This is a genomic window from Streptomyces sp. NPDC028368 (genome assembly GCF_055565615.1).
The window spans coordinates 514509-629851 of the sequence record NZ_JBVHTY010000004.1; the positions used below are offsets into that span (position 1 = coordinate 514509).

Sequence of the window (115343 nt, forward strand, 5' to 3'; positions counted from 1 at the left end):
GCCCCGAAAGAAGGACAGCCATGGAGCCGGAATCGATCACTGTGGGGCTCGACGGCTCACCGGAGAGTCTGGCCGCCGCGCAGTGGGCAGCTGACGAAGCGGACCGGCGTCACGCGGTGTTGCGTCTTCTTCATGCCTGGATCCTGCTGGCCGCAGAGGCGCCGGACACGCCCCCCGAGCGCGACCAGAACGCCGGCGCCCGGCAAATCGTTCGCCAGGCGCTGGACGAGGTACGGGAGCGCCATCCCCATCTGCAGATCATCGAGGACCTGGTGGGATCCGAGGCCGAGTCCGCCCTGCTGCGCGCGGCGGGCGAGTCGCGGATGCTCGTGCTCGGGTCCCGGGCTCTGACGGCGTGGGAGAGTTATGTGCTCGGTGATGTCAGTCTCGACGTCGTCGGCCGGGCCGAGGGGCCGGTCGTTCTGGTCCGAGGGGCTGGGCATGCGAAACCGCCGCGTCCTGAGTCCGTGGACGCCCCGGATGGTCCCGTGCCGCGGATCGTCGTCGGTGTGAGCCTGAACGGTCCCTGCGAGCCTCTGCTCGCCTTTGCCTTCGATGCTGCGGCGAGCCGTGGGCTTCCGCTCCAGGCCGTGCACGGTCGTCCGCTTCCCTTGCAGGCGTACGCGCCTTGGGGAGTCGACCCCGACGTCGCGGAGGAGGTCGCCAAGGAGGCGGAGGGTGAGCTGCGGGAGGCTATCCGTCCGTGGCGTGAGCGCTTCCCCGACGTGTCGGTGGAGCTGACCATGCTGCCGGAGAGCGCGACCCGAGCCATTGTCCAGGCGGCGCCGGGGGCCGAACTTCTGGCAGTCGGCCGAAGGCGGCATCACCCCTTCCTCGCACCCCGCGTCGGCCCGGTCGCGCACGCCGCCATCCATCACGTCACCTGCCCGGTGGCCGTGGTCCCCCACGACTGAGCGTTGCGCAGGCCCAGAACCGCTGCCTGTCAGGCCGGCCGCTCCGGGGTCCCGGGTGTAAGGGCACCCATGCCCTCCAGGTCGTCGTTCGCCACACCGATCAACTGCGTGCCCAGATCGATCATCGCGCGTCCAGCCGCCAGTTCGTCCCCGATCTCCGGGACGTTCGTCTCCTCCGGCCTGCACTGGGCGGCGCCGTACCCGGTGAGCGAGGTGGTGCCGGTGTCGAGCACCATGCGTGCCTTTGTCGTGCGGTCCTCCTCGAAGAGGTAGAGACGCACCTTCCACTCCTGGGTCCTGGTCATGTTCCGCCTCCCGCGTCGGTGAACCCGCACGAGGGCGTGGTGATGAGCGGCGACTCCGTGCTCGTGCGCGGGGCGGCGCGCGCGGTCGCCCCGCACTGTCACTGTGGGCCGACGCCACTGTCAGTGGGGAGGGGCTGACCTTCCTTGCGGGGGAGCCGAGCGGCCCCTTGGCGGAAGGGCGCCGCTCCGTTTCCCGGGTCACCGAGCGGCAGCGACGTACCGCACGATGTCGTCCTCGACGCGTTGGACGAGCGGCTCGACAGCGGCTGCGACCTGCGGCGAAAGGCTGGTGCCGAGGCTGGTGTCGGCGGCTTCGACGGCGTAGACGAGCAGCTCTCCGGGCAGCCGATCCAGTGCGCGGGCGAGCCGGACCGTGTCGCCCAGCGCGAAGCCGTGAGAGTTGCTCTCGCTACGGGGCGTCTGCGGCAGATCGGCATCGAGCCGGAGGCGGTGCACGCGGCCGGGCCGGGCGGGATGGGCGTGTGCGGCGTCCACGACGATGGCCAGATGGGCGTCTGCCCAGGCGCTGATGAGGCGTGTGGGCTCGCCGTCGGTGCGGATCAGCCTGGTGCCGCCGGGGAGTGGCCGGCGGGCTGCCCGGTGCGCGAGGTCGGTCACGACCGCCCAGCCCACACCGTCGTCGCGCCGGAAGTCATTGCCGACACCGATGACCACGATCTGTGTGACGGCAGAGGAAGCGTCCATGACGCGATGCCTTCCCCCCCACGTCGCCATGCTGCCGCGCCCCCTGCGGCGCAGCCGCGCCTGCCAGCCCCGTCCGGGGCATGGAACAGGGCCGTACGGGCCACAGCAGGGGCTGTCGGCCCACGTCCCGGGATATGGACGGCACATACTGGCCGCGATCGCACGAACGGGGCCGGAAGGGTGGGCGATGGCGGACGACGGCAGCACCGCGGTGATCGGCACGGACGGGCTGGCGGCGCTGATCCGGGTCCTTGTCGCGCGGGGCCGTACGGTCATCGGGCCGACCGTACGCGACGGTGCGATCGTGCTGGCCGAAATTGCCGACGGCGACGAACTTCCCTACGGCTGGGGCGTCGAGCTGGAGGCCGGACACTACCGCCTGCGGCCGCGTGAGGACGGCGCGGCGTTCGCGCACAGCGCGGGGCCGCAGTCGTGGAAGACGTTTTTGCACCCGCAGCGGGAGCGCCAGTGGGCCGCAGACCGCGGCCCCGACGGCGCGATGACGGTGACCGAGGACGACACCCCGCCGCCGTCGTATGCGTTCCTCGGGGTGCGCCCGTGCGATCTGCGGGCCATCGCCGTGCAGGACAAGGTGTTGTCCGGCGGGCCGCACACCGACAGCCGGTACCGGGCCCGTCGCGAGCGAGCCTTCCTGGTGGCGGTGGAGTGCACGGAGCCGGGAGCCACCTGCTTCTGTACGTCCATGGGCGCCGGACCCGCCGCCGAACCCGGCTACGACCTGGCGCTCACCGAGGTCGTCGACGGCGGCGGCCACCGTTTCTGGGCACGGGCCGGCAGCGACGAGGGCGCCTCCGTACTGGCCGAGCTCCCACGCAGGCCCACCGACACGGAGACCGAGTCCGCGGCCCGGGAACGGGTCGCCGAGGCGGCCGACCGGATGGGCCGCACCATGCCGTTCGTGGACCTGCAGACGCTGATGCGCGACACCCTGCACGCCGAGCGCTGGAACGATGTCGCCTCGCGCTGCCTGACCTGCGGCAACTGCACCATGGCGTGCCCCACCTGCTTCTGTACCACCGCCGAGGACGTCACCGATCTGACCGGGGATCACGCTGAGCGGTGGCGTCGCTGGGAGTCCTGCTTCGACCTGGAGTTCTCCCATCTGCCCGGCGGGCCGGTGCGCGCCTCCGGCCACAGCCGCTACCGGCAGTGGGCCACCCACAAACTCGGCACCTGGTACGACCAGTTCGGCAGTTCGGGCTGCGTCGGCTGCGGACGATGCATCGTATGGTGCCCGGTCGGCATCGACATCACCGAAGAGGCCCACGCCTTGAACGAGGAGCGCGCGGCAGGAGCGGCGCAGGGCGAGGCACCCTCATGACGGCGGAAGGGCAGGGATTTCTCAGCGCTCTGTCGTCCGAACACCGTGACCGGCTGCTCGGTTTCGCCAGTGAAGTCTCGCTCCTTGCCGGCGTCCGTATCTTCGAGGAGGGCGGTGCGGCCGAGCGTTTCTGGATCATCCGCTCCGGGCTGGTCGCCCTCGACGTGCACGAGCCGGGCCGCGGCACCACGGTTGTCGAGACACTCGGCGAGGGCGAACTGCTGGGCTGGTCCTGGCTGTTCGAACCCTACCGATGGCACCTGGGCGCGCAGACCAGGCGCGACGTGGAGGCGTACGAGTTCGACGCGCACCAGGTCCGCGCCGCGATCGACGAGGATCCCGCCTTCGGTCTGGCCGTGACCCGGTGCGTGGCTGCTGTGGCGATCGGGCGACGGCTGCGGGCCGCTCGTACCCGCCTACTGGACCTGTACGGCCCGCCTGGCCGCACGGCCGCCGCGGCCGGTGGTGAAGCGCCATGACAGCCGCCCGCCCTGCCCTGGCCCCGTTCCCGTACCGAGTGAGGAGACGTACGGACGCGACCTCTGACACCGCCGAGATCGTTCTCGAACCCATGGCATCGGCACTGCCGCCTTTCGTCCCAGGGCAGTTCGCGATGGTGTACGCCTTCGGAGTCGGCGACATCCCGCTGTCGCTGAGCCGCATCGACGGGAGCCGGCTTACCCACACCGTCCGCGCGGTCGGGGCGGTCTCCGGCGCCTTGCACGGTTTGCGGCTCGGCGCAACGGTGGGCGTACGCGGCCCCTTCGGCACCGGCTGGGATCTGTCCGCCGCTGCCGGGCGGGACCTGCTGGTCGTGGCCGGCGGCCTCGGTCTGGCGCCCCTGCGGCCGCTGGTCGACGATGCGCTCGCCGTGCCCCAGCGCCATGGGCGGCTGAACGTCCTCATCGGCGCACGCGCCCCCGGCGACCTGCTCTGCGCCCAGGACATCGACGGCTGGCGGGCGGCCGGTGCCCGCGTCCAGGTCACCGTCGACCGCCCCGACGACAAGTGGCGTGGGGATGTAGGCGTGGTGACCGCCCTCCTCGACCGGGCCGCCTTCGACCCGGACAATGCCGCGGCGTTTCTCTGCGGCCCCGAGGTGATGATCCGGGCCACCGCCCGCGACCTCGCCCACCGCGGGCTCGCCCCGGACCGGATCCGGGTCTCCCTGGAACGCACCATGCACTGCGGGACCGGCCACTGCGGCCACTGCCAGCTCGGCCCGCTGCTGCTGTGCCGCGACGGGCCGGTTGTCACCTGGACGCAGGCCGAACCGCTCCTAGCCGTACGGGAGTTGTGACATGGCAGCCACCGCCGACTGGCGACCGCAGCTGGCCGTGTGGAAGTTCGCGTCCTGCGACGGCTGCCAGCTCACCCTGCTCGACTGCGAGGACGAGCTCCTCGGTATCGCCGAGCGGGTGGAGATCACCCACTTCCTCGAGGCGTCCAGCAATCCCGGCCCGGGGCCGTACGACCTGTCCTTGGTCGAAGGGTCCGTCACCACCGCACAGGACGCCGAGCGGATCCAACACATCCGCGCCGCCTCCCGCCACCTGGTCACCATCGGTGCCTGCGCCACCGCGGGCGGCGTCCAGGCACTGCGCAACTACGCCGACGTAGCGGAGTTCCAGGCCGCGGTCTACGCCCGGCCGGACTACATCGACACCCTCGCCACCTCCACCCCCATCAGCGCCCATGTCCCCGTCGACTTCGAACTGCGCGGCTGCCCCATCGACCGCGGCCAACTCATCGAGGTCATCACCGCCTACCTCGCCGACCGGACGCCCGATGTACCCGCCCACAGCGTGTGCTTCGAATGCAAGCGGCGCGGCACCACCTGTGTGACCGTTGCGCACGGCACCCCCTGCCTGGGACCCGTCACCCACGCCGGGTGCGGCGCGCTGTGCCCCGCCTACGGGCGGGGCTGCTATGGCTGCTTCGGCCCCTCGAACTCGATCAACTTCCCCTCCTTCATTCCGCTGTTGCGCCGCGACGGCATGGACACCCTCGACGTGGTGCGAGTGCTCCGTACCTTCAACACCGCCGCGCCGGAATTCGATGCAGCCTCACGGAAGGAACTGCCCGGGTGACCCACCGCGAAGCGAAGGTGCTGCGGGTGTCCTCGCTCGCCCGGGTCGAAGGCGAAGGCGCGCTGCAGCTGCGCCTCCACGACGGTGAGGTGGCCGAGGCGGGGCTGAAGATCTATGAACCCCCGCGTTTCTTCGAGGCGTTCCTGCGCGGACGCTCCTACACCGAGCCGCCAGACATCACCTCGCGGGTGTGCGGAATCTGCCCGGTCGCCTACCAGATGAGCGCCTGCCGCGCGATCGAGGACGCCTGTGGCATCGTCGTGGACGGGCAACTGGCCGCGCTGCGCCGACTCCTCTACTGCGGCGAATGGATCGAGAGCCAGAGCCTGCACATCTACATGCTGCACGCCCCGGATTTCCTCGGTGTCGACAGCGTCATCGACCTCGCCCGGACCCACCTCACCCACGTCGAGCAAGGCCTCCGGCTCAAGCAGGCCGGCAACGCCATCATGGAACTGCTCGGCGGCCGCGCCATCCACCCCATCAACGTCCGCATCGGCGGCTTCCACCGGGTACCGACCAGATCGGAACTGCGGCCCCTGACAGAACGGCTCAAACGCGCCAGGCACGACGCTGAGGCGACGGCGCGATGGGTGGCCGGCTTCGACTTCCCCGATGCCGGGATCGACACCGAGCTCTTCGCGCTCACCGAACCCGGCACCTACGCCATCGACTCCGGCACCCCTACCGCGATGGCGGCCCCGAGCACCGCAGGACTGCCCGCGGATACCGACCGCGCCCTGCCCACCCGCACCTTCCCCCTCCCAGCTTTCCCCGACCACGTCGTCGAGACTCAGGTGCGGCACTCCACCGCTCTGCACTCCACGCTCGACGGCCGGCGCCACCTCACCGGCACGCTCGCCCGCTACGCCGTGAGCGGCCGCTGGCTGCCACCCGACGTGCTCCGCGTAGCACGGGAGGCCGGACTGGGTGACCCCCGCGAGGGCACGGTGTGCCGCAACCCGTTCCGCAGCATCATCGTCCGTGCCATCGAGGTGCTGTACGCGGTCGACGAAGCGCTGCGCCTCATCGACGCCTATGAGCCCCCGCCCCGCTCGTACGTCGACGTGCCCGCGCGGGCGGGCATCGGACACGGCGCGACGGAGGCACCCCGCGGCCTCCTCTACCACCGCTACACCCTCGACGCCGACGGCACCGTCACCGAAGCCGCCCTGGTCCCGCCCACCGCCCAGAACCAGGCCGCGATCGAGCAGGACCTGCGCCGCACGGTGCAAGAACGCCTCGGCGTCGGCCCCCACCCCACCGACGCCGAGCTGACCGCCCTGTGCGAACGGGTGATCCGTAACCACGATCCGTGCATCTCCTGCTCCACCCACTTCCTCGATCTGACGATCGCCCGCGAGTGACGACGCGCGGGCCCACCAGGCCCAGTGGGGTCCCACCCGGCCCTACCGAGGAGCTCCGGGGAGCGGCAGGCTCGGCAGCAGGACACCGGCCGGTGAGCCCAAGAACCCCAGACCAGACGTATCCCGGAAGGACCGGCCCGAGATGAGGCATCGCAGCGTTGCCGATCTGATGACGCCCAACGCCGTCGTCGTCCAGCCGGGCACCCCGTTCAGGGAGATTGCGCACCTGCTCGAGGAGTACGACATCACCGCCGTGCCGGTCATCGACGAGGACGAGCGGCCGGTGGGCGTCGTCTCCGAAGCCGATCTGCTGCGCCGGCATACCGACAAGCTCGGACCGAGTACCGCCGAAGCGATCATGACCAGCCCCGCTGTGGTGGCGCGCCCCGAGTGGAGCGTGGTCCGGGCGGCCAGAACGATGGAAGAGAAGAAGGTCAAACGACTGCCCGTGGTCGACGACTCGGGCCGTCTCATCGGTGTGATCAGCCGCCGTGACCTCGTGCAGCTCTTCCTACGGCGCGACCGGGCGATCCAGGAAGAGATCCTGGAGGACGTGCTCACCCGCACGCTGGGTGTCGCACCGTCCGCCGTCACGGTCGATGTAGCTCATGGCACGGTGACGCTCAGCGGGACCTTGGAGCGCAAGAGCCTCGTCCCCATCGCTGTTCGGCTGTGCGAAAGCGTCGACGGCGTGGTCGAGGTGAACGACCGGCTCACCTTCCTGCAGGACGACACCGTCACCCAGGCAGCGGAGCCGCCCCGACCTGTCCAGGGCCTGCCTTCGGAAGGAGAGGGAGCATGACCAGCTACGACGCACACAAACCGGTGGTGGTGGGGGTCTCCCGTGCGGCGACGGCCGGAAGGGCGGTGGACTGGGCGGCGGATGCCGCGGCCAGGCGAGGGAGCCCGCTGTGCTTGGTACATGCGCAGGAGTGGCCACCCGGGACCACCCCGAAAGCCCGTCACGATGTGCCGGAGCAGGTCTGGGCAACGCATTTCCGCGCCGGCGGGCAGTCACTCCTGAACGAGCAGCGGGAGTCGGCAGCGGAGCGCGTACCTGGACTGGAGATCACCACGAAACTGTTCGACGGGCACCCGGCGTCCGTTCTGCGCGAGGTGGCCGAGGAAGCTTCCCTGCTGGTGGTAGGCGTTCATCGGGTGTCCGGGCCGGGCGAGATCGTCACCTTCGGTGGTATCGGGCCGGCCCTCGTCGGGCACCCTCTGTGTCCGGTCGTGCTCGTCATGGAGCCGGCACACGGCGACCCGCTCGGGCCGGTCATGGTGGGTGTGGACGGTTCCGCGGCATCGGCGCCTGCGGTGTCGTTCGCCTTCTCGGAGGCCGCCGCGTGGGACGCGGACCTGTTGGCGGTGCAGGTACGCCGCCCACGCCACGGCGATTGGCCCGAGGACCTGGAAGAGTCTGCCATCGACATCTCCGAGGCGCTCGCCGGTTGGCGGGAGAAGTACCCGCAGGTCATGGTGCGAGAGCAGGTTATGGTCGGAAACCCGGCGGTGAAATTGGCCGAGGCGGCCGCGGACGCGCGCTGCCTGGTCGTGGGGACACGCGGCGTGGGCGGGTTCCGCGGCATGGTGCTCGGTTCGACCAGCCGCACCCTCTCGCACATGGCGCCCGGTTCCCTCGTCGTCGTACCGGGGGCGGCCGCATCGGGGTGACTGCCGTCTGGTGAACTGCCGTTCAGAGAGGCACGCCCTGGGTGCGTTCGGCCAGGAACCGCGTACAGCCGTCCAGGGTGGTCAGGCGCGGGGTGTCCTCGTCGTCGATGCGGATTCCCGTGCGCCCGCTGAGGATCTCGACAAAGCTGAGGAAGTCCAGTGAGTCCATTTCGAGAGTGTCCCTGAAGGTGCTGTCGGGCCGTAGCGTGCTGAGGTCGGCCCCCGGGATAACTTCCTCGATGGCATCTCGCACCACGTTCTGCGCTTCGTCGCGATTCATAGGTCCTCCGGATGCTGCAAGAGGCGGTCGACGGCCGTCAGATAGCGGGCGCCGGCGATGCCGTCGCTTGCCCGGTGGTCAGCCGACAGGGTGACGGTGACCTGGGGGCGTACTCCGATCATTCCTCCTACGGCGCACGGCCGCTCGACGACGCGGCCGAAGCCGACGAGCGCCACCTGGGGCGGGTGGATGACACCGAATACGGTCTCCACGCCCTGGTCGCCGAGACTGGTGACGGTGAGGGTCGCCGTGGAAATTTCGGAGCCGCGCAGCCTGCCGCCACGGGCGCGGCTCACCAGATCTTTCAGCTTGGCCATCAGCTGTCCGAGCTCAAGGCGGTCGGCGGCGTGGAGCGCGGGCGCGATGAGCCCGCCACCGCGCAAAGACACGGCCACCCCCAGGTGCACGCCGTCGCCCGGGACGAAATGGTCCTCGGACCAGAAGCCGTTGACCTCGGGAACTTCCCGGGCCGCGAGGGCTGCCGCCTTCAGCAACAAGGCTGCGGGCAAAAGTCGTTCGGCGACTGGGTAGCGCCGGTTGTGGTCGTGCAGCCAGTCCGTCGCCGTGGCCATATCGACCGTCGTGGCCAGGTAGTAGTGGGGTATCTCGCGGTTTGCCCGTGCCATGAGGTCGGCGATCGCCTGGCGAGCGCTGGTCGTGCTGAGCGCGGTGCGCGAGGGTGCTGCTGCGCCGGGGGTGGGGGAGGGCGAGGGAGCGTGGCCCTCGGCGGCCTCGCGCACGTCCGCGGCGCGCACGGCACCGCGCTGTCCGGTACCCGTCAACGTACCCAGGTCCACGGCGAGTTCTCCGGCGAGCCGCCGGGCGAGCGGAGTCGCCCGGACCCGCGGCGGCCGGGCGGCGGAGCCGACGGCCCGGTCGATGTCCGTCCGCGTGATACGGCCGCCGGGGCCCGAGCCTTCAAGGGTCTGCAAGTTGATGCCTCGTTGCTCGGCGAGGTGACGGATCAGCGGGCCCGCTTCGGCGTGTCCGCCGTCGGCGGAGGCCGGGGCAACCGCGGGTTTACTCTTCGGCATTCGCTCGGTTGCGGTCGGTCGGGATTCGCCGCGGGCGGGCGTACGAGCCTTCGTGCGCTCTGCGGCCGCGTCCGCTTTCGCGCGCTTCTTCGGCCGGGACCTGGCGGCCGTCGTTTCGATGAGGGCGAGAGGTGCGCCCACGGGCACCGTCGTACCCGGCTCCACGAGCAACCGTCCCACCGTTCCGGCCTCGAAGCACTCCACCTCGATGGCGGACTTCGCCGTCTCGACGACTGCGACCGGGTCTCCCTTGGAGACCTGGTCACCGGGCGTCACCAGCCACTCCTGGAGTACCCCCTCGTCCATGTCGGCGCCTAGGCCGTGTCTCTTTGATCAGGTGGTTCGTTGTTCTGGTCATGCTCAGCAGGGGGGATCTGACTGACGCCGAGTGGGCTGTGCTGGAGCCGCTGCTGCCGGTGAGCAACAACCGATGCGGTCGCTGGCGGGATCACCGTCAAGTGATCAACGGGATCATTCACCGGCTCGGCACCGGGGTGCAGTGGCGTGAACTGCCCGAACGCTTCGGCCCGTGGAAGACGGTCCACAAGCGGCATTTGCTGTGGTCAGCCGACGGCACCTGGGAGATGCTCCTCCAGCATGTCCAGGCCGCTGCCGCTGCCGACGCCGACGGCGACCTCGACTGGAACGTCAACATCGACTCGACCTACGTGCGGGCCCACCAGCACGCCGCCGGCGCTCCCAAGAAGCCGCCACCCACCCCAACCAGCTCTTCAAAAGGGGGACCACAAAGATCGGTTCATCTGCACGCGCACATCACCCTGCGGCTCCTGCTGTAGGAGGCGGTGCGCCAGGTGAGGCCCTCGGCCGCTCCCGCGGCGGGCTGACCACCAAGATCCATGTCGCCGCGGAGGGCCGCTGCCGCCCGCTGTCCCTGCTCATCACACCGGGGCAGCGGGCGGACTGCACCCAGTTCGAGGCGGTCATGGACAAGATCCGCGTTCCCCGCACGGGGCTCGGGCGTCCCCGTCGCACCCCGGACAGCGTGGGCGCTGACAAGGCGTACAGCAACCGCAAGATCCGCACCTACCTTCGTAAGCGCGGCATCCGGCACGCGATCCCGGAGAAGAAGGACCACAAGGCCGCCCGCCTGCGCAGGGGTTCACGCGGCGGACGGCCTCCGGGCTTCGACAAGGACCGGTACAAAGATCGCAATCAGGTGGAGCGGGCCATCGGCAAGCTCAAGCAGTTCAGAGCCGTCGCCACCCGATACGACAAGCGAGGATACGTCTACCTCGGCACCGTCACCGCCGCCGCTCTCCTCATCTGGCTCCGCTCGTGACAGAAGTTCGTGAGAGGGAAGCACCACTTTCAATAACCGGGCGGGCCGTGTGCAGATTCCCGTTTTCGCTGTGACATTCCCCCAACCCCAGGTGCCTTCTCATCATGGCTCTCACCTGGGCATACTCCACGCCTGCCTCGTCTCAAACCTGGCCGGTGCGGGGGGTGTTGGGAAGGAGCGTCCGTGATCGCTCACCCTCTCAACGATCGGCTCGCTTCTTCGTGATCCTCGCAGCGGAGCCATGCGGCACACCGGCTTCACATGCACATCCCTGATCTCGACACGGCACGATCGACAGACACTGGAGTACAGGGTGAGTCAAGCCCCCACCACGTCAACCGACAGCACACCTGGGGAAATCGGCGACGCAAACCGATCCTGGCTGGTACGGCGAGGGCTGCTGCTGGAGTCCGGCCCCCAGGGGAAGCTGGCCCTCGCCGGCTTCGTCAACCAGCTCGGCACCGCGGCCTTCCTGGCAACCGTGCCGCTGTACGCCCTGAGGGTGATCCACCTGTCCATCGGGCAGGTCGGCCTCGGACTCAGTGTCGCGGGGGTGGTCGGTCTGATCGCCGGCATCCCGGTAGGGCATCTCGCCGACCGCCGCGGCTCGAAGGGCATCTTTCTGATCACTCTGTTGATCCAGGCCCTTTCCATGACGTCGTTGCTGTTCGCCCACTCGTTATGGTTGTTCGTCCTGGCTGTGGCCGTGACGGACCTCGCCGGCTCGTCCGGCGGTGCGGCACGTGGCCCGATGATCCGCCGCTTCGGCGGTGACGAGGTGCCGAAGTTCCGCTCCTACCTGAGATCGGTGGCCATGCTCGCCAGCACGTTCGGCGCGCTGGCGGCCGGTGCGGTGATGCAGATCGACAGCGACTTCGCCTACCGCGCCCTCATCTTCGCCAACGCGCTGACGTTCATCGGCAGTGCCGCCGTCCTGGTCAAGCTGCCCAAGCTCGAACCCCTGCCGTCCCCGCACGAGGAAGGCCGGTGGATCGCGCTCAAGGACAAGCCGTACGTGGCGTTCGTCGTGCTCGACGGCATCATGTGGATCCAGAGCGAGGTGCTGTCCTACGCCCTGCCGCTGTGGGTGGTCCTGCACACGGACGCACCACGATGGTTCGTCGGTCTGGCGATCGCCGTCAACACCGTGATGGTGGTGTTCCTGCAGATGCGGACCAGTCGCGCGGTCAAGGGCGGCACGATCGCCGGCCAGGCCACCCGCCGCGCCGGGCTGGCGTTCCTGATCGGCATGGCGGTCATCGCAACAGCCTCCGGAGTACCCGGCTGGGTCGCCGTGACGATCATGATGGCCGGCGTCGCCATTCATACGGTGGGCTCACTGTGGCATGCGGCCGGTTCACTGGAGCTCCGGTTCCGGCTGGCTCCCGCACACGCCCAGGGCCAGTACTCCGGGGTGTTCGGAATGGGCATGGGCCTGTGCTACATCGTCGCACCGAGCCTGCTGGGCCTGCTCTGCGTGACCTGGGGGACACCCGGCTGGCTCGTGATGGGCGGTGTGTTCGTCGCAGCCGGTCTCGCCATGCCGTACGTGATCCAGTGGGCAGGCCGCAGCCGGGAGATAGCGGACATCGCCGACTGAGCTGCCGCCCAGGGGCTGGGCACTCCTCGATTCGATCGACCACGCCGCGCGCTGACGTCGACTACCGCAATCGCGTGTGAGCAGGAGTAGGAATGACTCTCGATCGGGGAGACACGCCCTAGTGAGGGCATCACGAACTCGGCCATGTCAGTCCACCACCCGGTGCGCCGCCGCGACGATGTCGGCGGTCTGCGGGAGTGCCGCTTCCTCGAGCTGCCGGGCGTACGGAATCGGCACTTCCGCACTGCATACGCGCTCCACCGGAGCGTCCAATTCGTAAAAGGAGTGTTCGGTGAGCCGAGCGGAAACCTCGGCCGCCAGACTGCCGGTGCGCCATGCCTCGTCGACGATCACCGCCCGGTCCCACGATCAGGACGTGTTCCAGGCTGGGCAGGGAAGCCCGGCGGTCGGCGATCTTGCGCCGGTACAGGTCCGCCGTGGTCACCAGAACGCGGCCGTCACCGAGCCGGAGACGCTGAGCGGCCGGGTCCGGGCCGAACGCGGAGAAGAGCGGGCACAGCACGCTGGTGTTCTTGAGGGTGCCCAGCACGGTGGTGTACAGCTCGGGACAGCGGCCGAGCAAGGTGAACACCCGGTCACCGCGGCCCACACCGAGTGACCGCAGCACCTGTGCGAAGCGCGCGGTACGGCGCTTCAGCTCGGCATAGGTGATGGAGGAGATCGAGTCATCGCGTGCGATGCACCGGAGGGCCACCTTCTCTCCCTGAGAGGCCGCGTGCCGGTCGACAGCCTCGTGCGCCATGTTCAGCCCGCCGCCGGGAAGCCCTGCCAGCGCTTCCTTCGCCTGTGACCAGGTGAATGCGGCCCGTGCTCGGTCGTAGTCGGTGAGATTTGGGGCGACGCGCGCCGCGGCGACATCTTTACGGATCGTCTCCCAGGCCATGGCGGTTCCTTCCGGCGCGGGGCCTGTTTCCACGATCCCTGAAGGGCGGCCCGGAACGCATGGGGCCGAAGGGCCCGGAACGGGGGCCGGTAGGCCGCCCGTAGCCTCGGAGGCTCCACTTCCTACTGGCCTGACCCGGAGCCCTTCGCCGCCCAGCGCCGGCGGACCGCGTCCTCGTGCTCCGACTGCTCCAGAGCGAGTTCGACGGCGGCGAGGTCCTGCTGCAGACGGGGAATCCGCAGCCGACGCAGTGCCCTGACCCGCAACCGTGTGCTGCGCACCTGCGCTTCGACCATGCGGGAGGCGGCCGTCGCGGAGCCGTACTCGGCAGCGGCTGCGACTGCGGCGGCGTACGCCGTCCGCGCGTGCACCAGAGCCGTATTGCCGGGGGCCGCCTCGGATGCGGGTTTGATGCCCGCGGAGACGGTCGCGCGGCCCGGGTGCCGTACGCCGAGAGAATCGCCCCACTCCACCGCGACGTCGGCTGCCGATACCCGCGAGGCGGTCCGCAGGGCGCTCTCACCACCGAGTAGCAGTCCGCGCCGCAGCCATGTCCGCGCCTCGCGCATGCCCGCCTCCCAGGCGGCACGGGCGGTTGTCTCGGCCTGCCGTCTGCGGTCCAGTTCGTTCTGCAGGAGGTGCAGCTGCCGGTCGAGCAGGTCGGCGCCGCGCGCGGCGACCTGGAGGCTGTGGCGGAGACGCAGTCGAGCTGCACGGCCGACGGGCGGAGGAGAGGCCGGTGTCACGGCGCGGCCTCGCTCTCCGGGGCGGTGGCTTCGCTAGGGTGACGCGCATCGAGCAACGCGGCCGGAAGCATGCCCAGTTCGCTGCGCGGCAGCGTCAGCAGGACCTGCCAGGCGCGCTCCAGGGATTCGTCCAGAGTCAGCCTCTGGTCGCGCCGTTGGTGCAGAAAGCTGTGCAGGAAAGCCGGATACATGACGAGGTAGTGGCGGTCGGCCGGGCTCAGGGCGGACTCTCCGGCGAGATCGGCGAGTTCACCGGCCTGCCGGGCGCGGGCGAGAGCGGCAAGGAGTTGCGCCGCCACGTCCAGGTGGTCAGGGCGGGTCCTGCCCGGGCCCGCGCCCTTGCGCATCAGGCGCGAGAGCGAGGACAGGGCGTCCACGGGCGGGTAGACGTCCTGGGCGTGGACCTGTGGAGAGAGCACGACCTGGCCCTCGGTGATGTAACCGGTCAGGTCGGGTACCGGGTGGGTGATGTCGCCCGCGGGCATGGTGAGGACGGGCAGCACCGTGACCGAGCCGGGCCGGTCGATGATGCGCCCGCACCGCTCGTACAGGGAGGCCAAGTCGCTGTAGAGGTATCCGGGGTAGGCGCGGCGGGCCGGGATCTCACCGCGGGCCGCGGACACCTCGCGCAGGGCCTCGGCGTAGGCCGTCATATCCGTCATGATCACCAAGACGTGCCTTCCGCCGGTGAACGCGAGGTGCTCGGCGACGGTGAGTGCCAGGCGCGGTGTGAGGATGCGCTCGATCACCGGATCGTCGGCGGTGTTGAGCAGCAAGGAGAGTTCACCGGCTGCCGAGCGTTCCTCCAGCGCATCGCTGACGAAGAAGGCGTCCGCGTGGGTGAGTCCCATGCCGGCGAAAACGACGCTGAACCGCTCGCCCGCGGTCGTGGCCTGAGCCGCGATCTGCACGGCCAGTTCCAGGTGGGGGAGGCCCGCCACGGAGAAGATCGGCAACTTTTGCCCGCGTACCAGCGTGGTGAGCGCGTCGATGGCGGCAACGCCTGTGAGCACCGGCTCGGCGGGTGGCTGTCGGCGCACCGGGTTGATCGCCACCCCCTCCACCGGCGCCGAAGTCGCTCCGAAGACGGGCGGTCCGCCGTCGAGCGGGGTGCCCTTGCCGTCGCACGTCCGGCCCAGCCAGCCCTCCCCGACGGGGATCCTCAACGGGGACCCGCTGAAGGCGATCCGCAGCGCGGCCGGGTCCATGCCGCTGGTGTTCTCCAGCACCTCGACCACGGCGAGGTCGTCTTTCACCTCCAGTACCACGGCATGCCGGCGTTCCCCCGAGCCGAGGGTGATCGTCACGAACTCGTCCCAGCCGACCCCGGTGACCCCCGCGACGACGACGAGGGGCCCGCGCAACTCCCGCACCGTGGTGTACTCGACGGGCTCGGGATCGGTGGTCACGGCAGATCTTCCAGCACGCCGAGGACCGCGTCACGACTGGCCTCCACCACGGTGGTGTCATCCGGCCCGGCCTCTTCGCGGGCTCTGAGGAGGGCGGTGAAGTCCGCTTGTTCGACGCTTTCGGGCGGGACCCCGGAGACGACGAGGGCGCGGCACCGTTCGACGACGGCGAGCACGGCGTCGACGAGCGCGGCCGTCTTGGCCGGAGTGCTGTGGGCGTCGGTGGGGGATAGAGCGCTCTGTTGCAGGACGGCCTCCCGGACCAGGCGGCCGGCGAGGACGTTGATGCGCTCGTGCGCGGGCAGCGCGGCGATGCCGACCAGATCGACCAGGTCTGCCAGCCGGTCCGCTTCCGCCAGCAGACCGGCCACGGCGGCGCGCCGGCCAGCCGCTTCCCGCTCGGCTCCCGCGGCAGGGCCGCAGGCCAGGACATCGGCGTCACGGGAGAAGGAGTGCGACCACGAAACCGCCGGGTAGTGGCGGGCATAGGCCAGGTCCCGGTCCAGCGTCCACAGGCCGCGCACGAACCGTTCGGTGTGCGAGGTGACCGGCTCGGCCATATCGCCGCCGGGCGGGGAGACCGCACTGATGACCGTCACCGAGCCGGGCCCCGCCCCCAGCGTCGTCACCGCCGCGGCCCGCTCGTAGAACGCCGCGAGGGCGGAAGCCAGGCCGGCCGGATAGCCCTCTTCCGCGGGAAGTGCACCGGTCCGGGAGGCGAACTCCCTGAGGGCCTCGGCCCAGCGGGACGTGGAGTCGGCGATGACCACGACGTCGTACCCCATGTCCCGGAAGTACTCGGCGACGGTGACGCCGGTGTAGACACTGGCCTCGCGAGCCATCATCGGCATGTTGGAGGTGTTGGCGATGATCACTGTGCGGTCGGCGAGGCGCCCTCCGGTCCGCGGGTCGTTCAGCGCCGAGAAATCCGTGATGACATCCGCCATCTCGTTGCCGCGCTCCCCGCAGCCGATGTAAACGATGACATCGGCGTCGCACCACTTGGCGATCTGCTGCAGCAGTACGGTCTTGCCCGTGCCGAAGCCCCCGGGCACCGCGACGGTGCTGCCGCGCGCCACGGGAAAGAGCAGGTCGACCACCCGTTGCCCGGTGGCCAGAGGGGCTCGCGCGGGGACCCGCTCGCGGACCGGACGCGGACGGCGTACCGGCCAGCTGGTCCTGGCCCGGATCTCGACGCTGCCGACGACGGCGAGGACCGCGTCCTCGGGATGTTCCCCTTCGGCAGCTACGAACTCGACTTCGCCCGAGCACCCGGGCGGTACGAGGATGCGGGGCCGCAGGCTGCCGACGACGGCTACCTCACCCACGACGCTCCCTTCCGTCACGTGCCGGCCGTGGGGGACGAACGGGCTGAACAGCCATGTCCGGGTCGGCTCGGAATCCCCACGCGTTCCTGGTGTGAGCCAGTCCCCGGCGGCCGCCAGAGGGCGCAGCAACCCGTCGTACACGCCGCCCAACAGGGCGGGGGACAGTTGCGCGGACACCGGAACACCCAACGCGCGGGCGTGGTGTCCCGGTGCCAGACCACCGGTGTATTCGTAGGCCTGGACCGTGACGCGGGACGTGGTGATCGCGACCACCTCTGCGGGCAGCTGCGATGCGCCGAGCAGAACCATGTCGTTCATGGCGACATCGCCCGTGTACTCCAGCTCGACGAGCGGCCCGGCCACCCGCAGGATGCGGCTGGATCGAGGCCGGGTGGCGCCGCGCCCCGCCGCGGTCAGGTCTTCCACAGGGACTCGATCTCCGTCCCGGCGCGGTCCAGCGCCCGGGCGGCCATGGCGTCGAGGCTGAGGTCGGTGGTGCGGCCGGGAGCCGTACCGACCACGCCCCCGTGCGGATGATCGGTGACGGTGGCGCCGGAGCCCAGGATGCGGCGGGCGCGTTGGGCGAGCCGGTCGCGAACGACGGGATACGTCTCCTCCCGTCGGAAGCCCCGAACGTGTTCGACAACCCGCCTGTGCAAGTCATCGCACGCCTGCGCCTGGGCCCGGAGGAGGTCGCTGCGGGCTTCCCGGCGAGCCTGGGCCAGGGCGGCTTCCGCGTCGTGTGCGCCTTCGGCCTCGCCCTCGAGACGCGCCTCGCGGAGGAGCACCTCGGACTGCGCGCGTGCTGCGGCGATCACCGCCGCGCTGTCGCGGCGTGCGTCGGCGATGAGTTGGTCGGCCTCGGCCCGGGCGGCTTGCAGCAACGCGGCCCGAATGGGATCGAGGGGGTCGGTCGGGACGGTCGGGGTCGCGGTCATGGCGGCATCACCACCGCCAGCGGCTGTGAAGCGTTCAGCGCGTCGGGGCCCAAGGCCGCGGCGGCGGCCGGTGTGAGGATCACCAGGGCGACGTCACCGGGGAGTTCCTGCCAGACGGCGCGGACGCTGTCGGGTGCTTCGGCAGCCCGCACGGTCACGCCTACAAGGGCAAACCCGGAGGTCTTCACCCCTTCCCCGATGGCGACGACGGTACCCATGATCAGGCCTTTCCGATGAGCAGCACGGCGACGACCAGGCCGTAGATGGCAATGCCCTCCGCGAGACCGACGATCACCATGGCGCGGCCGAAGAGTTCCGGGCGTTCGCTCAGCGCGGCCAGTGCCGCGGCACCGGTGTAGGCGACGGCGATGGCCGCCCCGATCGAGGCACCGGCCACAGCGATGGCGGCTCCGATCAACGCCGCGGAGTTCGTGCCGGAAGGGCCGGCCGCGGCTGTCGGCGTGGCCTGTGCGGCACCTCCGCTCAAGGCCACGATCAGCAGGGCCAAGGCTCCCGCCAAGAGCACCAGGTTCGCACCGATGGTGTATCGCAGTGCGCTCTTGCCACGTCGACGCGAGATCGCGTGAGCGGCGCAGAAGACCACGGCGATAACGGGCAGGGTGAGGAGCCAAGTGATCACAACGCGACCTCCGAGCGACGGACCGGAACGTGCCACGGGTGGAAGGGGCGGCCTTGGCCGTCGAAGACCCGGGAGAAGAGTTCGAAGTACTCCAGACGCAGCGCCTGCACGCCGGCCACCAACGCCTCCAGCAGGAAGACGAGCGCATTGCCCAACAGGAAGAGGGCCACGGCCCCCGCCACCCCGACGGGGCCGTGATGGCTCAGCCCCAACGTGCCGCTCCAGACCACCTGGCTGAGTGCCGCATGAGTGAGCCCGAAGGCCGCGAGGCGGGCGAAGGAGACGCCGTTCGAGGCGATGCGAATGACGCCGTCGAAGAGCTGCACAGCGGTCTGGAGAACGCCGGCGATGCCGCGCGCGGTGCTGGTGTAGCTGCCGACCGCAGCCAGGGCGACTCCTCCGAGGGCAAGCACGGCCCCGGCCAGCAGGAGCCAGGTCAGGTGCAGGACGGCACCCGTTGCCAGCCCGGCGAGCCCCAGGAAGGCGGTCCCTCCGGCGATGCCGGAGAGGGCGTACAGCGCACCGGGAAAGCCGCCCTCCCGCCACCGGTTGACGGTCCCCGCCACATATGCGAGGAGGAGGAGAACGGCACCGACCCCCACCGCCGTCAGCAACAGCCGCTCGGGTTGGCGCAGCGGCTCCAGCCATAGGACGGGCACCACACCGGTCGGCCCGAAGAACTCTCCGTAGGCCAGGCCGGCCACCATGCTCGTCACCGCGGCCGCAGCGGCGAAGGGCCAGGCGTCGTGCCATCGGGCGAAGCGGCGGGGACGGCGAAAGTACAGGCCCAGCGAGCCGAGCAGCAGCAGCGCACCGTGCCCGACGTCGCCGAACATCATGCCGAACATCACGGCATACAGAGCCGCGGCGGCCCAGGTGGGGTCGAGGTCGGCGTACGGTGGGGTCCCGTACGTCGTCACCAGAGAGGTGAAGGACCTGCGGACCGGTCCGGTGGTGCGCAGCGCGGTCGGCGGATCGATGCCTCGTGGAGCCCGTAGCGGCACCAGTACGCTGCCGAGGCCGGTCAGGCGTGCATTCACCGCTGTCACCTCGGTGGCCGGGCACCATCCCGCAAGGGCCGCGACGGTCCCGCGGCGCACCGCGTCGTTCAGGCGTTCCGCCAGCTGCGCCTCGCCGGCCAGCAGGTCGGCGTCTCCGACACGGTCCAGGGCCTGCAGATCGGGACGGGCGACGGAGAGCGCCGGTTGAGCCGGAGCCTCGCGCAGCCCCCGTGCACGGGCTGCCGCGGGTGCGCCTTGGGCCTGCCCGGGGCCGCCCACCCTGTCGAGGTCGATGCAGCCGGCGTCGGCGATGCGCACCAGGGATTCCCGTAGAGCGGCGTGCGGGGTCACCAGCGCCACGCGCTGCATGGGGACTGGCGAAAGCTCCTCAGACCAGGGCATCGAAGCCCTCCGGCGGAACGTCGTGGTCGGCGGCGAGTTCCAGCACGGCGCGCGTGCGCCAGGCGTCCGTGGAGAGCACCGCCACAGCTCCCACGACGGGAACCATGTCGTACCGAGCACGGCGCGCCATACGCAGTCCGTCCTGCTCGATGTCCCTCCACCACCGGCCTTCCGCCTGCCACAGGTCGGCCGGGTCATCGATGCCGTGCAATGCCCAGCCGGCCGACGCCGGTAGACGACGGCGGAAATCGCGGTAGGTGGGGGCACGGGCGGTGGTCCCCAGGACACTGGCCGCCGGGCCGTCGGCGGTTGCGGGCAGCGGCCGGTCGTGCACGAACCGTTCTCTGGCGACGAGGAGGGCGGCTCGGCCCGCCGACCAGCGGGCCGCCGGTGGGATCCGCGCGGCGATACGGGCGGCGGCGGTGAGCCGCAGGGTGACGGCCATCGCGGCTGCGGTACCGCCGGGATCGCGCCATGGAGAGGCGGATAGAGCGGCACGCAGCCCCTCGGGCTCCGTCGTGCGGGCGGCCCTGCCCCAAACGGTGGCGAGTGCTCCCAGCGCATAAGGCGGCGGCTCCTCGCCGTTCCCGGCGAGTCGGCGCAGATGCGATTCGATGTTGGCGATCTCAAAGCCGGAGGCCAGCAAGCGGAGGCATTCCACCCCGCGCCGCGGAAGCCAGCCGGCGAGCACCCGCAGATGCCAGAGCAAAGTGGCCGTGACCGCTCGTTGCGCCGCTGGCAGAGGGGTGCCGGGATTCAGCTGTCGGCTGTACGGGGTGGTGCCCAGACCCCGCAGGGCGTCTTCCAGCGTTCCGGCGGTTGCGATCGGTTGGGCGCCGGGTATGCCCAGACGCCGGACCAGCATGCCCCGGGCCCTGGTCACCCCCGCTACCCACGCGGCGCCCATGAGGCCCCTCCCTCCGTACCGCCGGGCGGGCGGGGCTGTCGGTCGGGGAGCCCCAGCTGACGACGCACCTCGGCGGCCACCCGCTCCGCCACGGCCGGCAGGCGTGACTCGGCCCGATGTCTCAGTACGGCGGCGTCACGTCGCCCGGCCGCGCGGATCGCCGCCGCTTCGCGGCGGCCGAGTTCGCTTCGGTGAGCGGCGGCCTGCGTGCGCATGCGGCCGGCACCGCCGACCGCCTCCGCCACGAGCTGTTCCGCTTCTCGTGCGGCGTCCTTCCGGATCTGCTCGGCCTCGTGCCGCGCCGCATCACGAACGGCATCGGCTTGTTCGGAGGTCTGGTCCAACAAGGCGAGGGTGGGGGTCAGCTCTGCGGTCAATTCAGCGGTGCGGTCGGCAGGTACACCGGTGGCCGCCGGTCCCGGTGTGCTGACCGGACGGAAGCGCATCAGGAGCTCACGGAGACGGGCCATGAGCGCTCCTCCCTGTGTGCTGACCTTGCTTCCAGTTTCCATGGAAAGCGGGATATGTCTCCCTCGCATAGGCTGTTGTCACAGGGAGAGCGGCGACGGTCGGAGCCCCGCTCGGCCCTACGCCGAAGCAATGAGCGGCGCAGGCGGTCGACTTGCCGGACGCTGGTCCGGCAAGTTCCGCTGCATTGTCGAGAAGGCTGCGGTAGCGCATATGACGACACCTTCCGGAGGCGGCCGCCCGATCGTTGTGGGCGTGGAATCCCACGCCCACCATCGACTGCCGCTGGCCTGGGCCGCGGACGAGGCGGATCGTCGGGACCTGCCGCTGGTCGTGGTGCACGCACACGGAGTGCCCACGCCGACCGGCACCGAAGGGCATCTTCCGTCCTGGCAGGAGTGGCGGAGCACCGAGCACGGGACGGCTGGGAACACGCTCGCCGAGGCTGTCGCCTTGGCTGAGTCGCGCCATCCGGATCTGCCCATCAGCGGCCTGCTGGCCGAGGGCGAACCCTCCTGGGCCCTGCGCGAGCAGAGCAAGGACGCGGCGATGGTCGTGCTCGGCACCCGCTTCCTCTCGGCCCGGCAGGAGCTCTTCAGCTCCACCGCCGTGGCCCTTCCCGTGATGGCTCACGCCCAATGTCCCGTGGTGGTCGTCCGGGAATGGGAGCATGCGCTCGAGGAAATCCCCTTCCTCGTCGTGGGTGTTGACGGCAGCGCGGCCGCGCAAGCCGCGATGGACTTCGCGTTCGAGGAAGCGGCCCTGAGGCGCGCCCGGCTGCGCGCGGTATCCGTGTGGCATCGGCCGCTGCTCGGCGTCCTCGACGAGGAGGTGGCTCTGCGCGAGTGCCGCGAAATGCTCTACGAAGCGGTCGCGGGACGAAAAGAAGCCCACCCGGACGTCGACCTGCACCATGAGGTGATGACCGGTCACCCGGTGGAAGTCCTCGTCCGCGAGTCACGGCACGCCCTCGCACTGGTCACCGGAACCCGGGGGCTGGGCGGTTTCCCCGGCATGCTCCTCGGCTCGGTCAGCCAGGGAGCGCTGCACCACGCACAGTGTCCGGTCATCGCCGTTCCCCGTACGGACCGGCGCCCTTGACCGCGAGGACGGGTGAACTCAGCTCCGCGGCACGACCGCGACCGGGCAGCCGGCATGGTGCAGCACGGCGAAGATGACCGGCCCGAGCAGCATCGGCGAGCGATGCATACGACGCCCGACGACCAGCAGACCTGCCTGCGAGCAGGCTCCTAGCAGCACTGGGGCGACTCTGCCTTGCTCCACCTGTTCAACGACGTCGACATCGGGGAACTTCGCCCGCCAGGGCGCCAGGGCGTCGGCAAGAATCCTCTCTTCGCCGACTGCGGGCTCTTGTCCGCTCGACGCGGGTGCGGTGGGCACGAATCCCACGGTCGCAGGAGGCTCCCAGGCCCGTACGGCGCGCACGCGTGAGTGGTGGGCATCGGCGGCCGCGAAGGCGAAACCCAGTACCACCTCACCCTGTGTGCCCGGATCCTGCACGCCGACCACGACCTCGGGCCGTCTGTAGGCGGCGGTCTCCTCCTCGCGCACGGTGACCACTGGGCACTTCGCGTGACCCAGGACGTTCAGACTGACCGAGCCGAGAAGGAAACCGGCGATTGCGCCGTGCCCACGCGATCCGAGAATCATCAGCGCGGCCTGCCCGCTGCGGTCCACCAACGCGTCCACCGCTTGCTCCGAGACCTGCTCGGTCGTCACCGAAATTCCCGGCTGCAGCCCGAGCGCCATCGCTTCGGCTTTGCCGAGCGCCTCGGACCCGTAACGCTTTTTATTGGCGGCCTCCTGAGCAATCGGGACGTTCAGTGGCTGGGACACCCAGGAATGCAGAAGGTGAAGCGGGATACCTCGGGCCGCTGCCTCTGCGGCGCCCCAGCGCACGGCAGGCACGCTGTTCCCGGTTCCGTCCAGTCCTACGACAACAGTGCCGCCCATGACGTACCTCCGCGCAGACAGGGCCACGGGTGCGAACTTTCTCGTTCCCAGCATCGCGGCAGCCCAGGAGCAAACCCATGGGCCGAGCGGGCCCTACCGAAGGGACACGTGGTGCGCTGACGCGCCACTCACTCGGGTGTACTCGCAGCGGGCGAGGTCCAGGTCTCGGCCCGCTTCGGGGTCCTTCGGCCCATCGCCTTGCCGCCCCGCGTCAGGTGAGCCTGGAGGGGCGGGAACATCCCGGGCGAGGAGGCAGCGTGACGCGGTGCTGAGGCTTCATGCAGCAGAAATGACGACGATGCGAGGTTCTAGGCGGTCATGTCGGTCCGTATGCGGGCGCGCGCCCCCAGTGACGACGACTCTGCCTCCGGCGGGTCGACCACCGGGCCGGCCGACGTCCAGCAGTTGTCGTCCGCTGGCCTCCACACGGCGCTGGACACACCACTGGGGGGTCTCACCAGCCAGGAGGCGGCGCGGCGACGCGCACGTTGGGGGCCGAACGAACTGCCGCGCGCACCCGGGAGCGGGGCCTGGCGCCTGATTGCCGCACAGTTCACCGATCTGTTCGCCTTGGTGCTGCTCCTCGCCTCCGCCAGCACCTTCGTCATCTATGCGGTGGGGCGCCCTCGGGACGTCGGCACCTTGCAACTCGCCCTGGCGATTCTCTGTGTCGTGGTGCTGAACGCCTCCATCGGTTTCGCCCAGGAGTACTCCGCCGAACGCACCTCGGAGTCCCTGCAGGCGATGGTGCCGCACAGATGCCGCGTACTGCGGGGCGGTGAGGCGAACGACATCCCGGTGGTGGACCTTGTCCCCGGTGATGTGGTGCTGCTGGAGGCCGGGGACGCCGTGCCCGCGGACTGCCGCCTGGTCGAGGCTCATGACGTCACCGTGAACAACGCGGCGCTGACGGGCGAGAGCGCCCCCGTGACCCGTAGCGCCGAGCCGGTTGACGCGGGCCCGCTGCTCCAGGCCCGCAATTGCGTCTTCATGGGCACCGATGTCATCTCGGGGAGCGCCCGGGCCATGACGTTCGCGACCGGGGCAGCCACCGAGTTCGGACGCATCTTCAAACTGGCCGCGGCCGCCCCGCGTCAGAAGACCCCGTTGCAACGCCAAGTTGCCGCAATGGCCCGTCGGGTGGCCGGCACGGCCGTAGCGATCGGGGGGCTGCTGTTCGCCGTGCGTCTGCCCACGGGGGAGGGGGTGGTGGGATCCTTCGTCTTCGCCCTCGGAGTGATGGTCGCGCTCGTGCCCGAAGGATTGCCGGCCACTCTGTCGGTGTCCCTGGCGATCGGCGTACGCCGGATGGCACGCAGCCATGCCCTGGTGAAGAAGCTCCTGGCGGTCGAGGCACTCGGTTCCACCACCGTCGTCTGCACGGACAAGACCGGCACCCTCACCCAAGCGGAGATGACCGTCGCGCGGATCTGGGCCGGTGGCAGGACGCACCTCGTTTCGGGCGTGGGGTACGCCCCCGTCGGAGACGTCCAGGATTCTGCAGGGGTGCAGCAGTTGCTGCTCGGTGCCGTCCTGTGCAGCAACGCGCGGCTTCTCCGGCCGCGGGGGCGCGGGCACTGGAGGGTGCTGGGGGACACCACCGAGGGGGCTCTGCTGGTCGCGGCCGCCAAGGCTGGGGTGGATCCGGTGGCGCACGAGACAGATGCGCCCCGCACCGCGGAGTATCCCTTCGACGCCACCCGGAAGCTGATGAGTACGGTGAACGGCACACCGGCCTGCGGCTACGACGTCCACGTCAAAGGGGCACCTCAAGCGGTTCTCGCACGGTGCACCGACATCGCCTGGCAGGGACGCAGTCGGCCGCTCGACGAAACCGCCCGGGAAACGGTCGATTCGGCCAATGACGAACTCGCGTCCCAAGGACTGCGTGTCCTGGCTGTGGCACACCGCACCGTGTCCGTACCGCAACCAGGTCGCCAGGAAGCCGAGTCCGGGCTGACCTTCCTGGGCCTGGCCGGCATGTTGGACCCGCCGAGGGCCGAGGTCAGCGCTGCTGTCACCGCCTGCCGCCGGGCCGGCATCCGCATCATCATGCTCACTGGCGATCACCCGCTGACCGCTGAGGCGGTTGCTCGCCGCGTCGGCATCGTGCGACATCAGGACCCCGTCGTGGTGAGCGGAGCGGAGCTGGACGCGCGGGACGAGCCCGGCCTGGATGCTCTGCTCGCTCTCCCCGGCGAACAGCTGCTCTGCAGAGTGAGTCCCGAACACAAGATGCGGGTGGTGATCGCCCTGCAACGGCGCGGCGACGTGGTCGCCGTCACCGGGGACGGCGCGAACGACGCGCCCGCGCTCAAACACGCGGACATCGGAGTGGCAATGGGCGCCTCCGGTACCGATGTGGCGCGGGAAGCCGCGGTGATGGTGCTGCTCGACGACTCCTTCGCGTCCATCGCCACCGCCGTCCGCCTCGGCCGCGCGGTGTACCGGAACATTCGCAAATTCCTCGTCTACCTCTTCAGCCACAACATCGCCGAACTGGTCCCCATCCTCGCGGCCACCTTCGCGGGCTTCCCCCTCGTCCCCATCACGGCGGTGCAGATCCTCGCGATCGACCTGGGATCGGATGTGCTGCCCGCCCTGGCGCTCGGTGCCGAACCACCCGAACGCGACGTGATGGACCGCCCGCCCAGGCCGCGGAACGAACCGCTGTTCTCTCCCGCGGTGCTGCGCCGGATTCTGTTCCTCGGCGGCATCCAGGCCGCGGGAGTGTGCGCGGTGTTCTTCTGGCACATCAACGCCACCGGCATTCCGTACGCCCATTTCACAGCCGACGCCCCGGCCTACCGCCACGCCATCACCCTCGTACAGGCGGGAATTGTGGTGAGCCAGTTCTTCAACGCGCTTGCGGTGCGCACCGAACGGGAGAGCATCGTGCGGGCCGGACTGCTGAGCAATCCCTGGCTGCTGGCCGCAGGTGCCTTCGGTATCGGCCTGATGGCGGTAATCAGCTACCTGCCGCCCTTGCAGGCGGTGTTCCATACGGCGCCGCTGAGTGCCGCCGACTGGGCGGTACTGGCCGCGCTCGGCGCGCTGCTGCTCGCCGCCGATGAAGGGCGCAAGGCGTGGCTGCGCCGACGCACCGCCACGGCACAAGGAGGACCCTCATGAAAGTGCTCATCGCCGGGTGCGGACGGACCGGCGTCGCACTCGCCGTGCGACTCTCGGCGGAGAAGCACGACGTACGGCTCATCGATCACGACCCCCGGGCGCGGAGTCTGCTGCCCCCGGGATTCCCTGGTCACTTCCGCGTCGGAAACGCTTTCAGCCGCCCGGTCCTCGAAGCGGAGGGCATCGAGGAAGCCGACGCCTTCGTCGCCGTCACTTCCAGCGACAACACCAACATCGTCAGCGCACGGACTGCCAAGGAGAACTACCGCGTGCCTTCGGTCATGGCCCGCATCTATGACCCCCGGCGCGCCGACATCTACCGGGAGCTTGGTATTCCCACCGTCGCCAGCGTCCGATGGACCGTCTCGCGGATCCACCAGATGCTGCTGCACCGCGAGTTGTCCCCGGACTTCGCCTTCGGCAACGGGGAAACGCTCCTTGTACGCTCCCCGCTTCCGGCCTATCTCAACGGACGGCGGCTGTCAGAGTTCGACATCGACGGCGAGATCCGTGTCGTCGAAGTGACCCGAGCGGGACGCTCGTTCGTCCCGATGCACAGCACACCGGCCGAACCCGACGACCTGGTCACCTTTGCCGTGGACGCGACTGCTCTCGGCCGGCTGCGTGGCTTCCTGAACAAGGAGTGGGGAACATGAGAGCGCTCATCGCCGGCGCGGGCCGCCTGGGAGCGCAGATCGCGCAGGTCCTGGCCGCCGCCCACAACGACGTCACCCTCATCGACATCGACCCCGACCGGATCGCCGCACTCAGCGGCAGTATTCCTGTGCCCATGAGGGTGGGAGATGCCTGTGCCCCCGACTTCCTGGAGGCCGCGGGTGTCCGCGGAGCCGACCTGATCATCGCCGTGACGGGACGGGACGACGACAACCTCGTGATCAGCCTCCTGGCCAAGCGGCAGTTCGCTGTGCCACGGGTCGCGGCCAGGATCAACGACGGGGAAAACGCCTGGATGTTCACCTCCCACTGGGGCGTGGACATTGCCGTTCCTGCCGCCACTCCTCTGATCTCCCTGATCGAGGAAGCAACCGGAGCCACCGACACCGTCGCGTTGCTGCGCCTGAGCAAGGCCGGCGTCGAGGTGATAGAGACAGTGATCACCTCGCGCTCGCGAACGGCGGGTGCCGCGCTCTCGGACATCGTGTTGCCGAACGGGACCGTCGTCGCCACGGTGGTGCGCGACGGACAACCAACTGCCCCCGCACCGGAGATGCGGCTGCGCCCCGGCGACGAAGTTCTCCTGGTGTCCCATCACGCGACGGAACGGGACGTCCAGTCGGCCTTCCAGTGAACGGCAGGATTCAAGCGGTGCCGGCTTCCCTCCTGCCGGCCTTCGTCGTCCGGTCGGGACCGGACATGGAAGCTCCCGGAGGGTGCTCAAGATGCCGGATGTGCGCGTCGGGCCCAGGAAAGACGACCGATACATGATTGGTGTCCGACCAGCGCACGTCATAGGGCGGAGAGCCGTCCTCGTGGTGCAGTCCGATGATCTCTCCGTCCCGCCGCATGGCACCCGTGGTCGGACTCTCGACCACGAGCTGATCGCCAATGTGTGCCTTCACGGTCCTCACTCCTCTGCGCGCCAGTGCCATGCTCCGACCCTGCCACGGCGAGGGACGGACACGTATGGGGCGAAGCGCCCGAGCCAGTGGCCGGATGGTCCTCGACCGAAAGCAGGGCCGGTCGGCCCATGGACAAGGCTCGACCGGATCTCGTGCAGGGCGGGCCTGTGAGTTTTACTGAAAGTGACGAGGAGGACAGGGAGACGCGGAGCAGCGGAGTGAAACCGCGCACCGCGCAATCGGGGCCCGCGAGAAGTGGGCAGTCCTCCTCGCCTCTGTGTGCACCTGCCTGGCGATGGCGTTACTTGTGAGGGTGGTCAGTCGGTACTTTCTTCGGGCACGATCGCGATGCTGCACTGCGCGTAGTGCAGCATCGCATGGTTGACGAGTCCGAGCTGCAGCCCGAGCGCGTCGCTTCGCCGTCGCGCTCCCGCCACCAGCAAATCTGCGTGGGCAGCGGCTTGCAAGAGCGCCGGCCGCGCGCGGTTCTCGACGACGATGCGGCGCACGGGCACATCGGGATGCATGGCCGTGGGCCGTGCGAGAGCCTCATCCAGCCATCGCTTCGCCTGCTGCTCATGGAAAAGCCGGGTCTCGTCGAACTCTCCGGCGCGCACGGTGGCGCTTTCCCGGCGCGGACGCGTCCAGGCGTGCACCACTTCGACCCCACAGCCACGCAGAGCCGCTTCCGTGAAGGCGAAATCGACGGCTGCCTTCGTGGTGCCTGGCGCTCCGAGCCCGAGCACGACCCACCGTTCGTGCGTCGCGCCCGGGGCATCGCCACGTACCACGATGACCGGGCAGCGGGCACGAGCTGCGACCGTCAGGCTCACCGACCCGAGGACGATGCCGGAGAGGCCGTGCCCCCGGCTGCCAACAATGATCGCGGCGGCACGCTCGCTCGCATCGAGCAGTGCGTAGGCCGGGTCCTCTTCGCAGACGTCGGCCGTCACAGCCACCTCCGGGCGCCGGGCCCGCGCTCGCTCTTCAGCAGTGGCGGCAATACGCCTGGCGGCGCCGGCGCGCTGGGTCCGTGGCGAGCCGCCGACAGACAACGCAGACGCTTCATGCCGTGCCCACAACGATGCGTACAACAGACGCAGCGGGCATCTGCGAAGTGCTGCCTCATCGGCGGCCCAGTCCACCGCGCGCAGTGCATCAGCGGAACCGTCGGTGCCTACGACAAGAGGATCGGCCATCCGTCTCACCGCCTTGGAGGAAGCAAGGGCCGTCAGAAGCCATCGTGTGGCCGGTGTGGACGGGAGAACAGGGGCTCAACGGCCCAACGGCGGACCTTTCGTCCTTGGAGCGGATGGGGAGGGGGCTGTGGACCGGCGTCCCCATGCGCGGTGCCTCACCGCGTCGGAAGCTGGTGGGAGAGCACGAGTGTGCACGGCGGTGCGGGGGAGTGCCGGCCGGATGTCGCATCGCGGAGGTAGCCATGAGCAGCCAGCCGAAGGAAGTCGGCCGCATCGTCGTCGGAGTCGATGGATCGGAATCGTCCAAAGAAGCCTTGCGGTGGGCGGTGCGTCACGCTGAGCTGACCGATTCCACCGTCAACGCGGTGATCGCATGGGAGTACCCGCCGCTCTACGGTTCGATCGGCTGGCTCGATGCGCCGCAGGAACTCGCGGGGGACATGAAGGTGTGGGCGGGCCAGGTACTCGACGACGCCATCAGAGAGGTTGTGAAAACCGGCGATGCTTCGCGGGTCAAGGCAACCGTGGCGTACGGAACGGCCGCTGCGGTGCTGCTGGACGCGGCCCGGGACGCCACCCTCCTGGTCGTCGGCAGCCGGGGACACGACCACTGAGAGCCGGCGTTGACTTTTTGGCGAGCCCGGCCGCCAACGGACCCCTGGGCCGCGCACCTGGCCGCCGCCCTCGCCTCGTACCCCCGGAGGCCGCCCGTGCCCACCGAGCAGCAGAGAGCAGAACCGGATGCCACCTCGGGGCTCTCCGAGCACGAAGCGGCGCGACGCCTCGCAGTGCACGGACCGAATCTGATCGCAGCACGCCAACCGACACCGTGGTGGCGCCGGGTCTGGCAGCAGATCCGCGATCCGCTGATCCTGGTGCTCCTGGCAGCAGCCACAATGACCCTGGCCACCGGGGACCTGGCCGACACGACCGTCATCCTCCTGGTCATCACGGTCAACACCACGGCCGGGTACATCCAGGAGGTCAAAGCGGAGCACGCGGTGGCGGCACTCTCCGCGATGAGCGCCCCCGCGGCCAGAGTCCTGCGTGGCGGCGCGGACCGCTCGGTGGCGGCATCGGACGTCGTACCCGACGACCTGATCCTCCTCGCCGAGGGTGACATCGTCCCGGCCGACGCGAGAGTGGTCGAGGCAGTGCGGCTGCTGACCGATGAATCATCGCTCACAGGCGAATCCGCGCCCGTGGCCAAGGAGGTCGGGGAGGGATCCAAGCCCCCGCTACTGGCGGCCGGCACGGTTGTCGTCCGCGGCCGCGGACGTGCGGTGGTCACTGCTACGGGCCCCGACAGCACCCTGGGCCGGATCGCCACGATGGTGACCCGCGCGCCAGGACCGACACCACTACAGCAGCGACTGGCGGCGTTCGGCCGACTACTGGCAGCCGTGACGGTGGCCCTGTGCGCCGTGGTGCTCGCTCTCGGCCTGGTGCGCGGCCAGCCGGTGGAGCTGATGGTCGTGGCCGCCATCAGCCTGGCCGTGGCGGCCATACCCGAGTCCCTGCCCGCCGCGGTGACGCTCTCGCTCGCGCTCGGGGCGCGCCGCATGGCGGCACGGCACGCCATCGTGCGGCGGTTGCCCGCCGTGGAGACGCTCGGCTCCGTCACGGTCCTCGCCAGTGACAAGACCGGAACCCTCACCGAAGGCCGCATGCTGGCCGAGCGTCTGTGGACCCCCGCAGGTCAGGCCACCGTCACGGGAAGCGGGTACGCGCCGGCCGACCGCCTGGAACGGGCGGGCAGCGTCGTTTTGCCCGAGGACGCCTCCGACCTCGTGGTGCTCCTGGAAGGCGCGGTGCTGTGCAACGACGCGGCGCTGCAGCCCCCGGACGGAGGCGACGCGGCATGGCGTGCGTTGGGTGATCCGACGGAAGCGGCGCTGCTCGCCGCGGCGGCAGGTCTGGGCTTGGACAAGACAGCAATCGATCGCAGGCTGCCGCGGGTCGAGGAGGTCCCCTTCGACCGACGCCGAAAGCGCATGACGACCATCCACCGCCTCCCGGCCGGTGGCTTGCGGGTCGTCTGCAAGGGTGCTCCCGAGGCAGTGCTGCGACCCGAGGTACTCAGCACCGAGGCGGCACTGCGCGAGCGGGCCGTGGCACTTGCCGACGCGTGGTCGGCCGCGGGCTACCGCGTACTCGCCATCGCCTCCGCCGACGTACCGGAGCAGGACGCACCGCGGGAGTGCTGGGAGTCGCAGCTGTCCCTCGTCGGCCTCGTCGGCATTCTCGATCCTCCCCGTGAGGCGTCCCGCGCGACCCTCGCCACCTGCCACGAGGCAGGCATCACCCCGCTCCTCATCACGGGAGACCACCGCCTGACCGCGACCGCCATCGCGCGCCGTCTGGGCATCGTGGCCGATGCAGACCAGGTCACCACCGGGGAACGTCTTCGGGAGGGGATCAGCGGGCCGTTGACGGGCTCTCGGGTGTACGCACGTACCAGCCCGGAGCAGAAGCTGGACATCATCCGGGCGTGGCATGCCGCCGGGCATGTGGTGGCGATGACGGGCGACGGCGTCAACGACGGCCCCGCCCTGCGTCAGGCCGACATCGGCGTGGCCATGGGGCGGCGCGGAACCGAAGTGGCCCGCCAGGCAGCCGACCTCGTCCTCGCCGACGACAACCTCGCCACCGTCGTATCGGCGGTGGAGGAGGGGCGCCGCATCTACGCCAACGTCCGCCGCTACCTGCTCTATGCCCTGGCCGGCGGGACCGCGGAGATCCTCGTCATGCTGATCGGGCCGTTCATGGGCCTGGCGCTGCCGCTGCTCCCCGCACAGATCCTGTGGATCAACCTGCTCACCCATGGGCTGCCTGGAGTGGCGCTGGGCGCGGAGCCGGTGGAGCCGGGCGTCATGCGGCGTCCGGCGCGTCCCCCTGAGCAGAGCGTTCTTGGGGCGGGGCTATGGCCTCGCATCCTCGTGATGGGGTCCGTGGTCACGGCAGGCACCCTCACGGTCGGCGTGTGGGCGCACCAGACCGGACGTCCCTGGCAGTCCCTGGTCTTCCTCGTGCTCGGTGCGACGCAGCTCGGTGTCGCCCTCGGGTCGCGCAGTCGCCCGCGCAGCCTCGCCAACCCCTTCCTCCTGGCTGCCGTGGCGGCTGCCCTGGCTCTTCAGGTGGCCGGCGTTCTGCTGCCTGCATTGCGGTCCCTGCTGGGAACCGAGCCGCTGGTGTGGTCCGATCTGGCCCTCGGGCTGGCATCGGTGTGCTGGGGATATCTGGCGATGCGTGTCCAGAGCAGATTTTTCCGAGCGGCTCCCGTCGACCGGCGTGGTGGCCTCCAGCCTCGGTGAACTCCTCTGCCCTGGGGCCCTTCGGCCCACCACACCGCGCCGAACAGCCCCTGCACCGAACACCGGCTGCGTGCGCACTCTGGTGGTGACCGGCATGTGCAAAGCCGGCGGCCGCACGTCGTCGGCGGATCCGGGAGAAGCCGTCATGACCACCACGCCACTGCTCAATGCGCTTCCAGTCGACGGGCGCGAACGCCTGATGCAGCTCGCCCACGAGGTGTCGTTTCCGGCAGGGACGCGGATCTTTGAGGAACACGGACTCGCCGACCGGTTCTGGATAATCCGCACCGGTTCGGTGAATCTCGACATCCAGGTAGCGAGCGGGCGGTCGGCGGTTGTCGACATGCTGGGCCATGGCGACCTGGTGGGCTGGTCATGGGTGGTGCCGCCGTACACCTGGCGCATGGGAGCGGAGGCATTCACCCCCGTGCGGGCGTACGAGTTCGATGCGACGGCGGTACGTGCCCTGTGCGAGGCGGACCCGGCCCTCGGGCTGGCAGTGACCCGTCGTGTCCTCGACGTGGTCGCACGCCGCCTCCAGGCCACGCGGCTTCGTCTCGCCGATATGCGCGGGCCCGGAGCAAGCACCATGCCGGCTCCCTCATGAAGGCAGCCAGGTATATCACCCCGCGCATGCCCTGGGCAGGGAGTGCCCCGACGGCCGCTTCAAGGAGAGCCGAGCGACCCACCCGTTCGACTCCATCCGGCCCTGCTCCCTGACGGCGGACGATGCAACGGTGACGGAAAGGGCACTTCTTCGCTGATGTGGGAAGGCGGTGGGGACGATGGTGCGCCCCCTGGTCGTCGGTGTGGACGGATCGGACGCCAGCTTCCTGGCGTTCGACTGGGCGGTGGACGAGGCTGCCCTCCACGAACTGCCGCTGCGTTTGGTGTACGCCTCCCGATGGGAGCGCTACGAGGACGCGGCGCTCGGGCTGAGCCTGAAGCGCCCTGCCGGGGAAGTACTCGCCGACAACATCGTCGGGGCCGCGGTCGAACGCGCCAACCAGCGCAACGCGGACGTCAATGTCTCCACACAGGTGCTGGGGGACGACCCGGCAAGTGTGCTGCTGCGTGAATCCGACCATGCGTCCGCGGTGATCGTCGGATCGCGCGGCCGCGGCGCCTTCACCGGCCTGTTGCTGGGATCGGTCGGGCTGGCCGTCGCAGGCCGGGCCCGGTGCCCCGTGATCGTCGTACGCGGAGACAAGGCGGGGCTCGCAGGGACACATGAGCGCGTCCTCCTCGGCGTCGGCGACTCGGCCAAAGGCTCGGAAGCCGTCCGATTCGCCTTCCGGGAAGCAGCGGCCCGTGGCTGCACCCTCGATGCTGTCCGCGCTTGGCGCTGCCCCGCGCACGAGACCGCCGACCACCCGCTGCTCGCCGGAGATCCGGAGCGCTACCACGAGGGCCGCGCATCGGCGGCGCTGGACGAGGCGCTGGAGGAGACGGCCGGTGAGTCTCCGACGGTGCGGATACGGCGCGCCACGGCTGAAGGACCGGCCCACAAGGTGCTGACGCGACGCTCCGCCGCCGCGGATCTTCTGGTACTTGGAGCGCAGCGCCGCGACGGTCACCTGGGTCTCCAACTCGGGCGTGTGGCACACACCGCTCTGCACCATGCGGAGTGCCCCGTAGCGGTCGTGCCGCAGCCGGCGTGAACGCAGGTCCAGCCCTCGTCTCATAAGGTAAGGACCGCCCATGCGAACCCGTGACGTGATGCGGACACCAGCGGTGACGGTCTCGCCCGACGCCACGCTGACAGAGACTGCACAGCGGATGCGCGAGTGCACCGTCGGATGCGTCGTGGTGGCGTCCGGCAAGGCGATCCAAGGGGTCGTCACGGACCGGGACTTGACCGTGCGCGGGCTCGCGGCGCAGGCGAGTGCGACCACTCCCGTCAGCGACGTGATGACGGCGCCGGCCATCACCGTGCGAGCGGACGACGACGTGGATGAGGCATATCACACCATGCGCCGAGCGGGCGTTCGCCGGCTCCCCGTCGTAGCAGGGGACCGGCTCGCGGGGCTGGTGACCATGGACGACCTGCTCATGGACGTATCACGCCGCATCGGCGAACTGCTGGAGCCCCTCTCCTGGTGCGCACTTGGCGAGCCACCCGGGCCGCCGCACTCGTCGGACGATGCGGGTGCGCCCAGCCGAGCGCCGGGACTGTGAACTCCCCCGTCCGACCGAAGCCCCCGTTCAACCTCTCGTCCTTCAACCCCTCGTCATCATCAGGTGGTTGCCGATGGTGCATGCGAGCCCATGACGCGAATGCGTCGGCCGGTGATCCGTGTGGGGTGGATGGCGATCCACTGGTGCCGTCCGTCGCCCACCCAAGGACCGGTGTGTGCGTGTTCCTCCAGCCGGCGGGACTCGTAGGAGTTGGTGACCACATGGGCGCGTCCGACGACCAGGACGCTCCAGCCCTGGCTGAAGGCGTCGTCGATGTGATCGACCTCCAGCGCGACCTCCTGGCCGGCCGCTGCGGCGGGGCCGGCTTCTGGCGCGGTGCGGTAGGCGATCGACTCGTCGGCGACGGTGTAGTTCACGGGGAAGACCGCCGGCGCGTCATCGATAGTGACCGCTACCCTGCCGACGCCGTGGGTGGAGAGCCGTTCCCGGCACTCGGCGGGGCTGAGTACCAGTACCTCGGGATGCGCCGCTGCCTTACCGAAGCCCGCCGGCAGCTCCATCGTCCCTCCCACCAGCTCGGCCACCGTCGTATCCAGCGCGCTGGCAAGGCGCAGCATGAATCCGATGCCCGGCTCGGCAGCGTTCTCCTCCACGTACTGGAGGTACCCCGGCGAGGCAGCGGCACGAGCCGCGACCTCTTCGCGAGTCAGCCCCAGCTGCTGCCGGCGCAGCGCGGCGCGTCGCCCAAGGTCACTGCGGGTCTGGACCGGCTCCGTGCCGGGGTCGGGCTCCTTGTCCGTCATCGCGTACACATCCCTTCGTCTAGCGGTGTCAGCGGCCTCCCCTGCGCCGTCCCCGGCGCCACGTAGGGCACATCCCCTTTGCGGATGTGCAGGTCGGCCCCACAGATCGTGACGACGTCGACGTCGACGCGGACGACGGCGTCGGCCGCGTCCTTGATGCCAGGATTCCGGGACCTGGTGCCACGAGGCCTGGCCGGGCCCGTGCTGGACGAGTGCCTTCATGATGCGCATCTCCGTGCACGAGGCAGGTGAGTTGCCTTCATGCCCAGCCTCAGGCTGAGCGCATGCCCGGCACATGGGCCGGTCGGCCCCCACGCGGGGTGCATCGGCCCCATCTGCCCAGGTGCTGAGAGTGTGACCGTTGAGGCGATGCACCGTGCCCACAGCGACAGGAGGTTTCGCCATGGATCCCGCAGCGCCACCCGTCGCTCCAGCCCTTCGGTTGCGACCGGCTCTGCTGACGTTTCTCGGCGGGGTCGGCACGGTAACGGGCAGCAAATTCCTTGTCGAGAGCGACCACGCCCGGGTCCTGGTGGACTGCGGACTGTTCCAAGGAATCTCCGAACTGCGGCGCCGCAACTGGCGCCGGTTGCCGTGCGACGCGGACACCATCCACGCGGTAGTGCTGACCCACGCCCACCTCGACCATTGCGGCTACCTGCCAAGACTGGTCCGCCACGGGTTCCGCGGGCGCATCTTCGCGACGGCCAATACGGCGCGGCTCGCCGGGATAGTGCTGCGTGACAGCGCGCGCCTGCAGGAAGAGCAAGCCGCACACGCCAACGAGCACGGCTGGTCGAAGCACCGCCCAGCCCGCCCTCTCTACACCAGCGACGACGCCGAGCGCACGATGAGCCTCTTTGTCTCCGTGCCCTTCCACGAGGAGATCGGGGAGGGGACAGAGATTGCCCCGGGCACACAGCTCAGCCTGCACCGCGCCGGCCACATCCTCGGCTCCTCCTGGGCGCGACTCACGCTGGAGGACGGACACACGCTGGCCGTCAGCGGCGACCTCGGACGTCCGGGACACCCGCTGCTACGCCCGCCCCAGCCGTTCTCGGGTGCAGACGTCCTCCTGCTGGAGTCCACCTATGGCAACCGTCGCCACCAGGGAGAACAGGGGCGTGAGATTTTCGCTGACGTTCTGGCACGCACCATCCAGCGGGGTGGATCGGTGGTCATCCCGTCGTTCGCGATCGACCGTACAGAGGTGGTGCTGCACGAACTCGCCGCGCTGCGTTCGAGGGGCAGACTGCCCGCCTCGGTCCCGGTCTTCGTGGACAGTCCGATGGCACTGGCCGCGCTGGATGTCTATACGGAGGCGATTCGGACGCAAGCTCCGGAGCTGCGGCCCGAAGTGCTCACGGCCGGCAGCGCCGCCCTGGCCCCCGAGCCATTTCTGGCCGCCCGATCAGTGCAGGAGTCCATCGACATCAATCACACCCGCGGGCCCGCCGTCATCGTTTCCGCGTCCGGCATGGCCACCGGCGGCCGCGTCCTGCACCACCTTCGCAAACGACTGCCCGACCCGCGGAATGCCGTGGTGATCGTCGGGTTCGCGGCGCAGGGGACCCGCTCGCGGGACCTGGTCGACGGCGCACGCGCCCTGAAGATGTTCGGCGAGTACGTGCCGGTGCGCGCCGAAGTCGCCGATGTGCCGCACTTCTCCGCACACGCCGACCAGCGGCAGCTTCTGGACTGGCTGCGCAAAGCGGCACCGCCACAGGTCACCTACCTCGTGCACGGCGAGCCCGACGCGGCGGCGACCCTCAGGGACCGGATCGACCACGCGTTGGGATGGACCGCTGTGGTTCCCCGTTCCGGAGAGCACGTACTGGTACGCGGATGAGTATCCGGCACCTGGCACAGTTCACGAGGCAGTCAACAGAGACACTCCACCACGCACCCCGGCGCGGAACTGCAGCGTGCTGTGCCATGGGATCAGTCGGTGGGATCAGTCATGGGGAACGATCGCTACCGGACACGGGGCGTGGTGGACGGCCGCCTGTACGACATGGCCGATGCGAGGCGGCAGCAGGCGGCCACGGTGCCGACGGCCGACGATCAGCAGTTCCGCGTTCGCGGTGCCATGCAAAAGCGCCGGCGCCGGGCTCTCCAATATCACCTGTTCGTCGACGTGCACGTTCGGGAACTTCTCCCTCCACGGGCGCAAATCTGCAGCCAGCTCGGACCGTGCGATCTGAGCAGACTCCTCGGCAGCGATCCGTTCCACGCCGCCGCCGCGGTTGTAGGCGTACGCAGACAGGTGTCTGCCGTGTACGGCACGCAGTGTGACGGCCCGCCGTGCGGCGGGTTCGAAGGCGAACGCCAGCAACCCGTTGCAGGCGGCGTGCAGACTGACGCCGACTGTCACATTGCCCTTCCCGATACGGTCCGGGGCGTCCTGCTGGGCACGGACAAGAACCGTCGGGACAGCGGTCCGGGTCACCAGCTCCAGACCGATCTCTCCCAGGGTGAAGCGCGCGGCGGCCCCGAGACCTCGCGAACCGAGAACCAGCAGGTCCGACTGCTCGGCCGCCTTGGTCAGGACATCCAACGGGTCTCCGCGCACCAAGCTCACGTCCACCGGAAGGTCCGGGTAGGACGAGACGACTGCTGCCCGAGCCTCATCGGTGATCCGGTGCGGCCGGCGGTTCTGTTCCGCCTCCTCTGGCGGCCCGCGCGGCGGCTCCGGGGCGAGCGGAATCCGGGCGTGCAGAAGCCGCAGCCGCGCCTGGCGCAGTTGCGCCTCCCTCGCTGCCCACAGTGCCGCAGACAGGGACTGGAGGGTGCCGTCCAGACCGACCGTGATGAGCTCCTTCATGCGTGTGCTCCGCTCCCTCCGACTCAGCCGGCCGAGTCGGCGGCCATCGCTGGCTTCAGGTCTTCGGAGACCGAGACGACCCCGTCGACACTGGCGCACATCCGGACGAGAACGGGAACCAGAAGAGACTCGTCCACGGAACCGTGCAGTGCCACCTGGCCCTGCACGACGTCAGCGGTCACGCCTGCTGCGCCGAGGCGTGCTGTGCGTCCGATGACCTCCCGGGATATCTCCTCCTGGATTGCCTTGTCCTTGCGCAGGAAGACCCGCAGCAGATCGCTGCGGCTGACGATGCCCAGCAGCCGGTCCGTCTCATCGACCACGGGCAGACGCTTCACGCTCTGCACCTCCATCAGCCGTGCCGCCTCCACCACGGTCCATTCCGGATGAGCGCAGACCGCCGGAGCGGACATGAGCTCGCCGGCGGTACGGCCCTCGGCTCGGGCCCTTTCCCACGCCTCAAGGTGGGGCAACGGCGTCCTGCCGGAGAGATCGGTCTGGTCGGCCGCCTTCCGTAGCAGGTCGGCCTCCGAGACGATCCCGGCCGGCCTGCCGAGGCTGTCGAGTACCGGCACCGCACTCACCGCGTTGTCGGCGAGGATCTGCGCGATGTCCTTGAACGGCGTATCGAGCTGAACGCTCACGACCTTTCTCGTCATGAGCTCACCTATCGTGCGGTGCTCCATCTCCGGCTCCTTTCACCACGAGGGACGGCGCATTGCCCCCGCTTCTCCAGCGTGGCCGGAAAAGCGCCTGTCCCGACATGAGCCACTCGGCCCCATCGGCCGACCGGCAGGCCCGAAGGGCCCGAGTGGCCTGTGGTGAGGGTCCTATGGCCCCTGACACGGCCAGCGCGGTCCCACCACGCTGAAGAAGCCACCGATCCACCGTCTGCCCCGTTCGGGAGGCCCCGGTGTTCACCCAGACCCTCGACGACACGCTGGTGAAGGCCCTCGTCGCCGAAGCCATTACCGCGCCGTCCATGCACAACGCCCAGCCCTGGCACTTCAGCTACGCCCGCGGCAGCCGTACATTCACCCTCTCCGCCGACCTCGAGCGCGCGATGCCCCACGCCGACCCCACGACCCGAGGCCTGCACCTGGGTTGCGGAGCCGCGCTGCTGAACCTGCGAGTGGCCGCATCTCACGTAGGCCACCGCACATCCACGATCCTCCTCCCTGACCCGCACGCCCCGGCTCTTCTGGCCACCGTGCGGCTGGACGACCCTCATCAGCGCTTGGACGAGTCCCTCCCCGGTCTCCATCCCGCCATCCGCAATCGCCACACCAGTCGCTCCCCCTTCAGCGAACGCCAGATCTCGGACAACGTCCGCGCCGCTCTCATCGAGACCGCTGCCCGCGAAGGCGCACAGCTGAGCTTCCTCACCACCCCGCACCGTGAGACCGTGCTGGACCTGATCATGCATGCCGAGGGTTACAACCGGATGGACGACGGCCGCGACGCGGAACAGCGCCGTTGGACCCACGACACCGCTGCCGAACCAGCAGTCGACGACGGCGTCCCGGACTACGCCTTCGGACCCCGTAAGCGCACCGGCTCCACTCCCGTCAGGGACTTCGCGGGCCGAGGCACGGTGCCCGACCGCGACTACGCCGACTTCGAGAAAAGCCCCCAACTGGCATCGCTCAGCACTAAGGGCGACACCGCGGCCGACTGGCTATGCGCCGGCCAGGCATTGGAGCGAGTGCTGCTCGTGGCCACCCTCCGCGGGCTCGCCAGCTCCTTCGCGACGCAGCCCGTCGAATGGCCGGACCTGCGATGGATCCTGCGCGACCCGCAGTCCGGCACCGGCTACGTGCACATGATCCTTCGCCTGGGGTACGGCCCACAGGGACCCAGGACCCCGCGACGTTCGGTGGATCAAGTGCTGACGATCAAGCCGTGATGGGCCAGGCCGGTGAGGGTGACGACGATGAGCTGGGCGACGGAGAGGCCGAGCAGTACACCGCGGCGTGAGCGGTGGGGGAACTTCACGGTGGCCGGGCCGTCAGGCTGATGAGTGTCGGGATGCATGGCAAAGCCGTCCTTGGAACGTGGTGAGAAGAGAAGGAAAGGGGGACGGGGCGGGCGGGCCGAGCGCAGCCAGGTGCCCGCCCCGTCAGATGGGAGCTACGAGCCCGATCCACCCGGTGGCTTGGGGTAGATCCACCGCTGCGGCGTGGTACCGCCCCGCGGTGGAGGTCCGCTTGCCGGTGGCGGCCCGCTGGGCCCTGGCGCAGGCGGATCCATCCGCGTACTCGCGGCAGCCGAAGCGCCCTGGGGCGTCGGTCCGGACGAGACCGGTGCCGAGGCTGCCGCCGCGCCCGAGGTGGCCCCCTGGCCGGGACGCTGGATCAGGGGCTGGCCGCGGTCGCTGTCCGTGGGAGGCCGCTGGATCAGCGCCCGGCCCTTGTCACCCGTGGCGTTGGGATCCTCGCCGTACCGGAAGTGGGTCTGCTTCGGCTTCCCGCCACCGCCCGAGCCGCCGGTCGGATCGATGCCGGAGGCGACACCATCCGTGCCCTGGCCCGGCACCTTCGACGGCCCCTGCGGAGCCGGCGTAGGTCGGCCTGGTACGCCGTGCTCCACAGCCGCGCCCGGCGACAGACGCCGATGCGGCGCTGCCGGGCAGATATGCACTTGAGGAGCTCCGCCTACCGCTCCATCGCCGACAAAGAAGACCTCGAAGAACTACCCGCGCCATCACGTCTCACCGCGGGGCCGCGACAGCCTCTTGGAGATCACCGACAACCGCCTCACCGACACACCCGCCTGTGTACAGGTCGGCTGGGCGCCGGACAACCGCTGATCTCCCCTCACCTCCACGACCGAAGGCGCTGGTGGCAGTCCGATAGCGTCGCGGACAGCCGCCTATACCCGCGGCATGCCGCGGGGTGCAATCGACGCACCGGAGCCCTCCGTCCTCAGCAGGCACGACTCCGCTGCTGATACGCAGCCGACAACTCCAGCCGTCTGACAGGAGGGGAAACGGTCATCCGATGTCTCTCCAAGGGAACGGAAACGACACTGCTCTCCGTGCCACTGTGCGCGAGGTGTCGGGTGTCTCTAGCGGAGGCTGGAGTGTCACCAGATCTCCGTGACGCGCCCCCGCAACCCAGCTCAACCTCGGCATTCACGGATTGCCGGTGGGGAACGAATGTGCGCCATTTGGTGCGGCCGGATTTATTTCCTACCGTGCCCTTCTGTACGCCGACTGACGGATTCCAGGAGTGATGGAGAGCCCTGGGCGAGCGTTCGTTGTGCGGTAATCCAAATCTTCAGACTGGAAAGTGATATGGCGTGTGATCAGGCATTGCATCGCGTAATGGGCGCGGATGCGGGAGCTGTTTCGAAGAGCCGATGGGAGGGCAAGTACGAGCGTGATTGGGTGGAGAGGTTCCTCGAAGAGAGTCCGGTCCTGGTGGAGGCCGAAGCAATGCGAGTACGGAAGCTCTTGGAATATATGGGGCGGTGAGATGAGAGGCGGCCTCAGTCGATCGATCGGCTGAGGCCGCCTGTTGCTTATGCGGCTATTTCTGAAGCTGTCTTCCAGCGTGGAGCGAGACGCGCTTTCACGAGCTCGGACCGGTCAAACTCGGGTGATGGGAGAGGTGGATGCACCGTGATGGAGTGCAGGTAGCGCTTCAGGATCGCGCGCCTCTGAAGCAGCGAACCCGCTGTCCAATTGGCTAGGAGTTCCTCGGGTGCGACCCTCGGTGGAGGAGTGCCCTCCAGGCCGGCGAACGATTCCCTGAGACTCGAAATCTTGCGATTGAGAGCTGCCAGCATGGTGAAGTAGTCTTCCTCGGTCAAATCGGCCTCACGCAAGGAGCCTTCGGGCCACCGGTGGATGAGTTCGCTCTTCCGGGCCAGTTCCTGATCCAGCCGCGCCTGCAGGGTTGTGATGGTGTCGGCGGATTGATCCAAGCCGGTCTGCGATGCCTGAAGCTGCTTACGCAGGAAGGCATTCATGGCTTCCTCGACCGCCACGTCAGCGGCTGGCGCCGAGACAGCGATTCCCCCGCAGCCACCCCGGTCGGACGATGGACAGACGTAGTTGTGGACCACCTTTCCTGACTTACGCCGGTAGCGGTGTCCCACCAGACCTCGATGGCATTTTCTGCACCGCAGGATTCCGGAGAGAAAGTACTTGTTGACCGGCGCGATGCCGGCCTCGCCGGGCTTGATTCCGGCCTTCTGGCGGCGGCGTTGCCACTCGAACTGGACCCGGGACCAGAGCTTGGGGGTAACGATGGGTTCCCACGAGCCGAGCAAGGGACGTCCCGCGTCATCGAAGAGGACCAGTGACCAGCCATCCCCGGCAGTGGCGGCTTGGACCCGATGTTTCCCCGCGTAGGAGATCATGCCCGCGTAGCGCGGATTGCGGAGCATCTTGGCGACCATCGTGGACGACCAGGTGCGGGCGGCAGGAGGCTTGATCCCTTCGGCATTGAAGGTCCGGGCGACGCTGTAGGCCGATTCCCCCGACATGAAATCCTGGAAGATCCGGACGACAACGTCGGCCTCGTCCGGGACAAGCTGTCCCTTGCGCTCGCCCTTGCGGACCCAGCCGTAGGCGATGCGGCCTTGGGCGACGCCGTTCTGGGCGGCGGAGAGGTGCTGGCGGGCGATGCGGCGGGTGGTGTCCTCGGAGGGCTTGAGCGCCATCACGCACATCATGCGGGCCATGTGGCGGTCGCTGTCGTTGATGAGGTTCATGCGGCCACCGGTTGCGCCGGTGACCGGCCGCTTGACGTACTCGACGATGTCGATGAGGTCTTCGAGATCCCGGGGCTGGCGGACGAGCCGGTCGAGGTCGTAGAAGATGACGCCGTCGATGACGCCATTGGCCGGGTCGGCGAGGAGCTGGCGGAATTCGGGGCGCAGGACGATCCAGTCGATGGAGCCGTCGGGCTTGATGACCTTGCGCTTCTTGAAGGCGGAGGTGTCGTTCTCGCGGTAGATCTTGGCGAAGGAGCCCCAGCGCAGGCGGGCGCGGGTGTCTTCTGCGTCTTCGAGCTGGCGGTCGACACCGGCTTCGAGGCCGAAGCGGTCGGAGGAGATGCGCAGGTAGGCGCCGGGGCGCTTGGGGGCGTATGCCGCGAGGTGGTCGTGGAGGTTGAGGGTGACCTGGCCGCCGCGGGCGTGGGCGGGGACCTCGAAGTCTTCCCGGACGGTGGGGGCTGCTGCGGGCAAGGTGTCGGCTCCTGGCGATCGGTGGCTCCCGATACCGGGCACTTTCCGTCGAGCTCAGGGGTTTGGTGGTGCCGTGAATCCGCCGTAGGATCCGCGGCCGCCGGTGTGGATACTGATCACCATGCGCATTGACTTTGATCCCGCTGAGATGTCCCGCAACGAGTTCTACAAGCTCCTGACCGCGCTGGTCGTGCCGAGGCCCATCGCCTGGGTGTCCACGATCTCCGCGGATGGCACTGCAAATCTGGCACCTGCGAAGTTCTGAGGAAAGCGGTATCGGGGGATGGGACGTTAGCCCAGGTCAGAGAGGTCCGGCAATGGCCGGCGTCGGCGTTGAAGCGCCGGCACCGGTCTTGACTTGGCCGCGGGCTCCCCTTTCTTTACCTCGCCCGAGACCAGCCTGCCAACGAGCCAGTGGGACACACGTGGGCCCCGGTTCTGATTGGCTGTGCAGCCGTTGGCTCGTGTCAGGGCATCGCCGGAGGGTGTGAAAGGGGCCGAGGTCTACTCGGTATCGCTCTTGGGCGGCCGTGAATCGATCAACCGGTGAGGCGCCTGTTGTTGCCGACAGGTAGGCGATGCTGGGCCTTCGAATGTGCCACGGTCAGCATGTGGACGCTCCCACGACCACCTTCTTCGGTGAAGAGCCCACCAGCGGGTTCCTCGTCTGCTGGTGGTACTAGCGCTCACATCGGTGCTGACCTGCTGAAATGGTGGGCTTTGACTGCCGCTGGCACAGCGATGGTCCGTGAATGGTCCGGATCTTGGCGTCAGCTCGGGCTGCCGGTGCTGCACGGGAGCGGTTGTCAGCCGGACAACTGACCCGAACCAACGCGTTGGGGCCGAGCGTCACCTTCATGCGAGACGCCAACGGCGATGTCACCCACAAAGACGCAATGGAGCAGGGGAGGGAGTCTCGACGTGTTACCGATGACGCATCATGTGGAGTGCGTCGTCATCCTTGAGCGGGCCGCAAAGGGCGCCTGACCTGCAGATTTGGGTGACGTGCGCTATGCGCGGTGTGGGCGTTACGGGCGATATTTTGACGCTGAAATGACGCTCTCTGCGGCATCTTGACGCTCATATGACGCTTGTTCTGATGGGGCGTCACCTGCCTGGCCGTGCAGGTCGCGAGTGCTGCAAGGCGCAGTTCCCGAGGTTTGTCTTTACGGAACTTGCCGAAGATTGCTCTGGTTTCGTCGTCGCTGATTGCAGCGGCGACCGGGCGTTGTTGATGGCTGGCAGCCGCGATCCGGTCGATTGCAGGTTTCTGCCCGACGAGGGCAACTTAGCACGCAGCTGTCGCCGCACGTGCGCGGTTATCGTCGGTTGGATGACGACTCACTTACGGCGCCTCACCATCCCGGGCCAGGATCCTGCCGCACTCGCCCGGTTCTGGGGCGGGGTGCTGCTCCGCCCGGTGATTGACGGCAGTGACGGCCTTCACCTGTAGATGGTCGAAGGGAACGAGCCGCAGGCCCTGTACTTCACGCAAGCGGTGGCCCGGTCGGCTCCGGAAGGCGGCCCGTTCCTCAGCGTCGGGGCATTGTGCGGCCCACTCGCCGACGAGGTCGAATGGATCGTTCGCCTCGGGGCCGTGCTTCTCCACCATTCCCCGGGCGATCCCCGGTCTGTGACGATGGCGGACCCAGAAGGCCATCAGTTCATGGTCGAGTTGAGCGACGAGGAGCTCCTCGAGGATGAACTCGGCTTGACGCGGTAGAGCCCTTTGTTCCGGCAAAGGTCTTTCGCGAAGTGCGTCGAGGGTGGCGGCGGGGTGTGGTCAAGTTGGAGACGCTGCAGCTGGCCCCGCCGGCCAGAGCGCACTCGGCGGTGGGCGTTGCTCTGGTGCTCAGACGGGGAGTAGGGCCCTTTCACTGCACGTTGGATGAATTCAGGCTCAGGTCGGGTCAACTGCGTTTGCGCCAGACCTTCTATGCGGTGGTCGCGTCGGAGGCGGAAGGCGTGTTCTTCGGCGGAGGATGTGCGAAGCAGCTAATGGTGGGGAGTGCTCAGGGCCAAGGGCGTGGAGTTCAAGCACGTCTTCCTGCCTCGACGCGATGCGTCACTGCCACATCAGACGGCATGCTGACGCAGCCAGCGTCGAGGAACGTCACAGACGGCTCGGGAGCGGGAGGAACTGCTGCGCGGCCGGCTCTTTGTGGCCATGCCCTGGGCTCGCGGCCTGCTTTGGCTTGGCGGCATCGCTGGGTAGGGTCACGGACCCAGTGCAGTGCCCAGTTTTGGCTTTTCCCGTCTGAGATGGAGCAGGCGCTCAGAAGGCACCTGGCGGATAGGGATAGGGGAGCCTTTGACCTGCACGAATGCTGTGTAGGGCTGACCGATGGCCAAAACTTCAGGGAATTTCGGGACGGACGGGCCATCCGGGCTTGCCCACGCGTGGGCGTGAATCGCGCCGACCTGGGCCGGTTTTGACCGATCGGTGGCTTGGCTGAGGACCGCTGGGCACTATGCGGTTGGGGCGGTGATTGCCGAAGTCAGGGCAACCGGAGGGGGAAAGATGGCGATCAAGGTGCGGCCGGTGACGGGGGAGCAGTCCGAGCTGCTTGACGGGGTCATCGCGTTGGGCAACCGATACACCAAATTCCTGGGCTTGCTCACGCCACCTGCCTACCGCAAGCTTGCCGACGATGGCGGCTTGTTGGTCGCGGTGGAGGGCGAGGAAGTTGTCGGCTACGCGCTCTTTGGATTGCCCAAGCGGAGGCTCCATGTGCGCCTTGCGCACCTTTGTGTAGCCGAGGAACACCGGGGGAGGGGCATCGCTCGTCTGCTGGTGGAGGCGATCCGGGAGCGGAACACGCACAGGCTCGGCATTCGGGCAAAGTGCCGGCGCGACTACGGGCTCAGCGGCATGTGGACTGGCCTCGGGTTTATCCCGAAGGGGGAGAGCCTGGGGCGGGGCGAAGACCAGGAGACCCTGGACACCTGGTGGTTGGACCTTGGTCATGAAGACCTGTTCGCCGAGGCGCCGAGCGACGCATTGCTGGTGGTGGCCATCGACCACGGAGTCTTCGCAGGGCTTCGCGGTGTGGGTGCGGAGCACGCCATCGAGGAGGCGCGCGCTCTTGAGGCGGGGTGGCTTGCCGACCTGGTTGAGCTCGCGTTCACACCACAGCTCCTTCACGACGTACATCACATCGAGGGTCGTGAGGAGCGGCAGCATCAGCGGGCCGGTCTGGGCGGTCTGCGATCGCTCTCGGCCCCCACCACGCTTGTGGCTGCCCGCCACAGGGAGTTGGTCGCGGCGCTGAGGAAGGAGCTGCCGGATGTGCCGGTCGACGACCAACTGCTCGGTCGCCTGCGGTACGTGGCTGAGACTTCCTGCGCCGGGCTTCAAGTGCTGGTAACTCGCGACCCAGCGCTGGGGCGGCTGGCGGACATTGCCTGGGACATTGCCCGTGTCAAGGTTGCCTCTCCCGCTGCGGTGACGATGCACGTGGACGAACTGCGCCAGGCCCAGGTTTACCGCCCGGCCGACCTGATGGGCACGGCGTTCTCCGCCGAGGAAGTTGTGCCCGGTAGCGAGGGAGAGTTGGTTGCCTTCTTCGACCAGGCGGGGGGCGACAGCGGGTCCGCTTTCGCTGAACGCCTGGCGGAGCTTCTGCGTGATGGGGTTCTGTGGCGTCGCGAACTGCTTCGCGACGGAGAGGGACGCCCTGTGGCCCTGTACGCCTGGGCGCTGGATGGCCGCACTCTGAATGTCCCGATCCTCCGGACTGCGACACACGCTTTGGAAGAGACCCTCGCCCGGCAGCTGCTCTTCCTGCTGAAGAGACTGGGGCGAGAGCGGGAGGCCCAGGCCATCGCTATCGCCGATCCCTATGTTTCTGCAGCCGCGATGGAAGCGGCCGGGGCCGACGGCTTCGTCGAGGGCGAGGGCGGCCTCACCGCACTCCTGGTCGACGTATGCGGGCCGGCCGAAGTCGTCTCCGAAGTGGCGGGAGGGATCGCGGCGCGAATGGGACGCACCGCCCCTCGCCTGGGATCTGGTGCCTCGGCGGAAGTCACGAGTGTTGCCGAGCGGGTGCTGTGGCCTGCGAAGCTCACCGACGCAGCGCTGCCGTCCTTCATCGCCCCCGTCAAGCCCCGCTGGTCGACAGAGCTGTTCAACGTCCCGGCCATGCTCGTTCCCCGTGACGACGTGCTCGGTATCAGCCGAGAGCACGTCTACTATCGGTCCTCCGGCCACCGAGGTGAAAGCGTCCCCGCCCGGATCCTCTGGTATGTCAGCGACGGCGTGTCCAGGCAGCAGGGCAAGATGGCGATCGGCTGCTCGCGACTGGACGAGGTGCTCATCGATGACCCGGACACCCTCTTCTCGCGATTCGAACACCTGGGCGTATATGGTCGTGCTGAAGTGCGCGCGGCGGCCGATGCTTCGGGCAAGGTCATGGCGCTGAGGTTCTCAGACACGGAGACCTTTCCCGTACAGGTGACGCACGGACGGCTGATCGCGTTGGCCCGAGGGCTGGGACTACGGTTGTCGCTGATGTCGCTGTCGAAGATCAGCAACGCGCTGTTCCAGGCGGTCTACGAAGAGGGGCACCGAAAGACGTGAGCGATCCGGAGCGCGCGATGCTGCTGTCCGTCCACCCCAGGTTCGCCACGGCGATCCTGGCCGGGACCAAGACGGTGGAGGTGCGCCGTCAGCGCGTCGCCGCTCCACCCGGTACTCCTGTTTTCCTGTATGCGACGGCGCCCACCATGGCCATCGTGGGCATGGCGCGAATCGCGTCGGTTCACGTGGCTTCCCCTCGCGAGGTCTGGTCGGCCAGTCGTAAGGGCGCCGGTATCAGCCGCCGTGAGTACGACGAATACATGAGCGGGGCGACCCAGGCCAGCGGCCTTGCGCTGGACGACCCCGTTACGTTTGAGGCACCCGTACTGCTCGCTGCTCTCCGGACGTCCGGCTCCTTCCATCCTCCGCAGAGCTACCGGTACTTGACTGGTGAGGACCTGCGAAAAGTGACCGTGGCGGCACCAGCGTCCGGCGCGGCCCTCCATGGGGCTCTCAGGCAACTCGTTCCGGCCTGAGGAGGTATCCGCGGGCGACCGATGTCGAACCCGCACTCTGAGCTTGGGAATCAGGGGGCTTTCGGGTGTCTGAAGCCTGTCTGACCAGGGATAATGCTGCAGCCGGGGTGGGTGTGCCCGGTTGAGTCTCCGCCCCTGTTGACCGCTGCTTACCGCTCCATCTGGCACGGTACTGGCACGGCGGGCCACGCGGCTCCTAAGGCAGGACCTCCGCGTGGGGCGCGTAGCTGTTCGTCCCGGGCGTTGCTGCCGACGCGTACACGGATTGCTCGGGCGAAGGGCGGTCCGACCGGGCGGCCCGGACTTTCGGGTAGAGGGGCACCCATAGGCCGGCGGCGGCGAGGGGGCCCTCTTTCGCATCGGAGCCGGCAGGTCAGATGTTGGTTGCGGTGTAGGTCGCTGCCCACGCCATGACTGACGGCGGCGTTCTGTCGCTCGCTGTGCACTTTCTGTGCTCGGGCATTTCGCGAAGTGCCGAGGGATCGGGCCGGCCCGTGGCGGGCCTCACACCTTCTCTTGCCCATCGGGAATTCGCATGATCGGCCGCCGCCCGGAAGTCCCAATTCTTCAGGTTCACCCGAAAACGTCCCGCCGACGCATACCGTTGTTCCTGCGCGGCGGACTGAGCGCCGTGGACACGGTGAAGGGACCGGGATGGAGCCCAGCGACAGCGGCAATGAGCCACACCCTCCCGACGCACCGCGGCCCGACAAGGTGAAACCCGCCGGGCCGTCGCGCGCGGGACGCCCTGAGCCCGAATCCGCGGACAGAAGACCCCCGCCTCATGGGGCTACGGCACCCCAGGGGGGTGGCCGCCGGAGCCTGCCCGGTCTGCCGGGCGGTCCGCCGCCGCCCGGCCCGACGCGCCCCGCGTTCTGGCGGAGTCCGCTGCGCGGGCCCTGGCTGACGTCGGTGTTCGGGTTGATCCTGCTCGTCGGCATCACCGTGCTGTTCGTGACCGGGCTGCTGTCCTACGCCGCCTATAACCCCGATCTGGCGCCGGGCAACGACCACACGCCGAACAAGGGCTGGCTCGGCTTCTATCTGTTCTCCTGGCCCACCAGCCCTTACTGGCTTTACCGCTTCACCCAAGGCGTGCACGTCACGCTCGGCGTGGTGCTGATCCCGATCCTGCTGGCGAAGCTGTGGTCGGTCATTCCGAAGCTGTTCTCCTGGCCGCCGCTGCGTTCGCCGAGCCACGCGCTGGAGCGGCTCTCACTGCTGCTTCTCGTGGGCGGCGTGCTGTTCGAGTTCGTCACCGGCGTGTTGAACATCCAGCTGCACTACATCTTCCCCGGGTCCTTCTACACCTTGCATTTCTACGGTGGCTGGGTGTTCATCGGCGCTTTCATCGTGCACATCGCCTTCCGCATCCCCGCCATGTCCAGGGCTCTGCGCAGCCGCCGGTGGCGTACCGAGCTGCGGACCTCTACGGCACATACCCAGCCCGAACCCGCCGACGACACGGGGCTGGTGACCCCGAATCCGGCGCCGCCGACCATGTCGCGGCGCGGTGCGCTGGGCCTGGTAGGGGCCGGGTCGCTCGGACTGCTCATCGTGACCGCAGGCCAGAGCATCGGCGGATCCCTGCGCAAGACCGCGCTGCTGGCTCCGCACGGGCAGGAGCCCGGCACGGGACCCAATGGCTTCCAGATCAACAAGACCGCCGCGGGCGTCGGTATCCGTGCCCGTGACATCGGCCCCCACTGGCGGCTCGTCGTACGCGGGGACGGCCGGGAGGTGACCTACACCCGCGAACAGGTGCTGGCCCTGCCACAGCACACGGCTGCACTGCCCATCGCCTGCGTGGAGGGCTGGTCCACCGACGACCAGCTCTGGACCGGCGTCCGGTTGTCCGAACTCGCCTCCCGGGTCGGACTGGGGCAGAGCCCGCCGGGCGTGTTCGTCGAGTCCGCACAGCGCGGCGGCGCCTTCAGCTCGACCCATCTGCGCGACAACCAGGTGCGCAATGCCCGGTCGCTGCTCGCTTTGCGGGTCAATGGTGCGGATCTGTCCGCGGACCACGGCTATCCGGCACGGATCATCGTTCCGGCCAACCCCGGTGTGCACAACACCAAATGGGTCACCCGCCTTACCTTCGGAACGGCCGGAGAAGCGTCATGAAGGGAATGCGGCAACGCTACGGGGCGTCCCCCCTTCATCTTCTGCTCGTGCTGTGCTCTTTCGCCCTGACCGGGTACGCCGGACTCCGGCTGCTGAAGGGGGACACGCTCGGCGTGGTCGTCTGGTTCGTTGGTGCCGCGCTCCTGCACGACCTCGTCTTCCTCCCCCTGTACACCGTCACCGACCGCGCCGTGCAAGGGGCGCTCAGACGTCCGAAGGAGACGACGGAGCGCTCCCGTCCGATGGTCGGCTGGATCAACTACCTTCGCGTTCCCGCCTTCGTGGCCCTTCTGTTGCTCCTGGTCTGGTACCCGCTCGTCCTGAACAGGGTCCCTGGTTTCACGGCGTATACCGCTCTGTCCGCCGATGTGTTCTGGGGCCGCTGGCTGCTGATCACCGCCGCCCTCTTCGCAGCCTCCGCACTCTGCCTGATGGTCGCCATATGGCGTACGCATGCGCTTCGGGCAGGCCAGGATGACCCCCTGCGGAAGGGACCAGGCCGCGGGCAGGCATAGGCGGTGTCGCCAGTTCCGGAGAATCACCTGCGCACGCCAGCGCTCCTTCCCGAACACTTCTGTATGTGAATGCCCTGAACGTGACAGCGGAGACACGATGCCCGGCGCGCTTGAATCGACCACACCCACGAAGGCGCCCTCCTGGTGAGCACCGAAGAGCATGCGCCAGGGCAGCAGCCGGGTTCTGCCCCTCGGCCCGACGAAGACCCGTACGCCCACGCGCTGGAGGACGGCCGCGGCCCCCTCTACATGCGCCGTATGGACGGCGGAGTTCTGTCGTCGGAGGTGGACCGCTGGTGCTCCGCACCGGATCCCGCCGACATGAGCGTCCTGCGGCGGTGCAAAGGGGCGGTCCTCGACGTCGGCTGCGGACCGGGGCGTCTGGTCACCGCCCTCAGAGCCCTCGGCCACCTGGTTCTCGGCATCGACATCAGTCGCGCCGCGGTCGCCCGCACCGCCGACACCGGAGGTGCGGCGCTGTGCCGGTCCGTCTTCGAACGGCTTCCGGGCGAAGGGCTCTGGAACACCGCTCTGCTCATGGACGGCAACATCGGGATCGGCGGTGACCCGCAGGCCCTGCTGGAGAGGATCGGGACCCTCGTGGCCCCTGACGGAAGCCTGCTGCTGGTGGAAGCGGCCACCCGTGACGTCGACGAACGGCTGCATGTGCGATTCGACGACGGCCGAGGTCATCTCGGCATGCCCTTCCCCTGGGCCCGCGTCGGCGTGGCCGCGCTGCGAGGCAAGGCAGCCGCCACCGGCTGGCAGTCTGGCGAACACTGGGCGATCGGCGGGCGCCACTTCCTCGAACTGCGGCGATCCCCTCGCCGCCGTTCGACGGTCACCAACCGGTCAGCAGCAGGTGGTTGACCAGCAGCGCGAGTACGGCCTGCCCGGCCAGCCACCAGACATGAGCGCGGTGGGGCAGCAGCGCGCAGGCGGGCAGCAGCCAGATGGCGAAGGGCAGCCAGATGCGTTCGGTCTCCGCCTTGCTCATCCCGGACGCATCCGCGAGCAGCATCATGCACAACGCCGCGGCGACCACCACGGACAGCGCACCACGCCCGGCCGGCGACGTACGACGCATCCCCCGCACGGCCGGCCACAACGGGCCGGCGGCGCGGCGCAGGCCCGCAATCGTGGCCAGACCCACCGTCAGTACCTGGGCGGCCAGATTGGCCCAGACGAAGTAGCCGTACGGGCGTACCTTCGCGGCGCCCTGGTAGTAGCGCTCGACGAGGGTCGTGTAGCCGTCAAGCCACCAGAACCCGGCGGCGGTGAAGGCCACCACCCAGAGCAGCACGCCCAGGATCACGTACGGCAGCGGGCGTGCGGAACGAGCGATGAGCAGGACGGAGCCGCCGAGCACGACGAGGACGGTCAGGCCGTATGAGAGGTACCAGGCGAGCCCCAGCAGCAGACCGGCCCCCAGAGACGCGAGGCGCGGCACCCGCGTCGTTCGGGTGGACGCCAGCGTGAGCAGTGCGATCGCCCAGGCGGAGACACCGGCGAAGTAGCCGTCGGCACTGGCGCCGATCCATACCGCCGCCGGGGCCAGCACCAGGAACGGGGCTGTCCGTCGGGCCAGTTGCTCACCGCACAGGGCCCGGACGGTGACCATGACCGCGGCGGCGAAAGCCGACCCGATGGTGATGCACCAGGCCGCCGCCCAGGCGCCACCACCCAGCCCGATACGGTCCAGCGCGACGAACGTCAACAGCGCGCCGGGCGGGTGGCCCGCCACATGCGCCGGCCAGATGTGGGGTGAGCCGACCAGGATGTGGTGCGTGAAGTTCCCCAGGAACGCGGGCACATCGTGCACGTCGTCCACGGACTGCAGGTACTCCAGGCTGGTGGTCAGCCGCTCGGTGATCCCGCGCCCCCAGCCGTCCACCAGCGCGAGCGACCACGTCCAGGCCATCGCCGCGGCCCATGCGGCCGGCACCAGCACCCGCCACGACAGGCGCCGCGCAGTTGGCGGACCGTAGACCACCACCAGCGCGGCGACGGCGAGCGCCGCCGGCGTCCCCGGGCCGAGGTGCGGCAGCCACCATGCGTACAGTGGCGGCCACCCCAGCCGCAGAATGCCCTCCGAACCGTAGACGCTCCTGTTGACGGCACGCCCGATGACCACCGCCAGCACGAACAGCATGACGGCGGCCGTCGCCGCCCAAAGATCGCTGCGGCACTCCCGCTTCCGCGCGCTCGCTGTCACCGCAGGGCGGCCTGCCCGGCTATCGGTGTTCGGGGTTTTCGTAGTCATGGCGGCACCCGGCGTCCCAGGAGGTGCGCTGGTTGCCGTAGGCGGGGATGCCGCCGGCGTCCTTGAGCGTTCGGGCCAGGTGCAGCAGGTTCCAGGTCATGAAGGTGGTGTTGCGGTTGGTGAAGTCGTTGTCCGGGCCGCCAGAGCCGGGGTCGAGGTAGGAGGGGCCGGGGCCTGCCGCGCCGATCCAGCCGGCGTCGGCCTGAGGGGGGATGGTGTAGCCGAGGTGCTGGAGGCTGTAGAGGACGTTCATGGCGCAGTGCTTGGCGCCGTCCTCGTTTCCCGTGATCAGGCAGCCGCCGACCCGCCCGTAATAGGCGTACTGGCCCGACTCGTTGAGGAGGCTGGAGCAGGCGTAGAGACGTTCGATCACTCGCTTGCTCACCGAGCTGTTGTCGCCGAGCCAGATGGGACCGGCGAGTACGAGGATGTCGGCTGCCGTGACCTGTTCGTACAACCCCGGCCAGGTGTCGGTCTGCCAGCCGTGTTCGGTCATGTCCGGCCAGACGCCGGTGGCGATGTCATGGTCGACGGCCCGCACGACATCGACGTGGACACCCTGCGCTTCCATGATGCCCACGCTGCGGTCGATGAGCCCCTGGGTGTTGCTCCGCTCCGGCGACCGCTTGAGGGTGCAGTTGAACACCAGGGCACGCAGGTCGTCATAGTGCGCTGGGGGTGAATCGGTGGAAGGCGGCTGGGCGGTCACGGAGCACTCCCGGGATCCTGCCACCGTGCCGTTCACGGCGGCGCAGTGCTGCCCATCGTGCTGGTCCGGCTGCCGCTCCACCTGGAGCGGCACGACCGTTCGCTTACGACCACCCCGACAGTCGAACACTCACCGGACCTGTACGAACTCGGTGCCGAGCATGCCCCGGGCCTGGTGTTCGGCGCCGACTGTGGACCGCAAGGTTATCGCGGTGATCGGTCCGGTCTCCGGCTCGACGGCGAGGAGGGCTTTGCACCCGTCCTGCCTCCAGTATCGGGTCTTGTGCACATGCCGGCTTCGGGATCGACGGTGGAGACCATCGATTCAGCCGGTTGCCTCGGGCAGGGCCTCGGCTTGGACCTCGGCCTGGGCCTCGACGTCCTCGATGCCGTCCGGGCGTCCGGCGCGGATCCACCGGAGGTAAAGGGCCCCGGCGATGAGGAGGGTGGCGGCGAGGGAGAGCATCGGCCAGCCGCGGAGCAGGTTCACCGCCAGGGTGAACGCGACGGCGGCTGCGGCGAGGGCGTTGACCCAGGCCAGGGTCGGCTTTTTCTCCGCGCGGGCGAAGCGGGCCATTGCCACGAGGCCGACCAGGAAGCTGACGAAGACGGCGACCGCGTAGAACAGGACCAGTTCCTGCTCCTCGCCCGCTGCGGCCACGATGATCACGGCGGCGGCGATCAGGTACGCGACGACGGACCAGTACGGGGTGTGGTGCCTGTTCGTGCGGCCGAGGACCGGCGGCAGGACCCCGGGAGCGCCTGCCGTTCCGGCCAGGGCCTTGAGCAGGCCGGGGCCCGCCTGGAAGGAGGAACTGGCGGCGGCGAGCAGGAGCAGGGAACTGGTCAGCTGGAACGCCCCGTACAGCCAGCCGGGTCCGGTGGCGGAGCGCGCGATGTCGGCGATCTGGGTGGACTCGGCGGCCGGGATGCCGATGTGCAGGTGCAGCGCGAGGGCGGTGAGCGCGAGCGTCAGGCCGCCGACGATGACCAACAGCAGGGCGAGGGTGCCGCGGCCGAAGCGGCGTCGGTGGGTGTCGTCGAGCTGGCCGAGCTGGGCGATCGCAGTGGAGGGTGCTTCGACGCCGGTGGCCAGGGCCATCGCGACGGGGAAGGCGAGCACGACGGCCAGCGCGGCAGGCCGTCCGGCGTCGGTACTGGCCGGGGCGTGGCCCACCTCGTGCGGGCTGACGAAGCCGAGGACCAGGACGGCGACGGAGACCACGACGAACAGCACGGTCATCGCCGCGAACAGCAGGCGGCCGCCGTGCCCGAACCAGGTCAGCCCGGCCACCAGCACCAGCAGCCCCAGGGCCAGCGGGACACGTGCCCCGGCGAGCGCGGGGAAGAGGGCGATCGCCGCGCTGGCCGCTGCCGAGATGGAGATACCGATGGTCAGGACGAAGTCGACCACCAGCGCGCCGATGGGCAGGAACGTCCAGCGCGGCCCGAATGCCCGCCCGGCCGCGGCGGCCGCGCCACCGCCCTTGGGGAAGCGGCGCACCAGCTGCCAGTAGTTCGCGGTCACCACGACGACGAGGCCGACTACCAAGGACATGGTGGGCAGCAGCAGCGCCAAGTCACCGTGGAGCGCACGCAGGGCCGCTTCGATGGCGTAGGCGACGGAGGAGACCGGATCCGCGATCACCGCGAAGGCGAAGGCGATGAACAGCACCGACGTGCGCGGTCCCCGGCTGGAGCGCACCGGCGGTATGGCCGCGGACACGGCGGCCTTGGGGAGAGTCATGCGCGGGAGAGCCTTTCATGGCCGACGAAGCGGAGAAACGCACTGCATGCCGACCAGACTTCCCGGCTCACCTGGCGTTAACGATACGTCAGCGGACCGCTATGAAGGCGCTAAGGAGGCGTCAAGATCAAGCGTTCGACCGCGCCGTCCCATGGAGGCTGGGATGCCTTCGATGACCCGGTCGGCTTTGCGAGATACGCCGACTACTCACCGTGTCGACCGCCATCTCGCCTGTGCGAGGTCCATCCAGCCAGTGACCGGTGCACGGCCCGATGCGCGATGCGTCTCAGTAGAATCGCTGGACGGTGGATGTGTGGGTGGCTCCCTGCCGTGCTCCGTCCCTCGTTCCATGGCGCGGGATAACCTCCCGCGGCCGCCAGCCGTGTCGGGGCCGACGACGCCCCCGGCGAAGACCGATGTCAGTAGGGAAGAGTGTGCGCATGCCCATCCTGCCCGGCGCCGCTGCTTGCCCGCCGTGACCCCTCGCCCTTGAGCAGCGGCCGAACCGAGTGGGGCGTACGCCGCGCTCAGTGATTTCGCCCGGCGTTCGCCGGCTTCGTGGATTGCCGTCCCGGCCTTCCGCCCTCTCCCGCACGTCCCTATGGCCGGGGCGGGCCCGACCACGACAGGTTTCGCTTCCCCTTGTCTTCTTACGCACCGTCCCCCGTCGCGCGGCTGCGCGGCTTCCGCCCGCCATGGCTGTCCCCGAAGGTGTTCCGTACGGAGGTGCTGGCCGGCCTGGTCGTCGGCCTGGCGCTGATCCCCGAGGCGATCTCCTTCTCGGTCATCGCCGGGGTCGATCCCAAGGTGGGGTTGTTCGCGGCCTGCACCATGGCCATGGTGATCGCCCTTGTTGGCGGCCGCCCCGCGATGATCTCGGCTTCCACCGGTGCGGTGGCTCTGGTCGTGGCGCCCGTGGTCCGCGAGCACGGCCTCGGCTACCTGATCGCGACCGTCATCCTGGCCGGTGTCTTCCAGATCGTGCTCGGCGCGGTGGGCGTGGCGAAGCTGATGCGGTTCGTGCCGCGCTCGGTGATGGTCGGTTTCGTGAACGCGTTGGGGATCTTGCTGTTCACGGCCCAGATACCCAACCTGCTAGATGTGCCGTGGGCGGTGTATCCGCTGGTCGCCGCAGGGCTCGCCCTGATGGTGTTCTTCCCGCGGCTCACCAAGGCCGTGCCCGCGCCGTTGGTCTCCATCGTCATCCTCACCGTCGTCACTGTCGCGGCCGGAATCGTCGTCCCCACCGTCGGTGACAAGGGCAAGCTGCCTTCCTCTCTGCCCGTGCCCGGCCTGCCGGACGTCCCGTTCAGCCTCCACACCCTGACCGTCATCGCGCCCTACGCGCTGGCGATGGCCCTGGTCGGACTGATGGAGTCGTTGATGACCGCCAAGCTGGTGGACGAGATGACCGACACCCGCTCCAACAAGACGCGCGAGTCGATCGGTCAGGGCATCGCCAACATCGTCACCGGCTTCTTCGGCGGCATGGGCGGCTGCGCGATGATCGGCCAGACGATGATCAACGTCAAGAACGGGGCCCGCACCCGGCTGTCCACCTTCCTCGCCGGGTTCTTCCTGCTCATCCTCTGCATCGTCCTCGGCCCGATCGTCTCCAAGATCCCCATGGCCGCACTGGTCGCCGTGATGATCCTCGTTTCGGTCGGCACCTTCGACTGGCACTCCATCAAGCCGGCCACGCTCAAGCGGCTGCCGATCGGCGAGACCACCGTCATGGCGATCACCGTCGCCGTCGTGGTCGCCACCGAAAACCTCTCCATCGGCGTGGTCGTCGGCAGCCTCACCGCCATGGTCATCTTCGCCCGCCGCGTCGCGCACCTCGCCCACGTCACCGCGGTCACTGACCCCGACGGCACCCAGGTCGTCTACTCCGTCACCGGCGAACTCTTCTTCGCCTCCTCCAATGACCTGGTCACCCAGTTCAACTACGCCGGCGACCCGGACAAGGTCGTCATCGACCTCTCCTCCGCCCATATCTGGGACGCCTCGTCCGTCGCCGCACTGGACGCCGTCGAGACCAAGTACGCACAACGCGGCAAGAAGGTCGAGATCGTCGGTCTGAACGAGTCCAGCGCCCAGCTCCACAAGACGCTCAGCGGCGGACTCACCGGCAGTCACTGACCGGACCCGCCGACTTCGGTGGGCACCCGGGGCGACCGTCCCCGGGTGGTCATCGTTTCTCCCGCAGGCGGGAGAGCTGCCGTATCTGCCCAGGTCAGAGGGGTGGAGTGTCGGTCCAGCCCAAGGGGTAGGCGTCGTGGCCTGCGGGCGGTACGGCCGGTTCGCCGGCCGCCGCGGTGAAGGCGGTGAGCGCTTCGACCAGCGCCTGGCCCTGGGCGGGGTCCATGCGGCCGACGATCGCAGCGATCTCCTCCCGGCGCCGGGCCGTGACCTCCTCGACGATGCGGCGCCCGTCCTCCGTCAGCTGGATCAGGGTTTCCCGCCGGTTGTCCGGGTTGGCGTGCCGGCTGGCGAAGTCCGCGCCGATCAGCCGGTCGATCATGCGCATCGCGGTGGAGGGGTTGACCCCGAGGAGTTCGGCCACCGTGGACAGGTTGGTGGCGCCGTGTACGGACAGCACGACCAGCAGGCGGAACTGGGGCAGCGTGACCTTGTCCTCGGCTGCGGTCAGCGAGCGTGCGGACACGCCGACGAGCACCCTGGAGGCGGTCAGCACCGCGCGGGTTACCGCATCGACGTCGCCCATGTCCGGTGAGCTCCCCTCGCGCTCGATCATGCTCATTTCTACCTCGCTCGGGAGCGCACTTGACAACGTTTGCATAATGCAAAATGAGCGAGGAGAGGAAAATATGAGTGGGATAGATGCGGCGGCCCCGGCCCCTCCCGTCATTGATTCGCCGGTCGTCGAAGCGCGCCCCGCATCGGGTTGCGCCCGATTGCGTAACGCGCCGTGGGGCCTGTTGGTGCTCGCGGTGACGGTCGGTGCCGGTGCCGGGCTCGGCTCGATCGCCTTCCGCTGGCTGATCGTGACCTTCACCCACCTCTTCTCCGGCCACGGCGATTACGCGGGCGCGGGTGGCAGCGCGAACCCACACGTGCCGTGGCTGGGCCCGTTCTTCGTTCTGCTGGCCCCCGTCGTCGGCGGGCTGCTGTACGGGCCGCTGGTCGACCGGTTCGCCAAGGAGGCCCGCGGCCATGGCGTGCCGGAGGTGATGCTCGCGGTCGCCCAGCGCGGTGGCCGGATCAATCCCCAGGTCTCCATCGTCAAGGCGCTCGCCTCGGGCGGTTTGGCACAGCTGGGCGGCAGTCGTCGTGTTCGTCGGCGCCTACGCCCTGATCATCAGCGAGAAGATCCACCGCGTCGCCGTGGCCCTCGGCGGCGCAGGGCTGATGCTGGTGATCGGGGCGACCGACGATGCGTCGGCGTTCTACTCCGCGGAGTCCGGCATCGACTGGAACGTCATCTTCCTGCTCATGGGCATGATGATGATCGTCGGTGTGCTGAAGAAGACCGGCGTGTTCGAGTACCTGGCAATCTGGTCGGTCAAACGGGCCCGCGCCAAACCGTTCCGGGTCATGGCCATGCTCGTCGTCATCACCGCCGTGGCCTCGGCGCTCCTCGACAACGTCACCACGGTCCTGCTGATCGCGCCCGTCACCCTGCTCGTCTGCGAACGCCTCGCCCTGCCCGCCGCGCCGTTCCTCATCGCCGAAGTCCTGGCCTCCAACATCGGCGGCATAGCGACCCTGGTCGGCGACCCGCCCAACATCATCATCGCCAGCCGGGCCGGCCTCACCTTCAACGACTTCCTCGTCCATCTCGCCCCCCTCTCGGCGGTACTGATCGCCGTCCTCGTCGCACTGTGCCGGGTCATGTTCCGCAAGACCTTCGTCTACGACGAGGACCGGGCAGCCGAGATCATGGCGCTGGAGGAGCGCGAGGCCATCAAGGACCCGCGCCTGCTGATCCAGGGCCTTATCGTGCTCGCCCTGGTGGTGGCCGGCTTCGTCCTGCACCCGGTCCTGCACTACGCGCCCAGCATCGTCGCCCTGCTCGGCGCCGGCCTGCTCGTCGCCATCTCCTCCGCCGAGACCGGCGACGTACTTGCCGAGGTGGAGTGGCCCACCCTGGCTTTCTTCGCCGGGCTCTTCGTCATGATCGGTGGCCTGATCGACACCGGCGTCATCAACGAGATCTCCAAGGGCCTGGCCCACCTCATCGGATCCAACGAACTCGCCGGCTCCATGACGTTGCAGAGCGCCTCCGCCGTCCTCTCCGGCGTCGTCGACAACATCCCGTACGTCGCGACCATGGCCCCCATCACCAGCGACCTGGTGCACAACATGGGCGGCGGAAGCGACCACGTCATGTGGTGGGCCCTCGCCCTCGGCGCCGACCTCGGCGGCAACGCCACCGCCATCGGAGCCTCCGCCAACGTCGTCGTCCTCGGCATCGCCGAACGCAACCGCCAGCCCATCTCCTTCTGGCAGTTCACCAAGTACGGCCTGATCGTGACCGTTGCGACGGTCGCGTTGTCCCTCGTCTATGTGTGGCTGCGCTACTTCGCTCTGGCCTGACGTGGCTTGGCCGGTCATGGCGTTTATGCGCGGCGGCCGAGGTTGTCGGCCCGTGTACATGGTGAAGCCCGGACGTGACGAGCACCGTTTCGAAATCGCTGTGCAGGAGGCAGTGGGCCGGTCAGTATGGGCGAGGGAACGATCAGTGGAGAGGCGCCGTACACGGGCGCCGCACATGCGACGTCAGTCAGGCGACAGGGGCAGGATGACTTCACACATGACCTCACACAGCAACAAGGACCTTTCGCTCGATCGCGTTGCCCAGTCGGTCGCGGTCTACAGCGGCAGCGCTCACGACTATGCGGCAGTACACGCCACAAAGATGTCTGCGGCCGCTGGGCGCTTCGCCGACTCGCTGCCCAAGCCCTCGCTGATCCTCGACGCCGGCTGCGGTCCTGGCCGCGACCTCGCCCGGTTCGGCGCCCATGGGCATGTCGCCCGTGGCGTCGACCTCAACCCCGTGTTCGTCGCGATGGCCAACGTCCACGCACCCACCTCACAGTGCGATCTGCGAGAGGTCGGAGCTCGATTCCCGGCCGGGACGTTTGACGGGATCTGGGCCGCCGCATCGCTTGTACACCTCCTTGAGCCGGAAACCGCGGAGGTGCTCGACCAATTCGCCGGGCTGCTACGCCCCGGCGGCAGACTGTACGCCTGCGTCAAGGCGACCGGTCGTTCCGGCTGGCTCGACGAGCCTGACGGACGTCGCTGGTACACGGTCTGGGGCGGCGAAACGTTCGCTGATCGCGTCGCCCACGCTGGGTTCGAGGTCAACCACGTCGACCGGGGAACGTTCGTCGAGGTATGGGCCACTCGTGGCGGTTGAGCGCGCGAGGTGACGCTCGGCGTGCCTCTCCGAGCCGACGCGGTGGACGGTCATTTGGGAATGGTCGAGGCGACGTCGTCGAGGGTGGCGTCCGTGACGAGGCCGGTGTCCTCCAGAACGTCCATGTGGTCCTGGACGGTGTTGTTGGCCTGCGTCGCCAGACGTCGTACCAAGGCGTTCTTGGTGGTCGCGCGGACCTCGCCGATGGTGATGAACACCTTGCCGTGGGAAGCCCGGAGCAGGTCCACGAAGAGCTGGTCGAAGGCGCGGCCCCGGACCTTCTTCAACTGGTTCACCCAGCCTTACTGTTCGGGGGTTGCCTGGACGGGGACCGGTAACTCAGGGGTTTGGTGGTGCCATGGATCCGCTGTAAGATCCGCGGCCGCCGGTGTGGATACTGATCACCATGCGCATTGACTTTGATCCCGCTGAGATGTCCCGCAACGAGTTCTACAAGCTCCTGACCGCGGTGGTCGTGCCGAGGCCCATCGCCTGGGTGTCCACGATCTCCGCGGATGGCACTGCAAATCTGGCACCTGCGAAGTTTTGAGGAAAGTGGTATCGGTCCGGAGGACGTTAGTCCAGGTCAGAGAGGTCCGGCAATGGCTGGCGTCGGAGTTGACGGGCTGGCACCGGTCTCGACTTGGCCGCGGGCTCCCTTTCTTTACCTCGCCCGAGACCAGCCTGCCAACGAGCCAGTGGGACGCACGTGGGCCCCGGTTCTGGTTGGGTGTGCAGCCGTTGGCTCGTGTCAGAGCATCGCCGGAGGGCGGGTCCGCCTCACACACCTCGACCGGGCAACCAGTCAGCCCCTACGCCGCCACGAACGTGACCGGCCGGGCGAGCTCGTCCAGGTCGACACCAAGGAGCCCGGCAACATCGCCGACGGCGGCGCCCACGAGACCCGCAGCCGCCAGGCCGGCCGCAAGACTCGATTCGGCGCTGGCTACAGCTACCCGCACACCGCTGTCGACGACCGCTCCCGCCTGGCCTGCAGCGAAATCCACACCGACGAGAAGAAGGAATCCGCCACCGCCTTCTGGGTATGAGCCTTGAGCGTCTTCACCCGAGCCGGGATCACCGTCGAACGGGTACTGCCCGACAACGGCTCGTGCTACCGCTCCCGCGACTGGCGCGAACTGCTGGCGGCAGCCGGGAGGTCACCCACGCGAACCCGGCCCTACCGGCCCCAGGTCAACGGCAAGGTCGAATGCCTCCACCGCGCCCTGCTCGGTGAATGGGCCTACGCCTGCCCCTACCGCTCAGAGACCGAACGCCGTAACGCGTACCACGCTGGCTCCACACCTACAATCAGCACCGCGGACACACCGCCCTGAGAGGCAAACCACCCGCCAGACGCGGCCCCAACCCTCCAGAGCAATACACCTAGGGCGGGCCAGTTGGCTACGGCATGTAGCGCTTCTTCGCTCAGCCCTCCTTGGGGCGGAACTTCACTCTTAGGGGCAAACAGGGGTTGGTGTCACTTTTTCGCACTGGATAACGTCCCGGGCAAGGTGCGTCGCAGAGTCGGCGCCGTCTCGACCCGGGGTGGCATTGGTGGGAAACCAGGAGAAGCTTCTTGACTACCTCAAGCGCGCGACCGCAGACCTGCGTGCCGCCCGCAAACGCGTAGCAGAGCTCGAGTACCGCGACCAGGAGCCGATTGCCGTCGTGGCGATGGCGTGCCGTTATCCGGGTGGGGTGAGTTCGCCCGAGGGGTTGTGGCGGTTGGTCGAGGAAGGTGTGGATGCGGTTTCCCGCTTTCCGGAGGACCGTGGTTGGGACGTGGAGGGAATCTACGACCCCGAGCCCGGAAAACGAGGGAAATCGAATACCCGAGAGGGGGGATTTCTCTATGAGGCGGGGGAGTTCGATGCGCAGCTCTTCGGGATCAGTCCGCGTGAGGCTCGGGAGATGGACCCCCAGCAGCGGTTGTTGCTCGAGGTGTCGTGGGAGGCCGTGGAGCGGGCAGGGATTGATCCGACGTCGCTGAAAGGCAGTTCGACGGGTGTGTTCGCCGGGGTGATGCATCACGACTACCCCGGTGCTGGCAGCGGGGGAAGTCTCGCCTCGGGCCGCGTTGCGTACACACTCGGCCTCGAAGGGCCTGCGGTGACGGTGGATACTGCTTGCTCCTCGTCGCTGATTGCTCTGCACATGGCCCTTCAGGCCCTGAGGGCGGGGGAGTGTTCGCTTGCGATCGCGAGCGGCGCGACTGTGATGTCCACGCCCGAAATGTTTATCTACTTCAGTGAGCAATCCGGCTTGGCTACGGATGGCCGATGTAGGTCGTTTGATGCTGCAGCCAATGGTTTCGGCTGCTCGGAAGGCGTCGGAGTTCTGCTCCTGGAGCGTTTGTCGGATGCGCGGCGCCGTGGCCACCCGGTCTTGGCCATGGTGCGTGGGAGCGCGGTCAATCAGGACGGTGCGAGCAATGGTTTGAGTGCGCCGAACGGGCCGTCACAGCAGCGGGTGATCGAGCAGGCGTTGGCGAATGCGGGTTTGACGGCCGCTGATGTAGATGCCGTAGAAGCGCATGGCGCGGGGACGACACTGGGCGATCCGATCGAGGCGCAAGCATTGTTGGCAACGTACGGCCGGGATCGGGGGGAACCATTGTGGCTAGGTTCGGTGAAGTCGAACCTTGGGCATACACAGGCGGCTGCGGGCATGGCGGGCGTCATCAAGATGGTGCAGGCAATCCGCCACGGTGTGCTGCCCAAGACGCTGCACGTGGACGAGCCGACGCCGCACGTGGATTGGGAGGCAGGTAACGTCCGGCTGCTGACTGAGAACCGTGCCTGGCCGGAGAGTGGGGGGCCACGTCGCGCGGGTGTCTCTTCATTCGGATTCAGCGGGACGAATGCGCACGTGATTCTGGAGGAAGCCCCGCCCCTGGGCGCAGAGCCTGTTGAACGGTGGGAATTGCCAGTGGCGCCGGTTGTCGTATCAGCCGGTTCGCCTGAGGCGCTGGAAGCGCAGGTGCAGCAGGTCGGTGTGCCGACTGCGGGTGTGAACGCATTGGACGTGGCGTTTTCTGCGGCGACGGGGCGTGCTGCGTTGGAGTACCGGGCGGTGCGGGTCGGGGCGGAGACGGTGGTGGGTTCGGTGGCCGAGGGTGGGCTGGCGTTTCTGTTTACCGGGCAGGGGAGTCAGTGGGTGGGGATGGGCCGGGGGTTGTATGCGGCTTTTCCTGTTTTCGCGGCGGCCTTTGATGAGGTGTGCGTGCTGTTGGATCCGGTGGTGCGTGAGGTGATGTGGGGTGATGGGGAGCGTTTGGGGCGTACGGAGTTTACGCAGCCGGCGATTTTTGCTGTGGAAGTGGCGTTGTTCCGTCTGCTGGAGTCGTGGGGGCTGAGGCCGGATTTTGTGGCGGGGCATTCGTTCGGTGAGGTGGCGGCGGCTCATGTGGCGGGGGTGTTCTCGTTGGGGGATGCGGCCCGGTTGGTGTCGGCGCGGGGGCGGTTGATGGGGGAGTTGCCGTCGGGTGGGGCGATGGTGGCGGTGCAGGCGACGGAGGAGGAGGTTGCTCCGTTCTTGGACGGGGAGGTGGCAATCGCTGCGGTCAACGGTCCTTCTTCGGTGGTGGTCTCGGGCGCCGAGGACGCGGTGGCGGCGGTTGCTCGGCGCTTTGCTGAGCGCCGGCAGATCCGGTTGAAGGTCTCGCATGCGTCTCATTCGCCGTTGATGGAGCCGATGCTGGAGGAGTTCCGCCGGGTCGCGGAGGGGATCACGTATCGGCAGCCAGGGATTCGTATGCCCAAGGACGTGGCCTCAGCCGGCTATTGGGTGCGGCATGTGCGTGAGGCGGTGCGCTTCGCCGACGATGTCGGACGGCTTCGGGACGCTGGTGTGACGCGGTTCTTGGAGGTCGGGCCGGACAGTGTGCTGACGGCCATGGTCCGGGAGATGGTTCCGCAGGCCACGGCGGCGGCGACGCTGAGGCGGGACCGTACCGAGGCGGAGGGGCTGTTCGCCGGGGTCGGTCAGCTGTGGACTGTGGGAGTGCCGGTCGAGTGGAACGCTGTTTTCGAGGGGCGTGGGGCCCGGCGTGTCGATCTGCCCACCTATCCCTTCCAGCGCAAGCGGTACTGGATGACACCGGAGGCGAGCCTGAGGACGGCCGGGCTGATGCCGGTGGAGCACCCACTGCTGGAGGCGGAAGTCGAGCTTCCAGACACTGGGGGCTCGGTGTTCACCGGGACGATTTCCCTCGACTCCCAGCCCTGGCTCGTCGATCACGAGATCTTGGGCGCAGTATTCGTACCGGGGGAGGTGTTCCTGGAACTGGCCCTGTTCGCCGCCGAATGGACGGGCCGAGGCGGGGTCGAGGAACTGGATCTCCATGTACCCCTCGTCGCCGCCGGCGCCGACGACATCATGAGGTTGCGTCTGACGGTCACCGAGGCGGGGGCGGTCAGCGTGTATGCGCGCGGTGGCGATCAGGCCCCCTGGGTGAAGCACGCCTCGGGCGTGCTGTCCTCCGAGGCCGGTGGGCTCTCGTGGCTGCGCGATGAAGAGTCTTACGCCGGCCTGCTCGACGCCGCCGCGCAGGCCGGACGACACGGCACCGACGGTGAGACGCTCGCTCACAGATGGCGCGGAGCCTCGGTAGGCGTCGATCAGGACGGACGGCCCGTACTGTCGGTGAAGTCCGTCGAGACGCGCGCGATCTCCACGCAGGAAGTAGGGGCGAACAGCGGAGGCCGCGAGTCGCTGTTCCACGTCGAATGGGTGGCTTCGCCGGCGCCCGCAGGACCCGAGTCCGGTGGTCGCGAGGTCTACGAGTGCCCACCGACGGACGCTGCCTCGCCAGAAGGCTTCCGTGCCACCGCCCGGCAGGCGCTCTCCGCCATTCAGCAGTGGCTGGCCTCTGAGCAGGCCGCGTCCTCCAGGCTTGTGGTCGTGACGCGCGGTGTGATCGAGGGCAGCGACCTCGGGCATGCGGCGGTGTGGGGATTGGTGCGGGCGGCGGAGGCCGAGTACCCCGGCCGCTTCACCCTGGTGGACCTGGCCGCCGACGGCGAACTGCCCAAAGAGGCGTTGTGTCTCGATGAGTCCGAGATCGCTGTCCGCAATGGCGAGATCCGGGTACCGAGGTTGGCCCGCGTCCCCGCGACGGACGAGCGTGCCCACTCGTGGAACACGGATGGAACCTTCCTGATCACCGGTGGAACGAGCGGACTCGGTGCCCTGGTCGCCCGGCACTTGGCTGCGAAGCACGGAGTGCGGAGCCTGCTGCTGGTCAGCCGCCGGGGAACGGACACGCCAGGCGTAGCCGAACTGGTCGAGGAATTGCTCGGGTTGGGTGCCGAAGCGGAAGTAGTGGCATGCGACGTCACCGACCGGGAGGCCTTGGCCTCGCTGTTGTCCCGACGGCCCGTGACGGGGGTTGTGCACGCGGCCGCGGTGCTGGACGACGCGTTGATGGGGGCGTTGACGCCAGAACGGCTGGACGCGGTCATGAAACCTAAGGTGGACGCCGCCTGGTATCTGCACGAGCTCACCCGCGAGCACGGCCTCTCGGCGTTCGTGCTCTTCTCGTCCGTCATGGGCACGCTCGGCGGCGCCGCGTTGGGTAATTACGCCGCGGCGAACTCCTGGTTGGACGCGCTCGCCCGGCATCGCGTCGCCCACGGGCTTCCCGCGCTGTCCCTGGGATGGGGACCCTGGATCCAGGTCGGGGGCATGGCCGACCGGATGGACGAAACCGAGTTGCTGCGGATCCGACGCTCGGGAATGGTGCCCCTGTCCCCGGAGGCGGGGCTGGCGCTGCTGGACGCCGCGACCCTGCCGGGGCGACCCCCTCTGACGCTCCCGGTTCGATTCGATCCGGCGGCAATGCGCGCACAGGCCGAGGCGGGAACTCTCCCCACCATCTTCGGAGCTCTTGCGCGTATCCGGCCCCGTCGGGAGGCGGCAGGCAGGGCTTCGTTGGAGCGACGGCTGAGCGGGCTTGGCGAGGCTGAACGTGACCGGTTCCTTGTCGACCTGGTGCGCGGCCATGTCGCGCGATACCTGGGACACAGCAGCGTCGAGGCGGTGCCGCCGGAGTGCCCGCTGAGCGAACTCGGCCTCAACTCACTAGGTGCCGTGGAGCTGCGCAACGCGCTCAACGCCGAGTCTGGCCTGCCGCTGCCCGCGACCCTGGTCTTCGACCACCCGACCTCCCTTGCCATCGCTCAGCTGCTGCGCGACAGGCTGTGGCCGACGGAGGCCGATCCGGCCAAGCCGCTACTGGCCGAACTGAGTCGGCTGGAGGACGCCCTGGCGAGGCTGGGGCCGGAGGGCGAGGCTCATGCCAAGGTCACGGACCGGCTTGAGGCGGCATTGCGGCGGGCGCGCGATGCCCGGAGCCGGGTGTCCGCGGGTGGTGAGCCGGACGGCTGCCTGTCCACCGCCTCCGACGACGAGTTGTTCAAGGCGCTGGACAAGGAACTGGGACTGTCCTGACGGACTCCGTCCGAAGACTCAGCGACACTCACGGATGGATTGACTTCGATGTCGAAAAGCTCGTACGACGACCGCCTGCGCGAGTATCTACGCCTTGCCACCGGCGAGTTGCAGCAGACCCGGCGCCGTCTGCGTGAGGTGGAGGACCGGCATCGGGAGCCGGTCGCGATCGTGGGAATGGCGTGCCGTTTTGCACATGGTGTGGACTCGCCCGAGGGGCTGTGGGAGCTGGTAGCCAACGGCCAGTACACATTGGGCGGCCTTCCCGCTGACCGGGGCTGGGATGTGGAGCGACTGTACGACCCAGACGCTGCCGGCGAGAAGAACACCACCTACGTGAAGGAAGGCGCGTTTCTGGACGGTGCAGCGGATTTTGATCCGGGGTTCTTCGGGATCAGCCCGAACGAGGCCGTAGCCATGGATCCGCAGCAGCGACTGCTGCTGGAGATTTCTTGGGAGGCGCTTGAGCGGGCCCAGATCGATCCACTGTCGCTGAAGGGGAGCACAACCGGCGTGTTCGCCGGGCTGGTGTACCACGACTACCCGGGCAGCAGCGTGACGGGGGCACTGCTCTCGGGTCGTGTGGCCTACACGCTGGGTCTTGAGGGCCCGGCGTTGACAGTCGACACCGCCTGCTCGTCGTCACTGGTCGCCCTGGACTTGGCGGTCAAGGCACTGCGTAGTGGGGAGTGTTCACTGGCGCTGGCCGGCGGGGTCACGGTCATGTCGACGCCGATCACGCTCGTAGAGTTCAGTAGGCAGCGGGTCCTGGCACCCGACGGGCGGTGCAAGGCGTTCGCCGCGGCAGCCGACGGCACCGGGTGGGGTGAGGGCGCCGGCATGCTGGTGGTGGAGCGCCTGTCGGACGCGCGGCGCAACGGACATCAGGTGTTGGCGGTGGTACGGGGGAGTGCGACCAACCAAGACGGTGCGAGCAATGGACTTACTGCTCCTCACGGACCGTCGCAGGAGCGGGTGATCGCGCAGGCGCTGGCGAATGCAGGCTTGTCGTTCGCCGATGTGGATGTAGTCGAGGCGCATGGCACGGGCACGATGCTGGGGGATCCGATCGAAGCTCAGGCGCTGCTGGCGACCTATGGGCAGGATCGGGACGAGCCGTTGTGGTTGGGAACGGTGAAGTCGAACATCGGGCACACCCAGGCGGCTGCGGGTGTGGCGGGTGTGATCAAGATGGTGCAGGCGATGCGGCACGGCGTCATGCCGAAGACGTTGCACGTGAACGAGCCCACACCGAAGGTGGATTGGGAGGCCGGTAATGTCCGGCTGCTCACCGAGGAGCGGGAGTGGTCGAGCAACGGACGTCCGCGTCGTGCGGGCGTCACCTCGTTCGGGATGAGTGGCACCAATGCTCACGTCATCATCGAGGAAGCCCCACTGACCGATGAAGTGCCAGTCGAGCGACGCGAGTTGACGACGACACCGTTGGTGGTGTCAGCCAGGTCGGCTGAGGCGCTGAAGGCGCAGCTCGAACGGATCCGCTCGGTCGGCCGGGACGAGTTGGACGTGGCGTTTTCTGCGGCGACGGGGCGTGCTGCGTTGGAGTACCGGGCGGTGCGGGTCGGGGCGGAGACGGTGGTGGGTTCGGTGGCCGAGGGTGGGCTGGCGTTTCTGTTTACCGGGCAGGGGAGTCAGTGGGTGGGGATGGGCCGGGGGTTGTATGCGGCTTTTCCTGTTTTCGCGGCGGCCTTTGATGAGGTGTGCGTGCTGTTGGATCCGGTGGTGCGTGAGGTGATGTGGGGTGATGGGGAGCGTTTGGGGCGTACGGAGTTTACGCAGCCGGCGATTTTTGCTGTGGAAGTGGCGTTGTTCCGTCTGCTGGAGTCGTGGGGGCTGAGGCCGGATTTTGTGGCGGGGCATTCGTTCGGTGAGGTGGCGGCGGCTCATGTGGCGGGGGTGTTCTCGTTGGGGGATGCGGCCCGGTTGGTGTCGGCGCGGGGGCGGTTGATGGGGGAGTTGCCGTCGGGTGGGGCGATGGTGGCGGTGCAGGCGACGGAGGGGGAGGTTGCTCCGTTCTTGGACGGGGAGGTGGCAATCGCTGCGGTCAACGGTCCTTCTTCGGTGGTGGTTTCGGGCGCCGAGGACGCGGTGGCGGCGGTGGTGGGGCGGTTTGCTGAGCGCAGGACGAGCCGACTGGCGGCCTCGCATGCGTTTCATTCGCCGTTGATGGACCCGATGCTGGAGGAGTTCCGCCGGGTCGCGGAGGGGATCACGTTCCAGAATCCGGCTATGAGTCTGCCCAAGGACGTGGCTTCGGCGGAGTACTGGGTGCGGCAGGTGCGAGAGACGGTGCGCTTCGCCGACGACGTCCGCCGGCTTCGGGACGCTGGTGTGACGCGGTTCTTGGAGGTCGGGCCGGACAGTGTGCTGACCGCGATGGTGCAACAGGTGGCAGACGGAGCGGTTGCGGCGGCCGCGCTGCGGCGGGACCGCACTGAGCTAGAGAGTCTGTTCTCCGGGGTCGCCCGGTTGTGGACTGCGGGAGTTCCGGTCGAGTGGAACGCCGTTTTCGACGGGCGTGGGGCCCGGCGTGTCGATCTGCCCACCTACCCCTTCCAACGCAAGCGGTACTGGATGACGCCGGATGCGAGCCCGGAATCGGCCGGGCTTGAGACGTTCGATCACCCGCTACTGGACGCCGCGGTGGCAGTCGCGGGGGCAGACCGGACCGTGCTGACCGGGCGACTGTCGGCTGGGTCGCAGCCCTGGCTCGCCGAGCACGTTGTCGCCGGCACATTGCTCTTCCCTGGCGCGGGCTTCGTCGAGTTGGCGGTGCGTGCGGGCGACGAGGTGGGATACGGCCGGGTCGAGGAGCTGACCATCGACGTCCCGTTGGTGCTCACCGAGCGTGAGACCAAGGCCCTTCAGGTCGTCATTGGGCCGGACGACGGGTCCGGCCGTCGACCGATCGAGGTGTATTCGCGCGGCGAGAAAGAGCTTCCTCATGCCTGGACCCGTCACGCCGGTGGAAGGCTGGCACCGGGTACCGGCAGCGGGGCGATGGAGACGACTCGATGGCCGCCAGTTGGAGCGGAGCCCGTGGAGGTGACAGGCCTGTATGAGGGCCTGGCGGAAGCCGGCTTGGAGTACGGGCCGATGTTCCAGGGCCTGAAGGCTGGTTGGCGGCGTGGCGACGAGCTGTTTGCCGAGGTTGAACTGCCTGAGGCGGCGGGCCGATTCGGGCTCCACCCGGCACTCTTGGACGCGGCCCTGCACACAGTCCCGTTACTGCGGCCCAAAGACCACCGTGTCCTTCTGCCGTTCTCTTGGACTGGCGTGGAACTGCACGCCACCGGCGCGTCCGCTCTCCGCGTGCGTGTGGCGCCTGCGGGCCGAGACCAAGTGACCTTGGAAGCCGTGGATGACATGAATCAACCCGTCGTCTCGGTCGATTCCTTGTCCCTGCGTCAGGTGCCAGTCCAGCCGCTCCTGCGCGTCGACTCGCTGTTCGAGGTGGAATGGACGCTGGCGCTCTCGGTCGGCGACACGGTCGACGATGTGCGGGTGTGGCGGGCAGGGGGAGGCGACGTGCTGTCCACGCTGCACGCTCTTCTGGAGGCCGTCCAGTCCGGGTCCGGCACGCTGGCCGTCGTGACGCGGGGCGCGGTGTCGGTGGCCGGGGAGGACGTGGTTGACCTGGCCGGTGCGGCGGCGTGGGGCCTGGTCCGCAGTGCCCAGTCGGAGGATCCGGGACGGTTCGTCCTGGTCGATGTGTCTGGTGCGGAGGACGAGGCGGACATCGGCCTCGCCCTGGCATCGGGGGCGCCGCAGGTGGCGATCCGGGGCGGAAAGGCCTATGTACCGCGGTTGAGGCCCGCGTCGGCGGCGGAGCGCGCGTCGTCGTCGAGCTTCGGCGAAGCGGTGCTGATCACCGGTGCTTCGGGTGTGCTGGGCGGACTGGTCGCGCGTCATCTGGTGGCCAAGCACGGGGTGCAGCGACTACTCCTGACCAGCCGCCGGGGCCCAGAGGCGCCGGGCGCGGCGGAGCTGGTGAGGGAACTGACGGCGATGGGGGCCGAGGTCGAGGTTGCAGCCTGTGATGTCGCCGATCGCGAGGCGCTGGCGGGACTGCTCGCCGGACGCTCGTTCACCGGTGTCGTGCATGCGGCCGGCGTGCTGGACGACGGGGTGATCTCCTCGTTGACCCCAGAACGCCTGGAGCGGGTCGTGGCGCCCAAGGCTCTGGCCGCCCTGCATCTGCACGAGCTGACGCGCGACATGGGTCTGAGCGCGTTCGTGCTGTTCTCCTCGGCTGCCGGGATGATCGGTTCGCCGGGGCAGGGGAACTATGCAGCGGCCAACGCCTTCCTGGACGGGCTGGCCGCACATCGGCACGCCAACGGCCTGTCGGCCCAGTCCCTGGCCTGGGGGCTGTGGGCGACCGACTCCGGCATGGCCGGGGACCTGGCCGCCCGTGACCGGCAGCGGATCGACCGTGCGGGCATGGTGGGGCTGTCGCCCGGGCAAGGGCTAGAACTCTTCGATGCGGCGTGCGCGCGGGCCACGCCTGTCCTGGTACCGATGAGGGTGAATGCCGGGATGCTGAACGCGACCGAGGTGCCTCCGATGCTTCGCGGTTTGGTCCGCAGCGGCCCTGCGAGGCGTGTCGTGGCGGCGGAGCACGAGAGCGGGGCGGCTGAGTTGCGGCAGCGGCTGTCGGTGCTGTCCGCGGACGAGCAGTATGAGGGGCTGCTCAACCTCGTGCGTACTCATGCGGCGGCCGTGCTGGGACATGCGGAACCGGAGGTCATCGAACCGGAGCGGGCCTTTGGCGACCTGGGGTTCGACTCGTTGGGAGCGGTCGAGTTCCGCAACTCCCTCCAGGGCGCCACAGGGCTCCGGCTGCCGCCCACTGTGGTCTACGACTACCCCAATGCTCGGGGGCTGGCCGAGCACCTTGGCACGGAACTGGCGCCCGCACGTGGCGACGGCGGCACGGGATCCGATGAGGATAGGGTCCGCCACCTGCTCCAATCCATCCCGCTCACCAGGTTGCACGACGCGGGCCTGATGGACGCCCTGCTCGAACTCGCCGGTGTCGCCCCTGCCACCGCCGAGCCCGCGCTGAAACAGGACTCGATCGACGCGATGGACACAGAGGACCTCATCAACATGGCGCTCCGGGGCACCGACCCGGGCGACGCGACGCGAGAAGCCTGAGGGCACGATGGGCGACACCGACCAGAAACTCGTGACGGCGCTGCGCGTGTCGCTCAAGGAGAACGAGACCCTGCGCACGCGCAATCGGGCCTTGCAGGCTGCCTCCCGCGAACCCATTGCGATCGTGTCGATGAGTTGCCGCTATCCCAGCGCGGCCTCGCCAGAGGAGCTGTGGCGAGTGGTAGCCGACGGGGTGGACGCGGTTTCGCGGTTCCCTGCCGACCGAGGCTGGAACGAGGCGGCCCTTTACGATCCCGAGCCCGGGCAGCTCGGCAAGACCTACGCGCGCGAGGGCGGCTTCCTGCACGACGCGGCCGCGTTCGATGCGGGTTTCTTCGGGATCAGCCCGAATGAGGCGTTGATCACGGATCCTCAGCAGCGGTTGTTGCTGGAGGCGTCGTGGGAAGCGGTGGAGCGGGCGGGGATCGATCCGACGTCGCTGAGAGGGAGCGCGACCGGTGTGTTCGCCGGGGTGATGTATCACGATTACGCGTACAGCAGCAATACAGGTGCCATCGCCTCGGGCCGGATCGCGTACACGCTCGGTCTGGAGGGGCCTGCGGTGACGGTTGATACCGCCTGCTCGTCCTCATTGGTCGCCCTGCACTGGGCGATTCAGGCGTTGCGGTCCGGAGAGTGCCCCCTGGCTCTCGTCGGCGGCGTCGCAGTGATGGCAACGCCGGAGATTTTCATCGAGTTCAGCCGGCAGCGAGGGCTGGCGCCCGACGGCCGCTGTAAGTCGTATGCGGCCGCAGCCGATGGCGTCGGGTGGGGCGAGGGCGTGGGCATGCTGCTTGTCGAGCGGCTGTCGGACGCACGCCGCAACGGCCACCCCGTCCTGGCGGTGGTACGGGGGACGGCGGTCAATCAGGACGGTGCCAGCAACGGTCTGACTGCCCCCAACGGCCCGTCCCAGGAGCGTGTGATCAGGCAAGCCCTGGCCAACGCACGTCTCTCCGCCGACCAGATCGATCTGATCGAGGGACACGGCACGGGCACGAAGCTCGGCGACCCGATCGAGGCCCAGGCCCTGCTCGCCGCGTACGGTCAGAACCGTGACCGTCCGCTCTGGCTCGGCTCGGTCAAGTCAAACATCGGCCACGCCCAAGCCGCGGCGGGTGTGGCGGGCATCATCAAGGTCGTCCAGGCGATGCGGTATGGCGTCATGCCGAAGACGCTGCACGTGGACGAGCCGACGCCGCAGGTGGACTGGTCGGCGGGCGCCGTCCAGCTGCTCACCGAGCCCAGGCAGTGGCCGGAGGGGGAGGGGCATCCGCGCCGTGCCGGGGTGACGTCCTTCGGCATCAGTGGAACCAACGCTCACGTGATCATTGAGGAGGCAACGCCCGTAGCGAGGGAGGTGCCGTCGGACGTGGCCGACGCGGGGCCCTTCCAGTGGCTCCTGTCAGCCCGGAGCCCGGAGGCGCTGCGGGCCCAGGCCGAACGCCTCCATGCTCACCTCAAGGAGCGACCGGACCTGGCCCCCGCGGATGTGGGCCTGTCACTGGCAACTGGTCGCGCAGCGCTGGAACATCGTGCGGCAGTCGTGGCCGACGACCGTCCGGGGCTCCTCGGGGGCCTCACCATGCTGGCCGAAGGAACCCCGTCGCCCTCCGTCGCCATTGGCAAGAAGCGTGAAGGCAGGCTGGCGTTCTTGTTCACCGGGCAGGGGAGCCAGTGGGTGGGGATGGGCCGGGGGTTGTATGAGGACTTCCCGGTGTTCGCGGCGGTGTTCGATGAGGTGCGCGCGCTGCTGGATCCGGTGGTGCGTGCAGTGGTGTGGGAAGACGAAGGGGCCCTGGGGCGTACGGAGTTCACGCAGCCGGCGATTTTCGCTCTGGAAGTGGCCTTGTTTCGGCTGCTGGAGTCGTGGGGACTCAGGCCGGACTGTGTGGCGGGGCATTCGATCGGGGAACTCGCGGCGGCGCATGTGGCGGGGGTGTTCTCCCTGGAGGATGCGGCGCGGTTGGTTTCGGCGCGGGGCCGGTTGATGGGACAGCTGCCGTCGGGCGGGGCGATGGTGGCGATCCGGGCTGGCGAGGAAGAGGTCGCTCCTTTCCTTGACGGGCGGACGGGGATCGCAGCGGTCAACACCCCGGACTCCGTGGTCGTCTCCGGCGCCGAGGAGGCCGTGGCCGCAGTCGCTGGGCGGTTTGCCGATCGTCGGCAGTATCGGTTGGCGGCTTCGCACGCGTTCCACTCGCCGTTGATGGAGCCGATGCTCGATGCGTTCCGCCAGGTCGCGGAGGAGATCCAGTACCAGGATCCGGCTATTCGTCTGGTCAAGGACATGGCGTCGGCGGAGTACTGGGTGCGGCATGTGCGCGAGACGGTACGGTTCGCGGACGACCTCCGCCGGCTTGAGCGCGAAGGCGTCGCGCGGTTTTTGGAGATCGGGCCGGACAGCGTGCTGACAGCCATGGTCCGCGAGGTGGTGCCGGAGGCCACCGTGGCGGCCACGTTGCGCTGCGAACGCCCGGAAACAGAGGCTGTGTTCGCCGGAGTCGGGCAGCTGTGGGCCGCAGGGGTGCCGGTCGATTGGGACGCGGTCTTTGCCGGGCGTGGGGCCCGGCGAGTCGATCTGCCCACCTACGCCTTCCAACGCAAGCGGTACTGGCTCCCGGAGTCGCTGGCAGGAGAAGGCGGAAGCGCGGCGTCCCTGGGCCTCAGCCCGCTCGACCACCCCCTACTGAGTGCCGTAGCCGCTGTGCCGGGCGCGGAGGCGGTGGTGTTCACGGGACGTCTGTCGACAAACGCCCAGCCCTGGCTGGCCGACCACGAGGTGCTCGGCGCAACGCTGTTGCCCGGAACGGCATTCGTTGAACTCGCCGTGCGCGCCGGCGACCGGGTCGGCTGTCGAGTTCTTGACGAGTTGACCCTGCGGACGCCGCTATCCCTGCCGGAGGACGACGGCGTTCGGTTGCGGCTGACGGTCGGCGAAGCCGTCGACGACGTAGGCCGGCGCCCTCTCACCATCCACTCCTGCGCCGAGGACGCCGACGAGCACGGGCATTGGACCCTGCACGCGGAGGGGGTGCTGGCACCCGAGGTCGCTGCCGAGCCGGCGGCCTTCGGCCTGACGCAGTGGCCGCCCCCCGAGACAGCACGCATCGCCACTGATGACGCGTACGAGCGCCTCCGGGACCTCGGTTACGCATACGGCCCGTCGTTCCAGGGCCTCAAGGCGGCCTGGCGAGTTGGCAACGAGACCTTCGCCCAGGTAACCCTCGACGACGCGGCCGGCGCCGAGCGGTTTGTGCTGCATCCGGCGTTGTTCGACTCCGCTCTGCATGCACTGCTGCTCGGCGCCGGCGACGACGGCACGACGGCGCTGCCGTTCGCCTGGAAAGGAGTGCGGGTACATGCCTCCGGGGCAACGGCCGCGCGGGTCCGTCTCACTCCCAAGAAGGAGGGAGGAGTAGAGATCCGCGTCACCGACCTCCAGGGTCGTCCAGTCGCGTCCGTGGAATCGCTGATGTCCAGGGAGGTCTCGGCCGAGCAGTTCGCGCCGGCACATACGGGGCCCGACGACTCCCTCTTCCACGTCGCATGGGCGCCGGCTGCCGTGCCCGCCCCAGAAACGGACTGGACGATGGTCACCGACCTGAGGGAGCTCTCCGGCCGCGTGCCCGCGACGGTCGCGTTGGTGCTCCCCAGCGGCACGGGTGACGTCGCCGACGACGTCAGAACGGTCACCAAGGCAACGCTGCGGGCCCTCCAGACATGGCTTAAGGACGAGCGCTTCGCCGGCCGGAGGCTCATGGCGGTCACCCGCGGCGACGATCTCGCCCAGGCGGCTGCCTGGGGGCTGGTCCGGGCGGCCCGCGCGGAGGCCCCGGAGTGCTTCGCGCTGCTCGACACGGACGGAGACGACCCGGGAGCGCTGGCACGGGCCATCGCGTCCGGCGAGCCGGAAGTGAGGATCCGCGACGGTGAGGTCCTCGTACCCCGCCTGTCACGCATGTCACGCACCCCTGCGGCCCCGGAACGACAGACCGTCTGGGACCGGCCGGGAACCGTGCTGATCACCGGGGGAACGGGTGGGCTGGGCGCGCTCGTGGCCCGCCATCTCGTCGTCGAGCACGGCGTGCGCGACCTGCTGCTGACCAGCCGCCGTGGTAGGGAAGCGGAGGGCGCCGTCGACCTCCACCGGGAGCTGACCGAGCTCGGCGCGACCGTCGAGATCGCGGTATGCGACGTGGCGGACCGGGAAGCCCTGGAGATGCTGCTGGCGGGTCGCTCTCTCTGTGCCGTCGTGCACACGGCCGGGGTACTGGCCGACGGCACCATTTCCCACCTGACACCGCGCAGCCTCGACGAGGTGCTGCGCCCCAAGGTGGACGGGGCGCTCAACTTGCACGACATCACCCGTGACCACGACCTCCACGCGTTCGTGCTGTTCTCGTCGTCGGCGGGCGTATTCGGCGCGCCCGGCCAGGGCAACTACGCCGCCGCCAACACGTTCCTCGACGCGCTCGCCGTGCGGCGCCACGCCGAAGGACTGCCCGCCCAGTCCCTCGCGTGGGGGCTGTGGGCGGACAGCGGCGGGATGACGCGCGGCCTGAGCGAGGCCGACCTCCGCCGGATGGAGCGTCAGGGCATGCTTGCGCTGTCCTCGCGCGATGGCCTCGCACTGTTCGACGCGGCCTCCGACCGACGTGAGCCGGTGCTGGTGCCGATGGGCCTGGATGTGAGGGCGCTGCGGAGCGGGGCTGGTGGCGAACCCCCCGCCCTGCTGCGCGGCCTGGTCCCGTCCAGTCGGCGTCGCGCTGTCAGTGCCGACCCCGAGGCAATGCGGCGCGAGTTGGCGGCGATGCCCGCCGAACGGCGGGAAGCAGCACTGCGCGATCTTGTGCTGAGCCTCGCCGCCACCGTGCTCGGGCATGGCGGCCCCGAGGCTGTAGATCCCGATCGCGACTTCCTCGAATCAGGGTTCGACTCACTCGCTGCCGTGGAGCTGCGCACCGCTCTGAACGCCGCCACGGGGCTGACGCTGTCCCCGATGGCGGTGTTCGACAGCAAGACCCCGTCGCTCCTGGCCCGTTTCCTCGTGAACGAATGGACTTTGGTGTCCTCTCCCGCCGCGGATCCGAAGGCAGATGCGGACGACACAGTGATGGACCTGTTCCGGAAAGCCGTCCGGGCCGACGACTCGGCGGGTGCGATGACACTGCTGTCGGCTGTCGCCGCGCTGCGGCCCCGATTCACCTCGCGCAGTGACCTCGACCGTGGCCCGGAGGCGGTGCGTTTGACCGACGGGCCACGGTGTCCCCGGCTGATCTGCCTGGCCACACCTATGGCGGGTGGCGGGGTACAGCAGCACGCCCGACTGGCCTCCGAATTCCGGGACATCCGGCACGTGTCGGCACTGCCACTGCCCGGCTTCGCCAGTGGGGAACCGTTGCCCGATTCGGTCGAGACGCTGTCGCGGGTGCTGGGCGACGCCGTACTGACGGCAGCTGACGGCGAGCCGTTCGTGCTGCTCGGATACTCCTCGGGAGGCATTGTCGCGCACAACCTCGCCAGCCATCTGGAAGAGGCGGCCGGGGTATCGCCGGTCGGAGTGATCCTCATCGACACCTTCCGCTTCGATGACACGGCGGTGAGCGTCGGGTTCGACCACCTCATGCGAGAGGTGTTGAGAATGGAGTCGGCTTTCGGCCCCTACAACGCGACGAGGCTGTCGGCCATGCCGCACTACATGAGCGTGCTGACCGGCTTCGCCCCTGTCCGGCTGGCCGCGCCGACCCTGTTCGTCCAGGCCGCCAGGCCATTGGTCGAGCCGCCCGAGGGCATCGACCCGGCGGAGATGCGTGCCTGGCCGTGGGATCCCCAGCACACTCTGCGCACGGTGCAGGGCGACCATTTCTCGCTTGGGCAGGAGCACGCCCCGGCCACCGCCCGCATCATCGACGAGTGGCTGGAGACCCTCGCCTGAGCCGATCTCCGTCAGGGATCCCAGAGATTTCCACACCGCGCGGGGACGCGGAATTGCTGCTGATCACGAACCGAACCTAGGTGATTGAAGATGGCGCCCACGCCCACGGCCAACGGCACCGTTCCTTTCCGGGAGCACAAGACCTGGTATCGCGTCACCGGGCGGCCGGGAACGGGTCGCCCAACCCTCGTCGTCGTACACGGAGGCCCGGGGGCTACCCACGACTACCTGCTCGGTCTGGCGGCGTTCGCTGAACAGGGCTGGCTCGTGGTGCACTACGACCAGATCGGAAACGGAGGCTCCACTCACATGCCGGACGCCGATCCCGGCTTCTGGACACCTCAGCTCTTTCTCGACGAGCTCGACAACCTCCTGGAGCGGCTCGGTATCGCGGACGACTACCTGCTGTTCGGGCAGTCGTGGGGCGGGATGCTTGCCGCCCGGCACGCCTCGACCTGCCCCACCGGGCTGCGCGGCCTGATCGTCGCAAACTCGCCGGCCTCCTACAGGCTGTGGCTGGCGGAGCTGGCGGGGCTGCGCGCCCAGCTGCCGCCGGGTGTGGACGAGACACTGCGGCGTCACGAGGCCGTCGGCACCACCGACAGCGACGAATACCTTGAGGCGATGCTGGTCTTCTACGGTCGGCACTTCTGCCGCCTAGATCCGTGGCCCGCCCCGCTCATGGCCACGTACCTGGAGACCTACGCCGACCCAACGGTTTACCACGCCATGAACGGGCCCAACGAATTCCACGTCATCGGCAGTCTGCACGACTGGTCGGTGATCGAGTGCCTGCCGCGCATCAGCGTGCCCACCCTCATCATCTCCGGCCGGCATGACGAGGTCACTCCGGCCACGGTGCGGCCCTTCCAGGAACTCATTTCGGACGCCCGTTGGGAGATCTTCGAGGATTCCAGTCATGCCCCGCACCTTGAGGAGCCAGAACGCTTCTCCGCGGTGGTCGGCGCATTTCTGGAGACGGTCGGCGGGCCCTGCGCCCGGACCAAAACGGTCAGCGGAGGGTGACGACGATGGAGCCGAAGATCGAGGAGATCGTCGAGGCGCTGCGCGGCTCGCTCATCGAGAACGAGCGTCTGCGGCAGGACAACGAGCGCCTGCAGGCCGCCGCCGGATCGGCCGGTGAACCGCTCGCGATCATCGGCATGGCCTGCCGCTATCCCGGCGGAGTCGCTTCCCCCGCAGATCTGTGGGCGTTGGTGGCCGAGGGCCGGGACGCCATCGGAGCGTTCCCCGACGACCGTGGCTGGGACCTGGACGCCCTCTACGATCCGGAGCCCGGGAAGCCGGGCCGGAGCTATGTGCGCCACGGCGGGTTCCTGTACGACGCGGCGCAGTTCGATCCCGAGCTCTTCGGGATCAGCCCGCGCGAGGCCCTCACCATGGACCCTCAGCAGCGTCTCATGCTGGAGATCGCCTGGGAGGCGATGGAACGGGCCGGCCTCGATCCGATGTCGTTGCGGGGCAGCCGCACCGGAGTATTCGCCGGCGCCATGTACCACGACTACGGCATCACCAGCAGCGACGGCAGCCTGGTCTCCGGACGCGTCGCCTACACCCTCGGCTTCGAGGGCCCTGCCGTCACGGTCGACTCCGCCTGCTCGTCGTCGCTCGTGGCCCTGCACTGGGCAGCACAGGCTCTGCGCTCGGGCGGGTGCTCCTTGGCGCTGGCCGGGGGCGTCAGCGTCATGGCGACGCCGGAGACCTTCATCGAGTTCAGTGAGCAGCGCGGGCTCTCGCCGGACGGCCGCTGCCGCTCGTTCGCCGCCTCCGCCGACGGCACCGGCTGGGGTGAGGGAGCCGGTGTCCTGCTGCTGGAGAAGCTCTCGGACGCCCGCCGCAACGGTCACCCCGTGCTGGCCGTTGTGCGCGGCTCGGCGGTCAACCAGGACGGTGCCAGCAACGGCTTGACCGCGCCCAACGGACCGTCCCAGCGCCGCGTGATCACACAGGCCCTCTCCGCGGCCGGACTGACCCCCGCCGATGTGGACGCCGTGGAGGGGCACGGCACCGGCACCGTCCTCGGCGACCCGATCGAGGCGCAGGCACTGCTGGCGATCTACGGCCAGAACCGTCCCGGCGACCGCCCGCTGTGGCTGGGGTCGGTGAAGTCCAACATCGGCCACTCCCAGGCCGCCGCCGGAGTCGCGGGCGTCATCAAGATGGTCGAGGCCATCCGTCACGGCATGCTGCCGCGGACCCTGCACGTCGACGCGGCGACGCCGCAGGTTGACTGGGACGCGGGCAACGTCCGCCTGCTCACCGAGGCACGTCCCTGGCCTGGGACGGGCGGTCCGCGCCGCGCCGCCGTGTCCTCGTTCGGCGTCAGCGGCACCAACACGCACGTGATCATCGAGCAGGCGGACGGCGACCGGCCAGACCCCGCGCCCGCCGCAGCCCGCCCGCTCCCGGGCGCGACCGTGCCGCTGCCCCTGTCCGCCCGGACCGCGACCGCCCTCCGTGCCCAAGCCCGGCAACTGTCCGACCACCTGCGGGCCACGCCCGGCCTGGATCCCGTGGACATGGGGTTCTCCCTCGCCACCGGCCGCGCCGCGCTTGCCCGCCGCGCCGTCGTCATCGGTGGCGACCGCGAGGAACTCCTCAGTGGGCTCGATGCGTTGGCGGACAACCCGGACGCCGGGCGAGTCGCACGTACGACCGAGCTGACGGCCTTCCTGTTCATGGGGCAGGGGAGCCAGCGCCTGGGGATGGGCCGGCGGCTCCACGCGACGTATCCGGCCTTCCGGACGGCGTTCGACGAGGTGTGCGCGGCGCTTGATCCGGCGGTGCGCGAGGTGATGTGGGGCGAAGACGCGGAGGCGCTGGGCCGTACGGAGTTCACGCAACCGGCGGTCTTCGCCCTGGAGGTCGCGCTGTTCCGGCTTCTGGAGTCATGGGGGATCACGCCGGACTTCGTGGCAGGGCACTCGATCGGTGAGGTGGCCGCCGCGCATGTCGCCGGGGTGTTCTCGCTGCCCGACGCGGCGTTGCTGATCACCGCGCGGGCGCGGCTGATGCAGGCGCTGCCACCGGGCGGGGCGATGGTGGCGCTCCAGGCCACCGAGGACGAGGTCGCCCCGTACCTGGAGGAGCACGCGAGGCAGGTGGGGCTCGCGGCGGTCAACGCCCCCAACTCCGTGGTCATCTCCGGCACCGAGGAGGCAACGGCGGCGGTCGTCGGGCGGTTTACCGGGCGGCGGCAGAGCCGGCTGACCGTCTCGCACGCGTTCCACTCACCGCTGATGGAGCCGATGCTGGAGGAGTTCGCAGGGGTCGCCGAGCGGGTCACCTATGCGGAACCGCGGATCGCGATGATGACCGGCGGTGAGGTGACCTCGTCAGATTTCTGGGTGCGGCAGGTACGCGGCACGGTCCGGTTCGCCGATGCGGTGGGCGGGCTGGAGGCCGAGGGCGTGACCCGGTACCTGGAGCTGGGACCGGACGGGGCCCTCGCGGCGATGGCCCAGGAGTGTCTGACCACCACCGCCGGGTCAGCCGTGGCCGTTCCGGCTCTGCGCCGCGATCGCGAGGAGCCGGACGCGTTGCTCGCCGCTGTCGGCCGACTCCACGCCGCGGGCGTGCCCGTCGACTGGACGGGCGTGTTCGGCGGGCACGGGCGGCGGGTCGACCTGCCCACGTACCCGTTCCAACGCCGACGCTACTGGCTCGACAAGAGCGCCTCCGGCGGCGACGTCGCTTCCGCCGGCCTCAGCCGGCCCGACCATCCGATGCTCGGCGCGATAGTGCAACTACCCGGTTCTGACGGCGTGGTGTTCACCGGGCGGCTGTCCACCGGGGCCCATCCCTGGCTGTCCGAACACACCGTGCTCGGCTCCGTCCTGCTGCCCGGCACCGTGTACGTGGAACTGGCCGTACACGCGGCGGAGCAGGTCGGCTGCGGCCGTGTCGAGGAGCTCACCCTCGGAGTGCCCCTGATTCTTCCCGAGCACGGAGGCGTTCACGTCCAGGTTGCCGTCGGCGCACCCGACGGGTCGGGCCGACGGCCGGTGACCGTGTACTCCCGGGCCGACGACGCCTCGCTCGACCGCGCATGGATCGAGCACGCCGAAGGCATCCTGGCCCCCGAAGCCGGGAAGCCGTCCGGTGACCTCACGGCCTGGCCACTGCCAGACGCCGAGACCCTGCGGACCGAAGGACTCTACGAGCGGCTGGAATACGGACCGACGTTCCGCGGGCTACGCGCGGCCTGGCGACGCGGCGACGACGTGTGCGCCGAGCTCGTGCTCCCGGACGGCGTCGATGCCGGACGCTTCGGCCTCCACCCCGCGCTGCTCGACTCGGCGTTGCACGCCCTCGACCTGGCGGGCCCGAAGGCGACCGTTCTGCCGTTCCTCTGGTCGGACGTCACCCTGCACGCCGAGGGCGCCACGGCCGTGCGGGCCCACCTGCGGATGCGGAGCGACGGGACGGTGTCGCTGGAGCTCGCCGATTCTGAGGGGCGGCCCGTCGTCTCGGTCGGTTCGCTGACGCTGCGCCCCGTCACCGCGGACGGCCTCGCGCAGGCCGCAGCCCGTACGGCGGACTCCCTCTTCCGCGTGGAGTGGGTGCCGGCCCGCGGCGAACGGCCGTCGGACGAAGGTGCCGAGGTGACCGTCCTCCACTGCCCCCCGACCACCGGCGATATCCCGTCCGCGGTGCGCGCGGTAACCAGCGGTGTACTGGAGGCCGTCCAGGCCGCCCTGCACGACACCACCCCCCTCATCGTCGTCACGAACGGCGCCACCGATGGCTCCGACCTCGGTCACGCCGCCGTCCGGGGACTGGTACGCGCCGCCGAGAGCGAGAACCCCGGCAGCTTCGTCCTGGTCGACACCGACGCGCCAGTCGAGCCCCGCCACATCCTGGGGTACGGCGAGCCCGAACTGCGCATCCTCCGTGGCGAGGTGTGTGTGCCGAGGCTGGCCCGGGCTGCCCTCGGCTCCGATGCGCCCGCCTGGGACACCGAGCGCACCGTCCTGATCACGGGTGGCACCGGCGCCCTCGGCAGCGCCGTCGCCCGTCATCTCGTCACCCGGCACGGCGTGCGGCGACTGCTGCTGACCAGCCGCCGGGGCGCGCAAGCGCCGGGTGCGGCGGAGCTGGTGGCGGAGCTGACCGGCCTGGGAGCCGAGGTCGAGGTGGTGGGGTGCGACGGTGCGGACCGGGAGTCGGTGGCCGCGATCCTCGAAGGCCGGACGCTCGGCGGTGTCGTGCACGCGGCGGGCGTGTTGCATGACGGGGTGATCGCATCGCTGACGCCCGAGCACATCGAGCGGGTACTGCGCCCGAAGACGGACGCGGCATGGCATCTCCACGAACTCACCCGTGACATGGAACTGACTGCTTTCGTGCTCTTCTCCTCCGTCGCCGGTGTCATCGGCGCCCCCGGACAGGGCAACTACGCGGCAGCCAACGCCTCCCTCGACGCCCTCGCCCGGCACCGGCACGCGAACGGGCTTCCCGCGCTGGCGTTGGCCTGGGGACCATGGGCCGGAGCAGGTATGGCAGACGGCCTCGCCCAGGACGGCATGCGCACCCTGGCACCGGAGGAGGCCCTCGCCCTGCTTGACGCCGCCGTCGGCGTTCGGGAGCCCGCGCTCGTGCCCGCCCGGTTCGACCAGGCCGCCTTCGACACGCCACCGCCGATCCTGCGCGACCTGCTACGCGGTCGGACGCGCCGCGCCCTCGGCCCCGCCGCGCCGGCAATCGGAGCCCTGCGACAGCGACTGGCCCCTCTCGCCGACGACGAACGCACTGCGGAACTCCTCGCCCTCGTCCGCTCCCAGGCCGCCGTCGTCCTCGGCCATTCCGGAACCGAGGCCGTCGACCCCCACCTGGCCTTCCGCGACCTGGGATTCGACTCCCTCACTGCGATCGAACTGCGCAACCGTCTGAGCGCCGGCAGCGGCCTTCGCCTGCCCGCCACCCTCCTCTTCGACCATCCGACCCCCGACGATCTGGCGCGGCACCTTCGCGACGAACTGTCCGGAACCGCAGAGGAGTTCACGGCCGCATCAGCCACGACCCGGACCGACGATGAGCCGCTCGCGATCGTCGCGATGGCATGCCGCTATCCGGGCGGCGTGGATTCGCCCGAGGGGTTGTGGCGGCTGGTCGACGAGGGCGTGGACGCCGTCTCCGCATTCCCCGCGGATCGCGGCTGGGACGTGGATGGCATCTACGATCCCGAGCCCGGAAGCCCCGGGAAGACCTACGTGCGCGAGGGCGCGTTCCTGCGTGACGCGGCGGCATTCGACGCGGACTTCTTCGGGATCAGCCCGCGTGAAGCCCGCGATATGGACCCGCAACAGCGTTTGTTGCTGGAGGTGTCGTGGGAGGTGCTGGAGCGTGCGGGGATCGACTCGACGACGCTGAAGGGCAGCCCGACGGGCGTGTTCGCCGGGGTCATGTACCACGATTACGCGGGCGGCGGCAGCGGAGGCAGTCTCGTCTCGGGCCGCGTCTCCTACACTCTCGGCCTCGAAGGCCCCGCGGTCACGGTGGACACCGCCTGCTCCTCGTCGCTGGTGGGCCTGCACCTGGCCGGCCAGGCGCTGCGGTCGGGCGAGTGCTCACTCGCACTCGTCGGCGGCGTCACTGTCATGAGCACACCGCAGACGTTCATCGACTTCAGCGAGCAGCGCGGCCTGTCGCGGGACGGCCGCTGCAAGTCCTTCTCGGACTCCACCGACGGCACCGGCTGGGGCGAGGGCGCGGGCGTGCTGCTGGTCGAGCGGTTGTCGGACGCGCGGCGCAACGGTCATCCGGTGCTGGCGGTGGTACGCGGCACGGCGACCAATCAGGATGGCGCCAGCAACGGTCTGACCGCTCCGAACGGGCCGTCCCAGCAGCGCGTGATCCGGCAGGCACTGGCGAACGCCGGTCTGTCGGCTGCGGACGTGGATGTGGTGGAGGCACACGGCACCGGCACCACGCTGGGCGACCCCATCGAGGCGCAGGCGCTGCTGGCGACCTACGGCCAGGGGCGTCCCGACGGCAGGCCACTGTGGCTGGGATCGATCAAGTCCAACATCGGGCATACACAGGCGGCTGCGGGAGTGGCGGGCGTCATCAAGATGGTGCAGGCGATGCGGTGGGAGAGGTTGCCCAGGACGCTGCACGCGGATCGGCCCACGCCGCAGGTGGACTGGGAGGCAGGAGGCGTCCGGCTGCTGACCGAGGCGCAACCGTGGCCACGCAACGGCCGCCCGCGTCGCGCAGGCGTCTCGTCGTTCGGGATCAGCGGGACGAACGCCCACGTGATCGTCGAAGAGGCGCCACGGGTCCGGGAAGCGGCCGTGGTTCGGCGGGAGTTGCCGGTGGCGCCGCTGGCGGTCTCCACCAGGTCATCGGAGGCGCTGGAGGCACAGCTGGAGCGGGTCGCCTCGGTAGGTGCGGACGCGATGGATGTGGCCTTCTCCGCGGCAACTGGACGTGCGGCGCTGGAGTACCGGGCAGTGCGAATCGGTGTACGGACGGTGCGGGGTACGGCCGTCACGGGCGAGGGCAAGCTGGCGTTCTTGTTCACGGGGCAGGGAAGCCAGCGTGCAGGAATGGGGCGGGAGCTCTACGAGACCTTCCCGGTGTTCGCCGCGGCGTTCGACGAGGTGTGCGCCGCCCTCGACCCGGCGGTACGCGAGGTCGTCTGGAGCGACGAGGAGGCCTTGGGGCGGACGGAGTTCACACAACCAGCGGTCTTCGCGCTGGAAGTGGCCTTGTTCCGGCTGGTGGAGTCGTGGGGCGCACGGCCGGACTTCGTGGCGGGGCACTCGATCGGTGAGGTGGCGGCGGCGCATGTGGCGGGGGTGTTCGGGCTGGCGGATGCGGCGAGGCTCATCACGGCGCGTGGGCGATTGATGCAGGAGCTGCCACCAGGTGGGGCCATGATGGCACTGGAGACGACGGAAGCGGAGGTCGCTCCGCTTCTGGACGAGCGGGTGGGACTCGCGGCGGTCAACGGTCCGTCCTCGGTGGTCGTGTCGGGTGCCGAAGAGGCAGTCACCGGGCTCGCCGGGCGGTTCGGTGAACGCAGGCAGAGCCGACTGCGGGTCTCGCACGCGTTCCATTCGCCGCTGATGGACCCGATGCTGGACGCCTTCCGGAAGGTCGCCGAGGAGCTCTCGTACCAGGAGCCGGTGATCCGGATGGCCAAGGACGTCAAGGGCGAGGTGGCGTCGGCGGAGTACTGGGTACGGCATGCGCGTGAGGCGGTGCGGTTCGCCGACGAGGTGCGGTGGCTCCAGGGGAAGGGCGTCACCCGGTTCCTGGAGATCGGGCCGGACATGGTGCTGACGTCCATGGTGCCGGGGATCGTTGGGGAGGATGCGACGGTGGCGGCGACGTTACGCCGTGACCGTCCGGAGACCGAGTCCCTGTTCACGGGGATCGGCCAGCTGTGGGCCGAGGGCGTACGGGTCGACTGGAACGCGGTCTTCGAGGGGCGCGGAGCTCGGCGCGTCGACCTGCCCACCTACCCCTTTCAGCACGAGCGGTACTGGACCGCGTCGACGCGGGGCCAGCAGGCTTCGGAGCACCCGCTGCTGGGGGCGAAGGTGACGCTCCCGGACACCGGCGGGGCCGTCTTCACCGGGCGGCTCTCCCTCGACGCCCAGCCCTGGCTCGCCGACCACGGTGTGCTGGACACACTTCTTCTGCCCGGTACCGGCATGGTCGAGCTCGCGCTCCAGGCGGCCCGGGAGATGGAGTGCACGGCCATCGACGAGCTGACGCTCGAAGCGCCGCTCGCCCTAACTGAGACGGGCGGGGTCGCGGTCCGGGTCGTGCTCGGCGGCCCCGACGGCGCCGGTGCGCGCACCATCGAGATCTACTCGTCCGCCGACGAGGACATCTGGATCCGCCATGCGACCGGCGGCATCGTGCCGTACGCCGCGCCGCCCACGTCCGACCTGGCCACCTGGCCGCCGAGCGGCGCGACGCCGCTGCCCATGGACGGCGCCTACGAGCGGCTGCTCGCCCGCGGGTACGACTACGGTCCGACGTTCCAGGGACTCAAGGCTGCCTGGCGGCGGGGCGACGAGGTGTTCGCCGAGGTCGCGCTTCCGGAGGGGGCGGACGCCACCCGGTTCGGCATGCATCCGGCGCTGCTGGACGCGGCGATGCACGCCGGGCTGATCGAAGACGACGACACCGAGGCGCCCCACTTGCCGTTCTCGTGGAACGGTGTCTCGCTCCACACCGCCGGCGCCTCCGCGCTCCGCGTCCGGTTGTCGCGCCGGGGCCCCGACGGCGATGGGGGAGTACTGGTCGCCGACGACACCGGAGCGCCTGTCCTCTCCGTCGAGAACCTGGCCACCAGGCCCGTATCGGCCGGGCAGCTCCGCGCAGGCGGCGGTCACCGCGAGTCGCTGTTCACCCTCACCTGGACCAAGTCTCCTGCCGGGCCCGCCCGGGAGGCTCCCGCAGAGGTGTACGAGGTTCCGTGCGCGTCCGGTGAGACCCCCGAAGCCGTACGCGCGGTTGCCGAAGCGGTGCTGGCCCGCATCCAGGAGTGGCTTGACGGCGAGGGCGGGGCCCGGGAGAAGCTGGCTGTCGTCACCCGGCGTGCGGTCTCCGTTGAAGGGGAGGACATCGAGCTGAGCCAGGCACCCGTGTGGGGCCTGATCCGGGCGGCCGAGGCGGAGAACCCGGGGCGGTTCGTGCTGGTCGACCTCGGTGGCGAGGGCGATGACGGAGCCGCCCTGCCACCGCTCGTCGATGAGCCGGAGATCGCGGTCCGGGACGGGGAGCTGCTCGTCCCGAGGCTCGCCGGTGTTCCCGGTGCGTCGGTGGACGGGGCGCACTCCCCCTGGAAGCCGACGTCGACGGTACTGATCACCGGTGGGACCAGCGGCCTGGGTGCCCTGGTCGCCCGGCACTTGGTGACGGCCCACGGCGTCCGGCGCCTCGTCCTGACCAGCCGCCGGGGCGAGCGTGCCCCGGGGGCGGCAGAGCTGCTCGCCGAACTGTCGGCCCGCGGTGCGCGCGTCGAGATCGAGGCGTGCGATGTGGCCGACCGTGCCGTGCTGGCCGGGGTGCTGGACCGCCATCCGGTCGACGCGGTGGTGCACGCCGCCGGTGTCGTCGACAACGGACTGGTCCGAGGGCTGACGCCGGAGCGCATGGCGGCGGTTCTGCGGCCCAAGGTGGATGGGGCCTGGAATCTGCACGAGTTGACCACCGACCGCGAGTTGTCGGCGTTCGTGCTCTTCTCCTCGGTCGGCGGCCTCGTGCTGGCCGCGGGCCAAGGCAACTATGCCGCGGCGAACGTGTTCCTGGACGCGCTCGCCCGGCACCGGCACCACACCGGTCTGACGGCGACCTCCTTGGCGTTCGGGTTGTGGGACGCCGACACCGGGCTCGGCGGTCTGGGCGCGGGGGATCTGGAACGCATCCGGAGCAGGGGCCTGTCCGTCCTGTCGCCGAAGGAGGGACTGGCGCTCCTGGACGACGCGTTGCGCACGCAGGAGCCGGCACTGGCGCCGTTCGTTCTGGAACCGGCCGCCTTGCGGGCGCACGCCCCCGACGACATTCCGGTACTGCTGAGGGGTCTGGTGCGCTCTCCGCGCCACCGCGCCGGGGACTCGGGTGCCGCGGGCGGCCGGGACGACGGCGCAGCACTGCGGCGGCGGCTTGCAGCGCTGCCGGACCCCACCGAACGCGACCGGTTCCTGCTGGATTTGGTGCGCAGGCATGCCGCGGCGGTGCTCGGCCATGGCAGCGCCGACGCCGTCCGGCCCGACCGGCCGTTCAAGGACCTCGGGTTCGATTCGCTCACCGCCCTGGAGCTGCGCAGCGGCCTGTGCGCGGCCACCGGATTGAAGCTGCCCGGCACCATAGTGTTCGACCATCCGACGCCCGCCGCCATCCGCGACGAGCTGCGCGAGCGGTTGACCGCTGGTCACCAGGAGGCGGTCGCGCCGCCGCTGGAGGCGGAACTGGACCATTTGGAGAGGGTGCTGGCATCGGCGAAACCGGACGAGGGGGCATACAGCCGTATCGTCGAACGACTGCGCGCCCTGACGACCGGCTGGATCGCGACCCACGCACCGGACAGGACCACGGAGACCGCCCTGGACTCCCTTTCGGCTGAGGAACTGTTCGATGTTCTCGACGACGAATTGGAGATGCGCTCCGCGGACGAGGCCCAGAGCTGACGGACCTTGGCGGAACGTCTGCCGAGGCATTGCGGACGGCCCTGGCAGGCGGGCAGGGCCATTCGCGTCAGTGCGGGCTGTCCGGCACCGAGGCCGCCTCGCGTGCCAGCCGTCCGCGGTCGACCTTGTGATTGGAGTTGAGCGGGAACTCCGCCACGTGCCGTAAGGTCTTGGGCACCATGGCGTCGGGCAGATGGGTGGACAACTCGCGCCGCAACGCCACCGCGGGAATCCGGTCGCCGGTGTAGTACAGGACGAGCTCCAACCCGCCATCCTGAGCCGAGCGGGTCACGGTGGCCGCGTCCTGTACGCCGGCGCACTGTCGTACCGCGTGGTCCACCTCGGCCAGTTCGACCCGGAAGCCTTGAACCTGTACCTGACCGTCCAGGCGGCCCAGATAGGCCAACTCGCCGTCCGGCAGGCGCCGCACCCGGTCTCCTGTCCGGTACCAGCGGCGGCCGTCGCGCTCCAGGAAGCGACCCTCGCCATCCCCGACGTCCAGGTAGGCCGGCGTCATCTGTGGCCCGGTGATGCAGAGCTCGCCTTCCACCGCCGACTCGGAATCCCCGTCGAGGAGCAGATGGTCGTGGCCGGGGTGCACCGGGCCGATCGGGACGACGCCATTGACGGCCTGCCGGGCAGAGGCCTCCGGCGACCAGCGGTGCCCGGTGATCGTGACGGTCAGTTCGGTCGGGCCGTAAAGGTTCTCGACCCGCGAGTGGGGCGCGGCGGCCTGCCAGGCGGCGGCGTCCTCGCACAGCAGAGCCTCGCCCGCGAAGAAACTCCACCGCAACGTGGGCATCGCCCCGGGTGTCAGCCCGCCCATCCGCCGGGCGAACGAGATTCCGCTGGGCGTGGAGAACCACACCGTCATCCGCCGCTCGGCGATGAACGCGGGCAGGTCCACATGCGCCACGACGGGGACGGCGTGGACAGATGCCCCACGGCCCCATGCGCAGAACAGTTCGAACATGGCGCAGTCGAAGTGGAGACCGACGTTCTGGGAGAACACGTCGTCCGGACCGAAGTTGTAGCGCTGGTCCAGCACCCCGAAATAGTGCTCGTTGGCCCCGTGGGTGATCGGTACACCCTTGGGTCGGCCGGTGGAGCCTGATGTGAACAGGATGTACGCGATATCGGACGGCCGGACCGTTCTCGGCTCGTCCAGCGCCGTCCCCGCCTCCTCCAGGACGGGCAGGCCCAGTTCGGTCTCAGCGAGCGAGGCCCGGCCGGCCGAGTCGGCAATGACCGTTGCGACCCTCGCCGCAGTGAGCATGTGACGCGTGCGCTCGGTCGGGTACCGGGGATTGAGCGGCACGACCGCCGCGCCGGCGTACAGCGCCGCCAGGATCCCCACGTACGCGGTGAGGCCCTTCTCCGCCAGCACGGCGACCGAGTGCGTGCCCTGCGGAGCCCTGGCCGACAGTGCCGCCGCGCGGCGCAATGCGAGCTCGTGCATGGCCTCGTACGTCAGGCTTTCGGAACCCACGCGGACAGCGGTGCGACCGGGCGAGAGCGCCAGGCCGCGCAGGAACCGTTCATGCAGACCGTGGCGCGGGACGGATGTCTCGGTCATCGTCTTTCCTCCGAAGAGAAAAAGGGGTGGATAGGGGTGCCGTATCGGGAGAGGCAAGGTCAGGGTTAACCGTGACGTCGACTATCCAGTGGATACCGGGACAAGCACGGGAGTTCGTATGTGGGACGAGCCATTCGAGCAACTGCTCCGTAAGCATCTTTCTCTGCTGGAACCGGAGGATGGTCTCACCTCCGAGCTGAGCCTGCGCGACCTCGGCCTCGATTCTATGGGCATGGTCGTGCTGCTGGCCGCGCTGGAGAAAAAGTTCGGTGTCCGTTTTACCGACAACGCTCTGAACGCCGAGAATTTCGCCACCCCCGCCACCCTTTGGGAAACGGTGACGGCCATGCGCTGAGACGGGGGCCTGCGGCCTATGCGATCGTGCTGCGACGACGCGGTCGCATAGCCGAGCCGGGCTGCACCGGTACGACCTCGAATGCCTCGGTCAGGACTGCCACTCGTCCCCACAACCCGTCCTGTCCGGTGACGTGTACCCGCTCCACGCCCAGCCCTTTGAGCGTGCCGGCGACGGCCGGCCACCGCACCGTCCGGGTCACCGCGTCCAGGAGCAGCGTGCGCACTCCTGGCGCCGTTTCCACCAGCGACCCGTCGTGGTCGGAGACGAGGGGGATCCGAGGATCGGAGAACCGCAGATCCCCGACCACGTCCGCCTCGATCTCGTCACGGAGCGTGCGGAACACCGCCGAGTGCAGAGGAGGCCGCATCACGTACAGCGGCAGTCCGCCCGCCGCTCGGAGCCGCTCCTGTAGCCACCCCAGAACACCCTCCCGCACCGTCAGCATGTGGAAGTCGTGGTCGACATGACAGGCCACGTCGTTCCACTCGCCGCGTGCGTCCAGCTCGGCCCGGATTTCGGCGAGCCGGTCGAGCCCGATGCGGGCGAACGACTGAGCGACGAGGTCACGGTGCTCGCGAGCGAAGTAGGCGTGCACGCGGCGGCCCCACTCGGCGGTCATCGCAATGGCCTCGGCGAACGACAGCGCCCCGGCCTGCACTGCTGCCGCCGTTCCGCCGAAGCTCGCACCGGCGTATGCGACTGGTTCCACGCCCTCTTCCAGCACGGTCCATTCGGCGAGAGCCAGCGAGTTGACCAGGAACGCGATCCGGGCAGGCTCCGGGAAAGCGCCTTCGTCGCCGCGTACCTCGGCCTCCCGGTAGCGGTCGACCAACGAATACCCGAGCGTCCGGTCCGCTTCCGCGACGAGTCGACGCGCCACCGGATGGCCCACCATGAACCGTGCCGAGTCGGTGAATCGCGTCGGGCCGATTCCAGGAAAGACGATCGCCGGCATGTGTTACTTCTCCCTTTGGTAATCCTCGCGTACATTCCGGAAGTCCGGCAATTCAGTCCCATTGTTCCCGGCCACCTTCGTAGGGCGCAGGTGTCGACGTAACCCCTAGTGGCCCCTAATTCGTCCGGTGGCGATGGAGAGCGCTTGTGGGAGGGGAAAGTGCCCTGTTAGGCATAGGGGCTGGTTATTCCCAGGGCGGGGTGAATGGAAAGGGTGGCGGATGAGAATGCGCGGAGTGCGTCGGGCCCGGGCACACGCTTCGGTGGACAATCTGCGGACGTACCTGCTGGCTGCCGCCCGTAGCAACCCTGACCGTCCCGCAGTGGTCCAGCCGGCGGCGGACGGTGGTGTGGAGACGGTCACCTATGGCGAATTGGAACGGCGCACCGACCGCTGTGCCGAGGCGCTCGACGCACTCGGTCTGGACGTCGGTGATCGCGTCATCCTGGAGTCCGACACCGGTGTTGACGCCGTGGCGGTGCTCTTGGCCTGCGCCACGCTCGGATTGGCCTTTATTCCGGCCAGCGCCGAGACTCCGGACGAGCGGCTGCTGGCGATCATCGACAGCGCCGAACCCGCCCTCCACCTCCAGCCGGCAGGCGGACACCGCGAAGGCATTCCCGAGACGGTCGGCACCGCCCGGTTCGGCCCCCACGGGCTCAGGGTGGGGCGACCGCCCATGCCGAGAGTCCGCCGTCGCCGCGTGGTGACGCCGCTCGACACCGCGTACATCGTCTTCACTTCGGGGACCACGGGCCGGCCCAAAGGTGTGGTGATGAGCCACCGCGCGGTCATCGCGTTCCTTCGCGGCGCGGAGGCCGAGCAGCTCATCACGGTCGAGGACCGGGTGGCCAGCACCGCGCCGCTACAGTTCGACTTCGCACTGTTCGACATCGGATTCGCCCTCAGCCATGGCGCTGCGCTGGTACCCGTGCCGCGCGACCGGCTCAGCTGGCCGCGCCGCTTCCTCGCGTATCTCAGCGAGACCGGGGCAACCCAGGTCGACGGCGTTCCAGCGATCTGGCGTCCGGTGGTGCGGCACGAACCGGACCTGCTGACCGAACTGGGGGAGCGAGGCGCTCTGCGCCGGATCCTGTTCTCCGGGGAAAGCTTCCCACTGGATGAACTGCGGGGCCTGCAGACGTTGTTGCCGAAGGTTCACTTCACCAACGGTTACGGGGCGACAGAGACGATGGCCGCCTCGCTCACGGAGGTGCCCAACCCGCTGCCTCCCGGGACGGAACGCCTGTCGATCGGCTACGCGCACGCCGGCGCCGAGATGACACTGGTCGGGCCCGACGGACGCCCGGTGGAAGCGCCCGGAGTGCTCGGTGAAATCCACCTGCGCACCCCCTCGCTGTTCTCCGGCTACTGGGACGATCCTGAGGCCACCCGCGGCGTCCTGGTTCCCGATCCGCTCGACCCCAAGTCGGGGCGGCTGGTGTTCAAGTCCGGCGACATGGCGTCCATGGGGCCGGATGGCGAGCTGTACTTCCACGGACGCACCGACTCCCAGGTGCAGATCCGCGGTAACCGGGTCGAGCTGGATGAGGTGGAGCTCCGGATGAGCCGGTTCCCCGGCGTCACGAGCGCGGTCGCGATGCTCCTGCCGCGTGTGGACGGCGATCCGTCGCTGCACGCTTTCGTCACCCGAGCCGGAGGCGTGGAACTGGACGGCAAGGAGCTGATCGCGTTCTGCCGCACCGGGCTGCCCGCTTACATGGTCCCGCAAGGGGTGCAGGTGGTGGAGGAGTTCCCGCTGACCGCCAACGGGAAGGTCGACCGCGCCGCTCTGGCCGTCCACGCGGCGTCCTGATCTCCCGAAAGTCTCCAGGCCCTCTCCAGTTGTGGAGTATGCACATGACCGAGCAGCCCAGGACCGCGATGCTGGAACTGGTGCTGGCGCAGGCCGCCGCCGTGCTGCGCACCGCCGCCCCTGACACCCACACCGACGATGCCGCCGACGTGCCGGCCGATCGCCCGTTCCTGGAGTCGGGGCTGAACTCGCTGGGTCTGGTCCAACTGCACCGGCGGCTCACCGCCGAACTGGGTGTGGACCTGCCCGTCACGGTCGGCTTCGACCACCCGACTCCGGCGGCGTTGGCCCGTCACTTGGTGCAGTCGCTGCATGGCACCACCGAGCCGGACGAGCCGGCGGCACCCGCCGTGCCCGCGTCGTCCGGCGAGCAGATCGCGATCGTCGGAATCGGCTGCCGCTTTCCTGGCGGGATCGCTTCGCCCGAGGAACTATGGCGCATTCTGGCCGACGGCACCCACGTATGCACCGACTTTCCCACCGACCGGGGCTGGGACCTCGACCGCCTCTACGATCCGGACCCCGCCGCCACCGGCACCAGCTACGTGCGCCGCGGGGGATTCCTGCCCGACGCAGCCGACTTCGACGCCGACTTCTTCCAGATCAGCCCCAAAGAAGCCCTGGCCATGGACCCCCAGCAGCGACTGCTGCTGGAGACCTGCTGGGAGGCCCTCGAACGCGCGGGCATCGCCCCCGGCCGTCTGCGTGGCACCCCGTCGGGCGTATTTATCGGCATGGAGCCGCACGAGTACGGGCCGCGCACGCATGAGGCACCGGACGGCCTCGATGGCTACATTCTGGGAGGCAATCTGCCCAGTGTCGCGTCCGGCCGCATCGCCTACACGCTCGGCCTCGAAGGACCCACGCTCACCGTCGACACCGCCTGCTCGGGCTCGCTCACCGCCCTCCACCTGGCGGTGCGGTCATTGCAACGAGGCGAGTGCCAACTGGCGTTGGCGGGTGGCGTCACCGTGATCTCCAGTCCTGGTACGTTCACGACGTTCAGCCGTCAGCGCGGCCTGGCCCTCGACGGACGGGTCAAGGCGTTCGCGGCGACGGCGGACGGTACGTCCTTCGCCGAGGGCGCCGGGGTATTCGTCCTCACTCGCCTGACGGATGCGTTGCGCGCCGGGCACCCGGTGCTGGCCGTGGTCCGCGGCACCGCCATCAATCAGGACGGAGCCAGTAACGGTCTCACCGCACCCAACGGTCTCTCCCAGCGGCGCGTCATCCGCCTCGCGCTCCGCGACGCGGGACTCGGCCCGGACGAAGTCGACGCGGTCGAGGCACACGGCACCGGAACCACGCTCGGCGACCCCGTCGAGGGCCAGGCACTTATCGCCGCCTACGGACACGGACGCTCACCGGCCAGGCCCCTTTGGCTGGGTTCGGTGAAGTCGAACATCGGCCACACCGGCGCGGCGGCCGGGGCCGCCGGCGTGATCAAGATGGTGATGGCGATGCGGAATCGCACGCTGCCACGCACGCTGCACGTGGACGGACCGACCCCGCACGTCGACTGGTCGGACGGCACCGTCCGGCTCCTCACCGAAGCCGTTGCGTGGGAGTCCGCCGAGGTGCCCCGCCGCGCCGGCATCTCCTCGTTCGGCGCGAGCGGCACCAACGCCCACGTCATCATCGAGGAGCCGCCCGCGGCTGCGGAGAGCCCCGAAGTTCCCGAATCCGGACGCGCTGTGCCCGTCGTCCTGTCGGCGCAGGGGGAAGCCGCACTGCGTAGTCAGGCCGAAGGGCTCCTGAAGACCGTGCACCAGGTGCCCCTGCTGGATATCGCGTACTCGGCCGCCACCACTCGGGCCGCGCTGCGTGACCGGGCCACCATCATCGCCGCCGACCGTGACGAGCTGCGCCGTGGTCTCACCGCCCTGGCGAGCGGCGCGGCCGCGCCCGGACTGCTCACGGGGACGGCGACAGCGGCGGGAGGCCGGAACGCGTTCCTGTTCACCGGCCAAGGCAGCCAGCGACCGGGAATGGGACGCGAAATCGCCACGCGCTTCCCGGTGTTCGCGGAGGCGCTCCAGGAGGCGGCCGACCACCTCGACCTGCACCTCGACGAGCCGCTCGGCGACGTGCTGTTCGCCGCACCCGGGTCGCCGGAGGCCGAGCTGCTCCACCAGACCCGGTATGCGCAGGCCGCGCTGTTCGCCGTTGGGACCGCGCTGTTCCGGCTGCTTGAGTCGTGGGGCGTCACACCAGCTCTCCTCGCCGGACACTCCATCGGTGAGATCGCCGCCGCACACGCCGCCGGTGCCATGCCCCTGGCGGACGCCGCACTGCTGGTCGGTGCGCGCGGCACGCTGATGCAGGAGCTGACCGCCGGCGGTGCGATGGTCGCCGTCCAAGCGGAAGAGACGGAGGTGATTCCCTATCTGACCGACAGGGTGGCCATCGCCGCCGTCAACGGCCCGTGCGCGGTCGTGCTGTCAGGCGATGCTGACGCTGTCCTGTCCATCGCGGCACGCTTGGCCGAACGGGGACGCAGGACGCGGCGGCTCAAGGTCTCCCACGCGTTCCACTCCCCGACGATGGACCCGATGCTCGACGACTTCCGCCGAGTCGCCGAGACATTGACCTACGCACCGCCTGGCATCCCGGTCGTGTCGGGCCTGACCGGGAAGCCTGTCACCGCGTTCGACGCCGACCACTGGGTGCGGCATGTGCGCGAACCGGTGCGGTTCGCCGATGGCATGCGCTGGATGAAGTCCCAAGGCGCCACCACCTTCTTGGAACTGGGGCCCGATGCCGTGCTGTCCCCGATGGGACGCGACTGCCTGGACGATTCCGACGTCGCGTTCGCCCCGCTGCTGCGCGCGGGACAGGGCGAAGAACGGCAGGTCGTCACCGCGATCGGCCTGGCACACGCACGCGGCGTCGGCGTCGACTGGGATCGCATCTTCGCCGGGCGGGGCGCCCGCCGGATCGCGCTGCCCACGTACCCGTTTCAGCGCAGGCGGTACTGGCTGGATGCTGACAGCGGCCCCGCCACCGTCCGGCATCCGCTGCTGGACACCACCGTCAGATTGGCCGGTGCCGACGGACTGGTGCTGACCGGTCGCCTGTCGACCCGCTCGCAACCGTGGCTGGCCGACCACGTCATCGCGGACACGGTGCTCGTACCCGGCACGGTCCTGGTCGATTTGGCCCTCCACGCCGGGGACGAAGCAGGTTGCGGTGTTCTGGACGAGCTCACCCTTGAGCGGCCGCTGGTGCTGGTCGCGCAGGACGGGGTGGAGATCCAGGTCACCGTCGGTGCACCGGACGAGGCGGGCCGTCGTCCCGTCGAGATCCACGCACGTCCCGCACGCAGCGAGGAGAGCTGGGCCCGTCATGCCAGTGGGGTGCTGGCGGAACGCAGCATGGGGCCGGCGGCCGAAGCTGCCGCGTCCCTCCGGTGGCCGCCCGCAGAGGCCGAACCCCTCGACATCGACGGACTCTACGAGCGCCAGGCCGCACAGGGGTACGGGTACGGGCGCGCGTTCCAAAACGTACGCGCAGCCTGGCGCCGCGGGAACGAGGTGTTCGCCGAGGTCGCGCTGGACGGTGCGAGGGCAGAACGGTTCGGGCTGCATCCGGCGCTGCTGGACGCCTCGTTGCATGCCGCCGAGGGGCCGGAGAACGACGGACAGGTGCGCCTCCCCTTCGTCTGGCGCGGCGTCGAACTGCACACCACCGGTGCCACGGCGGTGCGCGTCCACCTCGTCCCAGTGGGCCCTGACGAGGTATCTGCCGAGTTGACCGACCCCACCGGCGAACCCGTCGCCACGGTACGGTCGATCGTCCAGCGGCCCGTGCCGCCGGACGGCCTGAGGACGTCCGGGGAGCGGGACGGCTCACTGCTTCGCCTCGAATGGACCGAGATCCAGACGCCACCGGAACCCGGCGCCGCTGCCGAGGAGTTCCATCTGGCCTACCTCCCGGCCACCTTTCCCGGCACCCCGGCCGAGGCGGCACACGCGGCGGCGCTGCACGCCTTGGAGCTGGTCCAGAGTGCGTTGCGCGACGGCACCCGGCTGGCGATCGTCACGCGCGGCGCGCCGGGCGACATGAGGCTCGCGCCCGCCTGCGCACTGGTGCGCTCCGCCCAGGCCGAGCACCCCGGGCGGTTCGCACTCGTTGACGCCGACCGCGATGCGTCCGAACGAGAGGTGCGCGCCGCGCTGGCCTCATACAGCTCGTATGAGCCTCAATTTGCCGTGCATGACGGTGTGGTGAGCGTGCCGCGGCTGACCAGGGTGTTCGCGCCGGAGGAGGCGCACCCCGTCGAGTGGAATCCGACCGGCACGGTACTGATCACCGGCGGGACCGGCGGGCTGGGCGGGCTGGTCGCCCGTCACCTCGTTCGTGAGCACGGTGTCAAGCACCTGCTGCTCACCGGGCGGCGCGGCCCGGACGCTCCAGGCGCGGCCGAGCTGGCCGTCGAGCTGACCGCGCTGGGCGCCACACCTACCGTCTCGGCCTGTGACACAGCCGACCGTGACGCGTTGGCAGCGCTGCTGGGCACGATCCCCGACGAGCACCCGCTCACGGCCGTCGTCCACTGTGCCGGGACCGTCGACGACGGGCTGGCAGGATCGCTCGCGTCCGAGCAGGTCGACACCGTCTTCCACGGAAAGGTGGACGGAGCCTGGCATCTGCACGAGCTGACCCGGGACCGTCCACTGGCCGCATTCGTATTGTTCTCGTCCCTCGCCGGAACCCTCGGTGCGGCCGGCCAGGCCAACTACGCCGCCGCCAACGCCTTCCTGGACGCGCTCGCCGAACACCGCGCAGCACACGGCCTTCCGGCGACGTCCCTTGCGTGGAACCTGTGGGCGGGCGATGTGGGAATGGGTGCCCGCCTGGACGAGGTGACGCTCCGTCGGGCCGAGCGTTCCGGCCTCCCGGCCCTGAGTGCACCGGATAATCTCGCCCTCCTCGATCAGGCCCTCGCGAACCCGGCACCGGCAGTCGTGCCGTTGCGCTTCGACGCACACGCACTGCGGGCCCGTGCCGACGGCGTTCCGTCCCTGCTGCAAGGCCTGGTCCGTGCCCCGGCGCGTCGCCGTGCAGGCACCCTCTCGGCCTGGGGCGGGCCCGGCGGTGCACTCGCCGACCGATTGGCCGGGAAGTCGGACGCCGAACGCGAACGGATCGTCTCCGAGCTGGTCCGGGCACAGATCGCACGGGTTCTCGGCCACAACAGTGCCACCGCGATCGACCCCCGCCGGACCTTTACAGAGTTGGGCTTCGACTCCCTGGGAGCCGTCGAACTCCGCAACGCACTCGGTACGGCCACCGGTCTCCGGCTGCCTTCCACGCTGATCTTTGACCATCCGACCCCGCACGCCCTGACGGAGCGTGTGCTCGACAGGATCCAAGGCACCGCACCCGCCATCTCCGCACCGCGGACCACCGCTCGGGCCGCGGCGGACGAACCGATCGCGATCGTGGCCATGGCCTGCCGCTACCCCGGCGGGGTGAGCACTCCCGACGATCTGTGGCGCCTGGTCGCCCACGGCAGTGACGCGATCACGCCCTTCCCCGACGATCGGGGCTGGGATATCCAAGACATCTACCACCCCGAACCCGGCAGGTTCGGCACCACGTACACGCGTGAAGGCGGCTTCCTGCACGACGCGGCGCAATTCGACCCCGCCTTCTTCGGCATCAGCCCGAAGGAAGCCCAGGCGATGGATCCGCAGCAACGCCTCCTCCTGGAGGTCGCCTGGGAGGCCATCGAGCGTGGCGGCATCGATCCGCAGTCGCTGAAGGGCAGTGACACCGGAGTGTTCGCCGGGATCATGTACCACGACTGGGCGCCGCGCTCCCGCGATGTGTCCGAGGACCTCGCGGGCTTCACCGCCGCCGGCAGTCTGGGCAGTGTCGCCTCCGGCCGCATCGCCTACACCCTGGGTCTCGAAGGCCCGGCCATCACCGTCGACACCGCCTGCTCCTCCTCGTTGGTCGCCCTGCACTGGGCAGCCCAGGCGCTACGGCAGGGCGACTGCTCCCTTGCCCTGGCCGGCGGCGCCACGGTCATGGCCACGCCCGAGACCTTCCTCGGGATGAGCCTCCAGAGAGGCCTGGCCGCCGACGGCCGTTGCAAGGCCTACGGTGCGGCCGCCGACGGAACGGGCTGGGCCGAGGGCGCCGGACTCCTCCTGCTGGAACGCCTGTCGGACGCGCATCGTGCCGGGCACCCGGTGCTCGCGGTGATCCGCGGCTCCGCGGTCAACCAGGACGGCGCGTCCAACGGTCTGACCGCTCCCAGTGGACCAGCCCAACAGCGAGTGATCCGGCAGGCGTTGTCTGCTGCCGACCTGGCTCCCGCCGATATCGACGCCGTCGAGGGTCACGGCACCGGTACGACCCTCGGCGATCCGATCGAGGCCCAGGCACTGATGGCCACCTACGGGCAGGAGCGCGCGAACGGGAGCCCGCTGTGGCTCGGGTCGGTCAAATCCAACCTCGGGCACACACAGGCCGCGGCGGGCGTCGCGGGCGTCATCAAGATGGTGATGGCGATGAGGCACGGACTGCTCCCCGCTACGCTGCACGCCGACCCCCCGTCCCCGCACATCGACTGGACCGAGGGCGCCGTCGAACTGCTCACCGGCCCCCGAGAATGGTCGCGGAACGGTCACCCACGTCGCGCCGGGGTGTCCTCGTTCGGCGTCAGCGGCACCAATGCCCATGTGATCGTCGAGGAGCCGCCGCCACCCGGCCCGGAAGAGCCACGCGGTGAGCGTCTCCCGGCCGTCCCCCTGACCGTCTCGGCGGCCTCCACCGAGGCGCTGCGCGACCAGGCGGCCCGGATCGCCGCCCATCTCCGGGATCATGAGGACCTGGCCGCACTCGACGTCGCGGCCTCGCTGGCCCGCGGCCGCGCCGCCCTGGAACACCGCGCGGTGATCGTGGAAGCCGACCGCGACGGCCTGCTCGCCGGGCTCGACGCGCTGGCTGCGGGCAACACCTCGACCTCCGTCGTCCAGGGGGTGCAGCGTGGCGACGCGCGGGCCATGTTCGTCTTTCCCGGACAGGGGTCGCAGTGGAACGGCATGGGCGCGGAACTGCTGGAGCATTCAGCGCCCTTCGCGGCCCGCCTCGGCGAGTGCGCCAAGGCCCTTGAGCCATACGTTGACTGGAACCTGCTCGATGTGTTGCACGGCGCCCCCGGTGCCCCCTCCTTGGACGATGTCGACGTTGTACAGCCCGCACTCTGGGCGGTGTTGGTGTCGCTGGCCGAGGCATGGCGTGCCGCCGGCGTCAAACCGGCCGCGGTCGTCGGCCATTCCCAGGGCGAGATCGCTGCCGCCTGCGTCGCCGGTGCTTTGTCGCTGGAGGATGGCGCTCGCGTGGTCGCCCGGCGCAGCCAGATCATCCGCCAAGAGCTGGCGGGCCGTGGCGGGATGCTGTCGGTGTCCCTGCCCGCTGAACAGATGACCGCATACTTAGCCGGTCGACAGCCCGGCCTCCAGATCGCTGTCGTCAACAGCCACCGGTCCGTCGTGGTGAGCGGCGACCTGCACGCCGTCGACGAGTTGCAAGCTGGCCTGGACGCCGACGGCATCCAGGTGCGTCGTCTCCCCGTCGACTACGCTTCCCACTCGGTGTGCGTGGAGGAGGTACGCGACCGGCTGCTGTCCGAGCTGACCGGCCTCGCGCCGCGGACCTCGTCCGTGCCGTTCTATTCCACGGTCACCGCGGGACCACTGGACACCGCCGGGCTGGATGCCGGGTACTGGTACGCCAACCTGCGGAAGACCGTCCGGTTCGAGGAGACGACTCGGGCATTGCTGGCCGACGGCTTCGAGCTCTTCGTCGAGGCCGGTCCGCATCCCGTACTGCTGGCAGGGCTCGGCGAGACGGCGGAGTCGGCCGGGGTGCCGGCCGCGCTCATCGGCTCGCTGCGCCGCGACGGCGGCGGCCCGCGAGAGTTCCTCACCTCTCAGGCCGAGGCGCATGTGCGGGGTGTCACCGTCGACTGGCGGACCCACTTCGCCGATACCGGAGCCCGCCGCGTCGACCTGCCCACCTACCCCTTTCAGCGCAAGCGGTACTGGCTGGACGTGGCCGGACGCCCCGCTGATGCCTCGTGCATGGGGCAGGCCCCGACCGGCCATCCGCTGGTGGGTGCGGCCGTGTCGGTCGCCGGAGCCGGGGGCGTGCTGCTCACCGGACGTCTGTCACTATCTGCCCAGCCGTGGCTCGCGGACCATGTCGTCGGCGACGCCGTCCTCTTCCCGGGGGTGGGCTTCGTTGAACTGGCCGTCCGGGCGGGCGACGAGGTGGGCCGCGGGCGCTTGGATGAGTTGACGCTGGAGGCGCCGCTCGCCCTCCCCGCGCGCGGCGGAGTCGCGATCCAGGTCGTCGTCGGCGCCGATATGCGCACCGTGTCGATCCACTCCCGGGTCGAGGACGCCGCCGCCGACGCCGCCTGGACGCGGCACGCCCAGGGCGCGCTCGGCGATACCGGTCGCGAGCCGTCCCGTGAGTCAGCGCTCTGGCCGCCGCTCGGTGCCGAACCGGTCGACCTCGCGGGTTTCTACGATCGGACGTCGGACGGCGGCCCGAGGTACGGGCCGGCGTTCCAGGGGATGCGCGCGGCCTGGCGGACCGGTGACGACGAGGTGTGTGCGGACATCGTCCTGCCCGAGCGGATCGCCGACGGCGCTTCGCGATTCGGGCTGCACCCGGCGGCGTTCGATGCGGCGCTGCACGCCAGCGCCCTGCTAGCCACCGACGCCGATCGCGCCGCGCTCCCGTTCGTCTGGACGGGAGTGGACCTGCATGCCTCGGGCGCCACGGCGCTCAGACTGCGCATGAGCCGCGTCGCAGAGAACGAGTTCGCGCTGCGCCTCTCCGACACTGCGGGCCGTCCCGTCGCATCCGTCGAGTCGCTCGTCCTGCGCCACCTGACCACCGGCCGGTCGACGCCGGCAGACACGTCCCACGACTCGCTGTTCGAGCTCGTGTGGATGCCCGCTGTGCCGGGCAACGGGCCCGCTTCCCGGACGGTCGTCCACCGCTGTGAGGGCGGGACGTCCGTGCAGGCGGTGCACACGGAAACCGTCTCGGCACTGCGCGTCCTCCAGGACAGGCTGCGGGAGGACCACGCCGACGGCACCACGCTGGCAGTCGTCACACGCGGCGCCGTATCCGTGGCCGGTGAAGGCGTCACCGATCTCGCCGGCGCAGCCGTCTGGGGCCTGGTCCGCAGCGCCCAGACGGAGAACCCTGGCCGCATCGTCCTGATCGACCTGGATCCCTGCGCCGCCGACACGGATTCCACCGAGACCGTCCTCGACCGGGCGATGGCCACCGGCGAACCGGGAATCGCGGTGCGCTCCGGTGCTCTCCACCGCCCACGCCTGGCCCGCGTGGCCGATACCCGGACCGGCCCCGCGGCCACCGTCTTCGGCGACCGGCCAGGCACTGTACTCGTCACCGGCGGCACGGGGACGCTGGGCAGCCTGGTCGCCCGTCACCTGGTCACCACGCACGGCGTCACCGACCTGCTGCTCACCAGCCGGCGTGGCCCCGACGCCGCGGGGGCGGCCGAGCTGATCTCGGAGCTGACCGAACACGGCGCCCGGGCCGAGGTGATCGCCTGCGACGTCGCCGACCGCGACGCACTGGCCGCCGTGCTGTCAGGCCGTACTCTCGCCGGAGTCGTCCACACCGCCGGGGCCCTCGACGACGGCACCCTCGCCTCGCTGACGCCGGAAAAGATGACCGCGGTACTGCGCCCCAAGGTCGACGCCGCGCTGAACCTGCACGAGCTCACCCTCGGCCAGGACCTGGCGGCTTTCGTGCTCTTCTCGTCCGCGGCAGGCGTCACCGGAGGCGCAGGGCAGGGCAACTACGCCGCCGCCAACACCTTCCTGGACGGCCTGGCCGAGTACCGGCGCGCACAGGGGTTGCCCGCGCAGTCCCTGGGCTGGGGGCTGTGGGAGGAAGCCAGAGGTATGACCGCTGCGCTGGACGACGCCGACCTCTCCGCGATGCGCCAGAACGGCGTCCTGCCCCTTCCCACCGACGAGGGGCTTGCGCTGCTGGATGCCGCCGCAGCGCTCGACCGGGCATTCCTGGTGCCTGCCCGGATCGACCTGACCGGTCGGCACCGCGCCGACGTGCCGTACCTGTTGCGCGACCTGGTGCGAGGCCCGTCGCGACGCGTCGTCGGCCCCGCCGGATCCGCCGGCGAGCCCGGCGAGAGCCTGCGGGAACGGCTCGCCCGCCTCACGCCGGTCCGCCGCGAACTGGCCCTGCTGGACATCGTGCGCGCACAGGCAGCTGCCATCCTCGGCCATGACGGCATCGACGAGGTCGACCCCGATCGTTCCTTCCGCGAGATGGGCTTCGACTCCCTTGCCGCCGTACGGTTCCGTAACGGAATCAGCGAGCAGGTCGGCGAGCGCCTCCCCGCGACCCTCGTCTTTGACCACCCGACGCCGCTCACCCTGACGCGGCGCCTACTGGACGAACTGGCCATCAGCAAAGCGGAGTCGGAGCCGGACCAGGACGGCCAAGACCACACCGCGAAGATCCAGAACATGAGCCTGGCCGAACTCCTCCGTACCGCGGCGCAACGGTCAGGAGAGCCTCAATGATCGTGTCGAGCCACCACCTCAACGGCGTCCCGTGAAAGGCAGAACCGACATGACCCAGTTGCTCGGCCACACCGAACAGCGTGTCTTTCCCACCGATGAGGATCTGCTGCACCGGGTGCTGACTCCGTATCGGGCCAAGCGGTGCGAGTACCTGACCTCGGCCACGGTCACCGTGGAGGGCGACCCCCGCGACGGCGGACGGCTCGAAGCGGCCTGCACCTTCGATATCTCCGAGTCCTGCTACATCGACGACACCGGCCACTTCAATTCGGTCGAGTTCAACATCTGCTTCAACCAGATGGCCTATTACCTGATGGCCAAGTCGGTACAGGAGTCGCTGGTCGAGCCGTTCTCCCGTTGGACGATGGAGGAGTTCTGGTCGAGACAGCTCGCGGACGTGTTCATCACCGACTTCAAGAGCACCTTCCGCAGGCCCCTGCGTGGCCGTCGCTTCGACGGGGCGATCGAGATCGCCGACATCGCGGAATGGGAGGGCAACGACCTGCGCGAACCTCTGGTGATCCTGCGGACCAGGTGCCGCTACTCGGACGAGCACGGTGGTGGAAGCCACGGCGAGGTCGCGGCGGCCATCACCAATCCTCCTGAGAGCCGACCCCGCTCGGCCGCCCCGAAGGAAGACCATGCCTAGTCCAGAACGGCCCGGGCCGCCTCAGGAGGCCCACCAGGTGGACATCGCTCATCTTTACGACCGGCTGGCTGATCGGGGCCTCGAGTACGGTCCCGCGTTCCGCACCCTGCGGGCGGTGTGGTCGAACGGCGAGGAGGCTCACGCCGATGCCGCGCTCGGGCGGACATCCGGCGAGCCCGACGGCTACCTCCTGCACCCGGCGCTGCTCGACGCCGCACTGCAGACCGCTCTGGTGCCGGGCCTCGATCATGAGGACGGCACGTTTCTGCCGTTCGCACTGCGCGGGGTACGTGTCCACAAGCCGGGCGCCCGCACCGTCCACGTCCATACCGTCCCGTGCGACAGCGGCGTCTCTCTCGAGCTGACCGACGATGACGGTGCGCCGGTCGCCGCGATCGGCAGCCTCGTCATGCGCCCCGTCACCGCCGATCAGCTCCATGCCGCCGCGCAGCGTGCTCAGTTGCTGCGTGTGGTCTGGAAGTCCGTAGCGCTGCCATCGGCCGCCCCGGGCCAACAGCGCTGGGCATTTCTCGGCACCGATCGCATCGGTGTGACCGGCGCGCTCAAGTCCATTGACCGCACCTTCGATGTGCACCCCTCGCTCCATGCTCTCGAGGCGTCGCTCGGCAGCGGTCCACAGCCGCCCGACGTGGTCCTGGTCTCCTGCGCGGATGAGGATTCGCCGGCGCGCTCCACGGCGCAACGCGCTCTCCTGCTCGTGCAGGAGTGGCTGTCCGACAGCCGGCTGGCCGCGACCCGCCTCGTGTTCGTCTCCAGCGGCGCAGTCGCAGCCGCTCCTGGGGAAGCTCTGCCCGATGTGCCGGGCGCGGCCGTGTGGGGGCTGGTGCGCAGCGCGCAGGCCGAACACCCGGGACGTTTCACCCTCATCGATGTCGACGACCCCGGGGCTTCGGGACACGCCCTCGCCGCCGCAGCAGCCGCCGACGAACCGCAACTCGCGGTGCGCCGCGGCGCTCTGTTCCGGCCGCGCCTGGTCCGCTGCCCGCGGCTGTCACGTCGCACCGGCCTCGCCGGCACCGTGGTGATGACCGGCGGCACGGGAGCCCTCGGCCGTTTGGTCGCCCGGCACTTGGTCGTCCGTCACGACGTACGGCATCTCGTGCTGCTCAGCCGAAGCGGCGCCGACGCACCAGGTGCCGCCGAGCTGACCGCCGAGCTGGCCGGACGCGGTGCCCGCGTCGACGTGGTGGCCTGCGACGTCGCCGACCGCTCGGCACTGGAACGAGTCCTGGCAGAGGTTCCCGCTCCCTCGGCCGTTATTCACGCCGCGGGTGTGGTGTCCGACGTCGCCGTCGATGCTCTGACCCCGCACAGGCTCGACCAGGTCCTGCTCCCGAAAGCCGATGCTGCGCTCCACTTGCATGAACTGATCCGGGACCCGGACTGCGCGTTCGTGATGTTCTCTTCCATGGCCGGCCTGACCGGAAACCCGGGGCAGGCCAACTACGCCGCCGCCAACGCCGTTCTCGACGCGCTCGCCCACCACCGTCGCGCCATGGGGCTGCGCGGCATCTCTCTGACCTGGGGACTGTGGGGGGGCGCGGAGGGCATGGCCTCCGGGCTGTCCGCCGTCGACCTCGCCCGCATCGGGCGCACCGGCCTCGTCCCGCTCGGGCACGAACAGGGCCTGAGCCTCTTCGACGCCGCGCTGGCAGCCGACGAGGCAGTACTCGCGCCCGTCCGGTTGAACGAGTCGGGACTCACCGGGGACGCATCACCCTTGTTGACCGACCTGATGCCGGCCCGCTCCGGGAGGCACACCCCGGCCAAGACGCTCCGCAGTCGTCTGGCCGATCTGCCCGAGGCCGAACGCGACGGTGCCGTCGTCGAGTGCGTCCGCACGGCGGTTGCCGCCGCCCTCGGCCACGACAGCCCCGACGACGTCGATCCCGATCGCGAGTTCAGCGCTGTCGGTCTGGACTCCCTCGGGAACCTGGAAGTCAGCCGGCGCCTGGCGTCCGCGACCGGACTACGGCTCCCGGCAACCCTCGCCTTCGATCACCCGACCCCCGCGAAACTGGCCTCCCATCTGCGGCGACTCCTTCAGGAGAGCGCATCGTGAACATTGTTGTCATCGGCGGTGGCGTCATCGGCCTGGCGGTCGCTTGGCGAGCCCAGCACTCCGGCCTGAACGTCACAGTGATCGACCCGGAGCCGGCCAGCAAGGCTTCGCACGTCTCGGCAGGCCTGCTGGGACCTGGCAATGAACAGCTCTACGGCCAGAAGGACCTCCTGCACCTGTGCATGGCCTCCCGCGACCGCTACCCGTCCTTCGTCGCAGAACTGACGGAGTTCGCCCCGGTCGGCTACCGGCGCGACGGGGTACTGGACGCCGCTTTCGATGAGGACGCGCTGCAGACCCTCGACCGGCAGCAGTCCTTTCAGGAATCGCTGGGTATCCGCACCGAACGCCTCACCCCAGAAGAGTGTGCCAAGCTCCAGCCGGCCTTTGCCCCTACCCTCGGCGGCCTGCTCTCGCCCGACGACGGCGCCATCGACCCACGGGTCCTGACCGCGGCTCTGTGCACGGCGATCGAGGCGCTGGGTGGCACTCTCGTCCGCCAACGCGCCAACCGGGTAGGGGGCCACACCCTCTTTCTCGACAACGGCGACACCGTGGCCTTCGACCGCCTCGTCCTCGCTGCCGGCTGCTGGACGCACCACATCGACGGCCTTCCCCGGGGAACGGTCCCGGAGATCCGTCCCGTCAAGGGCCAGATCCTGCGTCTGCGCTCCGACACGCCCTTGCTCAACATGACGGCCCGCGCCCTGTCCAGAGGGTCGTCCCTCTACCTCGTGCCGCGCCTGGACGGTGAGCTCGTCGTCGGCGCCACCTACGAGGAGTGCGGCTACGACGAGACCGTCACCGTCGCCGGCACGCGCGAGCTTCTCACCAGAGCCTCCGAGTTCCTACCCCGCGTGGGTGCCCTTCGTCTCAGCGAGACCGGAGTGGGGCTCCGGCCCGGTTCACCCGACGACCTCCCCCTCATCGGTCCCACCGCCGTCCCGGACGTCTTCCTGGCCTCCGGACACTTCCGCATGGGCGTCCTACTCGCTCCCGTCACCGCCGATGCCCTTGTCTCCTACCTCATCGACCGCGCTCCGCAGGCCGCTGCCGCCCCGTTCAGCCCGCTTCGCCTGAGCTGAGGATCGCCGTCGCCGGTGGGCTCAACGGCTCCCACTGCCGTTGAGCCCGCTCGTCATTCCCGTTCCTCGGCCGGAAGTGCCCCGAGGGATGGCCGGGCGAGTCTCTTGGACCGTCAGGGTGCGCTCAGGATGCCCGTCGCGTTGTCGATCCAGGCACGGTCCTCCTCGCAGCGGGACCTGACAGTGACAGTACGCAGTGCGGCCGGGGCCGCCTCGGGACCAACGATGACCTGGAGGAGAGCGGCCCCCTGGGAGCCGAAAGTGACGGGGGTTTTCATGACAAGTTCGGCGATCTCCTCGCTACCGACCGCCTGTGCGGCGTACATCGCGAGCTCGACGATGGCGGTGCCCGGAAGGATGACAGTGCCCATGACGACATGGTCGTTGAGCCAACGATGTGTTGCCGACGACACGCGACCGGTGAACAGACGGCTACCGCACGGGAGTTCGGTGGACGTGGCGAGCATCGGATGGGCGGCAGGGTCCAACCCAAGGCCGGTGGACGAGCCGTCCGGAGCCGGAGCATCGAGCCAGTAGCGGCGGCGCTGGAAAGCATACGAGGGAAGGCTGACGACCCGGGCCCCGCGCCGGCCGAGGTACTCCGCCCAGTTGACGGCGATCCCTCCCACGTGAGCCTCGGTGAGGCCCTCGACCACACTGGTCGGTTCGTGCCGTCCAGGACGGAGCAGCGGCACGGCAACGACCCGGGGGAGGGCTTCGCGGGCGAGCGCGGTGAGGCCGGCGCCGGGGCCGATTTCGATGCAGGCGTTGACGCCTCTGTCGTGCAGCGTGGTGAGGCCGTCGTGGAAGCGGGTGGTGTTGCGGAGGTGATCGGCCCAGTAGCCGGCGGTGATGGTCTCGGAGCCGATGGATCGCCCGGTGACGGTGGAGATCAAGGGCGTGTGGGGTGGGTGATAGGTCACGGCCCCGGCGATTCGGCGGAACTCGTCGAGTACGGGGTCCATGTGGGGCGAGTGAAACGCGTGGCTGACGGCTAGTCGGCGGGTGCCACGCCCCCGGGCGGAGAACTCACCGGCGATGCTGGTGACATCGCCTTCGTCGCCGGAGACAACGACGGAGCGGCGGCCATTGACGGCGGCGATGCCGACACCTCTGGTGAGATGGGGGACAACCTCGCCCTCGGTCGCCTGGATCGCCATCATCACACCGTCGGCGGGCAGCCGGTCCATCAGGACAGCGCGCGCGGCGACGAGACGTGCCGCATCCCGGAGGCTGAGGACTCCCGCGGTGTGAGCGGCCGTGATCTCCCCGATGGAATGGCCGATGAGGTGGGTGGGGGCAAGGCCGAATTCGTCTTTGAGGAGGTGCGTGAGGGCTGTTTGGAGAGCGAAGAGGGCTGGTTGGGTGTTCCGGGTGCGGCGGAGCAGGTCGGTGTCGTCGGCGAAGACGACGTCCTGGAGGGCATGTGCGGCCTCCAGATGGCGGTCGAGGGCGGCGCATGCTTCGTCGAACATGACCCGGAAGGCGGGAAAGGTGTCGTACAACTGCCGGCCCATGCCCGCGTATTGAACGCCTTGCCCGGTGAACATGAAGGCGACCTCTTCACCGCCTGCCAGGTTCTCGGACGCGGTTGGGGAAGGGCGGTCGGCGAGGACACGGAGCTGGCTGAGGAGCTGACCGCGTGAGGTGCCGGTGACGGAGGCGCGGTGTTCGAAGGTGGTGCGGGTGGTGGCCAGGGAGTAGGCGATGTCGGCAGGGTGCAGTTCCGGGTGTTCGGTGACGTGGTCGAGGAGGCGTCGGGCCTGGGCCGGGAGAGCGTCCGGGGTCTTGGCGGACAGGAGCCAGGGGAGGGGGGTTTCTTGCCTGGTGGGTGTGTGGGGGGTGGTGGGTGTGGGTGGGGCTTCGAGGATGAGGTGGGCGTTGGTGCCGCTGATGCCGAAGGAGGAGATGGCGGCGCGGCGTGGGTGGGCGTTTTTTGGCCACTGCCGGGGCTTGGTGAGGAGTTGGAGGGTGCGTGGTGTCCAGTCGATGTGGGGGGTGGGTTGGTCGATGTGGAGGGTTTTGGGGAGGTGGGCGTGTTGGATGGCCATGACCATTTTGATGACGCCGGCGATGCCGGCGGCGGCTTGGGTGTGGCCGATGTTGGATTTGAGGGAGCCGAGCCAGAGGGGTTGGTTTGGGTTGCGGTGTTGGCCGTATGCGGTGTGGAGTGCTTGGGCTTCGATGGGGTCGCCGAGGGTGGTGCCGGTGCCGTGGGCTTCGATGGCGTCGATGTCGGTGGGGGTGAGGCCGGCGTGGTGGAGGGCGGTGTGGATGACGCGTTGTTGGGAGGGGCCGTTGGGGGCGGTGAGGCCGTTGGAGGCGCCGTCTTGGTTGATGGCTGAGCCGCGGATGATGGCGAGGATGGGGTGGTTGTTGGTCTGGGCGTGGCTGAGGCGTTCGAGGAGTACGATGCCTGCGCCTTCTGCCCAGGCGACTCCGTCGGCGGTTGCTGCGAAGGATTTGCAGCGTCCGTCTGGGGAGAGTCCGCGTTGGTGGCTGAATTCGATGAACATGCCTGGTGTTGCCATGACGGTGGCGCCGCCGGCGAGGGCCATGGTGCATTCGTTGTTGCGGATGGCCTGGCAGGCTTGGTGGAGGGCGACGAGGGAGGAGGAGCAGGCGGTGTCGACCGTCACTGCCGGGCCCTCCAGCCCGAAGGCGTATGCCACACGCCCCGAAGCCACGCTGGCCGTGGTTCCGGTCAGCAGGTACCCCTCGACGCGCTCGGTGCCCTGGTGTGTGAGGGAGGCGTACTCCTGGGTGACGACGCCCGCGAACACGCCTGTAGAGCTGCCGCGCATGACGGTGGGGTCGATCCCGGCGCTTTCGAACGCCTCCCAGCTGGTTTCGAGGAGGAGTCGTTGCTGGGGGTCCACGGCGAGTGCTTCGCGGGGGGAGATGCCGAAGAACTCGGCATCAAACTTGTCTGCGTCGTAGAGGAACCCGCCCTGGCGTGCGTAGGTCTTCCCAGGGGCTTCGGGGTCGGCGTCAAAGAGATTGTCGAGATCCCAACCCCGGTTCTCGGGGAACGGGCCCACCGCGTCACGGCCCTCTGCCACCAGGCGCCACAGTTCCTCCGGTGTGTTGACGCCGCCGGGCAATCGGCACCCCATGCCCACGATCGCGATTGGTTCGGCCCCCTCGGCCCTCGCTGGGGTGGTGGGGCGGGCGGTGGCGATGGTCTGCGCAGCGGCTTCACCTGGTCGCTCGCCCTCCATCACCTCAGCCCGGATGTGGTCGGCCAATGCCGCTGGAGTGGGGTGGTCGAACAGCAGGGTCGCGGGGAGTCGCATCCCCGATGCCTTATTAAGCGTATTGCGCAGTTCCACCGAGCTGAGCGAGTCGAAACCCAGCTCCCTGAAAGAGTTCTTGGGGTCGATAGCGCCTGGTGATTCGTGCCCGAGGACGGCAGCCGTGTGCCGGAGCAGGAAGTCCAGGACGACCCTGTACTGCTCAGGCCGCGCACGGCCCGCCATCGACTTTCGCAGGTCGCCCGTGTGCTTGGCCTCGGCCGACTGCACCGCCCATTGCGCGGGAGACCGGACCAGCCCACGGAAGATCGGCGCAACCGGGACGGACGCGGCGCGGGCACGCAGGCCCGCGAGGTCGAGCGCGGCGGGGACCGACACCGTCGGCCCCGTCGTGAGCGCGGCATCGAAGTGTGCGAGTGCCCGTTCGGGAGGCATCGGCAGTAAGCCGGTACGGCTCATACGCGCCCGGTCCCGCTCGTCGAGGGTTCCGGCCATGCCGCCGCTCTGCTCCCACAGCCCCCAGGCGAGCGACTTCCCCGGCAGACCGCACGCACGGCGGTGCTCGGCCAACGCATCGAGGAAGCTGTTGGCCGCGGCATAGTTGGCTTGCCCGGGAGCGCCGAGAGTGCCGACTGCCGACGAGAACAGCACGAAGGCGTCCAGGTCACTGCTCCGGGTCAGCAGGTGGAGGTTCCACGCCGCGTCAGCTTTCGCGCGGAGCACTCCGTCGAGACGCTCGGTGCCGAGCTCCGTGACGACGCCGTCGTCGAGCACCCCAGCGCAGTGCACCACCGCGCCGAGCGGATGCTCCTCCGGCACGGCTGCGAGCAGGGCCTCCAACGACTCCCGGTCGGCGGCGTCACAGGCCGCAATCGTGACCTCGGCGCCGGACTCGGCGAGTTCCGCGGCAAGGGTGTCCTCGGGCTGCGCGCCGCGCCGGCTGATGAGCAGCAGCCTTCTGGCGCCGTGTGCGCTGACCAGGTGCCGGGCGACCACGCTGCCCAGCGCACCGGTGCCGCCGGTGATGAGTACCGTCTTGTCCGGGCCGAAGGGCGGGCGGAGCGAGGCCGCCGGACCGGAGCCGCAGCGCTCGTCCGTGGCGACACGAGCCAGACGCGGAACCAGCATTCGGCCTTTGCGCAGGGCGAGTTGGGGTTCCTCGCTGACGACGGCGGTCGGGAGGGCCTCCAGGGACGCGGCGGAGCCGTCGACGTCGATCAGCGTGAAGCGGTCCGGATGCTCCAACTGGGCCGAGCGGACCAGGCCCCACACGGACGCCCCGGCGATGTCCACCGGCTCATCGCCGCTACCGGTGGACATCGCACGCTCGGTGAGGATCACAAGACGGGAGCCAGGATGTTCCCCGGACAACACCTTCTGGACCAGGTCGAGCACGCGACGCGTGAGGTCATGTGAGGCCTGTGCCGGGTTGGTGTCGTTCGCGCCGACACACCACGTGACGAACGTGTTCGGCCCAGCAGTCTCCTCGCCCGCCGCCGTTGGCGACGCCACTCCGTACGGTGCGATCTTGACGGCGGAACCGAACGCGGAGAGCGCCGCCGTGAAGCGCTCACTGTCCGCGGTCCCCGCTTCCTGGGCTTCTGGCACGGCGACTACCGTCCACCTGGACTCGGTCGTGCTCCGGTTCTGGTTCTCGGGCAGCGTAACGGGGAGCCAGTCGACCTCGTAGAGCTCACCCGCACCGGCGGCACGCGCGCCGGCGAGTTGCTCGGGACCGACCGCCCGCATGGCGAGTGAGTCGATCGTCATCACCGGCGCGCCCGTCCGGTCGCCGATGACCAGTGACACGGTGTCTGCTGTCGTCCGCGTGAGGCGGATCCGGAGGGCTCTCGCCCCCGTCGTGTGGCGGAATACGCCGCGCCACGAGAACGGAACCCTGATCGAGTCGGCCGCCGCCTCGTCCGCCATCACGAGCGCCGCCGGCTGGAGTGCCGAGTCGAGCAGGCCGGGGTGGATACCGTAAGCACCGGGTTCCGTGTCGGAGGGAAGGGCGGTCTCCGCCCATGTGGTGTCTCCCTCCTGCCAGGCCGCCTGCACCCCGCGGAACAATGGACCATAGCCGAAGCCGGCGCCGGTGATCCGCCGGTAGAACTCCTCAGTGTCGAGCGAGTCCCCGGCAGCCGGGGGCCAGACGTCGTCCGTGAGCATCCCGGCAGTTACGGGTGCCTCACTCCGCCCGGCCGCGAAGGTCCCCGTGGCATGGCAGGTCCACTCGTCCGTGACCGGGGCACCCTCCGGCCGGGAGTAGACCACGAGCGCGCGCCGTCCGGATTCGTCCGTCGGCTCGACGCGGACCCGCAGTTGCAGGGCACCGCGCTCCGGCACGGCCAGGAACTCGTGATGAGTGAGTTCCTCGATGTGGTCGCAGCCCAGGTGGCGCGCCGCATCGAGGAGAAAGTCTACGAACGCCACTCCGGGCACGATGAGTGTCCCGAAAACGGCGTGCTCGCTGACCCAGGATGGTTCGGATGCGCGGATGCGGCCGGTGAAGAGGTGCCCGCCGCCCTCGGGGAGTTCGGCGAGGGCACTCAGCACCGGGTGGCCGGTAGCCCGCAAGCCCAGGCCGCGGGCATTCGCGTCGGGCCGCGTCGCCGTCAGCCAGTGGCGCCGGTACTGGAAGGGGTAGGTGGGCAGGTCGACCCGCCGGGGCCGGTGCACGTCGAATACGCTTGCCCAGCTCACCGGCATCCCTGCGGCATGGGCCCGCCCCACAGCGGTCATCAGGGCCCGCGGCTCTTCCCAGTTGCGGTGCAGGGTGGGAACCAGCGCCGAGGTCCCGCCACTCGTCGTCAGGCACTCCCGGACCATGGCCGTCAGGACGCCCCCCGGCCCCAGCTCCACGTACCGGCGTACCCCCAGAGCCTCCAGCCGGCCCACCACCTC

Annotated in this window: 72 protein-coding genes and 5 pseudogenes (1 of these 77 only partly in view); 46 read left to right on the plus strand and 31 right to left on the minus strand. The window is 69.4% G+C overall.

The annotated features are described in order from the left end of the window. The first annotated feature begins 20 nt into the window (after positions 1-20). Positions 21-914 (plus strand): universal stress protein, encoded by an 894-nt coding sequence (locus tag ACZ4S3_RS12365; RefSeq protein WP_467931184.1) that lies wholly within the window; start codon positions 21-23, stop codon positions 912-914. Between the two features lie 29 nt (positions 915-943). Here ACZ4S3_RS12365 and ACZ4S3_RS12370 read toward each other — a convergent pair whose 3' ends face one another. Then, complete coding sequence (locus tag ACZ4S3_RS12370; protein WP_467931188.1) at positions 944-1219, minus strand: DUF1876 domain-containing protein; 276 nt, start codon at positions 1217-1219, stop codon at positions 944-946. A 198-nt stretch (positions 1220-1417) separates the two neighbouring features. Then, positions 1418-1924 (minus strand): hydrogenase maturation protease, encoded by a 507-nt coding sequence (locus ACZ4S3_RS12375; protein WP_467931191.1) that lies wholly within the window; start codon positions 1922-1924, stop codon positions 1418-1420. A 187-nt stretch (positions 1925-2111) separates the two neighbouring features. Between ACZ4S3_RS12375 and ACZ4S3_RS12380 the strand changes: the two genes are divergently transcribed. The 7 genes from ACZ4S3_RS12380 to ACZ4S3_RS12410 all read left to right on the plus strand — a co-directional run bounded on the left by ACZ4S3_RS12380 (position 2112) and on the right by ACZ4S3_RS12410 (position 8397). Next, a complete protein-coding gene (locus ACZ4S3_RS12380; RefSeq protein ID WP_467931194.1) occupies positions 2112-3266 on the plus strand; it encodes a 4Fe-4S dicluster domain-containing protein in 1155 nt (384 codons plus the stop codon). Beyond that, a complete protein-coding gene (locus tag ACZ4S3_RS12385; protein WP_467931198.1) occupies positions 3263-3745 on the plus strand; it encodes a cyclic nucleotide-binding domain-containing protein in 483 nt (160 codons plus the stop codon). Before ACZ4S3_RS12380 ends, ACZ4S3_RS12385 begins: the two co-directional genes overlap by 4 nt. Further along, positions 3742-4566, plus strand: coding sequence for an FAD/NAD(P)-binding protein (locus ACZ4S3_RS12390; protein ID WP_467931200.1), 825 nt, complete (start codon positions 3742-3744; stop codon positions 4564-4566). The genes ACZ4S3_RS12385 and ACZ4S3_RS12390 overlap by 4 nt, the downstream gene beginning before the upstream one ends. 1 nt (position 4567) lies before the next feature. Next, the gene (locus ACZ4S3_RS12395) at positions 4568-5356 is read left to right on the plus strand and encodes an NADH-quinone oxidoreductase subunit B family protein (protein WP_467931205.1); all 789 of its coding nucleotides are present in this window, start codon (positions 4568-4570) and stop codon (positions 5354-5356) included. Continuing rightward, positions 5353-6723 carry a Ni/Fe hydrogenase subunit alpha gene (locus ACZ4S3_RS12400; protein WP_467931209.1) on the plus strand — a complete coding sequence of 457 codons (1371 nt, stop codon included), beginning with the start codon at positions 5353-5355 and terminating at the stop codon, positions 6721-6723. The genes ACZ4S3_RS12395 and ACZ4S3_RS12400 overlap by 4 nt, the downstream gene beginning before the upstream one ends. Before the next feature lie 142 nt (positions 6724-6865). Further along, entirely contained in the window at positions 6866-7525 is a 660-nt protein-coding gene (locus ACZ4S3_RS12405; protein ID WP_467931214.1) for a CBS domain-containing protein, read from the plus strand. Then, positions 7522-8397: a universal stress protein gene (locus ACZ4S3_RS12410; RefSeq protein WP_467931219.1), complete on the plus strand. Its 876-nt coding sequence runs from the start codon at positions 7522-7524 to the stop codon at positions 8395-8397. The genes ACZ4S3_RS12405 and ACZ4S3_RS12410 overlap by 4 nt, the downstream gene beginning before the upstream one ends. A gap of 22 nt (positions 8398-8419) precedes the next feature. Here the strand turns inward: ACZ4S3_RS12410 and ACZ4S3_RS12415 are convergent, their stop codons facing one another. Further along, positions 8420-8677, minus strand: a complete 258-nt coding sequence (locus ACZ4S3_RS12415) for an acyl carrier protein (protein WP_467931223.1) — start codon at positions 8675-8677, stop codon at positions 8420-8422. After that, entirely contained in the window at positions 8674-10017 is a 1344-nt protein-coding gene (locus tag ACZ4S3_RS12420) for a dihydrolipoamide acetyltransferase family protein (RefSeq protein WP_467931227.1), read from the minus strand. Before ACZ4S3_RS12420 ends, ACZ4S3_RS12415 begins: the two co-directional genes overlap by 4 nt. 50 nt (positions 10018-10067) lie before the next feature. Between ACZ4S3_RS12420 and ACZ4S3_RS12425 the strand changes: the two genes are divergently transcribed. Next, a protein-coding gene (locus ACZ4S3_RS12425) for an IS5 family transposase (protein ID WP_467931231.1) occupies positions 10068-11011 on the plus strand; the annotation gives its coding sequence in 2 pieces (ribosomal slippage) (positions 10068-10460 and positions 10463-11011; 942 coding nt in all). A 313-nt stretch (positions 11012-11324) separates the two neighbouring features. Next, complete coding sequence (locus ACZ4S3_RS12430; RefSeq protein ID WP_467931235.1) at positions 11325-12611, plus strand: MFS transporter; 1287 nt, start codon at positions 11325-11327, stop codon at positions 12609-12611. 130 nt (positions 12612-12741) lie between these two features. On the opposite strand, the gene ACZ4S3_RS12435 is transcribed toward ACZ4S3_RS12430, so the two are convergent. From ACZ4S3_RS12435 to ACZ4S3_RS12480, 10 genes are all read right to left on the minus strand, one after another. Continuing rightward, positions 12742-13515, minus strand: coding sequence for an AMP-binding protein (locus ACZ4S3_RS12435; protein WP_467931239.1), 774 nt, complete (start codon positions 13513-13515; stop codon positions 12742-12744). A 122-nt stretch (positions 13516-13637) separates the two neighbouring features. Further along, positions 13638-14261: a V-type ATP synthase subunit D gene (locus ACZ4S3_RS12440; RefSeq protein ID WP_467931244.1), complete on the minus strand. Its 624-nt coding sequence runs from the start codon at positions 14259-14261 to the stop codon at positions 13638-13640. Further along, the gene (locus tag ACZ4S3_RS12445) at positions 14258-15670 is read right to left on the minus strand and encodes a V-type ATP synthase subunit B (RefSeq protein WP_467931248.1); all 1413 of its coding nucleotides are present in this window, start codon (positions 15668-15670) and stop codon (positions 14258-14260) included. The genes ACZ4S3_RS12440 and ACZ4S3_RS12445 overlap by 4 nt, the downstream gene beginning before the upstream one ends. After that, positions 15667-17424 carry a V-type ATP synthase subunit A gene (locus ACZ4S3_RS12450; RefSeq protein ID WP_467931252.1) on the minus strand — a complete coding sequence of 586 codons (1758 nt, stop codon included), beginning with the start codon at positions 17422-17424 and terminating at the stop codon, positions 15667-15669. The genes ACZ4S3_RS12445 and ACZ4S3_RS12450 overlap by 4 nt, the downstream gene beginning before the upstream one ends. Beyond that, positions 17412-17936 carry a hypothetical protein gene (locus ACZ4S3_RS12455; RefSeq protein ID WP_467931254.1) on the minus strand — a complete coding sequence of 175 codons (525 nt, stop codon included), beginning with the start codon at positions 17934-17936 and terminating at the stop codon, positions 17412-17414. Before ACZ4S3_RS12455 ends, ACZ4S3_RS12450 begins: the two co-directional genes overlap by 13 nt. Beyond that, positions 17933-18154, minus strand: a complete 222-nt coding sequence (locus tag ACZ4S3_RS12460) for a hypothetical protein (RefSeq protein WP_467931259.1) — start codon at positions 18152-18154, stop codon at positions 17933-17935. Before ACZ4S3_RS12460 ends, ACZ4S3_RS12455 begins: the two co-directional genes overlap by 4 nt. Positions 18155-18156: 2 nt before the next feature. After that, a complete protein-coding gene (locus ACZ4S3_RS12465; RefSeq protein ID WP_467931263.1) occupies positions 18157-18576 on the minus strand; it encodes an ATP synthase subunit C in 420 nt (139 codons plus the stop codon). Then, complete coding sequence (locus tag ACZ4S3_RS12470; protein WP_467931268.1) at positions 18573-19946, minus strand: V-type ATPase 116kDa subunit family protein; 1374 nt, start codon at positions 19944-19946, stop codon at positions 18573-18575. The genes ACZ4S3_RS12465 and ACZ4S3_RS12470 overlap by 4 nt, the downstream gene beginning before the upstream one ends. Positions 19947-19965: 19 nt before the next feature. Further along, positions 19966-20886, minus strand: coding sequence for a hypothetical protein (locus tag ACZ4S3_RS12475; RefSeq protein WP_467931272.1), 921 nt, complete (start codon positions 20884-20886; stop codon positions 19966-19968). Next, positions 20868-21356 (minus strand): hypothetical protein, encoded by a 489-nt coding sequence (locus tag ACZ4S3_RS12480; RefSeq protein WP_467931276.1) that lies wholly within the window; start codon positions 21354-21356, stop codon positions 20868-20870. The genes ACZ4S3_RS12475 and ACZ4S3_RS12480 overlap by 19 nt, the downstream gene beginning before the upstream one ends. Positions 21357-21567: 211 nt before the next feature. Here ACZ4S3_RS12480 and ACZ4S3_RS12485 point away from each other — a divergent pair, with 211 nt between their 5' ends. Continuing rightward, the gene (locus tag ACZ4S3_RS12485) at positions 21568-22455 is read left to right on the plus strand and encodes a universal stress protein (protein WP_467931281.1); all 888 of its coding nucleotides are present in this window, start codon (positions 21568-21570) and stop codon (positions 22453-22455) included. 18 nt (positions 22456-22473) lie between these two features. Here ACZ4S3_RS12485 and ACZ4S3_RS12490 read toward each other — a convergent pair whose 3' ends face one another. Further along, entirely contained in the window at positions 22474-23382 is a 909-nt protein-coding gene (locus ACZ4S3_RS12490; protein ID WP_467931287.1) for a universal stress protein, read from the minus strand. A gap of 264 nt (positions 23383-23646) precedes the next feature. Between ACZ4S3_RS12490 and ACZ4S3_RS12495 the strand changes: the two genes are divergently transcribed. From ACZ4S3_RS12495 to ACZ4S3_RS12505, 3 genes are read left to right on the plus strand one after another with little or no spacing between them, the layout of a single operon-like run. After that, entirely contained in the window at positions 23647-26460 is a 2814-nt protein-coding gene (locus ACZ4S3_RS12495) for a cation-translocating P-type ATPase (protein ID WP_467931291.1), read from the plus strand. Beyond that, positions 26457-27116, plus strand: a complete 660-nt coding sequence (locus tag ACZ4S3_RS12500; protein WP_467931295.1) for a potassium channel family protein — start codon at positions 26457-26459, stop codon at positions 27114-27116. Before ACZ4S3_RS12495 ends, ACZ4S3_RS12500 begins: the two co-directional genes overlap by 4 nt. Continuing rightward, entirely contained in the window at positions 27113-27769 is a 657-nt protein-coding gene (locus ACZ4S3_RS12505; protein ID WP_467931300.1) for a potassium channel family protein, read from the plus strand. Before ACZ4S3_RS12500 ends, ACZ4S3_RS12505 begins: the two co-directional genes overlap by 4 nt. A 22-nt stretch (positions 27770-27791) precedes the next feature. Here the strand turns inward: ACZ4S3_RS12505 and ACZ4S3_RS12510 are convergent. Beyond that, positions 27792-28040: pseudogene (locus ACZ4S3_RS12510) on the minus strand (DUF1918 domain-containing protein); the annotation flags it as partial. 317 nt (positions 28041-28357) lie between these two features. Further along, positions 28358-29239 (minus strand): universal stress protein, encoded by an 882-nt coding sequence (locus ACZ4S3_RS12515; RefSeq protein WP_467931304.1) that lies wholly within the window; start codon positions 29237-29239, stop codon positions 28358-28360. 242 nt (positions 29240-29481) lie between these two features. On the opposite strand from ACZ4S3_RS12515, the gene ACZ4S3_RS12520 reads away from it, so the two are divergent. The 5 genes from ACZ4S3_RS12520 (at position 29482) to ACZ4S3_RS12540 (ending at position 34731) form a co-directional block, all read left to right on the plus strand. After that, positions 29482-29853, plus strand: a complete 372-nt coding sequence (locus ACZ4S3_RS12520) for a universal stress protein (protein WP_467931308.1) — start codon at positions 29482-29484, stop codon at positions 29851-29853. A gap of 96 nt (positions 29854-29949) precedes the next feature. After that, positions 29950-32553 (plus strand): cation-translocating P-type ATPase, encoded by a 2604-nt coding sequence (locus tag ACZ4S3_RS12525; protein WP_467931312.1) that lies wholly within the window; start codon positions 29950-29952, stop codon positions 32551-32553. Between the two features lie 145 nt (positions 32554-32698). Continuing rightward, positions 32699-33160, plus strand: coding sequence for a Crp/Fnr family transcriptional regulator (locus ACZ4S3_RS12530; protein ID WP_467931316.1), 462 nt, complete (start codon positions 32699-32701; stop codon positions 33158-33160). Between the two features lie 178 nt (positions 33161-33338). Continuing rightward, positions 33339-34214 (plus strand): universal stress protein, encoded by an 876-nt coding sequence (locus tag ACZ4S3_RS12535; RefSeq protein WP_467931321.1) that lies wholly within the window; start codon positions 33339-33341, stop codon positions 34212-34214. Between the two features lie 40 nt (positions 34215-34254). Further along, positions 34255-34731: a CBS domain-containing protein gene (locus ACZ4S3_RS12540; protein WP_467931324.1), complete on the plus strand. Its 477-nt coding sequence runs from the start codon at positions 34255-34257 to the stop codon at positions 34729-34731. A 59-nt stretch (positions 34732-34790) separates the two neighbouring features. Here ACZ4S3_RS12540 and ACZ4S3_RS12545 read toward each other — a convergent pair whose 3' ends face one another. Together ACZ4S3_RS12545 and ACZ4S3_RS12550 are read right to left on the minus strand one after the other, a co-directional pair. Beyond that, positions 34791-35495 (minus strand): helix-turn-helix domain-containing protein, encoded by a 705-nt coding sequence (locus ACZ4S3_RS12545; protein WP_467931328.1) that lies wholly within the window; start codon positions 35493-35495, stop codon positions 34791-34793. 38 nt (positions 35496-35533) lie between these two features. Further along, positions 35534-35717: pseudogene (locus ACZ4S3_RS12550) on the minus strand (alcohol dehydrogenase); the annotation flags it as partial. 181 nt (positions 35718-35898) lie between these two features. On the opposite strand from ACZ4S3_RS12550, the gene ACZ4S3_RS12555 reads away from it, so the two are divergent. After that, positions 35899-37344, plus strand: a complete 1446-nt coding sequence (locus ACZ4S3_RS12555; RefSeq protein ID WP_467931332.1) for an MBL fold metallo-hydrolase RNA specificity domain-containing protein — start codon at positions 35899-35901, stop codon at positions 37342-37344. 105 nt (positions 37345-37449) lie between these two features. Here the strand turns inward: ACZ4S3_RS12555 and ACZ4S3_RS12560 are convergent, their stop codons facing one another. Next, entirely contained in the window at positions 37450-38319 is an 870-nt protein-coding gene (locus ACZ4S3_RS12560; RefSeq protein WP_467931337.1) for a universal stress protein, read from the minus strand. Positions 38320-38342: 23 nt separating this feature from the next. Then, entirely contained in the window at positions 38343-39005 is a 663-nt protein-coding gene (locus ACZ4S3_RS12565; protein WP_467931340.1) for a CBS domain-containing protein, read from the minus strand. Positions 39006-39232: 227 nt separating this feature from the next. Here ACZ4S3_RS12565 and ACZ4S3_RS12570 point away from each other — a divergent pair, with 227 nt between their 5' ends. Then, entirely contained in the window at positions 39233-40225 is a 993-nt protein-coding gene (locus tag ACZ4S3_RS12570) for an Acg family FMN-binding oxidoreductase (protein WP_467931344.1), read from the plus strand. Here ACZ4S3_RS12570 and ACZ4S3_RS12575 read toward each other — a convergent pair. After that, on the minus strand, positions 40201-40353 hold the full coding sequence (locus tag ACZ4S3_RS12575) for a hypothetical protein (RefSeq protein ID WP_467931636.1): 153 nt from the start codon (positions 40351-40353) through the stop codon (positions 40201-40203). The two genes, ACZ4S3_RS12570 and ACZ4S3_RS12575, sit on opposite strands and share 25 nt — an antisense overlap. A 1488-nt stretch (positions 40354-41841) precedes the next feature. Further along, positions 41842-43515: a recombinase family protein gene (locus tag ACZ4S3_RS12580; protein ID WP_467931349.1), complete on the minus strand. Its 1674-nt coding sequence runs from the start codon at positions 43513-43515 to the stop codon at positions 41842-41844. A gap of 121 nt (positions 43516-43636) precedes the next feature. On the opposite strand from ACZ4S3_RS12580, the pseudogene ACZ4S3_RS12585 reads away from it, so the two are divergent. From ACZ4S3_RS12585 to ACZ4S3_RS12615, 7 genes and pseudogenes are all read left to right on the plus strand, one after another. After that, positions 43637-43777, plus strand: a pseudogene (locus ACZ4S3_RS12585) (flavin reductase family protein); the annotation flags it as partial. Positions 43778-44968: 1191 nt separating this feature from the next. Further along, positions 44969-45238 (plus strand): VOC family protein, encoded by a 270-nt coding sequence (locus ACZ4S3_RS12590; protein ID WP_467931353.1) that lies wholly within the window; start codon positions 44969-44971, stop codon positions 45236-45238. Positions 45239-46036: 798 nt separating this feature from the next. Beyond that, positions 46037-48094 carry a GNAT family N-acetyltransferase gene (locus ACZ4S3_RS12595; protein ID WP_467931357.1) on the plus strand — a complete coding sequence of 686 codons (2058 nt, stop codon included), beginning with the start codon at positions 46037-46039 and terminating at the stop codon, positions 48092-48094. Beyond that, complete coding sequence (locus tag ACZ4S3_RS12600) at positions 48091-48570, plus strand: ASCH domain-containing protein (protein WP_467931361.1); 480 nt, start codon at positions 48091-48093, stop codon at positions 48568-48570. Before ACZ4S3_RS12595 ends, ACZ4S3_RS12600 begins: the two co-directional genes overlap by 4 nt. Before the next feature lie 912 nt (positions 48571-49482). Further along, positions 49483-50694 (plus strand): molybdopterin-dependent oxidoreductase, encoded by a 1212-nt coding sequence (locus tag ACZ4S3_RS12605; protein WP_467931365.1) that lies wholly within the window; start codon positions 49483-49485, stop codon positions 50692-50694. Continuing rightward, a complete protein-coding gene (locus tag ACZ4S3_RS12610; RefSeq protein ID WP_467931369.1) occupies positions 50691-51209 on the plus strand; it encodes a hypothetical protein in 519 nt (172 codons plus the stop codon). Before ACZ4S3_RS12605 ends, ACZ4S3_RS12610 begins: the two co-directional genes overlap by 4 nt. Positions 51210-51353: 144 nt before the next feature. Beyond that, on the plus strand, positions 51354-52079 hold the full coding sequence (locus ACZ4S3_RS12615; RefSeq protein WP_467931374.1) for a class I SAM-dependent methyltransferase: 726 nt from the start codon (positions 51354-51356) through the stop codon (positions 52077-52079). Here the strand turns inward: ACZ4S3_RS12615 and ACZ4S3_RS12620 are convergent. The 3 genes from ACZ4S3_RS12620 to ACZ4S3_RS12630 form a co-directional block, all read right to left on the minus strand. Beyond that, a complete protein-coding gene (locus ACZ4S3_RS12620; RefSeq protein WP_467931378.1) occupies positions 52051-53472 on the minus strand; it encodes a hypothetical protein in 1422 nt (473 codons plus the stop codon). The genes ACZ4S3_RS12615 and ACZ4S3_RS12620 overlap by 29 nt on opposite strands. Beyond that, positions 53444-54181 (minus strand): flavodoxin family protein, encoded by a 738-nt coding sequence (locus ACZ4S3_RS12625; RefSeq protein WP_467931382.1) that lies wholly within the window; start codon positions 54179-54181, stop codon positions 53444-53446. The genes ACZ4S3_RS12620 and ACZ4S3_RS12625 overlap by 29 nt, the downstream gene beginning before the upstream one ends. A 324-nt stretch (positions 54182-54505) precedes the next feature. After that, positions 54506-55927: an amino acid permease gene (locus ACZ4S3_RS12630; RefSeq protein ID WP_467931386.1), complete on the minus strand. Its 1422-nt coding sequence runs from the start codon at positions 55925-55927 to the stop codon at positions 54506-54508. Positions 55928-56569: 642 nt separating this feature from the next. Between ACZ4S3_RS12630 and ACZ4S3_RS12635 the strand changes: the two genes are divergently transcribed. Continuing rightward, a complete protein-coding gene (locus ACZ4S3_RS12635; RefSeq protein ID WP_467931390.1) occupies positions 56570-58069 on the plus strand; it encodes a SulP family inorganic anion transporter in 1500 nt (499 codons plus the stop codon). Between the two features lie 94 nt (positions 58070-58163). Here the strand turns inward: ACZ4S3_RS12635 and ACZ4S3_RS12640 are convergent, their stop codons facing one another. After that, entirely contained in the window at positions 58164-58685 is a 522-nt protein-coding gene (locus ACZ4S3_RS12640) for a MarR family winged helix-turn-helix transcriptional regulator (RefSeq protein ID WP_350256810.1), read from the minus strand. A 184-nt stretch (positions 58686-58869) separates the two neighbouring features. Here ACZ4S3_RS12640 and ACZ4S3_RS12645 point away from each other — a divergent pair. From ACZ4S3_RS12645 to ACZ4S3_RS12655, 3 genes and pseudogenes are all read left to right on the plus strand, one after another. Continuing rightward, positions 58870-59217 (plus strand): annotated as a pseudogene (locus ACZ4S3_RS12645) (chloride channel protein); the annotation flags it as partial. 4 nt (positions 59218-59221) lie between these two features. Further along, on the plus strand, positions 59222-60487 hold the full coding sequence (locus ACZ4S3_RS12650) for an ArsB/NhaD family transporter (protein ID WP_467931394.1): 1266 nt from the start codon (positions 59222-59224) through the stop codon (positions 60485-60487). Positions 60488-60704: 217 nt separating this feature from the next. Next, positions 60705-61313: a class I SAM-dependent methyltransferase gene (locus ACZ4S3_RS12655; protein WP_467931398.1), complete on the plus strand. Its 609-nt coding sequence runs from the start codon at positions 60705-60707 to the stop codon at positions 61311-61313. Positions 61314-61363: 50 nt separating this feature from the next. Here ACZ4S3_RS12655 and ACZ4S3_RS12660 read toward each other — a convergent pair whose 3' ends face one another. Next, positions 61364-61609 carry a DUF4142 domain-containing protein gene (locus ACZ4S3_RS12660; protein ID WP_467931401.1) on the minus strand — a complete coding sequence of 82 codons (246 nt, stop codon included), beginning with the start codon at positions 61607-61609 and terminating at the stop codon, positions 61364-61366. A 110-nt stretch (positions 61610-61719) separates the two neighbouring features. Here ACZ4S3_RS12660 and ACZ4S3_RS12665 point away from each other — a divergent pair. From ACZ4S3_RS12665 to ACZ4S3_RS12700, 8 genes and pseudogenes are all read left to right on the plus strand, one after another. Then, positions 61720-61860, plus strand: a pseudogene (locus tag ACZ4S3_RS12665) (flavin reductase family protein); the annotation flags it as partial. A gap of 151 nt (positions 61861-62011) precedes the next feature. Then, positions 62012-62362: a hypothetical protein gene (locus ACZ4S3_RS12670; RefSeq protein ID WP_467931406.1), complete on the plus strand. Its 351-nt coding sequence runs from the start codon at positions 62012-62014 to the stop codon at positions 62360-62362. A 3-nt stretch (positions 62363-62365) separates the two neighbouring features. Further along, entirely contained in the window at positions 62366-62650 is a 285-nt protein-coding gene (locus tag ACZ4S3_RS12675; protein WP_467931410.1) for a hypothetical protein, read from the plus strand. Between the two features lie 160 nt (positions 62651-62810). After that, positions 62811-67766, plus strand: a complete 4956-nt coding sequence (locus ACZ4S3_RS12680) for a type I polyketide synthase (protein WP_467931600.1) — start codon at positions 62811-62813, stop codon at positions 67764-67766. A 39-nt stretch (positions 67767-67805) separates the two neighbouring features. Beyond that, positions 67806-72944 carry an SDR family NAD(P)-dependent oxidoreductase gene (locus tag ACZ4S3_RS12685; protein ID WP_467931415.1) on the plus strand — a complete coding sequence of 1713 codons (5139 nt, stop codon included), beginning with the start codon at positions 67806-67808 and terminating at the stop codon, positions 72942-72944. Positions 72945-72951: 7 nt separating this feature from the next. Continuing rightward, positions 72952-78882: a type I polyketide synthase gene (locus tag ACZ4S3_RS12690; RefSeq protein ID WP_467931418.1), complete on the plus strand. Its 5931-nt coding sequence runs from the start codon at positions 72952-72954 to the stop codon at positions 78880-78882. Positions 78883-78972: 90 nt separating this feature from the next. Further along, positions 78973-79908, plus strand: a complete 936-nt coding sequence (locus tag ACZ4S3_RS12695) for a proline iminopeptidase-family hydrolase (protein WP_467931422.1) — start codon at positions 78973-78975, stop codon at positions 79906-79908. Between the two features lie 5 nt (positions 79909-79913). Further along, complete coding sequence (locus ACZ4S3_RS12700; protein ID WP_467931424.1) at positions 79914-90053, plus strand: SDR family NAD(P)-dependent oxidoreductase; 10140 nt, start codon at positions 79914-79916, stop codon at positions 90051-90053. Positions 90054-90120: 67 nt separating this feature from the next. Here ACZ4S3_RS12700 and ACZ4S3_RS12705 read toward each other — a convergent pair whose 3' ends face one another. After that, entirely contained in the window at positions 90121-91629 is a 1509-nt protein-coding gene (locus ACZ4S3_RS12705) for an AMP-binding protein (RefSeq protein WP_467931426.1), read from the minus strand. A gap of 118 nt (positions 91630-91747) precedes the next feature. On the opposite strand from ACZ4S3_RS12705, the gene ACZ4S3_RS12710 reads away from it, so the two are divergent. Further along, on the plus strand, positions 91748-91984 hold the full coding sequence (locus tag ACZ4S3_RS12710; RefSeq protein WP_467931430.1) for a phosphopantetheine-binding protein: 237 nt from the start codon (positions 91748-91750) through the stop codon (positions 91982-91984). A gap of 16 nt (positions 91985-92000) precedes the next feature. On the opposite strand, the gene ACZ4S3_RS12715 is transcribed toward ACZ4S3_RS12710, so the two are convergent. Next, complete coding sequence (locus ACZ4S3_RS12715) at positions 92001-92942, minus strand: ACP S-malonyltransferase (protein WP_467931435.1); 942 nt, start codon at positions 92940-92942, stop codon at positions 92001-92003. A 133-nt stretch (positions 92943-93075) separates the two neighbouring features. On the opposite strand from ACZ4S3_RS12715, the gene ACZ4S3_RS12720 reads away from it, so the two are divergent. Genes ACZ4S3_RS12720 through thiO form a run of 5 tightly spaced genes read left to right on the plus strand, consistent with a single transcriptional unit; the run spans position 93076 to position 109185 of the window. Next, entirely contained in the window at positions 93076-94758 is a 1683-nt protein-coding gene (locus ACZ4S3_RS12720; protein WP_467931604.1) for an AMP-binding protein, read from the plus strand. Between the two features lie 44 nt (positions 94759-94802). Further along, a complete protein-coding gene (locus ACZ4S3_RS12725; protein ID WP_467931438.1) occupies positions 94803-105368 on the plus strand; it encodes an SDR family NAD(P)-dependent oxidoreductase in 10566 nt (3521 codons plus the stop codon). A gap of 49 nt (positions 105369-105417) precedes the next feature. Beyond that, positions 105418-106017 (plus strand): FcoT family thioesterase, encoded by a 600-nt coding sequence (locus ACZ4S3_RS12730; protein ID WP_467931441.1) that lies wholly within the window; start codon positions 105418-105420, stop codon positions 106015-106017. Then, positions 106010-108100 carry a type I polyketide synthase gene (locus ACZ4S3_RS12735; protein WP_467931448.1) on the plus strand — a complete coding sequence of 697 codons (2091 nt, stop codon included), beginning with the start codon at positions 106010-106012 and terminating at the stop codon, positions 108098-108100. The genes ACZ4S3_RS12730 and ACZ4S3_RS12735 overlap by 8 nt, the downstream gene beginning before the upstream one ends. Next, positions 108097-109185 (plus strand): glycine oxidase ThiO, encoded by a 1089-nt coding sequence (gene thiO / locus ACZ4S3_RS12740; protein WP_467931452.1) that lies wholly within the window; start codon positions 108097-108099, stop codon positions 109183-109185. Before ACZ4S3_RS12735 ends, thiO begins: the two co-directional genes overlap by 4 nt. Positions 109186-109298: 113 nt before the next feature. Here thiO and ACZ4S3_RS12745 read toward each other — a convergent pair whose 3' ends face one another. Next, positions 109299-115343 carry the 3' portion of an SDR family NAD(P)-dependent oxidoreductase gene (locus ACZ4S3_RS12745; RefSeq protein ID WP_467931608.1) on the minus strand. The gene runs 1110 nt beyond the window's last position, so the window shows 6045 of its 7155 coding nt (coding positions 1111-7155); the start codon falls outside the window, past its right edge — the gene reads right to left on this strand; the stop codon is at positions 109299-109301.

Excerpts from the sequence above, each read along its gene's own strand:
- ACZ4S3_RS12365 (WP_467931184.1), top strand. The coding sequence starts at position 21 with ATGGAGCCGGAATCGATCACTGTGGGGCTCGACGGCTCACCGGAGAGT.
- ACZ4S3_RS12370 (WP_467931188.1), bottom strand. The coding sequence starts at position 1,219 with ATGACCAGGACCCAGGAGTGGAAGGTGCGTCTCTACCTCTTCGAGGAG.
- ACZ4S3_RS12375 (WP_467931191.1), bottom strand. The coding sequence starts at position 1,924 with ATGGACGCTTCCTCTGCCGTCACACAGATCGTGGTCATCGGTGTCGGC.
- ACZ4S3_RS12380 (WP_467931194.1), top strand. The coding sequence starts at position 2,112 with ATGGCGGACGACGGCAGCACCGCGGTGATCGGCACGGACGGGCTGGCG.
- ACZ4S3_RS12385 (WP_467931198.1), top strand. The coding sequence starts at position 3,263 with ATGACGGCGGAAGGGCAGGGATTTCTCAGCGCTCTGTCGTCCGAACAC.
- ACZ4S3_RS12390 (WP_467931200.1), top strand. The coding sequence starts at position 3,742 with ATGACAGCCGCCCGCCCTGCCCTGGCCCCGTTCCCGTACCGAGTGAGG.
- ACZ4S3_RS12395 (WP_467931205.1), top strand. The coding sequence starts at position 4,568 with ATGGCAGCCACCGCCGACTGGCGACCGCAGCTGGCCGTGTGGAAGTTC.
- ACZ4S3_RS12405 (WP_467931214.1), top strand. The coding sequence starts at position 6,866 with ATGAGGCATCGCAGCGTTGCCGATCTGATGACGCCCAACGCCGTCGTC.
- ACZ4S3_RS12410 (WP_467931219.1), top strand. The coding sequence starts at position 7,522 with ATGACCAGCTACGACGCACACAAACCGGTGGTGGTGGGGGTCTCCCGT.
- ACZ4S3_RS12415 (WP_467931223.1), bottom strand. The coding sequence starts at position 8,677 with ATGAATCGCGACGAAGCGCAGAACGTGGTGCGAGATGCCATCGAGGAA.
- ACZ4S3_RS12420 (WP_467931227.1), bottom strand. The coding sequence starts at position 10,017 with ATGGACGAGGGGGTACTCCAGGAGTGGCTGGTGACGCCCGGTGACCAG.
- ACZ4S3_RS12435 (WP_467931239.1), bottom strand. The coding sequence starts at position 13,515 with ATGGCCTGGGAGACGATCCGTAAAGATGTCGCCGCGGCGCGCGTCGCC.
- ACZ4S3_RS12455 (WP_467931254.1), bottom strand. The coding sequence starts at position 17,936 with ATGACCGCGACCCCGACCGTCCCGACCGACCCCCTCGATCCCATTCGG.
- ACZ4S3_RS12460 (WP_467931259.1), bottom strand. The coding sequence starts at position 18,154 with ATGGGTACCGTCGTCGCCATCGGGGAAGGGGTGAAGACCTCCGGGTTT.
- ACZ4S3_RS12470 (WP_467931268.1), bottom strand. The coding sequence starts at position 19,946 with ATGCAGCGCGTGGCGCTGGTGACCCCGCACGCCGCTCTACGGGAATCC.
- ACZ4S3_RS12475 (WP_467931272.1), bottom strand. The coding sequence starts at position 20,886 with ATGGGCGCCGCGTGGGTAGCGGGGGTGACCAGGGCCCGGGGCATGCTG.
- ACZ4S3_RS12480 (WP_467931276.1), bottom strand. The coding sequence starts at position 21,356 with ATGGCCCGTCTCCGTGAGCTCCTGATGCGCTTCCGTCCGGTCAGCACA.
- ACZ4S3_RS12485 (WP_467931281.1), top strand. The coding sequence starts at position 21,568 with ATGACGACACCTTCCGGAGGCGGCCGCCCGATCGTTGTGGGCGTGGAA.
- ACZ4S3_RS12490 (WP_467931287.1), bottom strand. The coding sequence starts at position 23,382 with ATGCTGGGAACGAGAAAGTTCGCACCCGTGGCCCTGTCTGCGCGGAGG.
- ACZ4S3_RS12495 (WP_467931291.1), top strand. The coding sequence starts at position 23,647 with ATGTCGGTCCGTATGCGGGCGCGCGCCCCCAGTGACGACGACTCTGCC.
- ACZ4S3_RS12500 (WP_467931295.1), top strand. The coding sequence starts at position 26,457 with ATGAAAGTGCTCATCGCCGGGTGCGGACGGACCGGCGTCGCACTCGCC.
- ACZ4S3_RS12505 (WP_467931300.1), top strand. The coding sequence starts at position 27,113 with ATGAGAGCGCTCATCGCCGGCGCGGGCCGCCTGGGAGCGCAGATCGCG.
- ACZ4S3_RS12515 (WP_467931304.1), bottom strand. The coding sequence starts at position 29,239 with ATGGCCGATCCTCTTGTCGTAGGCACCGACGGTTCCGCTGATGCACTG.
- ACZ4S3_RS12520 (WP_467931308.1), top strand. The coding sequence starts at position 29,482 with ATGAGCAGCCAGCCGAAGGAAGTCGGCCGCATCGTCGTCGGAGTCGAT.
- ACZ4S3_RS12530 (WP_467931316.1), top strand. The coding sequence starts at position 32,699 with ATGACCACCACGCCACTGCTCAATGCGCTTCCAGTCGACGGGCGCGAA.
- ACZ4S3_RS12535 (WP_467931321.1), top strand. The coding sequence starts at position 33,339 with ATGGTGCGCCCCCTGGTCGTCGGTGTGGACGGATCGGACGCCAGCTTC.
- ACZ4S3_RS12540 (WP_467931324.1), top strand. The coding sequence starts at position 34,255 with ATGCGAACCCGTGACGTGATGCGGACACCAGCGGTGACGGTCTCGCCC.
- ACZ4S3_RS12545 (WP_467931328.1), bottom strand. The coding sequence starts at position 35,495 with ATGACGGACAAGGAGCCCGACCCCGGCACGGAGCCGGTCCAGACCCGC.
- ACZ4S3_RS12555 (WP_467931332.1), top strand. The coding sequence starts at position 35,899 with ATGGATCCCGCAGCGCCACCCGTCGCTCCAGCCCTTCGGTTGCGACCG.
- ACZ4S3_RS12560 (WP_467931337.1), bottom strand. The coding sequence starts at position 38,319 with ATGAAGGAGCTCATCACGGTCGGTCTGGACGGCACCCTCCAGTCCCTG.
- ACZ4S3_RS12565 (WP_467931340.1), bottom strand. The coding sequence starts at position 39,005 with ATGGAGCACCGCACGATAGGTGAGCTCATGACGAGAAAGGTCGTGAGC.
- ACZ4S3_RS12575 (WP_467931636.1), bottom strand. The coding sequence starts at position 40,353 with ATGCATCCCGACACTCATCAGCCTGACGGCCCGGCCACCGTGAAGTTC.
- ACZ4S3_RS12590 (WP_467931353.1), top strand. The coding sequence starts at position 44,969 with ATGGTCGAAGGGAACGAGCCGCAGGCCCTGTACTTCACGCAAGCGGTG.
- ACZ4S3_RS12595 (WP_467931357.1), top strand. The coding sequence starts at position 46,037 with ATGGCGATCAAGGTGCGGCCGGTGACGGGGGAGCAGTCCGAGCTGCTT.
- ACZ4S3_RS12610 (WP_467931369.1), top strand. The coding sequence starts at position 50,691 with ATGAAGGGAATGCGGCAACGCTACGGGGCGTCCCCCCTTCATCTTCTG.
- ACZ4S3_RS12620 (WP_467931378.1), bottom strand. The coding sequence starts at position 53,472 with ATGACTACGAAAACCCCGAACACCGATAGCCGGGCAGGCCGCCCTGCG.
- ACZ4S3_RS12630 (WP_467931386.1), bottom strand. The coding sequence starts at position 55,927 with ATGACTCTCCCCAAGGCCGCCGTGTCCGCGGCCATACCGCCGGTGCGC.
- ACZ4S3_RS12640 (WP_350256810.1), bottom strand. The coding sequence starts at position 58,685 with ATGATCGAGCGCGAGGGGAGCTCACCGGACATGGGCGACGTCGATGCG.
- ACZ4S3_RS12655 (WP_467931398.1), top strand. The coding sequence starts at position 60,705 with ATGACCTCACACAGCAACAAGGACCTTTCGCTCGATCGCGTTGCCCAG.
- ACZ4S3_RS12690 (WP_467931418.1), top strand. The coding sequence starts at position 72,952 with ATGGGCGACACCGACCAGAAACTCGTGACGGCGCTGCGCGTGTCGCTC.
- ACZ4S3_RS12695 (WP_467931422.1), top strand. The coding sequence starts at position 78,973 with ATGGCGCCCACGCCCACGGCCAACGGCACCGTTCCTTTCCGGGAGCAC.
- ACZ4S3_RS12700 (WP_467931424.1), top strand. The coding sequence starts at position 79,914 with ATGGAGCCGAAGATCGAGGAGATCGTCGAGGCGCTGCGCGGCTCGCTC.
- ACZ4S3_RS12705 (WP_467931426.1), bottom strand. The coding sequence starts at position 91,629 with ATGACCGAGACATCCGTCCCGCGCCACGGTCTGCATGAACGGTTCCTG.
- ACZ4S3_RS12710 (WP_467931430.1), top strand. The coding sequence starts at position 91,748 with ATGTGGGACGAGCCATTCGAGCAACTGCTCCGTAAGCATCTTTCTCTG.
- ACZ4S3_RS12715 (WP_467931435.1), bottom strand. The coding sequence starts at position 92,942 with ATGCCGGCGATCGTCTTTCCTGGAATCGGCCCGACGCGATTCACCGAC.
- ACZ4S3_RS12720 (WP_467931604.1), top strand. The coding sequence starts at position 93,076 with ATGGAGAGCGCTTGTGGGAGGGGAAAGTGCCCTGTTAGGCATAGGGGC.
- ACZ4S3_RS12725 (WP_467931438.1), top strand. The coding sequence starts at position 94,803 with ATGACCGAGCAGCCCAGGACCGCGATGCTGGAACTGGTGCTGGCGCAG.
- ACZ4S3_RS12730 (WP_467931441.1), top strand. The coding sequence starts at position 105,418 with ATGACCCAGTTGCTCGGCCACACCGAACAGCGTGTCTTTCCCACCGAT.
- ACZ4S3_RS12735 (WP_467931448.1), top strand. The coding sequence starts at position 106,010 with ATGCCTAGTCCAGAACGGCCCGGGCCGCCTCAGGAGGCCCACCAGGTG.